Annotated in this window: 105 protein-coding genes, 5 tRNA genes and 2 pseudogenes (2 of these 112 only partly in view); 61 read left to right on the top strand and 51 right to left on the bottom strand. The window is 63.0% G+C overall.

The genetic code is table 11. From position 1 onward, the window contains the following. The 10 genes from EJ079_RS22585 to EJ079_RS22630 all read right to left on the bottom strand — a co-directional run. A protein-coding gene (locus tag EJ079_RS22585) for a lipid A biosynthesis lauroyl acyltransferase (RefSeq protein WP_164873981.1) crosses the window boundary here: on the bottom strand, positions 1-732 show its 5' portion. The gene continues 252 nt to the left of window position 1, outside the view; only the first 732 of its 984 coding nucleotides appear in the window; it begins with the start codon at positions 730-732; its stop codon lies off the left edge, out of view. A gap of 13 nt (positions 733-745) precedes the next feature. Next, positions 746-1,774, bottom strand: coding sequence for a zinc-binding dehydrogenase (locus EJ079_RS22590; RefSeq protein WP_127398721.1), 1,029 nt, complete (start codon positions 1,772-1,774; stop codon positions 746-748). Between the two features lie 37 nt (positions 1,775-1,811). Next, positions 1,812-3,083, bottom strand: a complete 1,272-nt coding sequence (locus EJ079_RS22595; protein WP_027039033.1) for a beta-ketoacyl-ACP synthase — start codon at positions 3,081-3,083, stop codon at positions 1,812-1,814. A gap of 51 nt (positions 3,084-3,134) precedes the next feature. Continuing rightward, entirely contained in the window at positions 3,135-4,325 is a 1,191-nt protein-coding gene (locus EJ079_RS22600; protein WP_127810226.1) for a beta-ketoacyl-ACP synthase, read from the bottom strand. Between the two features lie 56 nt (positions 4,326-4,381). Next, a complete protein-coding gene (locus EJ079_RS22605; protein ID WP_010909964.1) occupies positions 4,382-4,663 on the bottom strand; it encodes an acyl carrier protein in 282 nt (93 codons plus the stop codon). A 232-nt stretch (positions 4,664-4,895) separates the two neighbouring features. After that, positions 4,896-6,038 carry a slipin family protein gene (locus EJ079_RS22610; protein ID WP_164873836.1) on the bottom strand — a complete coding sequence of 381 codons (1,143 nt, stop codon included), beginning with the start codon at positions 6,036-6,038 and terminating at the stop codon, positions 4,896-4,898. Between the two features lie 356 nt (positions 6,039-6,394). Beyond that, positions 6,395-6,461 (bottom strand) — tRNA-Asn (locus tag EJ079_RS22615). A 1-nt stretch (position 6,462) separates the two neighbouring features. Next, positions 6,463-6,536: transfer RNA gene (locus EJ079_RS22620), tRNA-OTHER, on the bottom strand. A 229-nt stretch (positions 6,537-6,765) separates the two neighbouring features. Continuing rightward, positions 6,766-7,314 (bottom strand): histidine phosphatase family protein, encoded by a 549-nt coding sequence (locus EJ079_RS22625; protein ID WP_127267431.1) that lies wholly within the window; start codon positions 7,312-7,314, stop codon positions 6,766-6,768. 103 nt (positions 7,315-7,417) lie between these two features. Beyond that, on the bottom strand, positions 7,418-10,438 hold the full coding sequence (locus tag EJ079_RS22630) for a caspase domain-containing protein (protein WP_127810227.1): 3,021 nt from the start codon (positions 10,436-10,438) through the stop codon (positions 7,418-7,420). 130 nt (positions 10,439-10,568) lie between these two features. Here EJ079_RS22630 and EJ079_RS22635 point away from each other — a divergent pair, with 130 nt between their 5' ends. From EJ079_RS22635 to EJ079_RS22645, 3 genes are all read left to right on the top strand, one after another. Continuing rightward, entirely contained in the window at positions 10,569-11,519 is a 951-nt protein-coding gene (locus EJ079_RS22635) for an AEC family transporter (protein ID WP_127810228.1), read from the top strand. A gap of 191 nt (positions 11,520-11,710) precedes the next feature. After that, on the top strand, positions 11,711-13,168 hold the full coding sequence (locus tag EJ079_RS22640) for an NAD-dependent succinate-semialdehyde dehydrogenase (protein WP_127267428.1): 1,458 nt from the start codon (positions 11,711-11,713) through the stop codon (positions 13,166-13,168). Between the two features lie 92 nt (positions 13,169-13,260). Beyond that, positions 13,261-14,283 (top strand): aldose epimerase family protein, encoded by a 1,023-nt coding sequence (locus EJ079_RS22645; protein ID WP_127810229.1) that lies wholly within the window; start codon positions 13,261-13,263, stop codon positions 14,281-14,283. Here the strand turns inward: EJ079_RS22645 and EJ079_RS22650 are convergent. After that, entirely contained in the window at positions 14,280-15,200 is a 921-nt protein-coding gene (locus EJ079_RS22650; protein WP_127810230.1) for a sugar kinase, read from the bottom strand. The two genes, EJ079_RS22645 and EJ079_RS22650, sit on opposite strands and share 4 nt — an antisense overlap. Before the next feature lie 151 nt (positions 15,201-15,351). Here EJ079_RS22650 and EJ079_RS22655 point away from each other — a divergent pair, with 151 nt between their 5' ends. The 3 genes from EJ079_RS22655 (at position 15,352) to EJ079_RS22665 (ending at position 17,251) form a co-directional block, all read left to right on the top strand. After that, on the top strand, positions 15,352-15,801 hold the full coding sequence (locus EJ079_RS22655; protein ID WP_027039042.1) for a FixH family protein: 450 nt from the start codon (positions 15,352-15,354) through the stop codon (positions 15,799-15,801). 7 nt (positions 15,802-15,808) lie between these two features. Next, positions 15,809-17,008, top strand: a complete 1,200-nt coding sequence (locus tag EJ079_RS22660; protein ID WP_127810231.1) for a cytochrome c peroxidase — start codon at positions 15,809-15,811, stop codon at positions 17,006-17,008. A 69-nt stretch (positions 17,009-17,077) separates the two neighbouring features. Beyond that, positions 17,078-17,251, top strand: coding sequence for a hypothetical protein (locus tag EJ079_RS22665; RefSeq protein ID WP_174800322.1), 174 nt, complete (start codon positions 17,078-17,080; stop codon positions 17,249-17,251). 266 nt (positions 17,252-17,517) lie between these two features. Here the strand turns inward: EJ079_RS22665 and EJ079_RS22670 are convergent, their stop codons facing one another. After that, positions 17,518-17,970 carry an Lrp/AsnC ligand binding domain-containing protein gene (locus EJ079_RS22670; RefSeq protein ID WP_127270518.1) on the bottom strand — a complete coding sequence of 151 codons (453 nt, stop codon included), beginning with the start codon at positions 17,968-17,970 and terminating at the stop codon, positions 17,518-17,520. A gap of 163 nt (positions 17,971-18,133) precedes the next feature. On the opposite strand from EJ079_RS22670, the gene putA reads away from it, so the two are divergent. Continuing rightward, positions 18,134-21,745, top strand: a complete 3,612-nt coding sequence (gene putA / locus EJ079_RS22675) for a bifunctional proline dehydrogenase/L-glutamate gamma-semialdehyde dehydrogenase PutA (RefSeq protein ID WP_127810232.1) — start codon at positions 18,134-18,136, stop codon at positions 21,743-21,745. Between the two features lie 71 nt (positions 21,746-21,816). On the opposite strand, the gene EJ079_RS22680 is transcribed toward putA, so the two are convergent. The 5 genes from EJ079_RS22680 to EJ079_RS22695 all read right to left on the bottom strand — a co-directional run bounded on the left by EJ079_RS22680 (position 21,817) and on the right by EJ079_RS22695 (position 25,922). Further along, the gene (locus EJ079_RS22680; RefSeq protein ID WP_027039045.1) at positions 21,817-22,131 is read right to left on the bottom strand and encodes an antibiotic biosynthesis monooxygenase; all 315 of its coding nucleotides are present in this window, start codon (positions 22,129-22,131) and stop codon (positions 21,817-21,819) included. 57 nt (positions 22,132-22,188) lie between these two features. Beyond that, positions 22,189-22,395, bottom strand: a complete 207-nt coding sequence (locus EJ079_RS33985; RefSeq protein WP_348629741.1) for a TonB family protein — start codon at positions 22,393-22,395, stop codon at positions 22,189-22,191. Beyond that, on the bottom strand, positions 22,356-23,147 hold the full coding sequence (locus EJ079_RS22685; protein ID WP_245481721.1) for an energy transducer TonB: 792 nt from the start codon (positions 23,145-23,147) through the stop codon (positions 22,356-22,358). The genes EJ079_RS33985 and EJ079_RS22685 overlap by 40 nt, the downstream gene beginning before the upstream one ends. Before the next feature lie 127 nt (positions 23,148-23,274). Then, on the bottom strand, positions 23,275-23,718 hold the full coding sequence (locus EJ079_RS22690; protein ID WP_023812248.1) for a hypothetical protein: 444 nt from the start codon (positions 23,716-23,718) through the stop codon (positions 23,275-23,277). Between the two features lie 5 nt (positions 23,719-23,723). Then, a complete protein-coding gene (locus EJ079_RS22695) occupies positions 23,724-25,922 on the bottom strand; it encodes a TonB-dependent hemoglobin/transferrin/lactoferrin family receptor (RefSeq protein ID WP_127810233.1) in 2,199 nt (732 codons plus the stop codon). A gap of 198 nt (positions 25,923-26,120) precedes the next feature. Here EJ079_RS22695 and hemP point away from each other — a divergent pair, with 198 nt between their 5' ends. From hemP to EJ079_RS22720, 5 genes are all read left to right on the top strand, one after another. Continuing rightward, on the top strand, positions 26,121-26,333 hold the full coding sequence (gene hemP / locus EJ079_RS22700; RefSeq protein ID WP_127271521.1) for a hemin uptake protein HemP: 213 nt from the start codon (positions 26,121-26,123) through the stop codon (positions 26,331-26,333). Between the two features lie 124 nt (positions 26,334-26,457). Continuing rightward, positions 26,458-27,519, top strand: coding sequence for a hemin-degrading factor (locus tag EJ079_RS22705; RefSeq protein WP_127810234.1), 1,062 nt, complete (start codon positions 26,458-26,460; stop codon positions 27,517-27,519). A 10-nt stretch (positions 27,520-27,529) separates the two neighbouring features. Continuing rightward, positions 27,530-28,438, top strand: a complete 909-nt coding sequence (locus EJ079_RS22710; protein ID WP_127396590.1) for a hemin ABC transporter substrate-binding protein — start codon at positions 27,530-27,532, stop codon at positions 28,436-28,438. A gap of 11 nt (positions 28,439-28,449) precedes the next feature. Beyond that, positions 28,450-29,547: an iron ABC transporter permease gene (locus EJ079_RS22715; RefSeq protein WP_127810235.1), complete on the top strand. Its 1,098-nt coding sequence runs from the start codon at positions 28,450-28,452 to the stop codon at positions 29,545-29,547. Positions 29,548-29,553: 6 nt separating this feature from the next. Then, positions 29,554-30,342, top strand: a complete 789-nt coding sequence (locus EJ079_RS22720; protein ID WP_127810236.1) for a heme ABC transporter ATP-binding protein — start codon at positions 29,554-29,556, stop codon at positions 30,340-30,342. 29 nt (positions 30,343-30,371) lie between these two features. On the opposite strand, the gene rirA is transcribed toward EJ079_RS22720, so the two are convergent. Further along, positions 30,372-30,833 carry an iron-responsive transcriptional regulator RirA gene (gene rirA / locus EJ079_RS22725; protein WP_127267528.1) on the bottom strand — a complete coding sequence of 154 codons (462 nt, stop codon included), beginning with the start codon at positions 30,831-30,833 and terminating at the stop codon, positions 30,372-30,374. Between the two features lie 275 nt (positions 30,834-31,108). On the opposite strand from rirA, the gene EJ079_RS22730 reads away from it, so the two are divergent. From EJ079_RS22730 to EJ079_RS22740, 3 genes are all read left to right on the top strand, one after another. After that, positions 31,109-32,404, top strand: coding sequence for a DUF445 domain-containing protein (locus tag EJ079_RS22730; RefSeq protein ID WP_127810237.1), 1,296 nt, complete (start codon positions 31,109-31,111; stop codon positions 32,402-32,404). 99 nt (positions 32,405-32,503) lie between these two features. Further along, on the top strand, positions 32,504-32,932 hold the full coding sequence (locus EJ079_RS22735) for a phasin family protein (RefSeq protein WP_127810238.1): 429 nt from the start codon (positions 32,504-32,506) through the stop codon (positions 32,930-32,932). A gap of 191 nt (positions 32,933-33,123) precedes the next feature. Continuing rightward, the gene (locus tag EJ079_RS22740) at positions 33,124-33,621 is read left to right on the top strand and encodes a MaoC family dehydratase (RefSeq protein WP_127267530.1); all 498 of its coding nucleotides are present in this window, start codon (positions 33,124-33,126) and stop codon (positions 33,619-33,621) included. Positions 33,622-33,660: 39 nt separating this feature from the next. Here EJ079_RS22740 and EJ079_RS22745 read toward each other — a convergent pair whose 3' ends face one another. Beyond that, entirely contained in the window at positions 33,661-35,115 is a 1,455-nt protein-coding gene (locus EJ079_RS22745; protein WP_127810239.1) for an MFS transporter, read from the bottom strand. A 128-nt stretch (positions 35,116-35,243) separates the two neighbouring features. Between EJ079_RS22745 and EJ079_RS22750 the strand changes: the two genes are divergently transcribed. Beyond that, positions 35,244-36,137 carry a LysR family transcriptional regulator gene (locus EJ079_RS22750; RefSeq protein ID WP_127810240.1) on the top strand — a complete coding sequence of 298 codons (894 nt, stop codon included), beginning with the start codon at positions 35,244-35,246 and terminating at the stop codon, positions 36,135-36,137. Positions 36,138-36,186: 49 nt separating this feature from the next. Here the strand turns inward: EJ079_RS22750 and cml are convergent. After that, positions 36,187-37,379: pseudogene (cml, locus tag EJ079_RS22755) on the bottom strand (CmlA/FloR family chloramphenicol efflux MFS transporter). A 213-nt stretch (positions 37,380-37,592) separates the two neighbouring features. Next, complete coding sequence (locus tag EJ079_RS22760; protein ID WP_127810241.1) at positions 37,593-39,002, bottom strand: PLP-dependent aminotransferase family protein; 1,410 nt, start codon at positions 39,000-39,002, stop codon at positions 37,593-37,595. A gap of 104 nt (positions 39,003-39,106) precedes the next feature. Here EJ079_RS22760 and EJ079_RS22765 point away from each other — a divergent pair, with 104 nt between their 5' ends. Beyond that, positions 39,107-39,997, top strand: a complete 891-nt coding sequence (locus EJ079_RS22765; RefSeq protein ID WP_127810242.1) for a DMT family transporter — start codon at positions 39,107-39,109, stop codon at positions 39,995-39,997. Between the two features lie 121 nt (positions 39,998-40,118). Here EJ079_RS22765 and EJ079_RS22775 read toward each other — a convergent pair whose 3' ends face one another. Beyond that, positions 40,119-41,159, bottom strand: a complete 1,041-nt coding sequence (locus EJ079_RS22775) for a zinc-dependent alcohol dehydrogenase family protein (RefSeq protein WP_127810243.1) — start codon at positions 41,157-41,159, stop codon at positions 40,119-40,121. A 98-nt stretch (positions 41,160-41,257) separates the two neighbouring features. Then, the gene (locus tag EJ079_RS22780; RefSeq protein ID WP_127810244.1) at positions 41,258-41,719 is read right to left on the bottom strand and encodes a helix-turn-helix domain-containing protein; all 462 of its coding nucleotides are present in this window, start codon (positions 41,717-41,719) and stop codon (positions 41,258-41,260) included. Positions 41,720-41,821: 102 nt separating this feature from the next. Here EJ079_RS22780 and EJ079_RS22785 point away from each other — a divergent pair, with 102 nt between their 5' ends. After that, positions 41,822-43,063: an MFS transporter gene (locus EJ079_RS22785; protein ID WP_127810245.1), complete on the top strand. Its 1,242-nt coding sequence runs from the start codon at positions 41,822-41,824 to the stop codon at positions 43,061-43,063. Between the two features lie 2 nt (positions 43,064-43,065). Here the strand turns inward: EJ079_RS22785 and EJ079_RS22790 are convergent, their stop codons facing one another. From EJ079_RS22790 to EJ079_RS22800, 3 genes are read right to left on the bottom strand one after another with little or no spacing between them, the layout of a single operon-like run. After that, complete coding sequence (locus EJ079_RS22790) at positions 43,066-43,539, bottom strand: DUF4262 domain-containing protein (protein WP_127810246.1); 474 nt, start codon at positions 43,537-43,539, stop codon at positions 43,066-43,068. Next, the gene (maiA, locus tag EJ079_RS22795) at positions 43,529-44,179 is read right to left on the bottom strand and encodes a maleylacetoacetate isomerase (RefSeq protein ID WP_127810247.1); all 651 of its coding nucleotides are present in this window, start codon (positions 44,177-44,179) and stop codon (positions 43,529-43,531) included. The genes EJ079_RS22790 and maiA overlap by 11 nt, the downstream gene beginning before the upstream one ends. Positions 44,180-44,183: 4 nt before the next feature. Then, positions 44,184-44,879 carry a fumarylacetoacetate hydrolase family protein gene (locus EJ079_RS22800; protein ID WP_127810248.1) on the bottom strand — a complete coding sequence of 232 codons (696 nt, stop codon included), beginning with the start codon at positions 44,877-44,879 and terminating at the stop codon, positions 44,184-44,186. A gap of 175 nt (positions 44,880-45,054) precedes the next feature. Between EJ079_RS22800 and EJ079_RS22805 the strand changes: the two genes are divergently transcribed. After that, positions 45,055-45,738: a response regulator transcription factor gene (locus EJ079_RS22805; protein WP_027039066.1), complete on the top strand. Its 684-nt coding sequence runs from the start codon at positions 45,055-45,057 to the stop codon at positions 45,736-45,738. 33 nt (positions 45,739-45,771) lie between these two features. Here the strand turns inward: EJ079_RS22805 and EJ079_RS22810 are convergent, their stop codons facing one another. Both EJ079_RS22810 and EJ079_RS22815 read right to left on the bottom strand, forming a co-directional pair. Then, entirely contained in the window at positions 45,772-47,112 is a 1,341-nt protein-coding gene (locus tag EJ079_RS22810; RefSeq protein WP_127396088.1) for a hybrid sensor histidine kinase/response regulator, read from the bottom strand. A gap of 14 nt (positions 47,113-47,126) precedes the next feature. Then, positions 47,127-48,311, bottom strand: a complete 1,185-nt coding sequence (locus tag EJ079_RS22815; RefSeq protein WP_127329575.1) for an FIST signal transduction protein — start codon at positions 48,309-48,311, stop codon at positions 47,127-47,129. 264 nt (positions 48,312-48,575) lie between these two features. Between EJ079_RS22815 and EJ079_RS22820 the strand changes: the two genes are divergently transcribed. From EJ079_RS22820 to EJ079_RS22835, 4 genes are all read left to right on the top strand, one after another. Continuing rightward, positions 48,576-49,073, top strand: coding sequence for a (2Fe-2S)-binding protein (locus EJ079_RS22820; RefSeq protein WP_127291588.1), 498 nt, complete (start codon positions 48,576-48,578; stop codon positions 49,071-49,073). Between the two features lie 122 nt (positions 49,074-49,195). Next, the gene (locus EJ079_RS22825) at positions 49,196-51,544 is read left to right on the top strand and encodes a xanthine dehydrogenase family protein molybdopterin-binding subunit (protein WP_127810249.1); all 2,349 of its coding nucleotides are present in this window, start codon (positions 49,196-49,198) and stop codon (positions 51,542-51,544) included. An 85-nt stretch (positions 51,545-51,629) separates the two neighbouring features. After that, entirely contained in the window at positions 51,630-52,427 is a 798-nt protein-coding gene (locus tag EJ079_RS22830) for a xanthine dehydrogenase family protein subunit M (protein WP_127810250.1), read from the top strand. Positions 52,428-52,695: 268 nt separating this feature from the next. Next, positions 52,696-53,718: an acyltransferase gene (locus EJ079_RS22835; RefSeq protein WP_127268337.1), complete on the top strand. Its 1,023-nt coding sequence runs from the start codon at positions 52,696-52,698 to the stop codon at positions 53,716-53,718. A gap of 42 nt (positions 53,719-53,760) precedes the next feature. On the opposite strand, the gene EJ079_RS22840 is transcribed toward EJ079_RS22835, so the two are convergent. From EJ079_RS22840 to EJ079_RS22850, 3 genes are all read right to left on the bottom strand, one after another. Then, positions 53,761-54,258, bottom strand: a complete 498-nt coding sequence (locus EJ079_RS22840; protein WP_127810251.1) for a GNAT family N-acetyltransferase — start codon at positions 54,256-54,258, stop codon at positions 53,761-53,763. Next, positions 54,255-55,013, bottom strand: coding sequence for a copper homeostasis protein CutC (locus tag EJ079_RS22845; protein ID WP_245481722.1), 759 nt, complete (start codon positions 55,011-55,013; stop codon positions 54,255-54,257). The genes EJ079_RS22840 and EJ079_RS22845 overlap by 4 nt, the downstream gene beginning before the upstream one ends. Positions 55,014-55,109: 96 nt before the next feature. Continuing rightward, positions 55,110-55,541 (bottom strand): cupin domain-containing protein, encoded by a 432-nt coding sequence (locus tag EJ079_RS22850; protein WP_127322303.1) that lies wholly within the window; start codon positions 55,539-55,541, stop codon positions 55,110-55,112. Positions 55,542-55,763: 222 nt separating this feature from the next. Here EJ079_RS22850 and EJ079_RS22855 point away from each other — a divergent pair, with 222 nt between their 5' ends. The 4 genes from EJ079_RS22855 (at position 55,764) to EJ079_RS22870 (ending at position 57,576) form a co-directional block, all read left to right on the top strand. Beyond that, positions 55,764-56,252, top strand: coding sequence for an Hsp20 family protein (locus EJ079_RS22855; RefSeq protein ID WP_127397528.1), 489 nt, complete (start codon positions 55,764-55,766; stop codon positions 56,250-56,252). A gap of 69 nt (positions 56,253-56,321) precedes the next feature. Then, positions 56,322-56,777 (top strand): hypothetical protein, encoded by a 456-nt coding sequence (locus EJ079_RS22860; RefSeq protein WP_127810253.1) that lies wholly within the window; start codon positions 56,322-56,324, stop codon positions 56,775-56,777. Between the two features lie 44 nt (positions 56,778-56,821). Beyond that, entirely contained in the window at positions 56,822-57,121 is a 300-nt protein-coding gene (locus EJ079_RS22865) for a DUF982 domain-containing protein (protein ID WP_127397526.1), read from the top strand. Positions 57,122-57,330: 209 nt separating this feature from the next. After that, positions 57,331-57,576 (top strand): hypothetical protein, encoded by a 246-nt coding sequence (locus tag EJ079_RS22870; RefSeq protein WP_127397527.1) that lies wholly within the window; start codon positions 57,331-57,333, stop codon positions 57,574-57,576. A gap of 381 nt (positions 57,577-57,957) precedes the next feature. Here EJ079_RS22870 and EJ079_RS22875 read toward each other — a convergent pair whose 3' ends face one another. Together EJ079_RS22875 and EJ079_RS22880 are read right to left on the bottom strand one after the other, a co-directional pair. Further along, a complete protein-coding gene (locus tag EJ079_RS22875; RefSeq protein WP_127272210.1) occupies positions 57,958-58,206 on the bottom strand; it encodes a hypothetical protein in 249 nt (82 codons plus the stop codon). A gap of 437 nt (positions 58,207-58,643) precedes the next feature. Further along, a tRNA-Asn gene (locus tag EJ079_RS22880) sits at positions 58,644-58,718 on the bottom strand. A 223-nt stretch (positions 58,719-58,941) separates the two neighbouring features. Between EJ079_RS22880 and EJ079_RS22885 the strand changes: the two genes are divergently transcribed. Next, a complete protein-coding gene (locus tag EJ079_RS22885; protein ID WP_024503836.1) occupies positions 58,942-59,199 on the top strand; it encodes a hypothetical protein in 258 nt (85 codons plus the stop codon). A 24-nt stretch (positions 59,200-59,223) separates the two neighbouring features. On the opposite strand, the gene EJ079_RS22890 is transcribed toward EJ079_RS22885, so the two are convergent. After that, positions 59,224-59,427, bottom strand: coding sequence for a hypothetical protein (locus EJ079_RS22890; protein WP_127810254.1), 204 nt, complete (start codon positions 59,425-59,427; stop codon positions 59,224-59,226). A 222-nt stretch (positions 59,428-59,649) separates the two neighbouring features. On the opposite strand from EJ079_RS22890, the gene EJ079_RS22895 reads away from it, so the two are divergent. From EJ079_RS22895 to EJ079_RS22930, 8 genes are all read left to right on the top strand, one after another. Then, positions 59,650-59,723, top strand: a tRNA-Cys gene (locus EJ079_RS22895). A 90-nt stretch (positions 59,724-59,813) separates the two neighbouring features. Then, a complete protein-coding gene (locus tag EJ079_RS22900) occupies positions 59,814-60,482 on the top strand; it encodes a protein-L-isoaspartate O-methyltransferase (protein WP_127810255.1) in 669 nt (222 codons plus the stop codon). Positions 60,483-60,663: 181 nt separating this feature from the next. Continuing rightward, entirely contained in the window at positions 60,664-62,055 is a 1,392-nt protein-coding gene (locus EJ079_RS22905; RefSeq protein ID WP_127322716.1) for a TolC family outer membrane protein, read from the top strand. A 205-nt stretch (positions 62,056-62,260) separates the two neighbouring features. Then, positions 62,261-63,085 (top strand): PopZ family protein, encoded by an 825-nt coding sequence (locus EJ079_RS22910; protein ID WP_127397634.1) that lies wholly within the window; start codon positions 62,261-62,263, stop codon positions 63,083-63,085. A gap of 215 nt (positions 63,086-63,300) precedes the next feature. After that, positions 63,301-66,084, top strand: coding sequence for a valine--tRNA ligase (locus EJ079_RS22915; RefSeq protein ID WP_127810256.1), 2,784 nt, complete (start codon positions 63,301-63,303; stop codon positions 66,082-66,084). 355 nt (positions 66,085-66,439) lie between these two features. Continuing rightward, a complete protein-coding gene (locus EJ079_RS22920; protein ID WP_127810257.1) occupies positions 66,440-67,687 on the top strand; it encodes an OmpP1/FadL family transporter in 1,248 nt (415 codons plus the stop codon). 305 nt (positions 67,688-67,992) lie between these two features. Then, positions 67,993-69,717: a dihydroxy-acid dehydratase gene (gene ilvD / locus EJ079_RS22925; protein ID WP_127270685.1), complete on the top strand. Its 1,725-nt coding sequence runs from the start codon at positions 67,993-67,995 to the stop codon at positions 69,715-69,717. Continuing rightward, positions 69,704-70,543, top strand: coding sequence for a tetratricopeptide repeat protein (locus tag EJ079_RS22930; RefSeq protein WP_127270686.1), 840 nt, complete (start codon positions 69,704-69,706; stop codon positions 70,541-70,543). Before ilvD ends, EJ079_RS22930 begins: the two co-directional genes overlap by 14 nt. Positions 70,544-70,592: 49 nt before the next feature. Here EJ079_RS22930 and EJ079_RS22935 read toward each other — a convergent pair whose 3' ends face one another. The 4 genes from EJ079_RS22935 to erpA all read right to left on the bottom strand — a co-directional run bounded on the left by EJ079_RS22935 (position 70,593) and on the right by erpA (position 72,537). After that, complete coding sequence (locus tag EJ079_RS22935; RefSeq protein WP_127329519.1) at positions 70,593-70,892, bottom strand: hypothetical protein; 300 nt, start codon at positions 70,890-70,892, stop codon at positions 70,593-70,595. 88 nt (positions 70,893-70,980) lie between these two features. Then, positions 70,981-71,775, bottom strand: a complete 795-nt coding sequence (xth, locus tag EJ079_RS22940; RefSeq protein WP_127810258.1) for an exodeoxyribonuclease III — start codon at positions 71,773-71,775, stop codon at positions 70,981-70,983. 17 nt (positions 71,776-71,792) lie between these two features. Next, complete coding sequence (locus EJ079_RS22945) at positions 71,793-72,188, bottom strand: VOC family protein (RefSeq protein ID WP_127329517.1); 396 nt, start codon at positions 72,186-72,188, stop codon at positions 71,793-71,795. Between the two features lies 1 nt (position 72,189). Then, positions 72,190-72,537, bottom strand: coding sequence for an iron-sulfur cluster insertion protein ErpA (gene erpA / locus EJ079_RS22950; protein ID WP_127270656.1), 348 nt, complete (start codon positions 72,535-72,537; stop codon positions 72,190-72,192). A 90-nt stretch (positions 72,538-72,627) separates the two neighbouring features. On the opposite strand from erpA, the gene EJ079_RS22955 reads away from it, so the two are divergent. The 13 genes from EJ079_RS22955 (at position 72,628) to EJ079_RS23015 (ending at position 88,642) form a co-directional block, all read left to right on the top strand. After that, on the top strand, positions 72,628-73,842 hold the full coding sequence (locus EJ079_RS22955; RefSeq protein ID WP_127810259.1) for a deoxyguanosinetriphosphate triphosphohydrolase: 1,215 nt from the start codon (positions 72,628-72,630) through the stop codon (positions 73,840-73,842). A gap of 75 nt (positions 73,843-73,917) precedes the next feature. Next, positions 73,918-75,675 carry an arginine--tRNA ligase gene (gene argS, locus EJ079_RS22960; protein ID WP_127810260.1) on the top strand — a complete coding sequence of 586 codons (1,758 nt, stop codon included), beginning with the start codon at positions 73,918-73,920 and terminating at the stop codon, positions 75,673-75,675. Positions 75,676-75,778: 103 nt separating this feature from the next. Continuing rightward, positions 75,779-79,147, top strand: coding sequence for an SPOR domain-containing protein (locus EJ079_RS22965; RefSeq protein ID WP_127810261.1), 3,369 nt, complete (start codon positions 75,779-75,781; stop codon positions 79,145-79,147). A gap of 131 nt (positions 79,148-79,278) precedes the next feature. After that, the gene (gene nagZ / locus EJ079_RS22970; protein ID WP_127396170.1) at positions 79,279-80,298 is read left to right on the top strand and encodes a beta-N-acetylhexosaminidase; all 1,020 of its coding nucleotides are present in this window, start codon (positions 79,279-79,281) and stop codon (positions 80,296-80,298) included. A 60-nt stretch (positions 80,299-80,358) separates the two neighbouring features. Continuing rightward, positions 80,359-81,159 (top strand): ScpA family protein, encoded by an 801-nt coding sequence (locus EJ079_RS22975; RefSeq protein ID WP_127811389.1) that lies wholly within the window; start codon positions 80,359-80,361, stop codon positions 81,157-81,159. Continuing rightward, positions 81,156-81,920: an SMC-Scp complex subunit ScpB gene (gene scpB, locus EJ079_RS22980; protein ID WP_127329507.1), complete on the top strand. Its 765-nt coding sequence runs from the start codon at positions 81,156-81,158 to the stop codon at positions 81,918-81,920. The genes EJ079_RS22975 and scpB overlap by 4 nt, the downstream gene beginning before the upstream one ends. A gap of 169 nt (positions 81,921-82,089) precedes the next feature. Then, a complete protein-coding gene (locus EJ079_RS22985) occupies positions 82,090-82,311 on the top strand; it encodes a twin-arginine translocase TatA/TatE family subunit (RefSeq protein WP_023812188.1) in 222 nt (73 codons plus the stop codon). Positions 82,312-82,340: 29 nt separating this feature from the next. Further along, positions 82,341-83,141, top strand: a complete 801-nt coding sequence (gene tatB, locus EJ079_RS22990) for a Sec-independent protein translocase protein TatB (protein ID WP_127810262.1) — start codon at positions 82,341-82,343, stop codon at positions 83,139-83,141. Then, positions 83,138-84,013, top strand: a complete 876-nt coding sequence (gene tatC / locus EJ079_RS22995) for a twin-arginine translocase subunit TatC (protein ID WP_127320714.1) — start codon at positions 83,138-83,140, stop codon at positions 84,011-84,013. Before tatB ends, tatC begins: the two co-directional genes overlap by 4 nt. Before the next feature lie 196 nt (positions 84,014-84,209). Next, on the top strand, positions 84,210-85,514 hold the full coding sequence (gene serS / locus EJ079_RS23000) for a serine--tRNA ligase (protein WP_127320715.1): 1,305 nt from the start codon (positions 84,210-84,212) through the stop codon (positions 85,512-85,514). Next, on the top strand, positions 85,514-86,272 hold the full coding sequence (gene surE, locus EJ079_RS23005) for a 5'/3'-nucleotidase SurE (protein WP_023812184.1): 759 nt from the start codon (positions 85,514-85,516) through the stop codon (positions 86,270-86,272). The genes serS and surE overlap by 1 nt, the downstream gene beginning before the upstream one ends. Then, complete coding sequence (locus tag EJ079_RS23010) at positions 86,269-86,928, top strand: protein-L-isoaspartate(D-aspartate) O-methyltransferase (RefSeq protein ID WP_127380882.1); 660 nt, start codon at positions 86,269-86,271, stop codon at positions 86,926-86,928. Before surE ends, EJ079_RS23010 begins: the two co-directional genes overlap by 4 nt. A 202-nt stretch (positions 86,929-87,130) precedes the next feature. After that, positions 87,131-88,642: a peptidoglycan DD-metalloendopeptidase family protein gene (locus EJ079_RS23015; RefSeq protein ID WP_127267602.1), complete on the top strand. Its 1,512-nt coding sequence runs from the start codon at positions 87,131-87,133 to the stop codon at positions 88,640-88,642. Between the two features lie 94 nt (positions 88,643-88,736). On the opposite strand, the pseudogene EJ079_RS23020 reads toward EJ079_RS23015, so the two are convergent. Then, positions 88,737-89,566 (bottom strand): annotated as a pseudogene (locus EJ079_RS23020) (isocitrate lyase/phosphoenolpyruvate mutase family protein). A 131-nt stretch (positions 89,567-89,697) separates the two neighbouring features. Further along, positions 89,698-90,573 carry an ATP-binding protein gene (locus EJ079_RS23025; RefSeq protein WP_127810263.1) on the bottom strand — a complete coding sequence of 292 codons (876 nt, stop codon included), beginning with the start codon at positions 90,571-90,573 and terminating at the stop codon, positions 89,698-89,700. A gap of 296 nt (positions 90,574-90,869) precedes the next feature. Here EJ079_RS23025 and yajC point away from each other — a divergent pair, with 296 nt between their 5' ends. Genes yajC through EJ079_RS23045 form a run of 4 tightly spaced genes read left to right on the top strand, consistent with a single transcriptional unit; the run spans position 90,870 to position 95,071 of the window. Beyond that, positions 90,870-91,208, top strand: a complete 339-nt coding sequence (gene yajC / locus EJ079_RS23030) for a preprotein translocase subunit YajC (RefSeq protein WP_127270542.1) — start codon at positions 90,870-90,872, stop codon at positions 91,206-91,208. Positions 91,209-91,259: 51 nt separating this feature from the next. Further along, positions 91,260-93,809, top strand: coding sequence for a protein translocase subunit SecDF (gene secDF / locus EJ079_RS23035; protein WP_127810264.1), 2,550 nt, complete (start codon positions 91,260-91,262; stop codon positions 93,807-93,809). Further along, complete coding sequence (locus EJ079_RS23040; RefSeq protein WP_164873838.1) at positions 93,784-94,227, top strand: Mth938-like domain-containing protein; 444 nt, start codon at positions 93,784-93,786, stop codon at positions 94,225-94,227. Before secDF ends, EJ079_RS23040 begins: the two co-directional genes overlap by 26 nt. 1 nt (position 94,228) lies before the next feature. Then, a complete protein-coding gene (locus EJ079_RS23045) occupies positions 94,229-95,071 on the top strand; it encodes a phytoene/squalene synthase family protein (protein WP_164873839.1) in 843 nt (280 codons plus the stop codon). 323 nt (positions 95,072-95,394) lie between these two features. On the opposite strand, the gene EJ079_RS23055 is transcribed toward EJ079_RS23045, so the two are convergent. The 4 genes from EJ079_RS23055 to EJ079_RS23070 all read right to left on the bottom strand — a co-directional run bounded on the left by EJ079_RS23055 (position 95,395) and on the right by EJ079_RS23070 (position 98,038). Further along, positions 95,395-95,652 (bottom strand): type II toxin-antitoxin system ParD family antitoxin, encoded by a 258-nt coding sequence (locus EJ079_RS23055; RefSeq protein ID WP_127810265.1) that lies wholly within the window; start codon positions 95,650-95,652, stop codon positions 95,395-95,397. Between the two features lie 68 nt (positions 95,653-95,720). Then, a complete protein-coding gene (trmFO, locus tag EJ079_RS23060; RefSeq protein WP_127810266.1) occupies positions 95,721-97,139 on the bottom strand; it encodes a methylenetetrahydrofolate--tRNA-(uracil(54)-C(5))-methyltransferase (FADH(2)-oxidizing) TrmFO in 1,419 nt (472 codons plus the stop codon). Between the two features lie 568 nt (positions 97,140-97,707). Further along, positions 97,708-97,848: a DUF1127 domain-containing protein gene (locus EJ079_RS23065; RefSeq protein ID WP_013531314.1), complete on the bottom strand. Its 141-nt coding sequence runs from the start codon at positions 97,846-97,848 to the stop codon at positions 97,708-97,710. A 49-nt stretch (positions 97,849-97,897) separates the two neighbouring features. Next, positions 97,898-98,038, bottom strand: coding sequence for a DUF1127 domain-containing protein (locus tag EJ079_RS23070; RefSeq protein WP_013531315.1), 141 nt, complete (start codon positions 98,036-98,038; stop codon positions 97,898-97,900). A 236-nt stretch (positions 98,039-98,274) separates the two neighbouring features. Between EJ079_RS23070 and EJ079_RS23075 the strand changes: the two genes are divergently transcribed. The 3 genes from EJ079_RS23075 to EJ079_RS23085 are packed head-to-tail and all read left to right on the top strand — an operon-like array spanning position 98,275 to position 101,450. After that, entirely contained in the window at positions 98,275-99,393 is a 1,119-nt protein-coding gene (locus EJ079_RS23075; protein ID WP_127810267.1) for a DUF2157 domain-containing protein, read from the top strand. Next, on the top strand, positions 99,390-99,974 hold the full coding sequence (locus tag EJ079_RS23080; RefSeq protein WP_127810268.1) for a GDYXXLXY domain-containing protein: 585 nt from the start codon (positions 99,390-99,392) through the stop codon (positions 99,972-99,974). The genes EJ079_RS23075 and EJ079_RS23080 overlap by 4 nt, the downstream gene beginning before the upstream one ends. Positions 99,975-100,001: 27 nt before the next feature. Further along, positions 100,002-101,450 carry an aromatic amino acid lyase gene (locus tag EJ079_RS23085; RefSeq protein ID WP_127810269.1) on the top strand — a complete coding sequence of 483 codons (1,449 nt, stop codon included), beginning with the start codon at positions 100,002-100,004 and terminating at the stop codon, positions 101,448-101,450. 146 nt (positions 101,451-101,596) lie between these two features. Here the strand turns inward: EJ079_RS23085 and EJ079_RS23090 are convergent. From EJ079_RS23090 to EJ079_RS23100, 3 genes are all read right to left on the bottom strand, one after another. Beyond that, positions 101,597-101,682 (bottom strand) — tRNA-Leu (locus tag EJ079_RS23090). A 284-nt stretch (positions 101,683-101,966) separates the two neighbouring features. Then, positions 101,967-102,632 (bottom strand): outer membrane protein, encoded by a 666-nt coding sequence (locus EJ079_RS23095; RefSeq protein WP_127810270.1) that lies wholly within the window; start codon positions 102,630-102,632, stop codon positions 101,967-101,969. A 94-nt stretch (positions 102,633-102,726) separates the two neighbouring features. Continuing rightward, entirely contained in the window at positions 102,727-103,578 is an 852-nt protein-coding gene (locus EJ079_RS23100; protein ID WP_127810271.1) for an alpha/beta hydrolase, read from the bottom strand. A 147-nt stretch (positions 103,579-103,725) separates the two neighbouring features. On the opposite strand from EJ079_RS23100, the gene ade reads away from it, so the two are divergent. Beyond that, the gene (gene ade / locus EJ079_RS23105) at positions 103,726-105,534 is read left to right on the top strand and encodes an adenine deaminase (RefSeq protein ID WP_127810272.1); all 1,809 of its coding nucleotides are present in this window, start codon (positions 103,726-103,728) and stop codon (positions 105,532-105,534) included. A gap of 29 nt (positions 105,535-105,563) precedes the next feature. Here ade and EJ079_RS23110 read toward each other — a convergent pair whose 3' ends face one another. Then, a complete protein-coding gene (locus EJ079_RS23110) occupies positions 105,564-106,727 on the bottom strand; it encodes an alpha/beta hydrolase (protein WP_127810273.1) in 1,164 nt (387 codons plus the stop codon). 143 nt (positions 106,728-106,870) lie between these two features. Next, complete coding sequence (locus EJ079_RS23115) at positions 106,871-107,944, bottom strand: alpha/beta hydrolase (RefSeq protein ID WP_127810274.1); 1,074 nt, start codon at positions 107,942-107,944, stop codon at positions 106,871-106,873. Between the two features lie 449 nt (positions 107,945-108,393). Here EJ079_RS23115 and ilvA point away from each other — a divergent pair, with 449 nt between their 5' ends. Together ilvA and EJ079_RS23125 are read left to right on the top strand one after the other, a co-directional pair. Continuing rightward, complete coding sequence (gene ilvA, locus EJ079_RS23120; protein WP_127810275.1) at positions 108,394-109,650, top strand: threonine ammonia-lyase IlvA; 1,257 nt, start codon at positions 108,394-108,396, stop codon at positions 109,648-109,650. Between the two features lie 15 nt (positions 109,651-109,665). Then, positions 109,666-110,226, top strand: coding sequence for a DUF1697 domain-containing protein (locus EJ079_RS23125; protein ID WP_127810276.1), 561 nt, complete (start codon positions 109,666-109,668; stop codon positions 110,224-110,226). Positions 110,227-110,234: 8 nt separating this feature from the next. Here EJ079_RS23125 and EJ079_RS23130 read toward each other — a convergent pair whose 3' ends face one another. Further along, positions 110,235-110,528, bottom strand: coding sequence for a DUF2218 domain-containing protein (locus tag EJ079_RS23130; protein WP_127810277.1), 294 nt, complete (start codon positions 110,526-110,528; stop codon positions 110,235-110,237). A 112-nt stretch (positions 110,529-110,640) separates the two neighbouring features. Next, positions 110,641-111,081: a VOC family protein gene (locus EJ079_RS23135; RefSeq protein WP_127810278.1), complete on the bottom strand. Its 441-nt coding sequence runs from the start codon at positions 111,079-111,081 to the stop codon at positions 110,641-110,643. 217 nt (positions 111,082-111,298) lie between these two features. On the opposite strand from EJ079_RS23135, the gene EJ079_RS23140 reads away from it, so the two are divergent. Both EJ079_RS23140 and EJ079_RS23145 read left to right on the top strand, forming a co-directional pair. Next, complete coding sequence (locus EJ079_RS23140; RefSeq protein ID WP_127810279.1) at positions 111,299-111,895, top strand: cold-shock protein; 597 nt, start codon at positions 111,299-111,301, stop codon at positions 111,893-111,895. Positions 111,896-111,920: 25 nt separating this feature from the next. After that, positions 111,921-112,136 carry the 5' end (the start) of a DUF192 domain-containing protein gene (locus EJ079_RS23145; protein ID WP_127810280.1) on the top strand. It continues 348 nt past the right edge of the window, so 216 of the gene's 564 nt are visible here — the first part of the coding sequence; the start codon lies at positions 111,921-111,923; its stop codon lies off the right edge, out of view.

Below are 112,136 nucleotides of genomic sequence, written 5' to 3' on the forward strand. Positions count from 1 at the left end.
GCAGTCATAGTGACGGGCAAGGGTGGCCAGCACCCGATTGCTCTGGCACGGACGGCCGAAGAATGTCGTCTCCAGTCCGTTGGAGAATTTCTGGTCGACAAGGATGCCGATGTTGCCGCCGTTCTCCAGGACCCCGGCCAAGGCGAATGAGGCACCGGCCATCGATGGCAGCAACGAGCCCATGGTCGAGCGGCGCGTCGAGAGGATGTAGTCGGCAAGATAAGGATTGTTGGGTGGGCGAAACAGCGCCGTGATGTTCATGCCGAAGGTCGCCGCCGCCACCGGCAGAAGTTCGAAATTGCCGAGATGGCCGGTAAAGACGATGTGCGGCTTCACTTCGCTGGCGATTTCGAGGAAGTGGTCCGCTCCTTTGACCTCGATGCGGCCGGGCTTGATCGCTGTAGGGTCATAGTCGAAGAGGGCGTCGAGAAAGATGTATTCCGCGGCAAGACGGGCCATGTTGCCCCACATGTCGGAGGCGATCGCCTGGATCTCGGCTTCGCCCTTTTCCGGATAGGCCTTGCGCAGATTGTCGACGGCGACCTGATGGCGTCCCACCCGGGGGCCGACCATGCGTGCGGCGCGGTCGGCGAAATTCAACGCACTGTCGGCCGGCAGCAGGCGCAGGACCGAGATGATCATCATTGCGGCGCGCGCCACCAGCCAGTAATTGAGCTGGCGCAGTTGCCTGCCGTAGCGAAATTTTAGATCCCGGCGGAACTTCTTGAACACAGAGGTCAAGGCTCTAGCCGACGCGCAGGATGATCTTGCCGAAAACGTCGCGGCCTTCCATGCGCTTCAGCGCGGCGTCGATACCGTCGAAGCCGACTTCGGTGTCGATGACGGGTGCGACCTGTCCCGCCGCCATTTTCTGCATGGCGTTGGCCATGTTTTCCATGCGGCAGCCAAACGAGCCAAGCAGTTTCAATTGCTGCTGGAACAGCTGCATGAGGTTGATCTGCGTCGACACGCCGGAAGTCGAACCGCAGGTCACCAGGCGGCCGCCACGCTTCAGGCACAGCATCGAGGCGGCAAAAGTGTCGGCGCCGACATGTTCGAAGACGACATCGACGCCCTTCTTCTTGGTCAGCTTGCGCACGACGCCCTCGAAACGGTCGTCGCGGTAGTTGATGACATGGTCGGCGCCGAGCGCCTTGGCTTTGTCGATCTTGTCGTTGGAGCCGACCGTGGTGATGATGGTGCAGCCCATCCGTTTGGCCAGCTGGATGGCTGCCGAGCCGATGCCGGATCCGCCGGCATGGATAAGGATCGTCTCGCCGGGCTGTAGCCTGGCGTTGTCGAACAGCATGTGCTCGACCGTGCCGAAGGTGACGGGCGCGACCGCCGCGCCGATGTCGGTCACGCCGGGCGGGGCAGGGACCAGCAGGCGAGCCGGCAGGTTGATCTTCTCTTGCGCGAAACCGTCGAGATGGAAACCGTGCACACCCGAAACATGTTCACAGAGGTTGTCGTGGCCTTCGCGGCAGGCTCGGCAGAGGCCGCAGGTGCGCGCGCCGTAGATCGATACCAATTGTCCGGGCAGCAGGCTGGAAACGCCGGAGCCTACCGCCTCGACCTCGCCCGAGGCTTCGGCGCCGACGACCAGCGGCAGCTTGCGCTTGGCGAAGGCCATGCCGCGCCAGCCCCAGACGTCGATATGGTTCAGCGCCACCGCCTTGATGCGCAGCGTGACTTCGCCAAGTGCCGGCGGTGGGGGAGGCGGCAGGTCCACCGTTTCAAGACGGCGGTCCTCGATAAGTTGCAATGCGCGCATTGGGCCTGTCGGTTTCGGTCTGGCTGAAAAAGGTCGCTTAGACCGGTTCCCGCGCCATGACAAGGCAAGTGTTCTGGCCGCCGAAGCCGAAGGAGTTCGACAGCACGGTGCGGACCTCGGCATTGCGCTTCTTGTTCGGCACCACGTCGAGCACGATCGCGGGGTCGGGATTGTCATAGTTGATGGTCGGTGGAATGACGCTTTCGCGCATCGTCATCAGTGAGAACGCCGCCTCGACGGCGCCCGCCGCCGACAGCGTGTGGCCGATCATCGATTTGTTCGACGAGACCGGCATCGAGCCGATCCGCTCGCCGAACACCGTCGACAGCGACAGATGCTCCATCTTGTCGTTTTCCGGCGTCGAGGTGCCGTGGGCGTTAACGTAGTCGATCTCGTCCTGGCTCAAGCCGGCATCGGCTAGCACAGCACGAACCGCCGCGATCGCCGGCGAAGCGTCCGGCTTCGAGCGGGTGCGGTGGAAATCGTCCGCCTTTTCGCCGCAGCCGCGCAGGATGCCAAGAATCGTGGCGCCGCGCGCGAGTGCGGTTTCCAGTGATTCCAGCACCAGCGCGCCCGAACCCTCGGCGAGGACAAAGCCGTCGCGGTCCTTGGAGAAAGGTTTTGACGCCTTTTCGGGAATGTCGTTGTGGGTCGACAGCGCTGACAGCAGCGAAAAGCGGATCAGCGCCTCGGCGGTCGCCGAACCGTCGGCGCCGATCGACAGCGCGCGGTCGCATTCGCCGCGGCGGATCGCCTCGACGCCGAGCTGGATGGCGGTGGCGCCGGAAGCGCAGGCGGTCGACAGCGTGATCGGCAGCCCGCGGGTGCCGAAACGGTCGGCAAGCCGGCCGGCGATCGAGCCGAACTGCGTGGTCTCGAAAAAGTCGAGTTCTTTCAATCCGCGCGCCACCCGCAGCAGCCGTTCGCCGCCGGAGTCCAAATCATTGGAATTGTAGAGCGCGAAGCGGTCGTGCCAGTCGAGTTCGACCGGCGGTGAAGCGAGGAAGAGAGGACCACCAAAATCACCGGAATCGAGGCCGGACTCGGCCACGGCCTCACGCGCGGCGGTTTCCGCCAGTTCATAGGTGAGATGGCTGGAGCCCTTCGAGCTCGACGGCAGGAAGTCGACCATGCCGGAGATGCGGGTGTTGAGATGATCGACCGGAAAACGGGTAATCGGGTGGATGCCCGACTTGCCCGAGGTCAGCGCCGCCCAATTATCGGCCTTGCCGACGCCAAGCGAGGTCACCACGCCGATGCCGGTGACGGCAACGATCGGCCTGCCCATATGATCGTTCAGATTGGCCATGCGGTAGCCCTCGATCGTTTATCGTTGCGGCATGGATCGTGGACCACCGCCTCAGGCGGCGTTGACGAGCGCCATGCCCTCGAATTGGTGATAGCCGATCGCCGTTGCAAGGACGGTTGCGGGAACCCCTTCGAACGGCTTCTCGGCTGCGGCATCAAAAACAGGGTAGGCGGCCTTGCGATCGACGGCCAGCGCCGCCAGTGCCACAGCGAAGGGAAACTGTGCTTCCTTCATGTGCCCGGTCAGCGTCGAGAAACCGCGCGCGGCAATCGCCGGATTGGCATCGAGCGCGGCTTTCTCGGCGATGGTTGCCGTATGGGCGCCCGACGCGCCCGACAGGGCCAGCAATTTGCCGTTCGGCATTGCAGCCTGCTTGAGCAGTGCGGCGATCTCGGCGTCGAGTTCTCCCCGTGGGCGCCTGGCGCGGCCGGAGACGACCGGCCCAAGCTCGGCATAGATCTTGCGGCCGCGGCTCATCGCGTGTTCGCGCTGCTCCAGCACCAGGAAGGCACCGCCGGATCCAGTCACGACGCCGCCGCCCTCAGCCCCCTGTCTTTGCCAGACCGGCTTCCATGGGCCGCGATGCAGATAGCCGGCGAGTTCATAGCCGAGCAGCATGTCGGAATGTTCGGTCTGGAAGGCGCCGCCGACCAGGATGTGCGTCGACTGGCCGGAGCGGATGCGCGCGGCTGCTGTCTCGACGGCGGCGACACCGGCACCTTCCTCGCCCATGAAGGTTCTGGATGAGCCGGTCACCTTGTGGACGATGGAGATGTTGCCGGCGAGCAGATTGGAAAGCTGCGCCAGGAACAGTGTCGGCCGCAATTCGGTGGTCAATTTCTCGTTGATCAGCACATCGCGGTCGTTGCGGCTTTCCGACGCGGCGAGAATGGCGGCATCGACCGCCTCGTCGCGTTCGCCGCCGCCCGCGGCCACGACCATGTCCATGGTCGTGCAGAGTTCGTCATTGCCCTTGATGCCGGCGTCGTCCAGCGCCAGGCCTGCGGCATAGGTGCCGAGCCTCTGCCAGGTTTCCATCTGGCGCTGATCGCCACGTTTGGCGATCTGCAGGTTCCAGTCGATCTCCGGCAATGGATGAACGGTATAGGGTGCAAAGCGCGCCGCTTCGAGCACCGGTTCCAGCCCCGGCTGCACGAGCTTTTGCCAATGGGCGTCCGGACCTTCCCCCAGCGAGGAGACAAGGCCGATACCTGATATGACGACGTCGCGGGGGCTGCTCATGTGCGGCTTTGTGGGTCAGGCGGCAGAGCGCGTCAAGATCGAACGCTCAACCGATGTCAGGCGGTCTTGGCGGCAACCAGCGCGTCGATCTTGGCGCACAGGTTCTTCATGACGAAGTAATCGTCGGTCGAAGCCTTGCCGTCATTGACCTCCTGGGTCCACTTTTCCAGTGGCACCTTGATGCCGAATTCCTTGTCGATGGCAAAGACGATGTCGAGGAAATCGAGGCTGTCGATGCCGAGGTCGTCGATCGTGTGGCTCTCGGGCGTGATCGTGTCGATATCGATCTCGCTGGTGTCGGCAATGATCTTGGCGACTTTGTCGAACGTGGTGGACAAGGGCTTTTCCTTCGGTTGCGGGCGGAATCTGTCCGCATCTTGTTTGGGCGCTGTCTAATCGGTTTTTCCCGGCAGGAAAAGGCCTGATGCGCCGGGCGCAGATGGGTAGGGCATCCAGGAAACGCAAGAAGGGCCGCCGGTTTACCCGGCGGCCCTTCTGTTGACGTCACGTCAGCCTTTGTTTCGATGCAGGTCGTTTTTCCAAAACCGGAACCACTTTGGGCGACATGCATCAGCTGTCGCGGAGCTTGACCAGATCGTTCAGCAGCCCGCCGGTTCCGTTGTGGACGGTCAGCCGCTCGACCTTGCCGGCGATGGTTTCCAGAGCCTCGAGCTCCTTCAACCGCAGCATCACCGGGTTTTCCGCCATCACCCTGGCCGTGTTGAGGAGGGAACGCGTCGCGTTCGTCTCCTCGCGGCGACGGATGATGTTGGCCTCGGCCTGCTTTTCGGCCGACACCACCTGGTTGAGGATCTCGCGCATCTCGCCCGGCAGGATGACATCCTTGAGCGCGATATCGCTGACCTCCACCCCGATCTCGGCCATATCGGCGCGGACCTTGCCAGCGGCCTCCTCGTCGATCGTCACCTTCTTTTCAAGGATCTGATCGAGTGTCAGCGCGCCAAGGGTCTTGCGGAAGGCGTACTGCAGGGCGCGGTAAAGGGCTTCGGAGAAGTCCTTCACCATGCTCACCGCCTTGACAGGATCGACGACCCGGTATTCGGCCGCGATGTTGACGCGGATCGTGACGCGATCCTTGGTCAGCACTTCCTGCCCGGCAACGTCGAGCGACTGGCGCTTGAGGTCGACGACCTTGATCTGCACCATGCGTCCGACGTTCCAGAAGCCATGCACGCCCGCCGTCAGCGTCCTGACCAGAACACCGTCGATGAACAGCAGTCCGGCCTGACCGTCGACGACCGGATGGACGGCCATCAATTCCGCCTTCCGGGCCTGGCCGAGCCGGCGCATGACCGCCGCATCGATGGCGAGATCGGCTGCTGTGTCGATCAGCGTCACCTTCCACGGGCCGGCATCCGTCCACAGCACCAGCTTGCGGTCCGGCGCCAGCACGGCGTGCAGATTGCCGTCACGCTCGATGATGGCGACATCCGTGCGCCCGGTGCGAACGACGGTGAAATGACACGCGGCTACATCCGGGAGCTTGTCGAACAACGCCTTCTCGTATGCCGAAACGAATTCCGGGTTCTTCAGATCGTGCCGGGACACTTCGAGGCTGCCGCGCCGGTTGGCGAGCCAGTGCTCGCCCGGCAGCAGGACAGTCTTGATTTCCCCCTTGTGGAGGGTGAGGGCACGTTCGTTTTCCTTTACGAGGACGCGCTCGCGCCCAAGAACCTTGTCGAGAATTGTCATTGTCTTACTCCTGTCGGGCATGGCCCCATGCGAGGCGTCAAGTCATGCGTCGATCGTTCCTTTCGTTTCTCGTTTCACGTCGTCTCTTGCGTCATAGCCCGGGCACGAATGATCCGGGGACTGGTGGCATCAATCCGTGGCGGGCCTTCGGGAGCGGATCGCGGGGCAGTGAAGCGGGCGCCGGAGGCCTTGGCCTCCCTTGCCGGCGACGCTGCGCCTTGATCGTCACCGCGGGCCTGGCCGCGAGCCGATGGCGAAAGACGCTTGGGATGATCCGCGCCCGAGGGCTTGGGCCATCCGTCCAGTCTTTCGCATTCCAGTCCCCGGACCGTTTTTCGGATGGCTTTTCAGGCCAATGGAGAAGGAATCGAACCTTCGACAGTCAGATTAACAATCTGATGCTCTAACCAAACTGAGCTTTCCGTGGTGCAGATGAAGGGAATTGAACCCCCGACCTCCGGACCCAAATCCGGCGCTCTCCCGCTGAGCTACATCCGCGATCCCAATCCCCAAAGCAGCGCCGTATACAGGGCGGCAAAGCCGCCTGCACGGGCGGAGGCGAAAGCTCCAACCGTTGTGCTCACTTCGGTTCTCGTGACCGGGAGCGCGCCTATAGCCCCTGCGACGGGTTGTCGCAAGCGGCATTGTCGTGGCGGATTTGCGGCTTCTTGCGGCGGTGGCATTTAGGCAACACCGCTTTCGACGTCAGCGATCGCGCGCAGGGCGCTCAGAAGGTGACGCGGCCGAGCACGCGCAGGCCATCGCCCTGCGGCTCCACGACCACGGCCTCGCCTTCGCGCGGTGAGATGCCGGTCAGCGCCACGATGTCTTCCAGATGGGTAACCATGACCAGATTGTCGGAGCCGGAATAGGCGCGGATTTCTTTCAGGATCGCCGCGATCTGCGCGGCTTTCTGCGCCTCGTCGCCCTTCAGGAGATCGAGCGGAGCAAACAGCTCCGGCTCGGCCTCGAAGGCGATGCGGGCAGTGTCGAGGCAGCGGCAATAGCGGCTGGACAACACGCGCTCGATCGGTGCCGCACGGGCGGCAAACAGAGCGCCGATCTTGCTCGCCTGTTGCTTGCCACGCGCCGACAGGTTCATCTGGGTGGCACAACTGTCGATGTCGAAATTGGCCGGGTCGGTGGTGCCGGTGACCATGGCATGGCGCAGCAGCACGACATGTCCGCCATCGCGCAGCAGCGCCCAGCCTGCATCCGTGGCGTGGGCCACGCCGGGAATAAGAAACAGGAACAACGCCAAGGCAAATCGAATCATCCGCTATCCTTCTCCGGTTCCCGGCAATGGGTTCCGGTGACGGGACATATAGGGACGGTAAAGCCAGCCGAAAGACAAGGCGCGGTCGGCGGGATGCGTAGACCTACTTCTTCGCCATCTGCTTCTTCACCAGATCGATCTTCTGGTCGGTGAGCGGGATGGGGATCGTGTAGCCGGCTTCGGTAAAGCCCTGCTTGGCGTTCTCGAAGAATTCGATCGCCTTTTGATATTCGGCCTTGCCCCCGCCATAGCTGGCTCGGTTCCAGCTGACGTCACCGAGATTGTTCTGCGCGAAGGCCCATTGCATGGGCAGGCCTTCCCTCGAGAATACCTTCAGCGTCGCCGTGAAGGCGGCCTCAGCGTCACCGAGATATTTGCCGGTGCGTTCGAGATTTCCGAGGTTGAGCAGGCTCATGCCGATGCCGTTCTGGGCGTTGGCCCAGTCGACCGGTGCCGCGTCGACGGTGAGTACTTCGAGGGCTGCCCGGCGGGCCGCTATGGACTCAAGCAGGGTCCTGGAGTCGGCATTGCTCATGCTCAGCCAGTGCAGCGTCGAGCCGAGGCCGGCCTGGGCCAGCGCCCATTGGCGGGGATTCGTCTCCCGCTTGTACTCGCGCAACGCATCGCGGTAGGCGGCAATGGCTTCACCATAATGTTCCGGCTTGTCGGTCACGCCGCCCAGAAGCTGCAGCGTGTTGCCGAGATTGTAGTGGCTCATTGCCCAATCGCGAGGGAATTTCCGTCTGACATAGACCTGCCGGGTCGCCCGGAAGGCGCTCGCCGACTGCTCCAGCTTGGCCGCGTCGCGGGCGCGCTGGCCAAGCGTCTGGTAGATCGAACCGAGATTGTTCTGCGCCGACGCCCAGTCCATCGGGAAACGCTGCCGGGTAAAGACCGTCAGTGCATCATCATAGGCGGCCGCGGCCTCTTCAAGCGCGCCGGTGCCCATATCGAAGCGGGCGACACCGCTCAGCGCGTTGCCGAGGTTGAGCCTGCTGGTCGCCCATGAGACGGGGAAGGTTTCACGGGTTCGCACTTCCAGCGCGGCACGGAACGTGTCGGCCGCTTCGTTCAGCTTCGCCTTGTCGTTGAGCTGAATGCCGAGCGACACCAGCGTGTTGCCGAGATTGTTCTCGACCATCGCCCATTCAACCGGCGCCTTTTTGCGCGTGTATTCCTCAAGTGCCAGCCGGTAGGCGGCCTCGGCTTGCGCCAGATGTTCGCCGGCGGCCTCGCGCTCGGAAAGCGCATAGAGCGCCAGGCCGAGATTGTTCTGCGAAGCGGCCCAGTCGAGCGGCACTTTTTCGCGCGGGCGTTTTTGGAGCGTCGCGCGCATCGCCGCCACCGCCTCGTTCAGGCGCTTCGGGTCGCTCTCGCGTTCGCCGATCTTCAAGAGCACATTGGCCAGATTGTTCTGCGCGGCGGCCCAGTTGAGATCGTCCTTCTCGCGCTCGAACACGACAAGGGAAGCGCGAAAGATCTGTGCGGCCTCTCCAAGGCGCGCGGTCTCCGTCTCGCGCTCGCCGATGGTCTGCAGCACCACCGCCATGTTGTTGCGGGTGATCGCCCAGTCGCGATTTTGTTCGCCATTGGGGATGAAGTTCAGGATGGTGCGGTAGGCTTCGATGGCGTGCTTTAGCGCATCGAGGTCGCCGGTGGCGTAGCCGTAGGCGTTCAACGCCTCGGCTTCCTGGTTCTTGTAGTTCCAGCGCAGCTTGTCGTCCCATTTTTCGGCCAGCGAAAACGCCTTCGCGTAGTCGCCGGCGGCGGATTTGTAGTCGAAGACCAGCCCCGAGGCATCGGCGCGCCTGGCATAGATCGCGGCGTCGGCAAGGCGCTTCTGCTTGACGAGATCCTCGGCCTCATCGACTGCATCGCTGGTCTGCTCGACCCGGCCGACCGCATCGTCGAGGAATTTGCGCGCCGTCACGATGGCGCCCTGGCCGATCGCCTTGTCGGCGGAGGCGACGAGGCGTTTGATCTCTGGATCGTCGGTGCGCAAAGCGGCGCGCTCGGACATCATCTTCTTCAGGCGCTCGGCCTGGGCGTCGAGCACCTTTTGCAGGTCGGTCGGGTCTTCGGGGATATTTTCCGTGCCGAGCGCCTTCAGCACGCCATAGAGCGCGTCGAGCGGCACGCCTTCCTGCAGCGAAGCCAGTTCCACCTGCGCCCGTTTCGGGTCGGGCAGGTCGGAAATCGTCAGAAGGAGCTGGCGCCTTTCGCCTGTGATCAGCCCGTCGTCGCCGGTCGGCTCCACTGGTGCGACGCCGAAATAGAGCAGCCGGCGCAGGCTTTCGTTGACCCAGGGGCGCTGTTTTGCTTTTGTGTCGAGATAGACCTCCTCGGTCACCATGCGCATGACCGAGCCGAATTCGGTGCCCTTCATCGCCGCGAGGTGGCGCAGCAGGGCGGACGCGTAAGGGCTGTTTTCGCCGGCGGCGCCATCAAGTGCAGGATGACCCGGTTCTGCGGCAAAGCCGACCACTGTACCCAGGCTCGCGTCGGCCGCCGGTGCATTGCCGAGCGCCTTGGCGCCGCGCACCGGCTCCAACCCGCCGGCGCCTATGGGCGAGGCGGAAGCGGTCGGTGAGCGCCGTACCATGGCATCCGCGGGGAATGGATTGGTGCGGCAGGCGTCGAGCAGCATGATCGTCACCGGCACTGTCTTTTTCAATGCCTCCATGACGGCCGATATCGGCACAAGGCTGGTGCCGGCATCCCTCAGCGACGGGACGTCGGCATCGACCGGAACCAGATAGTTTTCGCCGCCGGCCTCGATGCCATGACCGGAGTAGTAGATGAAGGCGACATCGGCGCCGTCGGCATCTTCGGTGAACCGCTCCAGGTCGCGCTTCAGCTTGGTGGCGTCACGGTCGGTGACGCTGCGGGCGTCGAAGCCAAGGTCGGTCAGCATCTTGGCCATGTCGCGGGCGTCGTTGGCGGGGTTGGGCAGGGCGGCGATGTGCAGGTAATTCGACTGGCCGATGATCAGCGCCACGCCCTTAAGGCTTTTCGTCTCGGCAACTGCAAGCGCGGTCGCGGCAAGGCAAAGCAGTGCGGCGACGATAGCCGTCAGCCATGCCCGCCACAAACGACTAAGGTTCGAGAGTCCGACAAAAGCCATTTGTCGTTCGTGTCCGCCCTGATGATCCAAACCCTCTATAACGCTGCCAGCCGACGATGATCAAATTCAGGCGCGATTGCGTCGCGGTCGTGGCTCGCCTATCACGGGAAATTCGCCCGTCACGGTAAAAATGTCTCCGCTCACCGAAACCGTCCTTTTCGTCTTCAGCCTTGTCGCGCTCGGCTATCTCGCCGGGTTTACCGGCTATTTGAAGCCAGCGAGCGGCGAGGGGATAGCCGATTTCGCGATCAGCGTGGCGATGCCGCTGCTGTTGTTCCAGACCATGGTGAATGCCGATTTCCACGGCGTGGCGCCCTGGTCGCTGTGGGGCGCCTATTTCGCGGCCGTGGCGATCACCTGGGCCGCCGGCCATCTCGTCACCACGCGGGTGTTCGGGCGCGACGCACGCGCCGGCGTTGTCGGCGGCGTATCGTCGGCCTACTCCAACGTTGTCCTGCTCGGTGCTCCCTTTATTCTCGGCATATTCGGCCCGAGCGGCTTTGAAGTGCTGTCGCTGCTGGTCTCCGTGCATCTGCCGATCATGATGATGGCTTCCATCGTGCTCTTCGAGATGTTTGGCCGGAGCGGTAGCGAGCACGTGCATCCCCTGCGTGTCGTCAGAAGCTTTCTGAAACGGCTGTTTCTCAATCCGCTGATCATCGGCATTCTGGCCGGGCTTGCCTGGCGCATGACCGGGGCGCCATTGCCCGACCTTGCAATGCGTCTGGTCGATGGGCTGGCCGACACGGCAGGACCGGTGGCGCTGTTTGCCATGGGTCTCAGCCTGCGCCGCTTCGGCATATCAGGCAATGTCCGCCCGGCGCTGGCGCTTTCGGCGTTGAAGCTGTTCCTGATGCCGGCACTGGTTCTCGCCTTCGTCTGGCTGCTTGCGTTGCCGCCGTTGACGGCCAAGGTGGCGGTGGTGGTTGCGGCGCTGCCATCCGGCATCAATTCTTATCTCATCGCCGTTCAGTTCAACACCGGCCAGGCGCTGGCGTCGAACCAGATGACCATCGCAACGGCCTGTGCAGCCATCACCACGGCTTTCTGGCTGACTGTCGTCTTGCACGTTTTCGGGTAAGGCATCGGGGTAAGCACGTCGCCTGCTCTCGTCTCGCTGTGGCCCAACCCCTATATGCCATCTTGCGATTGCTTGCGGGCCTTGCCCTCGGTAAAGAGCAGTGGCTCCGGCGTGCCGGCTTCAGTCCATGGCGCACGCTCACCGAAGATTTCACAGACCGGCCCGTCAGGGCGCTGAACGGAGGATAGACCATGCTTCAGAAAACCAGCCATTTCATGCGGCAGGCCAATCTCATCAACGGCGAGTGGGTGCAGGCCGACAGCGGCCAGACGGTCGACGTCAACAATCCGGCCACCGGTCTCAAGATCGGCACCGTGCCGAAGTCGGGCAAGGCCGAGACGCGCCGCGCCATCGAGGCCGCCGCCGTCGCCTTCAAGTCGTGGCGCAAGACCACCGCGCTCGAGCGCTCGAAGCTGCTGCGCAAGCTGCATGACGCGATGATGGACAATCAGGACGTGCTGGCCGAACTGCTGACCATCGAGCAGGGCAAGTCGCTGTTCGAATCGAAGGGCGAGATTGGCTCCGCCGCCGCCTATATCCTGTGGTTCGCCGAGGAAGGCCGCCGCACCTATGGCGATGTCGTGCCCTCACCATGGGCGGACCGCCGCATCCTGGTGACCAAGGAGCCGGTCGGCGTCATTGCCGCCATCACGCCATGGAATTTCCCGTCCTCGATGCTGGCTCGCAAACTCGGCCCGGCGCTCGCCGCCGGCTGCACCGCGGTGGTCAAGCCGGCGTCGCAGACGCCGTATTCGGGTCTCGCCTGGGGCGCGCTCGCCGAGGAAGTCGGCTTCCCCAAGGGCGTCGTCAACATCCTGACCGGTTCGGCCAGCGAGATCGGCGACGAGATTTGCGCCAATCCGCTGGTGTCGAAGATCACATTCACCGGATCGACCGAGGTCGGCAAGCTTCTCATCCAGAAGTCGTCGGTCACCGTCAAGAAGGTATCGATGGAGCTCGGCGGCAACGCGCCGTTCATCGTTTTCGACGACGCCGACCTCGAGCGTGCGGTCGCCGGTGCGATCACCGCCAAGTACCGCAATTCCGGCCAGACCTGCGTCTGCACCAACCGCTTCCTTGTCCAGGCTGGTGTCTATGACAAGTTCGTCGAGAAGCTCGCTGCCGCCAGCAACGGGCTGAAGGTCGGCTCCGGCCTCGAGGACGGCGTGCAGCAGGGGCCGCTGATCGACGAGAAGGCGGTGGAAAAGGTCGAGGAACTGATCGCCGACGCCACATCCAAGGGCGGCAAGATCGTCGCCGGCGGCAAGCGCCATGCGCTCGGCGGTTCGTTCTTCCAGCCGACCGTCATTGCCAATGCGACGCCCAAGATGCGCTTCATGAAGGAAGAGATCTTTGGCCCGGTCGCACCGGTGTTCAAGTTCGAGACCGAAGAGGAAGCCGTCGCCCTCGCCAACGACACCGAATTCGGCCTCGCCTGCTACTTCTACACCGGCGATCTCGGCCGCGCGTTCCGCGTCATGGAAGGGCTGAAATACGGCATGGTCGGTGTCAATGAAGGCCTCATCACCACGCCGGAGGCGCCATTCGGCGGCGTCAAGGAATCGGGTCTCGGCAAGGAAGGCGGACATCAGGGCATCGAGGACTACCTCGACACCAAATATGTCTGCATCGGCGGCCTCGGCCTCTGATAGGCTATCCCTGAGATGAGCAGGCCGATAGCCTGCCCATCTCTCGTGGGAAAACCAGCCGAAGTCTTCTGGATCAACTGGCATTTACGGGCATGGCGATGAAGGACGGCGAGGTTTTCGGCACGACGCAGGCTGGCGAGCAGGTGCGTCGCTTCACGATCAGGGGCGGCGGCATCACAGCCAACATCATCGGTCTGGGCGCGATCATCCAGGATCTGCGCCTGACCGGGCACGATGCTCCGCTGGTGCTCGGCTATGACAGCCTGGAAGGCTACGAGACGGATACGGCGTTCTTCGGTGCTGTCGTTGGCCGCTACGCCAACCGCATCCGCGACGGCCGCTTCACCATTGGCGGCAGCCGCTACCAGACCGAGCAAAACTTTCTCGACAAGCATACGCTGCATGGCGGCTCGCAAGGTTACTCCCACCGGCCGTGGACGGTTTCCTTGCATGGCAGGGATTTCGTCACGCTGACCCTGCACGATCCCGACGGCGCGATGGGTTTTCCCGGCGCGCTTGATGTCACCTGCACCTACCGGTTGAAGATCCCCGGCACGCTTAGCGTCGAGCTGACAGCCACCTGTGAGGAGCCGACGCTGTGCAATCTCACCCAGCATTCCTACTTCAACCTGGACGATGGCGGCGCCGGAGACATTCTCGACCACAGGATGATGTTGAATGCCGGCGCCTATCTGCCGGTCGATGGCGACATGATCCCGACCGGGGTGGTCAAGCCGGTTGACGGCACGCCGTTCGATTTCCGCCAGGCGCGGCCGTTGCGCATGGAGACCGAGGGCGAACAGCTGCCCTACGACCAGAATTTCTGCCTCGCTTCGACACGCGGGCCGCTCAAACAGGCGGCGTGGACGCAAGGCGCCAGTTCCGGTGTCGAGATGGAGGTCTGGACCACTGAGCCCGGCGTCCAGCTCTATACCGGTCAGTATGTGACGCCGCGCACCGGGCTGGAAGGGCGGAACTACAAGGCCTTTTGCGGTTTGTGCCTCGAGCCGCAGATTTGGCCGGATGCGCCGAACCGGCCCTATTTCCCGCAGGCGACGCTGTGGCCGGGCGCGATCTACCACCACGTCACGGAATACAGATTCCGGCTACCTTAGCCTTCGAACGCCGCCCGCAGCGTCTCGAACGGCGCCAGTGCGCCACGTACCTGCACCACGGCGGCGGCGACACGATGGGCACGACGTGCGGCTTCCAGCGGTTCGTGGCCGGCAAGTCGAGCCGCAAGATAGCCGCCGTTGAAGGAATCGCCGGCGCCCGTCGTATCGGCTGGAGCCGCGACATGGATCGCCGGCACGTCGCGCAGCGTTCCTCCTTTGGCGATCAGCGCCGGCGCTTCGCCATTCTTGACGACGACCTCGCCAACCAATTTCCCGATCCGTTTAGCGGTCACTTGCGGCGTTGCATCCTCAAACAGCATCTGCTCGTCGGGAAAGGTTGGTAATGCGATATCAGTGACGGCAAGGGCTTCGACGATCGCTGCCTGCGCCTCCTCGCGCTCACGCCAGAGCCGCGGCCGGTAGTTGGGGTCGAAGGCGATAAGTGAACCAGCCGAGCGCGCCTTGGCGACTGCGGCCAGCAAGGCAGCGCGCGCGGCTTCGTCCAGAATTGCCAAAGTGATTCCGGAAAAATAGACAAGTGACTGATTTTCCAAGTTTTTCGATAATGCGGCCGGGTCCGAGGCAAGCTGCCGCGCGGCGGCGTCGCCACGCCAATAGGTGAAGGAACGTTCGGCTCCCGTCAGCGTGATGGCATAGAGGCCGGGCCGCGCGCCCGCTATGAGCGGGCTGGAGCCGATGCCAATGCCGTTTTCAGCGAAGAAATCGATCTGCCCTTGCGAGAACGGATCGTCGCCGAAGGCCGAGACATAGGTTGCCGGCCGCTCGGTGCTCAGCGCGTGCAGCGCCCACAGCGTGTTGAACGTGTCGCCGGCAAAGCCCATGCGCCAGTTCGGTCCCGTCTGGCCCGACAGTTCGAGCATGCATTCGCCGATCGAGGCGACGCCGTTTCCCGCCATCTACAATCCTCCAGTGATCCCGGTGCTGTAGCTTTTTGCCACCGGCAGCGCCATGCTTGGCAAGCAGGGTTTTTTCCGTCACAGCGTTTTCCCACAGGCTGGCGGGATGCGATCCGTCCGGCAGAGCGTTGTCTGCGGAAGAGGAACCGGTTTGGCATCGATATGGCGTTATCTTCTGGCGGGTCTTGGTCTGGCTGCCTTGCTGGTCGGCATTCTCGCGGTCGTCTTCCTGACGGCGCCGCGGTCGTCGCTGCCTGCCGGCCCGGATGTCTCGCGGACGAAGAACACCGCCAACGCGCTGTTCGTGGCCAGCTTCGCGCCGGAGCGGGGTGTCGTACGGCAGGGCGAACTGCAATCCTGGCTGCTGACCTTGAAGACAAAGGCAGGAGTTCCGGTGGAAGGTGCCGCGATCGCGATTTCGGGCGGTATGCCACTGCACAGTCACGGCCTGCCGACCAGCCCGCAGGCGACCGACTATCTCGGCGACGGGCGTTATCGAATCGAAGGAGTGAAATTCACCATGAGCGGCTGGTGGCAGTTGCATTTCGCCATCTCGGCCACCGCCGGCTCCGACACGGTGCTCTTCAACGTGGTGCTGTGAGCAGGACATGAGGCGGCGTTCGCGTTTTCTGGCGCTGATGGTGGCCGTTGTCCTTGCCGGTTGCACGAAGCCGGATTTTTCCGACGCCGAAAAGACGACCATCGCCTCGCTGGCGCTGTCGTCGCTGCCGGCGCTCAAGCCCGACACCACCAATCGTTTTGCCGACGTGCCGGCGGCTGCCGCACTCGGCTCGACGCTGTTCTTCGACCAGGGCATGAGCGGTGACGGGTCGGTATCCTGTTCGACATGCCACAAGATCGACCGCCAGTTCCAGGACGACCTGCCGCAGGCGGTCGGGGTCGGCCGTACCAGCCGGCGCACCATGCCACTGGCCGGCGTCGCGCGCGATCCCTGGTTCTTCTGGGATGGCCGCCGCGACAGCCTGTGGGCGCAAGCGCTGACGCCGCTCGAAAACCCGCTGGAGCAGGCGGGAAACCGCACCGCCTACGCGCATTACATCAAGGCGCGCTTCGGCGAACGCTATGAGCGCATCTTCGGGCCGCTGCCTGATTTTTCCGGCATGCCGTTGGATGCCAGCCCGCTTGGAAACGATGTCGAGAGGGCGGCCTGGAATGCCATGAGCGGCCCGCAGCGTGACGCTATCAACGGCGTCTTTGCCAATCTAGGCAAGGCGATTGCCGCCTTCGAACGCTCGATCGCGCCGGCGCCAACGCGCTTCGACCGCTTTGCGCTGGACCTCGCCACCGGTGCCGAGCCGAAGGGCGATGCTGTCTTTTCCAAACAAGAAATCCTTGGGCTTAAACTGTTCATCGGCAAGGCCAATTGCGTGACCTGTCACAACGGCTCGCGCTTCACCGACAACAGCTTCCACAACACCGGCGTGCCATCCGTTGCGGGCCTGCCGCCGGATCGCGGCCGTATCGATGCCGTGCACCAAGTCGAGGCAGACCCGTTCAACTGCTTCGGCGCCTATCGCGATGGCGACGCCAGCGCCTGCGGCGAGTTGCGCTTCATGGTCAAGGATGCGCCCGAACTCGTTCGCGCCTACAAGACGCCATCGCTGCGCGGAGCGGCAACAAGGCCGCCCTATATGCATGCCGGGCAGTTTTCGTCGCTCGACGAGGTGGTGGCGCACTATGCGAAGGCCGCGCCCAGCGTTGAGGGGGTGTCAGAAGTTCACCCGCTGGAGCTTTCAGACCGAGAGCGTGCGGCGCTGGTGGCGTTTTTGAAGACGCTGGCGGAGTGAGGTTGCCGGCGATAGGAATAGTTGAGCGAAGCGAGGCGAGTTGGTGCTGAAGCGAGCAAAGGAGGTTCTATGAGCCGGAGTATGATTCCCGTCGAGGAAGCCGCCAAGGAATGGTTCAAGGATTCAAAATTCGCTGCCCAATATGAGGCATTGGAAGAGGAATTCGCAATCGCAGAGGCTTCGATCAAGGCTCGGTGCGAGAAACAGGAAGCCAAAGTCGTGGGGCGACCGCTGAGCGCCTAATTCCTTAAGCACGGACCGCATGCTTCGGCGATTGGCGCAAACATCCATCGCTTCGTCATCCTGGGGCGTAGTAAGGAGCGAAGCGACGCGGCGCAGACCCCAGGATCCATGCCGGGACTCGGAAGCGCTGCTGCGGTGCGGAATTCTGCTCCGCTGCATTCTTCGGCCGAGGTCGCGGCATGGATCCCAGGGTCTCCGCGACGGAGCTTCGCTCCTGCTTCGCCCTAGGATGACGAAGTTGGGGAGGCTTCAGCCATCCCTACGCTCTACCGATCCTTGACCGTCTCCATTGCCACGAAGGTCGAGGTCTGGGCGACATGGGGCAGGGCCGAGATGCGCTCGCCCAGGACGCGGCGGTAGGCGGCGATATCCCGGGTGCGCACCTTCAGCAAATAGTCGAAGCTCGACGCCATCATGTGGCACTGCTCGATCTCCGGCACGGCCTGTACGGATCGGTTGAAGGCATCGAGCGCGGCGGATCGGGTGTCGGACAATTTCACCTGGACGAAAGCGACATGGCCTTCGCCCATGCGCTCGCGGTCGATGATCGCCTGATAACCCCTGATGTAGCCGTCCTTCTCAAGCCGCTTCACGCGCGCCTGCACTGGAGTCTTTGACAGGCCGACCTTTGCCGCCAGTTCTGACATGGAAAGCCGGCCATCGCTTGCCAGCGCCGACAGGATGTTCCTGTCAATGCGGTCCAATTGGTCTTCAATCATCGAAAATGCAGTCCATATGTCAAGTCTGAGCTGCCAGGATAAATCGAATGACCTGCAATGTCGATTTCTTCGGACCGACTGAAAATTCACACCTGTGCTAGCTTGCGCCATTCGGTCCGGTGACCGCCGGCCCGATCCCCTTTGCTCGATCCACGGGACCGCCATGCCAGCGCTTGATGCCATCCGCCAGCAGATCCGCGCCAACTACCTGCCCGACGAAGACGAGGCCGTGAAGCGACTGGCCGAGACGACGGGCCTTTCAGTGAAAGACCGCAAGGCGATCTCGGCCCGCGCCGCCGATCTGGTGCGGGCGGTGCGCGGTTCGTCGGATCCTCGGCTGATGGAAGTCTTCCTCTCGGCCTATGGTCTCTCCACCAAGGAAGGCGTGGCGCTGATGTGCCTGGCCGAGGCGCTCTTGCGTGTGCCTGACACCGAGACGATGGACGACCTCATCGCCGACAAGATCGCGCCGCACGACTGGTCGGCGCATTCGGGCGGTTCGAGCTCCATCTTCGTCAACGCCTCGACCTGGGCGCTGATGCTAACCGGCCGCGTCCTCGATGAGGGCGAGGGCGGCATCGAGGGCACGCTGCGCTCGATGGTGCGGCGATTGGGCGAGCCGGTGATCCGCAAGGCGGTGGCCGCCGCCATGCGCGAGATGGGCGAGCAGTTCGTGCTCGGCCGCACCATCACGGAAGCCGTCAAGCGCGGCCGGCCGATGACGCAGAAGGGCTATCTCTATTCCTTCGACATGCTGGGCGAGGCAGCCCGCACCGAGGCCGACGCCTTGCGCTATCATAAGGCCTATGCCGACGCGGTTTCGTCGCTCGATTCCGGCTCCAACGGTCCTGACATCAGGCAGAACCACGGCATCTCGGTCAAGCTTTCGGCGCTGCATCCGCGCTACGAGGTGGCGCAGAAGGACGAGATGCTGCCTGTCATGGCAGACCGGCTCTTGTCGCTGGCGCTGGCCGCGCGCCATTCGCGCATGGGCCTCAACATCGATGCCGAGGAGGCCGACCGCCTCGATCTGTCGCTCGACGTCATCGAGCGGGTGCTGGCCGAGCCGGAGCTCGCCGGTTGGAACGGCTTTGGCGTGGTGGTGCAAGCGTATGGGCCACGCGCGGCCTTCGCCATCGATTGGCTCTATGCGCTGGCCAGGAAATACGACCGCAACATCATGGTGCGGCTGGTCAAGGGTGCCTATTGGGACACCGAGATCAAGCGCGCGCAGACGCTCGGACTGTCAGGCTATCCCGTCTTCACCCGCAAGACCAACACCGACGTTTCCTACATGGCTTGCGCGAAAAAGCTGCTATCGATGACCGACCGCATCTATCCGCAATTCGCCACCCACAATGCCCACACCGTCGCCGCCATCTTGGCGATGGCGGACAATCGCGATTCCTTCGAGTTCCAGCGCCTGCACGGCATGGGCGAGGCGCTGCACGAGACGGTGCGCCGGTACGAAGGCACGCGCTGCCGCATCTATGCACCGGTCGGTGCGCATTCCGATCTGCTGGCCTATCTGGTCCGCCGGCTGCTGGAGAACGGCGCCAATTCCTCCTTCGTACACCAACTGACCGACGATGACGTCGAGCCGGAGGACATTGCGCGCGATCCGCTCGAAACGGTCGAGAGCCAGGGTCCGGCCGCCAATCCGGCGATTGCCCGGCCTTCCCAGATCTTTGGAGCCGGGCGTCGCAATTCGAAAGGATTCGACATCACCGACACGGTGACGCTGGCGGCGATCGACAAGGCCAGGGCGGCCTTCGCCGGGCCGGATCGCTGGCATGCCAAGCCGATCACGCGGGCCGCCGGCTACGGCAAGCAGCGTCCGATCGTCAACCCGGCAAAGCCTTCCGAAGTGGTCGGCACGGTCAGCGAAGCCGCCGCAAAGCAAGTCGCGACCGCCGTGCGCTTTGCGGTGGAAGCGCAGCCGGCCTGGGCAAAACGTCCCGTTGCCGAGCGCGCTGCCATCCTCAATCGTGCCGCCGATCTCTATGAGGCGAATGCGGTCGAGTTCTTTGCACTCGCCACCCGCGAGGCCGGCAAATCGCTGGCCGACGGCGTCGCCGAAGTGCGTGAGGCCGTCGACTTCCTGCGCTACTACGTCACCGAGGCGGTCAATGCGGAGGCGGGCACGCAAGCGCGGGGCGCCATCGTCTGCATTTCACCGTGGAACTTCCCGCTCGCCATCTTCACCGGCCAGATCGCGGCAGCACTTGTCACCGGCAATTCGGTTATCGCCAAGCCGGCCGAGCAGACGCCGCTGATCGCTTTCCGTGCTGTCGAACTGCTGCGCGAGGCTGGTGTGCCGGAAGACGTCATCCAGCTTCTGCCCGGCGACGGCCCGTCGGTCGGTGGCCCGCTGACCGCTGACCCGCGCATTGCCGGCGTATGCTTCACCGGCTCGACCGAGGTTGCCAAGCTGATCGAGAAGCAATTGGCCGAGACGGCCGCGCCCGACGCCATGCTGATCGCGGAGACCGGCGGCCTTAATGCCATGATCGTCGATTCCACCGCGCTGCCCGAACAGGCGGTGCGCGACATCCTCGCCTCGGCCTTCCAGAGTGCCGGCCAGCGCTGCTCGGCGCTGCGCGTGCTCTATGTGCAGAAGGATGTCGAGAAGAAGATGCTGGAGATGCTGAAGGGCGCCATGGAGGCGCTCAATGTCGGCGATCCCTGGCGGATTTCGACCGATGTCGGCCCGGTCATCGACGACGAGGCACAGAACTCGATCCGCGAGTACTGCACGAAAATGGGCCTGCAGGGCCGGCTGATCGCCAAGCTCGAAGCGCCGAAGGAAGGTCGCTTCGTCGCGCCCCACGTCTTCCGCGTCAAGGGTATCGAGGACATGGAGCGCGAGGTGTTCGGGCCGGTGCTGCATGTCGCCAGTTTCGACGCCGACGAGATCGACGCGGTCATCGCCGCCATCAACCGCAAGGGCTACGGCCTGACCTTCGGGCTGCACACCCGGATCGAGGGCCGCGTCCAGCATTTCGTCGACGGCATCCATGCCGGCAACATCTATGTCAACCGCAACCAGATCGGCGCCGTCGTCGGTTCGCAGCCGTTTGGCGGCGAGGGGCTTTCAGGCACCGGCCCGAAGGCCGGCGGCCCGCACTATCTCAGGCGCTTCCGCAAGGGGCCGGAGGCTGGCACCCATGTGCAGGATGGCCATAAGGTCACGGCGACCGAACTTGCCGACAATCTGCCCGATCCCGCACTTGGCGGCTGGTCGACGCGGCCCGACCGGATCGCCATTCTGAGGAAGCATCTGCGCGGCAAGGGTGCCGCGGCCATTGGTGCCGCCGCCGGCATCGATTTCGGCCAGATCGACCTGCCCGGGCCGACCGGCGAGGCCAACACGCTGTCGCTGTCGCCACGCGGACGGGTGCTGTGCCTCGGTCCTGACGGCGATACGCTGCTGGCGCAGACGATCCAGGCGCTCGCCGCCGGCAATGCCGTGCTGGCCGTTGCGCCGGGTGCACCGGCAGCCCTTTCCGCGTTGACCGGCAAGGGCCTGCCGCTGGCCGCCATCGACGGCCGGCCGGATCCGGTCGAGGCGCGCGCGCTACGCGTCGACGTCGTCGCTTTTTCAGGCACGTCCGAGGCCGCGCGCATCGTGCGCAAGGTCATCGCCGACCGCTCCGGCCCGATCGTGCCGCTGGTCACGGAGGTGCTCAACCCGGCGGCTTATGCGCATGAACGGGCGGTCTGCGTCGACACCACCGCCGCGGGCGGCAATGCAAGCTTGCTGGCCGGGGCCTGACCCCCGGTCAACTTTTTGTTTTTATGCATGTCGTTGTCCCAAAAATCGGGACCACTTTTGGCCGACATGCATTACGCGCCTTCGACGACCGAAAAACCCTCGAACTGGGGGTGGCCGAGATAGTGGACCTTTGTCGTGCCGACATTCCTGTGGGCGGCGCGGAAATTCTCGGACTTGGTCCAGGCGATAAAATCGTCGTGGCTGGCCCACACCGTGTGCGACGCGAAAAGCGTGTAGCCTTCGGTCTCGTTGACCGGGCCACGCAGCAGATGGAATTCCCTAAACCCCTTCATCTCAGCAAGGCTGGAATCGCGGTTCTTCCAGACGGCTTCGAAGTCGTTCTCCGAGCCGGTCTGCACCTTGAAGCGGTTCATTGCGATGTACATTGCGGTTCCTTTCGTGCGGATGTTGATGATTGGCTGCAGCGTTTGTTCTGCGCACATTCAAAATGGGCCGATTTCGGTCTCGAACTCCAAATTTGCGCTTGCTGCCTGCGGTGGAATCGGAGGGAAGGGGGCTGCCTTGCGGACAATGCCAAGCGCTGCCTGATCGAAAGCCGCCGATCCTGAGGTTTCCAGAATGCGCAACTCGTTTATGTTGCCCTTCCTGCCTATGACGAATGTGACAACCGCATTGTTGCGTGCCGCCAGCTGTAGGAAGGCGGGAGGGTGCGATTGACGCTGCCGAGCTTTCTAAAAACATCGCCGCGGTAGTTGTCTTCCGCGGCCGTGCCTGCCTCTTTTTGCCTTTTGCCCTTGCTGGCTGCTTGCGCCGACCGGTCCTCGCCATCCGCCGTGCCGCGCTTCTCATCCGCCGTCTCTGAAGGGGCAGCTGCCGGAGTTGGCCTGGCTCTAGGGATCGGAGGCCGCTCCGGAACGGCGACAGGCGCTTCCGTGCTCTCAGGCTGAACGGTCAGCTGCGCCGGCGTTTCGGTCTTGGGAGCCACGCTCTGGCCATCGGGGCGTGGGACACCGGCCACCAATATGTCTGGGGCAACCGTCTGCTGTTTGACAGGTTCCGGCTTGGTCGTTGCCGCTTCCTTGGCTGGCCGAGAAGGCTCTGTTGGCGGCGTTGGCTTGGGCGTTGCTGGCTGTGGTTTGGCCGGTTGCAGGTTCGGCACCAGTGCAACGTTTATTGCCGCCGGGTCCTTGTCCAGCGCGCTGCCGGCCACGTTGCTGCCCGACTGTTCACTACCTTCCGGCTGCTCGGCGTCCTGGAAACTGGAAATCCCCGTAGGGGAGATCAGAAAGGCCGCCGCCACCGCGACATGGAGCAGGCAGGAGACGACGATCGCCGCCGTCCATTTGCGGCTCCAGGCCGATGGCCGCGGCAGCGCGAGCGGCTCGGTTGGCTCTATGGTCAGCTCGGCGCCGGCCTCGGGGAGGGGATTGATGTCCTGCATGTCTCGCCGCGAGACCTGCAGCGACAAGAGCAGAGTTGTCAAATCAAGATCGTTCGCCGGCAGTCTGCTATCGTCGGCCAGAGGCTGCACTACGGTGTTTCGCGGGAATGCATGATGCAGCCCCACCTCAGACTCCGAAAGCGATCCCGGTCTTGGTGTCCGTCTTCAGCTTTCGCATGCAGGCGTTCGGTTCGACGCCGGTACCGGTGCATTCGGTCGCGCTGTTGATCAGCACGCGGCTGACTTTCGAGCACTCGGTGCCGGCCAGATCGAAACGCGTCACCTTGGTCTTGCCTGCCGGCAACTCCTTGAAGTCGAGCACGGTCAGCCGGTCGACGACGCCGGCCTCGTTGAACAGGGCGATCTCGAACGCCGCCTTGGACAGGTCGGCGCCGAGATTGTTGTTGACCACGAACGTCAGGCGGCAACCCTTGTCGGAAGGTTGCGCACCGTTGAGTTCAAGGGTCAGCGCAGGGACCGGCGCGGACTCTTGTGCCCACGCCGGAACCATCGCAAGCGACATCGCCAGCATCGAGGTCAGCAGACGAAGGGATGTCATCAAGCTCGTCATGGTCATCAGCCTCCAAATCGCATCGTCGCCGCCAGCTTCAGGGTGACGCCGGGCTCGTAGGCCGCGAAAACCGGCTGCGGCGGCTGGCCGGCCGTGGTCAGGTTGAGCGGGTTGGCGTATTTTACATCGAACAGATTGTCGGCGCGGAAATCAATCTTCAAATTGTCCGTCGCCTGGTAGCTGGCGAAAGCATTGACCAGCGTGTAGTCCTCGGCGATCGGATTGCCCTTGGGCTTGCCATTGTATTGCACTTCGCCGCCCACGGTCAGCTTGTCCTCGAGGAAGCGCAAGCCGAGCTGCGCGGTGACCTGGGATGAGGGGATGGTCAGCAGGTCGGCCCGAACGTCCTTGTAGGAAATGGTATGACCATTGGTGATTGAGGCCGAGAGCCCGGCATAGCCCCATCCGGCATCATAGACGCCCTCAAGTTCGAAGCCGTCGATCTTGGCCTTGGCAAAATTCTGGTACTGGAAGCATATCGGGATACCGGGTCCGCTCGGGCAGCCGGCTGTCGGGTCAAACCGCGACAGGGTAACGCCATCGATGTAGTCTTCGACATCGTTGTTGAAATAGGCTGCCTTGATGCGCAGCGCATCGCCGGCTTCGAGGATGTCATCCTGCTTGTAGTTGACGCCGAATTCGACGGTCTTTCCGGTTTCCGGCCGCAGATTGGGATTGGGCAGGAACGGGAAGGTGACACCTGCCGGATGGCGACCGCTGATCAGTGTTTCCGACAGGGAGGGTGACCGGTATCCTTCCGCATAGGTGCCGTAGAATTGCAGGCCGGCAAGGCTGGCGCTGTCGAAAGGCGAGACGCCGACGGTGATGCGCGGCGACAACCGGTCCCCCGACGTTTCGTGGGTGTCATCCTTGAGGCTGTAATTGTCGTAACGCAGCCCGGCGATGACTTCGAGCCACTCCCAGGTGAGCTTGTCCTGGACATAGGCGCCGGAGACGTTCCGCTTACCGGAAGGCGTATAGAAGCTGTCGCCACCGGCCGTGCCGCCGGTCTCGACTTTATCGCCGGCCCAGTCGCCGCCATAGGTCAGTTCGTGCGCGATTCCCGCAGTCTCGAATCTGGACGTGTTCCAAATGTCGATGCTGGTCGTGCCGATGTCGAATGTCGATGTCGAGCCAGCCGGCAAAACAACTGGAAGGCCGGTGCTCGGGTCAAACCGGTTGAGAGGCACGAGGCTGGTCAGATCGAGATTGGTCTTGTTGTAGGAGGTGTTGATATGGAGATCGAGCCAGCTCTTGTCCTCATCCGTAATGTTGTAGCGGGCGGTGAAGGTGTTCGACTTCAGGTCGACGTCATTGACCGGCACGCCGCCGCTGATCTCGTTCCAGCCGTCGCTTGAGCCGACCCAGCCGAGCTTCAGCTCACTGTTGTCGGTCGGCCGGATGGTGGTCTTGAGCAGGCCGCTAAGCACATCGAAGCCGGTGCCCTTGACGGTGTCGCCACCGCCATCCTTGTAGTCGTCATAGTTGCGGTAGACGATGTTGCCGAGCACATCCCAGTTCTCGTTGAGGCGGTAGGCACCGGATGCGCTTGTTGTCCAGCCCTTGCCGTTGCTCTCATAGCGTCCCGTGACGGAGCCGGCCCATGTTTCTTCCGGCTTAAGGAAATCCCCGGCGTCCTTGGTGTCGAAGAAGACGACGCCGCCGATGGCGCCTGAGCCATAGGTGTTGGCGACAGGACCACGGATAACATCCACGGATTTGACGAGTTCGGGGTCGATGTAGAAGGTCGACTGCGTGCCGTGGTCGGAACGCTGGAAGTTCTGACGGGCGCCGTCGACGATGACCGCGACGCGACCAAAATCCTGCAAGCCTCGGATGTTGATACTGGTGCTGACGCGTCTGGCGTCGGCCTGCGCCGCGACGCCGGGCACGCCAACCAGCATCTCATTCGGCGTCGTCGCCATGCGGCGGTCGAGCTGTTCCTGGCCGACATGGCTGGTCGATGCCAGCGATTCGATCGCCGTCTCGCCGGTGCGGCTGATGACGAGGATCTTGTCGAGCAGCGTTGCTCCCGCTGGTGCGGCGTTTTCTTCTTCAGCCTTCTTCGTTTGCTCTGTCGGCTGCGCCGCTTGCTGGGCGTTAGCCAATTGCGCCGACAAGGCGATAGCCGCCACGCTTGCCAACAATGCCGCCGCGCCGTTCGCCGCCGACCGGCCACGCCATTCCCAAGTCACCAACCCCATGCCCCAACTCCAAAGTCCAGGTTTCATGCTGGCTGGCCCGGGGCTGGCTGGCATTTTTGATCGTCTCCGGCGTCTTAAATGTTGACTCATTTAATCCGGTATTGCACTGACTAGTAAACATGATTATTCAAGTCAAGAAATGAATCGGATTACGCAACGCCTAGCCAGACGCCCGGCACAGGAAAGGGATCGACAGAGATGAACACCCACAATCCCAACGATTTTCGCTATCGCGTCCGCCGTTCCGACGATGCCTCGGCCCCCACCCGTTTCGACCGGGTTCCGCTGGCGGTGCGAACCCTGTCCAGCAACACTCTGTTCCAGGGCGAGCACGAGATCGGCATTGAGCATCACGGTGCGCTCTACCGGCTGAAGATCACCCGTCAGGGCAAGCTCATTCTCAACAAGTAAGGCTAGAGCGGTTCACCGTTTCACGGAAACGCCGAACCGCTCTAGCTCTTTGTTTTAACGCAATTCCGGACGGAAGACCCTTTCACACTTTTCCTGGAATTGCTCTAGGCAGCAGGGACGAAACATGGACCAGCGCGTAAAACCCGCCCCGCATGAAATCCGGCGGGCACGGACAGACAATCCGAAGACGCGCGAGCGTGATCTGGCTGCCCAGCTCGGCATTTCGGAAGCCGAACTGGTCGCCGCGCACTGCGGCGACGGCGTCGTGCGCGTCGAGCCGCGCGTCAACGATCTTCTGACCGGCCTCGAGGCCGTCGGCGAGGTCATGGCGCTGACCCGCAATGAGAGCGCGGTGCACGAGAAGATCGGCGTCTATGACAAGGTCGTCACCGGCAACCACAATGCCATGGTGCTTGGCGAAAACATCGACCTGCGCATCTTCCCGAAGGTCTGGGCACACGGCTTTGCCGTCGAGAAGCGAGACGGCGACGAAATCCGCCGCAGCCTGCAGTTTTTCGATGCGGCGGGCGAGGCCGTGCACAAGGTGCATTTGCGTCCGGCCTCCAGCCTCTATGCCTATCAGAAGCTGGTTGCCGCGCTCGAATCGTCCAATCAGGAGCCGACCGTCGACATTTCGGGACCACTCCCCGATGACGAGAGCCATGGCGACGAAGCGGCCGCCAATCTCGACGATCTGCGCGACCGCTGGAGCCGGCTGACCGATGTGCACCAGTTCTTCGGCATGCTGAAGACGCTGAAGCTCAGCCGCCGGCAGGCGGTGCGCCTGGTCGGGCAAGACTATGCCTGGCAGCTCGACAATGATGCCGTCCGTGCCATGTTTCATCACGCTGCGGAGGGCGAGATGCCGATCATGTGCTTTGTGGGAAACCGCGGCTGCATCCAGATCCATTCCGGTCCGATCAAGTCGATCAAGCCGATGGGGCCATGGATCAACGTGCTGGACGAAACCTTCCACCTGCATTTGCGGACCGACCACATCCAGGAGGTCTGGGCGGTGCGCAAGCCGACCAAGGACGGTCATGTCACCTCGCTTGAGGTCTATGATTCCGACGGCAAGATGTTCATCCAGTTCTTCGGCAAGCGTCATGAAGGCGAAAGCGAGCGGGACGACTGGCGCTTCCTGGCGGAAAACCTGCCGCGCATCCCAAGCGCGACCGCAGCCTGAGGAAAATGCGATGCGTTTTTTCCCAAGATTGTCGACCGTGCGCGGATCTATTTTCCGGCCGGTGATCGGTATCTCCATGGCTGTTATCGCACTGCAATCCGCCAGCGCCATGGAAGGCACGGCCGTGTTTGCCGATCCTTCGAAAATCGTGGCCGTTGGCGGCTCGATCACCGAGATCGTCTATGCGCTCGGCGAGGAAAAGCATCTGGTGGCTCGCGATTCCACCAGCCGGTACCCAAAGGCGGCGCTTGAGCTGCCCGATGTCGGCTATATGCGTGCGCTGTCACCGGAAGGCGTGCTCTCGGTCAACCCGACCGGCATCCTGGCGTTGCATGGCAGCGGTCCCAAGGAAGCCGTCGACGTCTTGAAGAAGACGAGCGTGCCGTTCATCGAAGTGCCCGAGCACTATAGCCACGAAGGCATCCTCGAAAAGGTCCGTATCGTCGGCAAGGCGCTCGGCGTCGACGCCAAGGCCGAGGTGCTCGCCGGGGAGCTCGATGCCAAGCTCACGGCAGCCGAGAAGCCGACGACGTCGATCAAGGAACGCAAGCGCATCCTGTTCGTGCTGTCGATACAGGGCGGCAAGATCCTGGCGGCCGGCAGCGAGACCGCGGCCGACGGTATGGTCAAGCTGGCTGGCGGCGTCAACGCGGTCGAGGGCTTTTCCGGCTACAAGCAAATGTCCGACGAGGCGATCATAACCGCCAGACCGGACGTGATCCTGATGATGAGCAATGCCGGGCCTCCGGTCTCGGACGACGAACTGTTCGGCAATCCGTCGATCGCCTCGACGCCGGCCGGAAAGGCGCGCAAGCTGATCCGCATCGACGGTGCCTATCTGCTCGGCTTCGGGCCACGCACGGCCGATGCCATCCACGACCTCGCTGTCTCGCTTTATGGCGGGCAGGTCACGGACTGAACGGGCGGATCATGGTCGATCAATCGATCGCCGGCCCGGTGATGGCAAGCGTATCCGAAGGCGACAGGTCGGGCCGCGCCCGCATCGTCATCCTTCTGCTGTGCCTGGGGTTGGCGGCTGCCGTTTATCTGTCGCTGACATCGGGGGCTTCGGACGCTTCGGCCGTCAACGTCATCGGGGGCTGGCTGTTCGGCACAGTGCCTGATGACGCCGCGGTGAGCGCCCGCGACAGCCTGATCGTCTATGACATCCGCCTGCCGCGCATCATCCTCGGCATGCTGGTCGGCGCGGCGCTCGCGGTCTCCGGCGCGGTCATGCAGGGACTGTTCCGCAATCCGCTGGCCGACCCCGGCCTGATCGGCGTCTCGGCCGGCTCCAGCCTCGGCGCGGTTGCCCTCATCGTGCTCGGCGCCACGATGTTGGCTCCGGTGACCGCCTTGCTTGGCACGCTTGCACTGCCGCTGGCGGCCTTCTGTGGCGGGCTCGCCACCACGCTGGTGCTTTACCAGGTCGCGACGCGGCGGGGGCAAACCTCGGTTGCCACAATGCTGCTTGCCGGCATCGCGCTGGCGGCGCTCGCCATGGCGCTGACCGGCATCCTCATCTTCATGGCCGACGATCGCCAGTTGCGCGACCTGACCTTCTGGCAACTCGGATCGCTCGGCGGCGCGACTTGGGCGAAGATCGCGTCGGTAGGGCCGATCATCGTGCTGGCGCTGGCGGCGATGCCGTTCCTGGCACGCGGCCTCAACGCGCTGGCGCTTGGCGAGGCGACCGCCGGTCATCTCGGCATTCCGGTGCAGCGGCTGAAATACACGGCCATCGTCGGCGTCTCTGCCGCGGTCGGCGCATCCGTCGCCGTCAGCGGCGGCATCGGCTTCGTCGGCATCGTGGTACCGCATCTGCTGCGCCTGCTGATTGGTCCGGACAATCGCTATCTGCTGCCGGCGTCGGCGCTGCTCGGTGCCTCGCTGCTGCTTCTGGCCGACGCGGTCGCACGCACCATCGTTGCGCCGGCCGAACTGCCGATAGGCATCGTCACCGCGATAGCGGGCGCGCCGTTTTTCCTTTGGATCCTGCTGCGCAAGCGCGGCGTGGTTGATTTGTGAGGCTTGATGATCGAGGCCAAGGATGTTTCGGTTGATATCGGCGGCAAGCCTATCGTCAGCGGTATCGATTTCCACGCGCGGCCCGGCGAGATCGCCGCCATCGTCGGCCCCAATGGTTCAGGCAAGACGACCTTCCTCAAAGCGCTCTCCGGCGAACTCGCCTACACCGGGCGCGTTGCCCTCAACGGCCGAGATCTCTCGACGATGAAGCCGGTCGAGGTGGCCGTCCATCGTGCGGTGCTGCCGCAGGCGACGACGCTGTCGTTCCCGTTCACCGTGCGGGAAGTGGTCAAGCTCGGCCTTGTCGGCGGCCGCTCAGGCGTCTTGCCGGGCGAGGATGCGCGGCTGCCGGAACGGGCGCTGGCGCGTGTCGATCTCCACGGCTTTGCCGGCCGTTTCTACCAGGAGCTTTCGGGCGGCGAGCAACAGCGCGTCCAACTCGCACGTGTGCTGTGCCAGGTCTGGGCACCGGTGCTCGACGGCAAGCCGCGTTTTCTGTTCCTCGACGAGCCGGTTTCCAGCCTCGACATCAAGCACCAGCTGATCATCATGAACATTGCCCGCGACTTCGCCAGAAGGGGCGGCGGCGTGGTCGCCATCCTGCACGACCTCAATCTGACCGCCATGTATGCCGACCGGATCTTCGTCATGCATCGCGGCAGGCTGGCCGCCACCGGGTCGCCGCGAGATGTGCTGAGCGATGACCTGATCGAAAAAGTGTTCGACTGCCGGCTCAGGGTCGGCGTGCTGCCGGCCGGCAATATGCCGTTCGTGCTGCCTCAGTCAGCGGCTTGATTGCAGATCTAGCCCGCGCCCCTGCTGGGTCAGGCAGCTGGTGCGCGGCGCTCCAGCATGTCGATTCCGAGCAGGTTGCGCACATTCGGACGTGCCGCCACGAGGTCGGCGATCGTATAGCGCTCCAGCACGGCGAAGAACGCGTTCAGCGCCTCGCGCAGCGCCGAGTTCAGCGCGCAGCTATCGACGAGCGGGCATTCGGCGGCATCGTTCTCGAAGCATTCGGCCATAGCGAAGCTCTCTTCTGTCACGCGCACGACATCGAACAGGCTGATGGCTTCGGCCGCCCGGCCAAGCTTGACGCCGCCATTCCTACCGCGCACGGTCTGGACGAGGCCGTGCTCGACCAGGGGCTGCAGGATCTTGAACAGGAAAAGCTCCGACACCGAATAGGCGGCCGCGATCTCGGGGATGCGGCTCAATCGGTCATCATTGGCCGCGCAATACATCAAGATGCGCATGGCATAGTTGGTCTGGCGCGTAAGCCGCATTTTGTCCTCACAAGGCACTGGTGCGGTGCAACCACGCCAGATCTGGAAATTTTGCTGATATGGCTTTGACCCGAATTTCCGGATTCGCCACATTGGCTCGGGCGGAATATGGCCTATACCTTGGAATAATTCCAGACTAGCTTCGTGCGATAGATGAATTTTCTCCTCAACTTTGTGTGCGCGGCCGGGGAAAGTTCCGGACGAAACCCGCTGTCGCGGGTATTTCGGCCATCGGAACACTAAATAGGCTGAGATCGACGAGGAGCGGCTCACCCATGTCACAATCGGCTTCGCCCCTGGCGCCGGTCCGTTTCGATGCCGAGGCGGATGCCAGGCTTTCCGCGTTGCGGCGGACAAAATTCCTTGCGGCGGCCGCACTGGCGCTTTGCGTGCTGGTGTTTGCGCTCGCCAAATCCTTCGAGCGCACCTATCCATGGCTCGGCTTCGTCGCCGCCTTTGCCGAGGCCGCGACCATCGGCGGTCTGGCCGACTGGTACGCGGTGGTGGCGCTGTTCAGGCGGCCGCTGGGGCTGCCGATCCCGCACACGGCCATCATCCCGGAGAACCAGAACCGCATCGCCGACAATCTCGGTCGCTTCATCGAGGCCAACTTCCTGGCGCCTGAACCGGTGCGCGAAAAGCTCGCCGAGGTGGATTTCTCGGCACTCGTCGCCGACTGGCTGGCCGATACGGAGCGCGCCGCCGGCCTGTCGCGCTTCGTCGTGCGGCTGGTGCCGCAGACGCTGGCCGCTGGCGAGCAATCCGGCCTGCGCGGCTTCGTCACCAGCCGCATGCTCGAACAGATCGAAAAGGTGCCGCTGGCGCCGCTGGCCGCCGAGCTGTTGTCAGCGCTTACCGACGACCGCCGCCACCAGAAACTGTTCGACGAGTTCACCAAGGTGATCGGCAGGTTCCTCAATGACGAACAGGCGCTGGCGACGATACGCGAAAAGATCCGCGAGGAACTGCCGTCGCTGTTCAACCTGTTCCGCGCCGACACCTATCTCCTGAAGAAGATCGTCGCCTCGGCCGGCTCGCTTCTCGACGAGGTGAGGGCCGATCCCGACCACCCGATGCGCGCCGAATTCGACCGCTTCGCCCAAGGCTTCGTCGAGAAGCTGAGAACATCGAAGCAATACGCCAAACGGGCCGAGAAGCTGAAGCGCGACTTCCTGGCCCGGCCGGAGGTCAAGGGGTTGGCCGGCGAGATGTGGGCAAGCCTCAGCCAGTTCATCGAGCAGGACGCCAAGGCGCCGAATTCGGTTGTCCGCGCGCATCTTGCCAACATGTTCGTCGAGGTCGGTCGCCATCTTGCCGGGGATGCGCAGATCCGGGCCGACATGAACCAAGGGTTCGTGGTGGCTCTGGCGTCGTTCGTGGAGAGCCAGAAGGCCGGCGTGTCGACATTCATCGCCGACCAGGTCAAGCGCTGGGATCTTGCGCAGCTGACGCGGCTGATCGAGATGAACATCGGTCGGGACCTGCAGTATATCCGCTTCAACGGCATGATCATCGGCGGGCTCGCCGGTGTCGTGCTCTATGTGGCCGAGCGGCTGTTCCTCGTGAATTGATGCGCGACCAGACTGGCGCTCACTCCTCCGTGTCCGAATGCGAGTGCTATTCTCCCGCCGAGGGTGCCCGCATCATGCGGCAAAGGGGAGCAAACGAGCATGGCGAAACAACCGGAATCCGATTCCTTCATGGACATGTTCGGCAGGTTCGGCCGCGACCTGAAGGTGCCCAATGTCGATGTCGAGGCGATCCTCGCCCATCACCGCAAGAACCTCGAAGCGCTAGAGAAATCGACACGAGCCAGTGCCGCCGGCGCGACCTCGCTGTTGTCCAGGCAGCGCGAGATGCTGGAGGACACGCTGCGCGAGGTCACGGACATGGCGCAAAGCTACAGGGCGCCGGGCAATCCGCAGGAACTGATGACCAAACAGACGGAGTTTGCCAGAAAGTCTTTCGAAGTCGCATTGAAGAATGCGGGCGAAGTGGCTGAACTGGTCAAGAAATCCGGCGCCGAATCGGTCGACATCCTGCGCACGCGCATCAAGGAGGCGATGGAGGAAATCCGCGCCGGCTACGAGAAGAAGTAGCGGAAATGGCCGAGGCTGGCTCGTTGCTGCCAGCGGCCCCTGAAGCCTGGAAATCCCGATTTAGCCTGCGACTGCGCTCGCGGCGTGGCACGATTGCGGCCGAAACCGGCGGAACGGATTCGCGCCGAGCGAATTGACAGAGGCCGTCAGTTCGTGGTCCGGAGGCTCTGGAAGCGATCGGGAAACCAGGAATGAACGAAATACGGCCTAAAGCGCCGCCGACCTACGAGCAGTTGAGGATGATGGCCGGGCAGGAGCTTGGCGTATCGGAGTGGACGACGGTCGACCAGAACCGCATCGACCAGTTCGCCGAATGCACCGGCGACCACCAATGGATCCATGTCGACCCTGAAAGGGCGCGGCGGCAAAGCCCGTTCCGCACGACGATTGCGCATGGCTATCTGACGCTGTCGATCATCGGCGCACTGGCGCTCGGCATGGGCATCGTGCCCGAGAACACCCAGGCTGCCTTCAATTATGGCTTCGACAAGGTGCGCTTCCTGGCGCCGGTCAAGGTCGGCGCGCGCATCAGGCTGCGCATCACGCTGCTGTCCATGGAGGACAGGGGGCCCGGCCAGTATCTCATGAAGGCAGCCAATACGGTCGAGATCGAAGGCGAGGAAAAGCCTGCCTTGACGGCTGAAACGCTGGTCATGCTCTATGAACGCCGCAAGCGGGCAGGCGCCTGAGCCTGTTTGGAAATTCTACTCTCTGAGCGGTGTGGCGCGTCACGAACCCCTGGATTCCGTGCGGCCTGCGGCGCGGGCAGAGAGCAGCGCGAGGACCAGCGCGATCAGCGCCAGCACCGTCGCCGTCTGAAATGTGACCTGCATTCCCCGGGCGGCGGCCTCGGAACCCAAAAGACCAATGCCTTCGTGCCCCTTGGCCGATGCGACGGCGAATATGGCGCCCATCAACGATGCGCCGGTGATGAGGCCGAGATTGCGCGCAAGGTTGAGCAGGCCGGAGACGACGCCGCGCTGGCCGGCACTGATGCCGGCCATGACGGCTGCATTGTTGGATGTCTGGAACAGCGCGTAGCCGATGCAGGTGACGGTGATCGGAACGACATAGCCGGCAATGCCGAGCGTCACCATGGCGAGCGACAGCAGGAACGTGCCCGTGGCGAGGCTGAGCAGGCCGGCGACCATCATCCTGTGGGCGCCGAAATGATCGGTCAGGCGTCCGGCGACCAGCGCCGACAGGGCCGAGACAAGCGGGCCGGTCGACAGCACGAGGCCGACCATTGCGGCATCGAGCCCAAGTCCGCGTGACAGGTAGAATGGAGCCACCACGAGGGTCGCCATCATGACGGTGGCGACAACGAGGCTCATGGCGAGGCTGGCGCTCAGTTGGAAGTCGCGGAAGCTGGCAAGCTGGATCAAGGGGTTTTTCACACTCGCCTGCGCGGCGGCGAAAAGAAAAACACCGATGCCGGCAGCGACCAGCAGGCCGACGTTGAGCGGTCCGAAATTGCCTCTACCAAGCGTCATGGCCAGCGCATAGGCGGCCAATGTCAGGGCCAGCAGGACAGTGCCCATGACATCGAACGTGCCTCGGTCGGCCTGCGCTGTCTTGCTGCGCGCCGGCAAGGCACGCCAGGCGAGAGCGAAGGTGAGCACACCCAGCGGGACATTGACGAGGAAGATCGCGCGCCAGCCAAAGCCGGCGATCAAAAGGCCGCCGAGCGAGGGGCCAAGTGTCGTACCGATCGCGGACATTGCGCCGAGCAGGCCCATGGCGCTGCCAATTCTGTCTTTGGTCACGGTTTCGGCGACAAAGGCCAGCGTCAGCGCCATCATCAGCGCCGCGCCAAGTCCCTGCACGGCGCGTGCGGCGATCAGCAGCCACAGCGTCGGCGCCAGGCCGCAGAGCACCGATGCCGATGTGAACAGCGCGATGCCGCCAAGCAGCAACGGCCGGCGTCCAAACATGTCGGCCAGCCGGCCGGCGCTGACGATCAGTGTGGTGATGGCGAGCAGATAGGCCAGAACAACCCATTGCACGGACTGGAACGTCGCGCCGAAATTCTGCATCAGCGACGGCAGCCCGACGCTGGCAATGCTGGTTCCCAGCGAGGATAGCAGCGTGGCGAGCGACAGGCTTGCCAACGCCCAGCCGGCGGATTGCATCTGTGGCGGTGCCGAGGTCAGCCCGTCCCGATTTTGCTCAGCGATTGCCACGGCGATCTCCTTCCATCAGTCCCACAACCGGAACTGCTGGAGATCTAGTTCCGTGGCCAATGTGGCGGAAGGCGCAGCATTTGCATCTTATTCATGCGTTTGGCGCCATATCATGCCATGATCTGCCGATGACATCACCCGATCTCAACCTATTGTTCGCTCTCGACATCCTGCTGACCGAAGGCAGCGTGGCGCGTGCCGCCAGCCGCCTGCGCCTCAGCCCCTCGGCGATGAGCCGGACGCTGGCGCGGTTGCGCGAGGCTACGGGCGATCCGCTGCTGGTTCGCGCCGGTCGCGGCCTGGTGGCGACGCCGCGTGCGGAAGAACTGCGACAACAGGTGGGCCGTGTCGTCCAGGATGCGGAGGCGCTGCTGCGCCCTGCCACCTTGCTCGATCTCCCGAGCCTGGACGGGGTCTTCACGCTGCGCACCAATGAGAGCTTCGTCGAAGAATTCGCGCCGCGTCTCGTCGCCCGTATCCAGGCCGATGCGCCCGGCGTGCGGCTGCGCTTTGCGCCGAAGTCCGATAGAGACGTCATGTCGCTGCGCGACGCGGCGATCGACCTGGACATAGGCGTCGCTGGCGAGACCGGACCGGAGGTGCGCATCCAGGCATTGCTTCGCGACCGCTTCATCGGCGCCGTGCGAATGGGCCATCCGTTGAGCGAGGGCACGGTGACGCCAGAGCGCTATGCGGCAGGCCGGCACATCAGCGTTTCACGGCGTGGCCGCGAGAAAGGGCCGATCGACGAGGCCCTGAACCGGCTCGGGCTGCAGCGGACAGTCGTGTGCATGGTTTCCGGTTTCTCGGCAGCCCTTGCCATGGCGCGCACGTCCGACCTGATCGCAAGCGTTCCGGAGCGGCACACCGAGGGCGCACGCGCAGGCATGCACAGTTTTCCCCTGCCGGTTGCCACCGCGGAGGTCACCATCTCGATGCTGTGGCATCCGCGCCTCGATGCCGATCCGGCGCAACGCTGGTTGCGCGACCGCGTGCGGGAAGTCTGCGCGGCGTCTCGCTGACAACGATGAGAAGCCTGCGCCAACGGCCGAGGCTTCTCATCTGTCCCGTCTATTCGGTTTGGCGTTTCTGCAAATGCCTCAGTGCGCCTAGTGTGAGCGTCGCCATGACCGAACAGTAGCCCACCAGCGGCCACGCCGTGTCTCCATCAAGCAGGATGACGAACAGCGTGCCGAGGATGCCGACGACAAGGCTCTGGATGCAGAAGTAGAGCGCGACGGCGGTTCCCGCGACATCGCCGAACGCCTCGAGTGCACCGTTCGCGGTGACTGAGACAGTGAAGACGATACCCGCGGCAACGACCCACATCGGTAAGACGAATGTCGCGAAGGACGGCGCCGCGAACAGCTGCCCGGCCGCCAGCAGAGCCGCGCCGAGCAGCAACATCGCCATGCCTCTGATAGCACTGCCCGCAATGCCCCGACGTGCAATGAACTTTTTGGCGAAGCGGGTGGTCACGATCATCACCAGCGCCGCGGTGGCGAAGGCCAGGCTGAAACCGAGCTGTGAAAAGCCGGCGCGGTCCATGAGCACCCGCGGCGCCGTCGAAAAGAACACGAAGAAGGCGCCCATGACGGCACTGAAGCCGAGCGTGTACGCCCAGAAGGCGAAGCTGGAGAGAATGGGACGAAACGCCATTCGCCTGTCGTTGCCATTGGTGGGCCGTGTTTCATGCCATCTCGGCCATGCGTTAAGGGTGGCGGCTATTCCCAGACCGCCGAGCGTCAGGAAGATCGCGCGCCAGCCAAGATTTTCGGCGATCAATGCACCGGCAATCGGCCCCAACGCCGGCACGAAGGCCAGCATCGAACTGAACAGGCCGTAGATGACGGCACTTTCAGGCCTCTGCGCATAGACGTCGCGAACCGTTGCAAATGTCGCAACGAGAACGGCGGATGCCCCGATGGCCTGCACGACCCGCAAGGCGACGAACCCATGGCCAGCGAGGTGCAGGCGAGCAGGACGGAAGCGCCTGCAAACAAAAGCGCGCCGCCGATCAGCACCGGACGCCTGCCGATCCTGTCGGAAATTGGGCCGAAGACGATTTGGCCGAGCCCAAGGCAGATCATGTAGAGGCTCAGTGTCAGCTGGATGACATCGGGCGATGTCTTGAGGATCTCCGGCATCGCCGGGACAATCGGGAGGTAGATGTCCATGGCCAGCGAGGCCAGGATGTCGAAGGGCGCCATCAGCACCATGGCTGCTGGCAGGGAAGTCCATGTCGGGTTTTTAGGACAAGGCATGATTGAACATCCGCTCAAATGGCTACATTTGGCGGCGATCTGCCGTTCTCACTGAAGATGGGAAATGACGGGCCGCCGCAACAACGAAGTGCTATTGCGGCCTACTTGTCTGCTGACTTGCTGGTTCCCATAGTCGCTATCCCGGATCGCGCGGATATTCTCTCGACGCGCAGATCCGTCCCTTAGCAGCCGGAGGTTGTCCAGGCAACAGGATCAGCTTGGTCGCGTCATCGCAGCCTCGATCACCCTGAAAATCCGCTCGTCCGCGCATTGGGCAGCGTTGAAGCGCAGGAAGCGGCCAGCCATCCCGGACAGGCTGAATGCGTTGCCCGGTGCCAGCACGATGTTGTCGGCCAGCGCGCGGCGGGCGACTTCGGCCGCATCGACGCCATCCGGCAGACTGCACCACAGGAACAGGCCGGCCGGCTGGTCGATCCAGGGTGAGATGCCGATCGCCTTCAGACGAACGCTGGTCTCGCCCATGGCGCGCGCAAGCCGTGCGCGCAGCAAATCCATGTGCTTGCGGTAGCTGCCGTCCTTCAGCAGGGTCAGCACCAGTTCGGCCGCAAGCCGGCCGCCGCCAAAGGTGGTGGCGATCTTCAGGTCGGCCAGGGGCTCGATCCAGTCGCGGGGCGCTGCGATGAAGCCGCAGCGAACCGACGCGGACAGCGTCTTGGAGAAGCTGCCGATGTGGACAACGCGGTTGAGACCATCGAACGCCGCCAGCCTGGGGGCGGGCGCATGTTCGAAATCGGCGAAGATGTCGTCTTCGACGATGGTCAGATCCGATTGGTCGGCGAGCTTGAGCAGCCGATGCGCGGTGACTGGCGACAGCACCGCGCCGGTCGGGTTGTGGATGGCGGAATTGGTGATGTAGAGGCGCGGCCGATGCTCGGCCAGCGCCTGCGCGAACAGATCGATGTCCGGCCCCGACGGCGTGTAGGGAACGCTGACGACCTTGGCCCGGTGGGCGCGCAACAAAGCATGGAAGTTGAAGTAGCAGGGGTCGTCGACCAGCACGGTGTCGCCGGGCTCGATCAGGAACCGGCACAACAGGTCGATGGCCTGCGTGCCTGATTCTGTCAGCATGATCTGCTCGGGAGAGGCCTCGATGCCGTGCCCGGCCATACGCCGCGCCAGCAATTGCCGTAGCGGTGGCAGGCCGAGCGGCGTGCCGTAATCGGCCAGTGCGACATCGTCCGCACGCGCTACCGTGCGCAGTGCCCGGCGCAGACCTCCCTGGGGCATCCATGAAGCGGGCAGCCAGCCGCAGCCGGGCTTCAGCATCTCGTCGCCGGCTTCCAGCGACTGGCGTGAGATCCAGAGTGGATCGACCGCGCGGTCGAGGCGGGGACCGATTTCGGCCAGCGACAGCGGCGCCAGCGATCCGGCGGCATAGAATCCGGAGCCCGGCCGCGAGCGGATCGCGCCTTCGGCGGCGAGCCGCTCATAGGCTTCTACCACGGTGGATTTGGACACTCGCATGGATTTGGCAAAGGCGCGGATCGACGGCAATTGCGCTCCCGGCGTCAGGCTGCGCGCCGCGATCCGCTGGCGGATCGTCGCCATGACACCTTCGACCAGCGTTCCGCTGCTCTCGCTTCCTGTTGTCTGTTTGTCCATCCGTACTGCTCTGCTGACCATGACAGTTTTGCATAATTGTACCGCATTGTCTCTGGCGATACCACCGGCTCCGCGCGATACGGAGCCGACAAACGGAGCATACGATGGACAAGACCGCGAGCGGCTGGATGAATGGATTCATCGGCGTGTTGATCTTCAGCGGCTCGCTGCCGGCAACGCGCGTGGCGGTCAGGGATTTCGATCCGACATTCCTGACCTCGGCCCGGGCGGCGATTGCCGGCCTGCTTGGCCTGGCGCTGCTGCTTCTGTTCCGGCAGAAACGCCCGGAGCGCGGCGATCTGCTGTCGCTGGTGATCGTCGCGCTTGGCGTGGTTGTCGGCTTTCCCCTGCTGACCGCGTTGGCGCTCAAGCACGTCACCACGGCCCATTCCATCATCTTCGTCGGCCTGCTGCCGTTGGCGACCGCGATCTTCGGCGTGCTGCGCGGCGGCGACCGTCCGCGCCCGGCGTTCTGGCTGTTTTCATGCATCGGCAGCGCGCTGGTCGCGGGTTTTGCCCTGACGCAGGGCGTGACGGCCTCGCCGGTCGGCGATGGTCTGATGCTGGCTGCCATCATCGCCTGCGGCCTGGGCTATGCCGAGGGTGCCGCGCTGTCACGCAAGCTCGGCGGCTGGCAGGTGATCTGCTGGGCGCTGGTGCTGTCGCTGCCGATCATGCTGGTGCTGACGCTGATGACCATGCCGCCGTCGTTCGACGGCGTCGGCGTCAGTGCGTGGATAGGGCTTGCCTATGTCTCGCTGTTCAGCATGCTGATCGGCTTCGTGTTCTGGTATCGCGGGCTGGCGCAAGGCGGCATCGCCGCAGTCGGGCAGTTACAGCTGCTGCAGCCATTTTTCGGACTGGCACTGGCTGCGACGCTGCTGCACGAGCAGGTCAGCCCGCTGATGGTGGTCGTCACGCTTGGCGTCGTGCTTTGCGTCGTAGGCGCCAAGCGATTCGCGAGGCAGGAATTGCCACGACGCGCGATCGCCTGACGACGGTGCCGTCCTCGCCCAATGCATGTCGCCCAAAAGTGGCCCCGGTTTTGGGAGAACGACATGCATAAAAACAAGGACCTAAAGCGCGTCGCCTGGATCCGTTCAAACGCGACGCGCTTTAGAACTTCGTCACCACCCCAATACCAATGCCCTCGAAGCCGCCCATCGCCATCAGGGCCGCGGGCGCCTCGTCGAGACTGATTCTCTTGCCGACCAGCAGTTCGGGCTTCAGCTTGCCGTTGCGGATCATGTCCATCATCGCCTGGTAGCGATAGGCCTGCATGCCGTGGCTGCCGAGGATTTCGAGTTCGAAGGCGATCACCTTGTCCATCGGCACCTGCGGCCGGGCATGCTCGCCCAGCATCAGGCCGACCTGCACATGGCGGCCGCGCCGGCGCAGATTGGATATCGAATTGAACGAGGTGGTGGGGTGGCCGAGCGCGTCCATCGACATATGTGCGCCGCAATTGGTGATCTGCTTGACCGCCTTGACCACATTCGGCGTCTTTGACGCGTTGATGGTGGCGACGGCGCCGATCTTTTTGGCGAAATCCAGTTTCTCGTCGGTGAGATCGATGGCGATGACATTGGCGCCCATGGAACTGGCGATCATGATCGCCGACAGGCCGACGCCGCCGCAGCCATGCACCGCGACCCATTCGCCCGGCTTAACCCGGCCCTGGTCGACGATGGCTCGAAACGAGGTGACGAAGCGGCAGCCGAGGCTGGCGGCGGTGGCGAATTCCATCTCGTCGGGCAAGCGCACGAGATTGGTGTCGGCGTGTTCGATGGCGACATATTCGGCAAACGAGCCCCAGCCGGTGAAGCCGGGCTGGGTCTGGTGTTCGCAGACCTGGTGATTGCCCGAATTGCACTCGAAGCAGCGGCCGCAGCCGACGGCGAACGGCACGGTGACGCGCTCGCCGGCCTTCCAGCGGGTGACCTGCTTGCCGGCGGCGACGACGATACCGGCCAGTTCGTGGCCCGGCACATGCGGCAGCGTGATGCCGTCGTCATGACCCATCCAGCCATGCCAGTCGCTGCGGCACAGGCCGGTCGCCTCGACCTTGATGACGACGCCATCGGCGGCCGGCTTCGGATCGGGAACGGTCTGGATCGTCGGCGCTTCGCCGAATTTCTCGAAGACGACGGCTTTCATTGGTCACTCCACCCTCTGTGCTGCAGGAAACGATAGCCGATTCCCTGTCTGGTCGAGCAGAAATCGATTCCGCCAGGCCTGTCGGCAGGCAGCAGCTCTTAACCGGTTTCGCGGTTGCGAAAGTCGGCAAGCCGGGTTTCGCCGGGGGCAAGTTGCCGCCCGTCCTCGGCATGAACTTCCAGGCGCCTGATCGGCCTGCCGGTGAGATTGTCGACCATGAAGGTATAGGGTTCGCCCGGTCCGGCGAAGTAGGTCTCGCCCCATTGCCGCAGGGCAACCAGGACATAGAACAGGCCGCGTCCCTTTTGCGTCAGCACATATTCATGGTGCGCGCTGCCGTCGGGTGCCGGGACCGTTTCGAGGATGCCATGCGCGACGAGATTGCGCAGCCGCGACGACAGGATGTTCTTGGCGACGCCGAGGCTCTTCTGGAATTCGCCGAAGCGCCGCAAGCCGTCGAATGCGTCACGCACGATGAGCAGCGACCACCAGTCGCCAATCGCGTCCAGTGGTCGCGCTATGAGGCAATCCGCTTCGTGGTGGCTCGTTCGTTTCACCATGGCAGTCGTTGGTCCAGCATTCGATTTTCGGTTGCAACATAAAACTGTTCTGCCTATCCAGCAAGAGGTTTCAAGTTGAAACCTTCTGTGGAGAGAGCAGACATGAACATGCAGGTGGCGAACAGCGGCGCAACAAGCCTCGAGCAATCCGATGGGCCGCCTCGGGTGGCGCCGCCGCCTGCGGGATTGTCACGATTGACCGCGCTGATCTTCGCCATCGCCTGCGGCCTGAGCGTTGCCAATGTCTATTTCGCCCATCCGCTGCTCGACGCCATGGCGCATGATTTTGCTATCGCGCCGGCCTCGGTTGGCATCGTGGTGACGGTAACGCAGATCGGCTATGGGCTCGGCCTGTTCTTCATCGTGCCGCTGGGCGACCTGTTCGATCGCCGCAAGCTGATTGCCGGGCAGGCGATTCTGTCTGCCGTGGCGCTGGTGGCGGTCGGGGTCGCGCCCAATGCGGCGATGCTGCTGGCGAGCCTGGCAGTGGTCGGGCTGCTTGCGGTGGTGGTGCAGGTGCTGGTCGCCTTCGCTGCCGACCTCGCCGTAGCGTCGCAGCGGGGGCGGGCGGTCGGCACCGTCACCAGCGGTGTCATCCTGGGCATCCTGCTTGCCCGCTTCGCTTCAGGGGTCGTCGCCGATTTCGCCGGCTGGCGCTGGGTTTATCTTGTCTCGGCCATGTTGACGCTCGTCATGGCGATGGTTCTCTACCTCATCCTGCCGCGCCATGAGGCGGAGCGGCCACGCACATCCTATCCGCGCCTGCTCGCTTCGGTACTGCTGCTGTTCGTACAGGAGCCGCTGCTGCGCGTGCGGGCGGTGTTGGCCATGCTGATCTTCGCCAGCTTCAACGTGCTGTGGGCGCCGCTGGTGCTGCCGTTGAGTGCTGCGCCATTTTCACTTTCGCATACCGAGATTGGGCTTTTCGGTCTTGCGGGCGTCGCCGGCGCGCTCGGTGCGCGCTGGACCGGTGGCCTCGTCGATCGCGGCCGCGGCCAGTTGGTCACCGGACTCGGCCTGCTGCTGATGATGGCGGCCTGGCTGCCGATCGCCTTCATGGGCATGTCTCTGTGGCTGCTCGTCGCCGGCATAGTCATGCTGGATCTGGCGATCCAGGCCGTCCACGTCACCAACCAGAGCTTGATCTTCGCCCGCCGCCCGGATGCGCGCAGCCGCCTGGTTGGCGGCTACATGATCTTCTACTCGGTCGGCAGCGCCCTGGGCTCGATCGCCTCGACCATGGCTTATGGTGCAATGGGCTGGAGCGGCGTCTGTGTGCTTGGGGCCGGCATCGGCCTGTTGGCGTTGCTGTTCTGGGCGCTGACGCTGCGCGTCGGCAGATAGGCCTATGGCGACGGCGCGGTGTCGAGAAGCGGCTGCCAGCCTCGGAACCAGTCGCTCGCCTCGGCCTGCCACGGCCAGATGCCGTCCACAGTGGGATAGATCAGCTGGAGAACACGGAAATCCAGGCCGTCGTAGAACCAGAGGTCCCAGCCGAAATGCTCGCGGTAGTGGTCGATATGAACGGCGCCGAATTGACAGTCGAAACCTTCGATAAAACCGGACGATCGCTGCCCTGGTTGGAAAACCTCGCCGGAGCGGACGCGGCTGCAATACTCGTTGATGATGAACTGGGAGATTTCCGGCTTCAGGCCGATGACGATGAGTTCCGGCGCCTTGAAGTTGTGCTCTATCCCAACCGAATAGGTGAAAGGCGGATCGTCGCCTTCCTCCAGCACATGCAAGATGTGGCAGCCATACGCTTCGATATCGGCCAGCGCCTTGGCTTCATCCGGGTCGGTGGCTTCTCTACTCGGCATCGAGCTGGTTCTGGGGCGCGGCTTTCTGGAAGGCTGGCAGCGCTAGGCAGGCGGCGTTGATGCGCGCGATCGTCGGGTAGGGCGTCAGATCGACGCCGAACCGGGCGTTGCTGGCAATCTGCGCGGCGAGGCAGATGTCGGCCAGGCCCGGCGCGTCGCCATGGCAGAATGCACCCGTTTCGGGCGAGGAAGCCAGGATCTGTTCAAGCGGCTGAAAGCCCTCGTTCACCCAGTGACGGAACCAATTGGTGATGTCCTCGTCGCCGGCGCCGAACAGGGTGCGCAGCGAGGTCAGCACACGCAGATTGTTCACCGGGTGAATGTCGCAGGCGATCATCTGCGCCAGCATTCTCACGCGGGCCCGGCCGGCCGGGTCCTTCGGCAGCAGCGGTGGTTCCGGGCTGGTCTCGTCGAGGAATTCGATGATCGCCAGCGATTGCGTCAGCAGCGTGCCGTCGCCGAGGATCAGCGCCGGCACCAGCCCTTGCGGATTGACCGCGAGATAGGCTGGTTCCAGATGCTCGCCATGGCGCAAATGATGCGGGACGTAGTCGTAGCTCAGCCCCTTCATCTCCAGCGCGATCCGCACCCGATAGGAGGTGGAGGAGCGATAGTAATTGTGCAGGACGAGTTCGCTCATGGCCTCACTTCGGCTGGCCGATGGTCACTTCGATGGTCCCGATGCCGTCGACGCCGCCGGTCATCGTGTCGCCGGGGCCAACCGCGCCGACGCCTGCCGGCGTACCGGTGAAGATCAGGTCGCCGGGCTCGAGTTCCATCGCCTCGCTGCAGATCGACACGATATCCGATATCGGCCAGATCAGTTCGGCGAGGTCGGCATCCTGCCTGATCTTGCCGTTGACGGCGAGCCAGATGCGGCCCTTCTGCGGGTGGCCGGATTCCTGCGCTTGCACCAGCGGGCCGCAAGGGGCGGAGCGGTCGAAGGCCTTCGACCAGTCCCAGGGCCGGGCGGCCTTCTTGGCCTCGTCCTGCAGGTCGCGGCGGGTGAGGTCGATGCCGACACCATAGCCCCAGACATGGTCCAGTGCCTTGTCGCGGGGAATGCGGAAGCCGGCTTTGCCGATCGCGGCCACCAGTTCGATCTCGTGGTGCAGATTGGCCGTCAGCGGCGGATAGGGGATAGCGGTGCCGGAATCGACCACCGCATCGGCCGGCTTGGTGAAGAAGAAGGGCGGATCACGCTCGTCATTGCCGAATTCTCGGGCATGCGCCGCGTAGTTGCGGCCGACGCAGTAGATACGGCGCACCGCGAAACGATCGGACGAGCCGGCAACGGCCACCGATGCGGTTGCGGGCAGGGGAAGGACGAATTCTGTCATCAAGGGTCTCTGCTTGGTTGCCGGAACATTCGACCGATTTGGGGGGCTGGACAAGGCGATTTGGTCGAGAAAGTGCCGGCGGCACTTTCCGCGGGAGATGGCGATATACTATTTGGCAATAATCTGGCCATGGTGGAGAGGTTATTCTAATCGCTCACGAACTGAAATGAACCCCATGACCGCAACCCACGATCGCGCCCGGTTCCTGATCATCGACGACCATCCGCTGTTTCGCGAGGCGCTGCACAGCGCCGTGCAGATGGCCTATCCGGAAGTCGACACGGTGGAGGCACGCTCGATCACTGAAGCGCTCGATCTTCTGGCCGATGCCAAGCCGTTCGACCTCGCGCTTCTCGACCTTTCGATGCCCGACGTGCATGGTTTTGACGGGCTGCTGCAACTCCGGACCCGCTATCCGCGCCTGCCCGTGGTCATCGTCTCAGGCTATGAGGAGCCGAAGATCATTTCCGAGGCGCTGTCCTACGGCGCTGCCGGCTTCATCCCCAAATCGGCACGCAAGAGCGACCTCGCCGCCGCCATACGCTCGGTGATGGAAGGCGCGATCTATGTCCCGGAAACCTATGAAGGCCGCACGCCGGACGCCGAAAGCGTCGACCGCGCCGACATGGTGCAGCGCCTGTCGACGCTGACGCCCCAGCAACTGCGCGTGCTGCAGATGTTGCGCCAAGGCCTGCTCAACAAGCAGATCGCCTACGAGTTGCAGGTGGGCGAGACGACCGTGAAGGCGCATGTCTCGGAGATATTGCGCAAGCTCAATGTCTACAGCCGCACGCAGGCGGTGATCGAGGTGTCGAAGCTGGACAATGCGGAGCTTTTCAGGGATCAGGCGGGGTTTTGAACTTAACCCTCCCATCAATGGGAGGGTATGAAGCTAAGCCAGCAAATGCGCCAGCAGGGCCCTTAGCTGCGCCGGTTTCAGCGGCTTGCGCATCAGTTCGATGCCGCCGGAGCGGGCGGCTTTGGCGACTGCTTCCGAACTGTCGGCGGTGACGATCAGCGCCGGCACGGCGCGGCCGAGATAGTCGCGGACTTCGGCGATGGTCGTGGTGCCGAGATCGCCGCCGTCGAGATGCTGGTCGGCAATGACGATGTCGGGCACCCAGTCGGTGTCGCCAAGCATGTCGAGCGCATCGTCGGTCGAGGTCGCGGCCCGCACCAGGCATTGCCAGCGTTCGAGCAGGAAGGTCATGGCCTGCAGCACTTCGATATCGTTCTCGACCAGCAGCACCTTGGTGCCGAACAGGCCATAGCCGCGCGGCCGTTCCATGTCGGCAACCCTGGCGATGGCATCGGTTGGCGCACCGATGCCGACGGGAACATCGATGTGGAAGATCGTGCCGCGTTCGACCTTCGACGAGAATGTCACGGGATGGCCGAGCGCGCTGGCCATGCGGCGCACGATGGCAAGCCCGAGCCCGAGACCGCCACCGTCCAGTTCGGCATTGGCCGGCGAGGTGCCGCGGTGGAACTCCTCGAACACCGCCTCGCGCTGGTCGTCGGGAATGCCGCAGCCAGTATCGGCGACGTCGATGCGGATGGTGTCGCCGCGATGCCTGGTGCCGACAAGCACGCCGCCCGAGCGTGTATAGCCCAGCGCGTTGGAAAGAATGTTCTGCAGGATGCGGCGCAGCAGCGTGCGGTCGGAGCGGACCACCGCATGGACCGGCCGGAATTTCAGCGACAGGCCTTTCATCTCCGCCACCGGCAGGAAATCCGAGCGGAGCGACGAGAACAGCGCCTCCAAGCTGACATCGCTCATGTCGGGCTGCACCACGCCGGCATCGAGCTTTGATATGTCGAGCAGGGTTCGCAGCAGGTCCTCCATCGTCTCCAGCGAGCGCTCGACCTGCCGCACCAGTTTCTTGCCCTCGTCACTGGTCTGAACTTCGGCGAGCGCCGAAACCGAGAGATGGGCCGCGTTCAGCGGCTGCAGCACGTCGTGGCTGGCAGCGGCGAGGAAACGGGTTTTCGACAGGTTCGCCAATTCGGCGTTTTCCTTGGCGGCGCTGAGGTCGATGTTCGACTGCTCCAGCCGCCGCAAGGTCGAGTGCAGTTCCTCGGTGCGGGTGCGCACCCGGTTTTCCAGCGAGATCGCGGTCTGAAACAGCGAAAAGGCGTTGCCTTGCTGGTCCATCGAGCGCTCGACGCGGCTGACCAGTGCCGCGTTGATCTTCTTCAGCTTTTCAAGATCGTTTATGTCCCTCAGCGGCATCTTGTTGCGCCGTCCTATTCCGCCGCCTGGCGCTCGCCGAAGGCGATGCCGGTAAAAGTCTGATTCAGATGCATCGACCGGTACTGTTCGCCATAGGTGCCGAAGCCGATGACATTGTTGACCCGGTAGAGTTCCGAGATCTCGCGAAACACCTGCCGATTGCGCGCGTCCAGCCGGCGCAGCACGCAGTCGAAGCCGAGGATCATGTCGATACCGCCAAGCCTCTCCTCGACATCGCGCAGGGCGGCGCGCGTCGATTCGACCATGTCCTTGGGTTGAGCGATCGACAGCACGACGCCATCGTCTATGGCGCAGAAGAACGACAGCGAGCCGTCGGCATGCATCTTCTGGATCGACCGGCAATAATATTGGCCGCCCACTTTCACCACCACGGGATGCGAGGCGAAGCTCAGTGGCGTCAGCATCTGCGCGACGATGCCGACGGACGCGGAATATTCCTGCGCCGCATTGGTGGCATTGAACTCGCGCACGATGCGATGATCGGGATCGGAAGCCGTCACCACCAGTTTTTCATCGGTGGGAACGAAATTGTCGGTCTTGAAGACATGGAAGGGAATTTCGGTCGATATCAGCACGATGATGGCGCTGTCGGAGGTGACCTTGCCGTTCGAGATCAGGCGCGTCGTCTCGAATTTCAGATCGTCGCCGGCGGAGCCGCCAAGCAGCGGAATGTCGTCGAGGCCCCAGTGGATGGCTGAACTCACCGCTTCTTCGGCATAAGAGAGCCCGTCGATGAAGCAGAGCGCGAAAGTGCCTTTGGTCCGATCGCAACCAAGGCGCGCGCGCAGCGATCGCCGCAGGGTCTCCACCTCGCCGGTGATCCTGTCCATACCCGACGAGGACAGATTTTCGACCATCACGCTGACGGCGGTGAACGCGGTGGACGGAAGCAGCATGGCCAGCACATGGCCATCCTCGAGACCTTGCGGCGTGATCTCGCCGGCAGTCGAACAGCCGGCGTGGTGGAGCGCCGGTGCGTGGGTCATGAGCGCCTGGGAAAGGGCGCTGGCTTCGACCAGGCTCTGGGAAAAGAACAGCAGGGCAAAGCCTGCGTCGATGGCGGCTGCTTCCAGTGCGATCGCCTTGGCGAACGCCTCCATGTCGGGCTCGTCCGTAGTGAGCGCCGACAAGCCGCATGCATAGCGCGTCTGTGAATTGGCCAGCGATGTTCTCCGCATTTCCTCCGACGCTTTTTTGTGCGCGGCTGTTTTTAAATGCTTCTGGCGCGCGGGCGTCGACCGACATTGTTGCCTTCAATCGGCGGTTTGGCAATGGGGCCACCGGCACCGCATGTTTGGGCGCGGCCATGATCGAAAGTACAATGTTCCGCGTTTGCGACGTGCTGTTTTTTGTCCGATGTGCGGTGTACGAATAATGCACCACCGAAGCGCGAATACCGCGTCGGCAGCGTGGATACCAAGGTTGATACCCAGGGAGGGACCATGTCGGACGTTTCGTTGATGGTGAACGGAAAGCGGGTCAGCGGTGCTGCCGAGGACCGAACACTTCTGGTTCACTTCCTGCGGGAAAATCTCGGCCTTACCGGCACGCATGTCGGTTGCGACACTTCGCAATGCGGTGCCTGCGTCGTCCACGTCGATGGCAAGGCGGTCAAATCCTGTACGATGCTCGCGGTGCAGGCCTCCGGCTCCACCGTGTTGACGATCGAGGGCCTGGCCAATGGCGCCGACCTGCATCCGGTGCAGGCTGCCTTCAAGGAACATCACGGGCTGCAATGCGGCTTCTGCACGCCGGGCATGATCATGACGGCGACCGACATGATCAGCCGCCACCCCGAAGGGCTCGACGAGGCGACGGTGCGTGCCGAGCTCGACGGCAACATCTGCCGCTGCACCGGCTACCACAACATCGTCAAGGCGATCCTCGCCGCATCGATGACGATGAAGGGGTCGAAGGGTAAGGCGAAACAAGCTGCTTAGGCAAGGGAATAAGGGAGTAGGGCAGTAGGGGAGTAGGGCAAAAAGGCCAACGCAACGAGGCCCTTTTCCCTACTCCCTTACTCCCTACTGCCCTACTCCCATAAATTCCGGAGGAATTTCTGATGGGCATTGAAGGTGTAGGCGCTCGGGTCGCGCGCAAGGAAGACAAACGGTTCATCACGGGCGCCGGCCGCTATGTCGACGACATGGTGGTTCCCGGCATGAAGCACGCCGCCTTTGTGCGCAGTCCGCACGCGCATGCGCAGATCAAGAAGATCGATGTGAAGAAGGCCCAAGGCATGCCCGGCGTCATCGGCGTGCTGACCGGCAAGGAACTCAAGGCCGACGGCATCGGCAATCTCATCTGCGGTTGGATGATCCACTCCAAGGACGGCTCGCCGATGAAGATGGGAGCGTGGTCGCCACTCGCCTTCGACCGGGTCCGTTATGTCGGCGACGCCGTCGTCATCGTCGTCGCCGAGACCAAGGGGCAGGCGCGTGATGCCGCCGAGGCGGTCGAGATCACCTACAAGGAGCTGAAGGCCGTCGTCGACGCCTCCAAGGCGATGGACAAGGGTGCGCCGCAGATCCACCCCGAGGCGGACAACAATCTGATCTTCGACTGGGACATCGGCAATGCCAACGACACCGCGGCAGCCTTCGGGAAGGCGGCCCATGTCGTCAAGATGGACATCATCAACAACCGGCTGGTGCCCAACGCCATGGAGCCGCGCGCCGCACTTGGCCATTACGACAAGGCCGAGGATCACTATACTTGCTGGACGACCTCGCAGAACCCGCATGTGGCACGGCTGGTGATGAGCGCCTTCTACAATGTCGCGCCGGAAAACAAGCTGCGCGTGATCGCGCCCGATGTCGGCGGCGGCTTCGGCTCGAAGATCTACATCTATCCCGAAGAGATCGTCTGCCTGTGGGCGTCGAAGAAGACCGGCGTGCCGGTCAAATGGGTGGCCGACCGGACCGAGAGTTTTCTGACCGACGCGCATGGCCGCGACCATCACACCCATGCTGAAATGGCCTTCGACAAGGACCACAGGATCCTCGGCCTGAAGGTGGAAACCCAGGCCAATCTCGGCGCCTATATGTCGCTGTTCTCATCGGCGACGCCGACCTATCTCTATGCGACGCTGCTGTCGGGCCAGTACAACATCCCGGCCATCCACGCCAATGTGAAGGCGATCTACACCAACACCGCGCCCGTCGATGCCTATCGCGGGGCAGGGCGGCCGGAAGCGACCTTCGTCATGGAGCGCATGATGGAGACGGCGGCCCGCCAGTTCGGCGTTTCGCCGGCCGAGCTGCGGCGCAAGAACTTCGTCACAGCGTTTCCGCATCAGACGCCGGTCATCATGTGCTATGACGCCGGCGACTATGCCGCTTCGCTCGATGCGGCAATGCAGGCGTCGGACTATGCCGGCTTCGCCAAGCGCAAGGCCGCCGCCGCCAACAAGGGGTTGCTGCGCGGCATCGGCATGAGCTGCTACATCGAGGCCTGCGGCATCGCGCCGTCTGCGGCTGTCGGCTCGCTCGGCGCCGGTGTCGGCCTTTGGGAATCGGCGGAAGTGCGCGTCAACGCGGTCGGCACGATCGAGGTGCTGACCGGCTCCCACAGCCACGGCCAGGGCCATGAGACGACCTTCGCGCAACTGGTCAATGAGCGCTTCGGCGTGCCGCTCGATTCGGTCTCGATCGTCCATGGCGATACCGACAAGGTGCAGATGGGCATGGGCACCTATGGCTCGCGTTCGGGTGCGGTCGGCATGTCAGCCATCGTTAAGGCGCTCGACAAGGTCGAGGCCAAGGCCAAGAAGATCGCGGCGCACCTGCTTGAGGCCGACGAAGGCGACATCATCATCGAGAACGGCGCGCTGAAGGTGGCCGGCACCGACAAGAACGTGCCGTGGTTCCAGATGGCGCTGGCCGCCTACACTGCCCACAACCTGCCTGATGGCATGGAGCCCGGGCTGAAGGAGACGGCGTTCTACGATCCGTCGAATTTCACCTTCCCGGCGGGCTGCTATATCTGCGAGGTCGAGGTCGACCCGGAAACCGGCGTGACCGAGATCGTCCAGTTCGTCGCCGCCGACGATTTCGGCAACATCATCAATCCGATGATCGTCGAGGGCCAGGTGCATGGCGGGCTGGCGCAAGGCATTGGCCAGGCACTGCTCGAAGGCGCCCATTACGACAACAGCGGACAATTGCTGACCGCGAGCTACATGGACTACACCATGCCGCGCGCCGACGATCTGCCGTCGTTCAAGGTCTCGACCTCGAACACGCCTTGCCCGGGCAATCCGTTGGGGATCAAGGGTTGCGGCGAGGCCGGCGCGATCGGCTCGCCGCCGGCGGTGATCAACGCTATCACCGACGCCATCGGCAGCAACGATCTTGCCATGCCGGCTTCGCCGTCCACCGTGTGGGCCGCGATCCGCGCGACGAAACATTGAACGCGAATGGCGAATAGGGGTAGCGAATAGGGAAGAGAATGTTCGCTACTTCCTGCTCGCTCTTTCACCCAGGGGAGAAAGACAAATGTACGCAGTCAACTATCATCGCGCCGCCTCGGTCGCCGATGCCGCCAAGCTGATCAAGACCGGCGACGCCAAGCTGCTTTCGGGCGGTATGACGCTGATCCCGGCGATGAAGACGCGGCTTGCCGCGCCGTCCGACCTTGTCGACCTGTCGCGGATCACGGAGCTGCAGGGCGTCACGGTGTCGGGCAAGACCGTCACCATCGGCGCTGCCACCACGCATAATGCTGTTGCCAATGACGAGAAGCTGAAGAAGGTCTGTCCGGCGCTTTCCCATCTGGCATCGCTGATCGGTGATCCGGCGGTGCGCCACAAGGGAACGATCGGCGGCTCGATCGCCAACAACGATCCGGCGGCCGATTATCCGGCGGCGCTGCTGGCGCTGGGCGCGACCATCGTCACCAACAAGCGCGAGATCGCTGCCGACAAGTTCTTCAAGGGCCTGTTCGAGACCTCGTTGAAGGATGGCGAGATCGTCACCGCCGTCACCTTCACCGCGCCGGGCAAGGCGGCCTATGAAAAATTCCGCAATCCGGCATCGCGCTACGCCATCGTCGGCGTGTTCGTGGCCAAGGGCAAGGATGGCGTCAGCGTCGCAGTCACCGGTGCCGGCGATGACGGCGTCTTCCGCTCGAAGGAGATTGAGGCAGCATTAGCCGGGAACTTCGCGTCCTCGGCATTGGAAGGGGTGAAAGTGCCGGCGAAGAATTTGATGACCGACATTCATGCCTCGGCCGATTATCGCGCCAATCTGATCGCGGTGATGGCCAAGCGCGCGGTGGCTGCCGCCAACGCCTGATACGATCAGTTGCGGACAGGGAGAAGGGGTCATGCGCCCCTTTTCCGTTTGTGGCGACCTGTAGTTGTCCAAACTTTGATGGAATCGCCCCCGCACCAATCGTTTGCCTGAGCAATTTTGTCTCGCCGAGACTTCACCTGGAACTGCACCGGCGGCAATCTCGCACTTGCACAAATCCATATTGCACTGCAATATGGTTTTGGGCGGGAATGCGAGCCGGGTTCGAAATATCGTGCCCTTTCGCATGCCTATTTGCGAGAGGATCGGCATGACCGACATTTCCGCGACGCATGTCGTTCCGTCCCGATCCGCCGCCGACAGATCAACCAGAACAAGACTGGCCTATCTCGACGGCTGGCGCGGGCTTTCGATCGCACTGGTGCTGATCGGCCATTTCTTTCCGGTTCCGGGAATCAATCTGGGTGTGCTGGGCGTCGAATTCTTCTTCGTGCTCAGCGGCCGGCTGATGGGCGAGATCCTGTTCATCGAACGCTACCCGCTGAAAAAATTCTTCAAACGCCGCTTCTCCCGCATCTATCCGGCTCTTTTGGTCTTCGTAGTCGTCGCGATGATTGCGCTGTCCGGCACATTCATCGCCTTCAAATGGAAGGCGGCGCTGACGGCGCTGACATTCACCTACAACTATGCCGGCATTCTCGTGACGCGGGCAGGGGCGCTCGACCATATCTGGTCGCTCTGCATCGAGGAGCACGCCTACATCATCCTGGCGCTGATCAGCGTCATCGTCTCAAGTCGCTCTCGCGTGGTCGTGCTGCTCCTGGCGCTGGCCTTGCTGGCCATGGCCAATGGCGCGGTTTCGTACTGGGTCTTCGGGATGGACTACGAAACCACCTATTGGCGCACCGACGTGCACATCGCGTCGATCCTGCTGTCGGCTTCGATCTGCCTGCTGAAGGCCGACGGCATGCTGCCGGCGTTTTTGAGAGGCAAGCATGTGGCCCTGGTGGCGACGTTCTGTGCCGTTGTCCTGTTCCTGGATCAGGTGCCGACGCCGATCCACTATCTCTTCGCGGTGCCGCTGCTGGCTCTGGCCGTCAACGCACTCGATTTCAGCCCACGGTATATTTCCGGATTGCTGTCCTCCTGGCCGATGGCGACGCTGGGTCTGTGGTCGTACTCGCTCTATCTGTGGCAGCAGCCGTTCTACAAATTCGTCTATGAGCAAGGCGTCATGCCGATGCCGATGCTGGCCGCAGTCTTCGCTTGTGCGGCCTGCAGCTACTACCTCATCGAGCGCCCGGCGCGCGAATGGCTCAACCGCAACTGGTGAGCAACAGGGCGTTCAGGCCGTCTTGCGGCGCGCCCGCCCTCTCTATGCCTGCAGCGATCTGACGTAATAGCGCACTGCTTTCTTACCGCCATGGATCACTGCGTCGCCGGCCTCAGTGAAGCCAAGGGCGGCGTGAAAGGCATCCGAGGCAGGGTTCGGCGGGTCGGTGTTGACTTCGCAGGTGACCAGATTGTAGCCGGCGCGCTCAACATGGCCGAACAGATCCTGATAGAGCCGGCGGGCATGGCCGCGGCCGCGCGCGTGCGCCGCCACGACAACGCGGTCGACATAGACGAAGCGCTCGTAGCGTTCGCGAAACCAGAGGAAATTCGGGCTGTCGTAGCGGGCGTCCTGGTCGAAGGTCATGATGAAGGCTTCGAGATCGCCGATGCGCCTGGTGTAAAACGCTTCGCCAAGCAGGAAGGACAGCCGCTCAGCCTCCAGCCACGACAGTTCTGCGGCATGCTCGTTGTTGAGCGCCAGGATCGCCGCTTCGTCTGCGGCCGATACACGGGCTATCGGGGCAGGGGTCGAGGTCATGCCTTGGCTGCCGCGATCGTTGCCGCCACCAGCGGTGTGTCGGTGAGCGTGTTGCGGTATTCGCGATCGAGATCGGAACCACCCATGCCGACATGGGGATTGCGGTAGTCCATGGCACTCGGCACATCCTTGAGGGCGGCAAAATGCATTTCGGACAGGCCGGTTTTGCTGCGCACTTCGGCAATGTTGTGCAAATCCAGTCCGCCGCAGCCGAGGATGACGATGCGCTCGCCGGCCTGCCGCACCAGATCCGCCAACAGCGGCAAGCCTTCGATAGCAGTGTCACGCTGGCCGCTGGTCAGCACGCGGCCGACCTTGCTGCGGATCAGCGATTCGAGCGCCTCGGCCGGGTCGCGCGTCATGTCGAAGGCGCGATGACAGGTGACGTTCAAGGGGCCGGCCGCCTGCGTCAGTTCGCTCATGCGCGCCTCGTCCATGGTGCCATCGGCGTTCAGGCAGCCAAACACCACGCCGGGCACGCCGAGTTCGCGCAATGCCGAGACATCGGCCAGCATCGAGGCGTATTCGGTCTCACTGTAGAGAAAATCGCCGCCGCGCGGCCGCACCATGACGTGAAACGGCACACTTGCCTGCTCGAGGGCGGCGCGGACCGTGCCGAGGCTCGGCGTGATACCGCCTTCGATGAGGCTGGCGCATAGTTCGATCCGGTCGGCGCCGGCGGCTTGCGCCGCGAGAAGGCCGTCAATGCCTTCGACACAGATTTCGATCAGCGGCAGGCGGAGAGCTTTGGTCAAGGGCAGATCCAGTCCATGATTTTCGCCAGCCCTAGCACCGGGCCGGTCGCAGCGAAAGCGGGAACAGCCTTCCGCCTTCGCCCACAGACTTGGCGGCTATTGGCGCAATTCCGTATTCTTGGCGCCTTGCTCGACCTGATCGATCACCAGAAGCTTCACCTCGACATCCCCGATATTGGTGGCCTGATGCCACTGGCCGATCATTTCGATGATGAAATCGCCAGCCTTGTAGGTGTTGCTGATGCCGGTCTCGACATTGGTGACCTTCAGCGTGCCGGCTTGGACATACGCATAGCGCGGGAAGGGGTGCCTGTGGACCGGCAAGGTCGCGCCCGACGCGATGTCGTAGGTCGAGACCAGCACCTGCACGTTCTTCTGCGGCAACGTGATCGGTTGGCCGGACGCGGTCGTCGTGCGCGACGCAAGAGGGGTCACGACCACAGGCGTGCCGCTGCTGTCCAGCGCGTGGGCCGGGTTCGCGGAAAAGGCCACCGCGAGCAGTAGTCCGGACATCAAAATCTTTCGCATGATTCGCTCCACCCCTGGCGTCAACATCGCGCAGCGGCCAGCAGCACGCAAGGCAGCGCCTTGGGCACCTGCCTGCCGGCCAGAAAATTTTTTACGCCCCTCTTGACGGAAAAAACCACGATTACCAGATCGTTTTCCGTCGAGGCTTCGGCTCGACATACTGGCGTCGCAGCGGCGCTGCGACAGCCTCGTAACCCATGTTGCTTCACGGAGGATATGGCTATGAGAAGCTTTGATTATACCCCTCTTTACCGCACAACGGTCGGCTTCGACCGTCTCTTCGATATGCTCGAAAAAAGCGTGCGCTCTGACTGGCCTCCCTACAATATCGAGAAGATTGGCGAGCACGACTATCGCATTACGATGGCTATCGCCGGCTTCGCTCTCGATGAGGTGGAACTCATGCAGAACGGCCCCGAATTGTCTGTCATCGGCCAAAGGAAACCCGACCAGGAAAATCGGGAGGTCCTTCATCGCGGCTTGGCGACGGGCAACTTCAAGCAGGTGTTCAAGCTTGCCGACCACGTAAAGGTCAAGGCGGCCAACCTCGAGAATGGCTTGCTGTCGGTGGACCTGATCCGCGAAGTGCCCGAGGAACTCAAGCCTCGGCGCATTGAGATAGGGTCCGAAGCCAAAGCGGTTTCGCTCAAGCGACCCGACAGGACGCAGGCGATCGATTCGGATGCGGAGCCCCAACGCGAGGTCGCCTGATTCCCTGGAACCTAGATCTACGGTCCGCCTCCCGGTTCGGCCGGGAGGCACAGATCGCGGAGAATGGAGATGAGAACCGAAACCTACAGTTTTCACCAACCCGAACCGAAAAATTCTGCCGCGGAACCCGCTGGGTTGCGGACGCCGGATGATGTTCTGAACGAGGAGACGATGACGATCGGTGCAAAGCGGGCTTTGCTCGCTTTCTGGGCTTCCGACATTCATGCGGTTCCTGACAATCCCGCGTTGCGGCAATTGGACAACGGCGCCATCGTGGAAGTCAGCGACATACTTCGCGCGCTCCACCTCCTGGACGAATCCGGGCGGGAAACGCGTGTTTCAAAGGTGTCGGCAAGCGTCAGCCTGTCTTTCGACCGGCGCCGCAGGAAGAGCCGTCTCGGTTGGATGCGGCACCCCTGGCGAGATGACGACGATGATCCGCCGCCAATCCCGGCCTTTGCAACGGTGCCGCCCGGGCGTGGAGGTGGCGGCATGTTGGCCGAGCCGGAGCATGCAATCGCATGATTTCCCGAACCAGCAACAACCCACCGTGCCGAATGGAGGATTACATGAGTGACAGGACGTTCGACCAACCGGTCCTGGTCAAGAATGGTGGGTTCATTCAAGAAATAGGCTGCCTCGACGACGCGTTCGACTTCTTTGACGAGTGGCCAAGGGAACGGCGGGGTCCGATTTTCGAAACGGCCTTTCGAGCCTGCCAGCGTGCTCACGACGGCCAGGTTCCGCTGACGGTGGCGCGCGATGCCGTCGCCGGCTTCGCAAGATCCGTCAAGATCCTGCAGGAACCGCTTGCTCAATTTCCTTGGATGGACGGCACAAGGTCAGGTCGCGGTGGGGTCACCGCTTAGCCTTGATAGGGGCGGCGCTGCCAGGATGGCCCGCTGCATGGTCGTCGTTCACATCCGCTACAAGGTGAACTGCCGTACCAGCTCACCTTGTAGTGGGGCGGCTCGATCGTTTGTTCGAACTCCCTGGTGCGGTTTTTGGCGACTGGCTAGGTCAGCCTCGCAACAGTCAACGCTAATATAATGTTCGAAGCGTCGCCACAGGAGGTTCAATGGTTTCCGCTATCGCAAGTCAACATCCGCATGTCCCGGAAAAACAAACGGCAGTGGGGAAGCCGCAAGCCGGCGAAGGATTTTCGCCGGGCCGCAGCGCGGACGCCGTAGGACATCTGGCCAAAATCATGGTTGCCGCAGGCGGCGATATGGATGCTGGCGCGCAAGGCCGCGCGGCATCCAAGATCGCCAGGATGGACATCACGGTTCTGACCGCACCACCCGTAGAAACACCAACAGAGTAAGATATGCTCGTTCGGGCGCCTCCGCGCCGTCATCAGCGGCGTGGGCCGCTCTCGCAGATTACGCCACGGCTCTCAGCGGAGGCTCCGCCATCGTCCCAAGGCCGTCGCATTCCGCGCAGGCGCCCGTCTTTCCGGGGCAGCCGCCCCGATGGGTTCCATGCGGGCAGCAGTGCCCGTTTGACGCATACCACTTGGAGCAGTCGAAAACCCTGCCGCTGCCATGACAGCGCGGGCATTCCATATTCGATGAAATCATACCAATTCTTGCCCAACCCAAACGCACTCGCCCTGCGCCGCAAGTAACAGGAATCATTGCGCTTTCAAGCACATCGCCCTGACTTAAATTGGGGGGATCGACGGATGGCCGGCATCGATGGCGAGCTATTGTTGCGCCGTAATCAGGTTCCCCGTGAAGACCTTGCTCGCCACAAGCCGCGTTGGGCATTGGCCGGCAACAATAGGCTGCGCCGGCTTGTCCCGTTCGTTCTCGGCGGTCACAGCAACTGCGTCATCGGGCTGCGCGTTGGCGGCCTGTGTGGCCGTGGACGCGAAGAGCACCGTCTGGGTGATGAGAGCGGAAACTGCGGCAACCTGGACCAGCACGGCGGCGAGGGCGATCTTCTTCAGCATGCGAGAAAACGCTCTTCGATGTTCCCGGTTCCCCACGCATTCAGGTTTTCTGCTCGCTACGGAACAAGAGACCGGCAGGGCGGTTAACTCGATTATGCCAAGCAAGATCAAAGAGCCACCATCGAAGCCCGCACCGGAGAAGGTACCTGTCCAACGCCGGGACAAAGAAGGCCCGCCAGAGCTTGAGCATGTCGCCCCGCCACCGCGAGATGTGGGAGAGGCACCCAACCCGAACGGCGACAAGAGATGAGATCGCCGAGATCGCAGCAAGGCCTTATGCCTGCTCGCGCGAACCTTCCCGATGCCGCGGCGTCATCGAGAGCGCTGGACAGCGGCGCCAGGTCAAGTTGAGAATCAACCTGCTGATCGCGATTTTGCAGACATGCCATAGATCAGCCCCTATGGGCGACGTGACCGTCTCAAGGCCTTGAAAAATTTGGCTCCCCGGGCCGGATTCGAACCAGCGACCAACCGGTTAACAGCCGGTTGCTCTACCACTGAGCTACCGGGGAACGGATGCTCTTATGTGAGTGGCGCAGCCTATAGCTGCCCTTTTCGGCTTTGCAAAGAAGCTTTTCACATTTTTCCGAGGCTTTTTCGCGCAGGCCTTTCTCGCAATCGTCGACGGTTGCCCTCATATTAGCCGTCTTGGCAGTGATATGGAACCGAAAGCGCGGCGGCGGCTTTGGTTCCAGCATGCTTGCGAACAATCAAACGGGTCAATTTTTCGAGACGATGACAGCACAAGACAACCAGATGCCGGCGCGGAAAATCTCCGTTTTCGGGCGCGAGTTCAAAATGCCGCGCTCGCGCGGGCTCAGAATCACGATCGGCATCCTGCTGACCATCGGCGGCATCCTCGGTTTCCTGCCGATCCTCGGCTTCTGGATGGTTCCGCTCGGATTGCTGGTGCTGTCTTATGAGTTCGCCATGGTTCGCCGTCACCGGCGTCGCTTTGTCGTCTGGTGGGAACGGCGTCGCCGGCCCGATTGACCGCCGATGGCGCAGGGTGGGTGTTCAACGGGCGGCGTGTTCTTCCAGTGCCTCATGGATCTGCTTGAGAATCGCCGCGGCCGAGGCAAGCCTTGCCCTGTCGTGCGGCGACAGGCTGTCCGCACCTTCGATGGACAGACGGTCGATTGCGTAATGCAGAAGCTCTCCGCATTGTAGCAGGGACAGGCCGGACGAGGCACTCGTATTTGCTGCCATTATCCGGCGCATGGCTCTTCCTCCTGCCATGTCCAACGCACGGGCCGCCGATGAGTTTCTCCTCCGGGCAGGGCTATGCTTAACTGTCCGCTAATGGAGCGGTCAGGCCCGGTCCGACGATTTGCCGGATGCCGTCCGGACTGACGCTAGGAAACCGTTCGGAATGCACGGTGGCCGCTTGACGGCATTTTCGCCGCAACCTATTGGAACCGGGTGGAACGCCGGGAGCAATGAGGCCTCGTGGCGGAGTGGTTACGCAGAGGACTGCAAATCCTTGCACCCCGGTTCGATTCCGGGCGAGGCCTCCAATGCCCGGGCCCCCGCGCGGCAGCGCAGGGGCCTGAAGTTCCTGACACAATGGACCGCGGTTCTGGCGCGGCAAGCGGATTGGTTGGGACATGAGCGCTGATTTCTCCGAACTACGCGTCAAGATGGTCGACGGCCAGGTCCGCACCACCGATGTGACCAGCGCGCCGCTGCTTGATGCAATGCTTGTCGTCCCAAGAGAGGTGTTTGTCGGCGCCGCCCAGCGCGATCTCGCCTATATCGACGAGGACATCCGCATTGCCGCCGGCGCGGACGGCGCACGCTACCTGATGGAAGCATCCCCGTTGGCCAAGCTTATCCAACTGGCCGAGATCAATCCGACCGATTCGGCGCTCGATGTCGGTTGCGGAACCGGCTACGCCTCGGCCATCCTGTCGCGGCTGGCCAGGTCCGTGGTGGCGCTTGAGAGTGATTCGGCGCTGGCGGAAACCGCCAGATCGACGCTTTCGTCGCTGGGCTGCGGCAATGTGACCGTCGTCCAGGGTGCGCTGCCGCAAGGGCATGCCGCCCAGGCGCCTTATGACGTCATCCTTGTCGGCGGCAGCGTCGCGGAAGTCCCTGTGACGCTGCTGGACCAGCTCGCCGAGGGCGGCCGCCTTGTCGCCGTCGAAGGGCAGGGCAATTCCGGCGTGGCTCGTCTCTTTTTCAAGGCCGGGGGGGTTGTAACCGGAAGACGGGCATTTAATGCGGCAATTAAGCCACTACCGGGGTTTGAACGCATTCGTGCTTTCGAATTCTGAATGATTTGGCCTTGCAGCAGAGGCTTTGTCATGGTCGCTTGCATTTGAACGATCGCTGCTGATGCCAAACTGGGGGCACTTTGGGGTGAGCAGCAGGGAACATCGAACACGCGGCGCCGGCTGATCTATGAGAGAAGCAGGCGCGGCGCGGTTCCCATGGAAAACGAATGAGGGTTTAACCGTGCCGTCTTTACGCAAGTCACTTTTCACCGCCGTCCTCGTTTCGGCGACCATGCTGTCCCCACTGGCCGCTTCAGCCGAAACCATCTCCGGCGCGCTTGCAAAGGCCTACCAGTACAATTCTTCGCTGAATGCATCCCGCGCCGGCGTTCGCGTCACCGACGAGGGCGTCGCCATCGCCAAGTCGGGCTACCGTCCGGTTGTCACCGGCTCGGCGAATATCGATTATTCGAGCAGCCATCTCAACGGCACCAATTCAAGCGTGCGGCTGACCACCGGCAATTTTGGCGTCCAGATCGACCAGACGTTGTTCGACGGCTTTCAGACCAGGAACAATGTCGCTGCCGCCGAAGCGCAGGTTCGGGCTTCGGTCGAAAGCCTGCGCAACACCGAAGAGGGTATCCTGTTCAGCGCGGCCCAGGCCTATATGAACGTGATTCGCGACCGGCAGGTCGCCGTGCTGACCGAGCAGAACCTGCAGTTCCTGACCGAAACGGCGCGCGCGGCGCGTTCGCGTTTCGAGGTTGGTGAAGGCACGCGCACCGATGTCGCGCAGGCCGACGCTTCACGCGCCGCCGCGGTGGCATCGCTGAGTGCTGCCCGGGCGCAGGCGCTGGCAAGTGCGGCGCTCTATCGCCAGATCGTCGGCGACGAGCCGGGCAAGCTCAAGGGCGCTTCGCCGGTGGCAAAGCTGTTGCCGTCGAGCCTCGCCGCCGCCGTCGGGGTGGCCTCGAACGAGCATCCGGCCATCCTTGCCACGCAGCATCTGGTCGACGCCGCCGCGTTTTCGGTGAAGTCGGCCGAAGGCGCGCTGTTGCCGCAGCTCTCGGCTTCCGCCGGCGTTTCGAGCGCCTATCGCAATACCTCGCCTTTGCCAGGCGTCGGTTCGCAGGATGGCACGACCAATTCGGCTAGTGTCGGGGCAACGCTGACGATCCCGATCTATTCGGGTGGCCGCACCTCGGCGATCGTGCGCCAGAACAAGGAATCACTCAGCCAGGCCCGCATCCAGGTCGACGTCAGCCGCGACCAGGTGCGCCAGGCCGTCACCGCCGCCTGGACCGAGTATACCGCCGCGCAGCAGCAGCTGACGGCCAACAGGCAAGTGATTGAGGCCGCGAAGCTGGCACTGAACGGTGTCATCGAAGAACGCAATGTCGGCCAGCGCACCACGCTCGACGTCCTCAACGCACAGGCGACGGTCATCACCGCCCAGATCAACCAGGCCGGTTACGAACATGATGTGGTGGTGGCGAGCTACGCCATCCTGCAGGCGACCGGCCGTCTGTCCGTCGACCGCCTTGGCTTGCAGGTAGCGAAGTACAAGCCTGAAGAGCATTACAACGCGGTCAAGGACAAGTGGTACGGCCTGCGCACGCCGGACGGCCGCTGAGGCGTTCGGCCAGGACTGGCGGTGTTCCCCGTTTGAGCAGGATCTTTCGCACTCGGGTTCAGATTGCGCTAATCTGTTGAAATCCCACAAGTCCCCAGATTGGGGATTCTCGTGCGGCGATCCGTCGGTTACGCTGTCGCCATGATTCGATCCGGCTCTGCCGGAGCGGAAACCCACAGGGGTCACAAAGGCGGCGGATGTGACGATGGCAACGGCAAGCAGCGCACAGCGCGAACCTTCCATGGAAGAGATACTGGCTTCCATCAGGCGGATCATCGAGGACAGCGACGGCGGCCGCAAGCAGCCGGGCGACGCCGATGAGCTGAGCCAGGATCTGGAGCACGCGTCGAGCGCCTATGCGGCCCCTGACGTGGAAGCATTCCGTGCCGACCTGCATGCCGCCCCCGAAGGCAGGAAGCCGGTGACGCTGGCGGAAGTCCAGGCACAGTTGCCGGCGGCCGAGCCGGTGGTCGCGCGCATGGAAACGCCTGCGCGCCCCGATCCCAGCCCGGCAAAGCCATCGATGACACTTGCCGAAGTTAGCGCCCGCGTTGCCGCCGAGCCAATCACGGTTGAATCGCCGGGATCGCGTCCTGTCGCCGACGCTTCCATCGCCGATTGGCGTCGCGAGATCGCCGCGGTCGGTGAGCAGGCGAGGGCGGTGTCGGACCGGAGCGAGGCACGCAAGACGGCTGCCCAGCCGTCCGTGGAGACTCCAAGGGACGAACCGACCGCGAAAGTAGCCGTCGGGCCCGAGCCGTCTCGTCCGGATGCAAGCGTGGTGCGGCCGGTGGCGGCCAGCGACGCGCCGCGTCCGGCAATCGTTTCCGAGCATACCGGCCGTCAGGTCGCGGCTGCCTTTGGCGAGCTTTCCGATGCGTTTGCCAGCCGCAGCAAGAAGACATTCGACGAGATGGCCGAAGAGATGCTGCGGCCGATGCTGCAGGATTGGCTGGACAACAATCTGCCGACACTGGTGGAAAGGCTGGTGCGCGAGGAGATCGAGCGCGTGGCGCGCGGGGCGCAGTAGTTCCCCATGTCGATTGCCAATGGAAACGGCGCCTTCGCGGCGCCCATTGGTGGGGTCAGCTTGTTGGCAGGACGACGGATCGCGTTCCGTTGAAATGACCAGGGCCGCGCCTATCTGGTTGTGAGGGTCCGAGACAGCCCTTGCGGTTGACTTGGCCAAAACCTTCCGATTTACACCGGACCAGCAAAACTCCCGACAGCGCGGACCATTTTCCCATGCTTGAAAAGACCTACGACGCCAAAACCGTCGAGCCGAAGATCGCCAAAGTCTGGGAAGAGGCCGACGCGTTTCGTGCCGGCGCCGGGGCCGAGGAGGGGGCGGAAGCCTTCACCATTGTCATTCCGCCGCCGAACGTCACCGGTTCGTTGCATATGGGGCACGCGCTCAACAACACGCTGCAGGATATATTGGTGCGCTTCGAGCGCATGCGCGGCAAGAACGTCCTGTGGCAGCCGGGCATGGACCATGCCGGTATCGCCACGCAGATGGTGGTCGAGCGCCAGCTGATGGAAAAGCAGATCCATCGCCGCGACCTGACCCGCGAGCAGTTTATCGAGAAAGTGTGGGAGTGGAAGGCCGAATCCGGCGGCGCCATCTTCAACCAGCTGAAGCGGCTCGGCGCCTCGGCCGACTGGTCACGCGAACGCTTCACCATGGACGAAGGCCTGTCCAAAGCCGTGCTCGAAGTGTTCGTCACGCTCTACAAGGAAGGGCTGATCTACAAGGACAAGCGCCTTGTGAACTGGGACCCCAAGCTGCTCACCGCGATCTCCGATCTCGAGGTCGAGCAGCAGGAGGTCAACGGCAATCTCTGGCACTTCCGCTATCCCATAGAGGGCCAGGTCTTCGACCCGGAAAACCCAACAACCTTCATCACCGTGGCGACGACGCGCCCGGAGACGATGCTGGGCGATACGGCCGTCGCCGTGCACCCTGACGACGAGCGCTTCCGGCATCTGGTCGGCAAGAACATCGTCCTGCCGATCGTCGGTCGCAGGATTCCCGTGGTGGCGGACGAGTATTCCGATCCGGAAAAGGGTTCGGGCGCGGTCAAGATCACGCCGGCGCATGACTTCAACGACTTCGAGGTCGGCAAGCGCCACAAGCTGCCGGCGATCAATATCCTGACCACGGAGGCGGCGGTAAGCCTCAGGGACAATGAGGATTTCCTTGCCGGTCTCGAGGTGACGCCGGAGCGCCAGCTTGTCTGGGACGAACTCGACGGCCTCGATCGCTTCGTCGCGCGCAAGAAGATCGTCGATCTGATGGAAGAGGGCGGCTTCCTCGAAAAGGTCGAGCCGCATCGCCACGCGGTGCCGCATGGCGATCGCGGAGGCGTGCCGATCGAGCCATTCCTGACCGAGCAATGGTATGCCAATGCGGCGGAACTGGCCAAGCCGGCGATCGCTTCCGTGCGCGAAGGTCGCACGAACTTCGTGCCGAAGAACTGGGAGAAGACCTATTTCGACTGGATGGAGAACATCCAGCCCTGGTGCATCTCGCGCCAGCTGTGGTGGGGTCACCAGATCCCGGCCTGGTACGGGCCGGACGGGCGCGTCTTCGTCGAGAAGACCGAGGAAGAGGCGCTGAGCGCCGCGATCGAATTTTATCTGGCGTTGGAAGGACCGTGGAAGGCCTGGGTCGAGGACAAGCTGGAGAACTTCAAGCCGGGCGAGATCCTGACCCGCGACGAGGATGTGCTGGACACCTGGTTCTCATCGGCGCTGTGGCCGTTTTCGACGCTGGGTTGGCCGGACGAGACGCCCGAGCTGAAGACCTACTACCAGACCGACGTGCTGGTGACAGGCTTCGACATCATCTTCTTCTGGGTCGCCCGCATGATGATGATGGGCCTGCACTTCATGGACGAGGAGCCGTTCCACACCGTCTATGTCCATGCGCTGGTGCGCGACAAGAACGGGCAGAAGATGTCGAAGTCGAAAGGCAACGTCATCGATCCGCTCGACCTTATCGACGAATATGGCGCGGATGCACTGCGCTTCACCCTGACGGTGATGGCGGCACAAGGCCGTGACGTGAAGCTCGATCCGGCGCGCATCGCCGGCTATCGCAATTTCGGCACCAAGCTGTGGAACGCGACGCGTTTTGCCGAGATGAACGAGGTCGCGCGCAATGACGATTTCTGGCTGAACGACGCCAGGCTGGCGGTCAACCGCTGGATCCTGACCGAACTGACGCGCGCGGCGCGCGAGATCACCGACGGCATCACCTTATACCGCTTCAACGAGGCGGCAGGTGCTGCCTACCGCTTTGTCTGGAACCTGTTCTGCGACTGGTATCTGGAATTGCTGAAGCCGGTGTTCATGGGCACCGACGAGGCGGCCAAAGCCGAAAGCCGTGCCTGCGTCGCCTTCGTGCTCGACGAGATCTACAAGCTGCTGCATCCGATGATGCCGTTCATGACCGAGGAACTGTGGGCGCAGACCGCTGGCGAAGGCAAGCAACGCCCCTCGCTGCTGTGCCACGCCGCGTGGCCGTCGCCGGACTTCGAAGACGCCGAGGCCGCAGCCGACATCAATTGGCTGGTCGATCTCGTCTCCGGCATCCGCTCCGTGCGCTCGGAGATGAACGTGCCGCCGGCAGCCATTGCACCGCTCGTCGTGGTCGGCGCCAACGCTGTGACACGCGAACGACTTGTCCGCGAAGAATCGGCGATCAAGCGGCTGGCGCGGGTCGGCGACATCTCGCTTGCCGATGTCGCGCCCAAGGGTTCGGCGCAGATCGTGCTCAACGAGGCGACGATCTGCCTGCCGCTTGGCAGCCTGATCGACCTTGTCGCCGAGGCAGCACGGCTGCAGAAGGAATTGGCCAAGGTGACCGAGGAGATCGCGCGGCTGCACAAGAAGCTGTCGAACGAGAGGTTCGTCGCCAGCGCGCCGGCCGAGATCGTGGATGCCGAGCGTGAAAAGCTCGCTGAATACCGCGATGCGCAGGACAAGCTGTCGGTCGCGTTGGCCAGGGTTCGCGACGCCGGTTGAGGATAGATTCGCGAGACTTTAGCCCTATCTAAAGTGCTAGTTTTTCGCGTCGAAAATCTGCATGCCGCGTTAATATTGACGTAAACGGAAGTTTTAGCCCCATTGTTGCCATAATGTAACAATGGGGCTCCTGGAGCCCAAAAAAGGCGTGTTTTCGAGCCTTTTTGGATGGTTCTCTCTGTTTTTTGAGAGCCGCTCAGCCTTCACAGACCATTTTTCGGCCTTGCCGCACTAGGTTGCATTTCCTCGAAAATGCGCCTGGCCAATGTGTACATGTACGCCCGCGAATTCGTTGTTGCACCGTTAACCTGAATTGGTTCTAGCTTGATGCACTCGAATTCGGGGAGGACATTTCATGACTATTCTGCGACTGAAAGCGCTGCTGGGAGCTGGCTGCTTTTCGCTGGCTTTGACCGGGACGGCGATGAATCCGGCACATGCCGGCGGCCTGGAGCGCGGCGGTTACGATATCGATTTGCTGTTCGATCCGGCTCCGTTCGCGACCGAAGCGGAATCGACCTATGTGATGCCGCAACGCAAGCTCAAGAATGCGGTGGACACCAACCCGCTCGACGGCGATTTGACGCCTCTGGGCAGCACGGCGAAGGACAGCGAGAGCTATTGGGTGCCGCGGATCGGCGTCAAGGCGCAGATCGTCCAGGGTGTCGACTGTATGTTCGACTATTCCCAGCCTTGGGGTGCGCACACAAATCCGGGTCTTTGGGCCGGTGCCCAGTCCAACATGGAAACCGACATCAAAAGCAACAACTACGCCACAACCTGCTCCTACAAGATGGACGCCGGCAAAGGCCAGGTTCGCTTCATCGGCGGCGTCTACTACCAGGAAGTCTATGGCTTCAAGCAGGACCTGATATCGCCGCTGGTGCCGGATTTCCAGGGTACCGGGCGTGTCGATCTCAAGGGGACCGGCTGGGGCTGGCGCGCCGGCCTGGCCTATGAAATCCCCGAGATCGCACTGCGCGCCAGCCTCGTCTACAATTCGCGGGTCAAGCTCGACAATATCTCGGGCACGCTGGATTTGACGCATGTTGGCAGCGTGGTGCTTCCGATCTACGGCTCAACGCAATACATGCCGGATACAGTCGAATTGAAATTGCAGTCAGGCATTGCGCCAGGCTGGCTCGCCTTCGGTTCGCTCAAGTGGGTCAATTGGAGCGTCCTGCAGAGCGTTCCGATTTGCGTCGTAGGTACCCCCGCAGGGGCATGCGTCACTGGTGATGCTCTCCATTCGGGCCAGATCACCTCGCTGGACCTGATGTATCGTGACGGCTGGACAGTTACCGGCGGCATTGGCCACAAGTTCAACGATCAGTGGAGTGCTGCCGGCCAGCTTTCCTGGGATCGCGGCACGTCGCATGGCTATGGCTCGCAGACCGATACCTGGACACTGGGCGGCGGCGTCGCCTTTACGCCCAAGCCGAACATCGAAGTGCGTCTGGCCGGCGCGGTTGGGGTGCTGACCAGCGGCCATTCTGGAGCGTTGGCTGGTGAGAACGGATACGTCGCCGGCACGGATGTCAGCTACGACTTCGGCAACGATCTGGTCACGGCTATTTCAGGTGGCCTTAAGATCAAGTTCTAAGTCTCTGACAATTATAACAAAAGGCCGGGGATTACCCGGCCTTTTTTGTTTGGGATCGCATCGCCCCGATTTGTCTCATCCAAGCTGCGTTGCATATTATCCGTACCGCTTTCGCCTCCTGCTATTGTGATGTTTTGGCAACACTTTCTGAGCAACCCCTGCGCTGGAAGCCGGGCTGAGGAAATTGCCTATTTCCCGCCATAAACCCGGCGCACCTCGATCTGGTCTCGGGACACGCGCCAAAAGGCTCGGCGAGGGGGCAGCCGCTCCGCCCCATTTGCAGGGAAGATGGGGCAAGGAAGAGTATGGACGCCAAAGTCATCTCCAAGGCTAAGCTCCCTAGCCGCTATGTGACCGTCGGTCCGGCGCGTGCGCCGCATCGTTCCTATCTCTATGCCATGGGTTTGTCGGCGGCCGAGATTGCGCAGCCGCTGGTCGGGGTCGCCTCCTGCTGGAACGAGGCGGCGCCCTGCAACATCTCGCTGATGCGCCAGGCGCAGGTGGTCAAGAAGGGCGTCGCGTCCGCCAGCGGCACGCCGCGCGAATTCTGCACCATCACCGTCACCGACGGCATCGCCATGGGTCACCAGGGCATGAAGTCGTCGCTGGTGTCGCGCGAGGTCATCGCCGATTCGGTCGAACTCACCATGCGCGGCCATTGCTACGATGCGCTGGTCGGGCTGGCCGGCTGCGACAAGTCGCTGCCCGGCATGATGATGGCCATGGTGCGGCTCAACGTGCCGTCGATCTTCATCTATGGCGGTTCGATCCTGCCCGGCAGCTATCGCGGCCGCCAGATCACCGTGCAGGATGTGTTCGAGGCGGTTGGCCAGCACTCGGTAGGCACCATCGATGATGCCGAACTTCTCGAAATCGAGCAGGCGGCCTGCCCGTCTGCCGGCTCCTGCGGCGCCCAGTTCACCGCCAACACCATGGCCACCGTTGCCGAGGCGATCGGCCTGGCGCTGCCCTATTCCTGTGGCGCGCCGGCCCCCTATGAAATGCGCGACCGTTTCAATTTCGCCTCCGGCGAAAAGATCATGGAACTGATCGCGAAAAACATCCGGCCGCGCGACATCGTCACGCTGAAGGCGCTGGAGAATGCGGCCACCGTGGTCTCGGCCACCGGCGGTTCGACCAACGCGGCACTGCATCTGCCGGCGATCGCCCACGAGGCTGGCATCAAGTTCGACCTGTTCGACGTGGCCAAGATCTTCGAGAAGACGCCTTACATCGCCGACCTCAAGCCGGGCGGCAAATATGTCGCCAAGGACATGTTCGAGGCCGGCGGCATTCCGCTGCTGATGAAGACGCTGCTCGACCACGGCTATCTGCATGGCGACTGCATGACCGTGACTGGCCGCACTTTGGCCGAAAACATGCAGCACGTTGTCTGGAATGAGCATCAGGATGTGGTCCGCCCGGCCAACACACCCATTACCCAAACCGGCGGTGTCGTGGGCTTGAAGGGAAACCTTGCCCCCGAAGGCGCGATCGTGAAGGTCGCGGGCATGGCGGAGTTGAAGTTCTCCGGCCCGGCACGCTGCTTCGATTCGGAAGAGGAATGTTTCGAGGCGGTGACGCATCGCAACTACAGGGAAGGCGAGGTTCTCGTCATCCGCTACGAAGGGCCGCGCGGCGGCCCCGGCATGCGCGAGATGCTGTCGACGACGGCAGCGCTGTACGGCCAGGGCATGGGCGGCAAGGTGGCGCTGATCACCGACGGGCGCTTCTCGGGCGCGACGCGCGGTTTCTGCATCGGCCATGTCGGCCCCGAGGCAGCCGTGGGCGGCCCGATCGGACTGCTCAGGGATGGCGACGTGATCTCGATCGACGCGGTGAACGGCACGATCGATGTGGCGTTGTCCGATAGCGAACTGGCGGCGAGGGCAAAGACATGGAAGGCGCGCACGACCGACTATCAGTCGGGCGCGATATGGAAATATGCACAGACGGTAGGGCCGGCGCGCGATGGCGCGGTGACCCATCCGGGCGGTGCGAAAGAAACACACTGTTATGCGGACATCTGAGTTGTTGAGGTCGTCTGTCTTTTCGGCACTGGTCGTGGCCGCCACATTTGGCGCGACCTTTGGCGCCGTGGGCCAGGCCATGGCCTTCGACGACAAGGTGTTCGACGACAAGACCGGGGTGAAGCCGCAATCCAGCCCCTGGGCGGTCTTCCAGTTCGGCTTCTCCGCCTACAAGAACGGCCACAAGGAACAGGCTGCCGAGGCCTATAAATACGCTGCCGAAAACGGCCAGATCGGTGCCACCTGGAAGCTTGCCCGCATGTATGCCGAGGGCGACGGCGTGGCGCGCGACGACTATGAGGCGTTCAAGTTCTTCTCCGAGATCGTCGACCAGGACGTCGAGCCCGGCTCGCCTGAGGAAAGCTATGTCTCCGACGCGCTGGTGGCGCTTGGCGACTATTTGCGCACGGGCATTCCCGGCAGCCCGGTCGCCGAGAACGAGGTGGCGGCCCAGGAATATTACATGCGCGCCGCCGCCAACTACCGCAATCCGAACGCGCAGTTCGAGATGGGGCAGATGTTCTTGAAGGGCGAGGGCGGCGTGAAGGCCAGTGTCAAGCAGGCCGGGCGCTGGTTCCAACTCGCCGCCGAGAAAGGCCATGCCGGCGCCCAGGCGACACTGGGCCATTTGTTGTTCCAGAGCGGCAAGATCGTTCGCGGCCTGGCGATGATGACGGCAGCGCTCGAACGCGCTTCGCCGGCTGACCAGCCCTGGATCCGCGGCATGCAGGAAGAGGCATTCGCCACCGCCGGCGAGGCCGACCGCCGCACCGCGATCTCGCTGGCCGATGATATCCTCACCAAGGGCAACAACGCGGACCAGTAGTCTCGCGGCTGCGTCAGCTTCACCAGCAGCACTCGATTTTCGATCGCGATCAGTTCTCGATCGGCTCCGTCGGCACCATGCTGGGCGCCGGCATCGAGATCGGCGTGACATGGGGGTGTGGCGCCACGGTGTTTTCCGGGCAGCTATCCCCGATCTTCGTCCATGATGTGTTGTTGAGCACCATGTCGCAGCGGGCCAGATGGCTCTGCTCGGCCACCGTCAGGCAGGCGACCTGGCCAAGCTGGTAGGATTTTCCATTGGCCAAGCATTCCTGGTCGGCAAATGCCGCACCGGGAGCGGCCATGGCAAATGCCAGGCCGATCGGACAAAGATGAAATCGTGCGCTCATGGAACCCCAGCCGCCATGCTGGACCGCAATGAACGGCGCGAAATGTGGCGATATGAGGTCCAGCGCTGCGTGCCCGGCGAGGGTTCTCTCAGGCCGGCTGAAGCGCGAGATCGATCGCCACCGGGACGTGATCGGACGGTTTTTCCCAGGCGCGCACGTGCTTTTCGATCGACGCGGAAGAAAACCGGTTGGCGGCTTCCGGCGACAAAAGCAGGTGGTCGATGCGGATGCCGTTGTTCTTCTGCCAGGCGCCGGCCTGATAGTCCCAGAACGTGTAGGTGTCGTGCGCGTCGGTGACCGCGCGCACCGCCTCGGTGAAACCAAGGTTGAGCAGCCGGCGGAAGGCTTGTCGCGTCTGCGGCTGGAACAGCGCGTCGTCCAGCCAGTTCTCCGGAAACCGCGCGTCGATCCGCTCGGGAATCACGTTGTAGTCGCCGGCGAGCACCAGGGCCTCCTCAAGTCTCAGCCGTTCTTCGGCCCAGCGCTCCAGCCGCGCCATCCAGGACAGCTTGTAAGGAAACTTCTTCTCGTCATCGATCGGATTGCCGTTCGGCAGATAGAGCGAGGCGACGCGCAAGGCGCCCTTGTCGGTCGAGAAAACGCCTTCGATGAAACGCGCCTGTTCATCGGCATCGTCGCCGGGCAGGCCCCGGATGACTTCGTCGAAGCGCAGCTTCGACAACAGGGCCACGCCGTTGAAACCCTTCTGGCCATGGGTTTCGACATTGTAGCCAAGCGCCTCGATCTCGGCGCGCGGGAATTGCTCGTCGACGGTCTTGATCTCCTGCAGGCAGACGATGTCGGGTGCGCTCTCGGTCAGCCAATGGGTGAGATTGCCAATGCGGGCGCGGACACCGTTGATGTTCCAGGTGACGATTTTCATGGCGGTCTCGATGCTGTTCAGTTGGATTCTTGCGGCGGATGGCGTTCGACGAGGCCAATCGTATTGCCAGCCGGGTCCTTTAGGAAGGCCATCCATTCGCTTTCCCCCGCTGGACCGAACTGGCCCTCCGTGTCGCGATGGACAAGTGTTGGCGGCGCGGTGAAGGGTACGCCTGCCGCGACCGCAGAGGCATGGAAGTCATCGAGGCCGGATATGTCGAGATAGACGGTTCCGGCCGGTATGCCGTCAGTGAACAGCAGCCTGATATCGCCGGCCATGATGAAGGCGATGCCCGGCGGATCGAAGCGCGCATGAACCGCCATGCCGAGCACGTCGCGCCAGAAAGCCAGCGTGGTGTCGAGATCACGGCCAGCCGACAGCGCGATCTGACGGATCGCACCAATGGCAGGCATTCTATATGGAGAAACTCGTGCCGCAGCCGCAGGAGGCGACGGCGTTCGGATTGCGGATCTGGAACGACTGGCCCATCAGATCGTCGACGAAATCGATCACAGAGCCGCCCATATAGACCAGCGACAGATCGTCGATCAGCACGGTGGCACCGTCCTTCTCGATAGCGACGTCGTCGTCGTTGCGCGTATCGACCAGGTCGAACTTGTAGGAGAAGCCCGAGCAGCCGCCGCCTTCGACCGACACGCGCAGCGCCGTCTTGCCGGCCTCGTTCGAGACAATCCTGGCGATCCGCCTGGCGGCGGCCTCGGTCATATCGACTTTCATGGCAGTCTTGGCATCAGCGCCCATGGGCGTCACCTTGCTTTCGGTTTCACATGATAGGTATGAAGCGCGAGGGGCCAAGTCAACCTGGCTAAGTCAACTGCGGCAGCATCAGCCATGACCAACGAGTTGGGCGACATCGGATTCGGCTATCGGCCGCGCGCCGCCTATGCCTGCGATCCGGCAAAGTCGCGCGGGCGGCTGTTCGACGAGGTGGAAAGCCCGACCCGCACGCCATTCCAGCGTGACCGTGACCGCATCATCCATTCGACGGCCTTCCGGCGGCTCAAGCACAAGACGCAGGTCTTCATCGCGCATGAAGGCGACCACTATCGCACCCGGCTGACCCATTCGATCGAAGTGGCGCAGATCGCGCGCGCCCTGGCACGGGCGCTGCGCGGCGACGAGGATCTCGCCGAGGCGGTGGCGCTGGTGCATGATTTCGGCCACACGCCCTTCGGCCACACCGGCGAGGACGCGCTGAACGAGAAGATGGCCGCCTGGGGCGGCTTCGACCACAACGCGCAATCGCTGCGCATCGTGACGAGGCTGGAGGCGCGCTACGCCGAGTTCGATGGGCTCAACCTGACCTGGGAAACGCTGGAAGGCCTGGTCAAGCACAATGGGCCGCTGACGGACGCCAACGGCAAGGGTCTGAAAGGGCCGGTGCCGCAGGCGATCCGTGATTACTCTGAACTGCACGATCTCGAACTCGACCGGTTTGCCGGCATCGAGGCGCAATGCGCGGCGATCGCCGACGATATAGCCTACAACACGCATGACATCGATGACGGTTTGAGGGCAGGGCTCTTGACGCTGGACATGCTGGAGACGGTTTCGCTGCCGGGAACGATCCTGAAAGGCGTTCGCGCACGCTATCCCTCCCTCGATGATGTGCGCACCGGCCACGAGCTGATGCGGCGGCAGATCACCGCCATGGTCGAGGACGTGATCAAGTCCACGACCGCCAATCTCGATCGCATCAGGCCGCGGAGCGCAGATGCGGTGAGGGCAGCCGGCGAGACGATGGTGGTTTTCTCGGCCGAAATGGCTGCCTTGGAGAAAGAACTGAAGGCCTTCCTGTACAAGCACCTCTACCGGCACGCGGAGGTCATGCGGGTGCGCGCGGACGCCGAGCAGATCGTCAAAAATCTGTTCGACGCCTATTTCGCCGATCCGCGCGCCATGCCGGACGGCTGGCGCGAGGGGCTGGATCGGGCCGACGACCGCATCAAGGCGCGCAGCGTTGCCGACTTCCTGGCGGGTATGACCGACACCTACGCGCTCAAGGAACACCGGCGTTTGTTTGACCATACGCCTGAATTGGGCTAGGGCGGGCTCGATTTTGCCGGCCAACGAGCCGGATTCGCTGCAAAGCCGCCAGAGCCAGACCCCAGAGTCACACAAATGAACATCTTCGCCGATTTCACCGCGCGAATCATAAAAGCCGTCGAAGCGCTTGATCTGAAAGACAAAGACGGCGTTTCGCCTGACCTGTCGCGCATTGCCGTCGAGCCGCCGCGCGACGCCAGCCACGGCGACCTGGCGACCAATGCTGCGATGGTGCTGGCCAAGCCGACCGGCCAGAACCCGCGCGCGCTGGCCGAAAGACTGGCGCAGGCGCTGCGTGACGACAAGGATGTCGCGGCGACGGAAGTGGCCGGGCCCGGTTTCGTCAATCTCAGGCTCAAGGACGGCTTCTGGCAGACACATCTGACCGCACTGCTCGGCGAGGGCCGCAACTATGGCCGCTCGACGGTTGGCGGCGGCAGGAAGACCAATGTCGAATATGTCTCGGCCAATCCGACCGGGCCGATGCATGTCGGCCATTGCCGGGGTGCTGTCGTCGGCGACGCGCTCGCCAATCTGATGGCCTTCGCCGGCTACGACGTGACCAAGGAATATGTCATCAACGACGCCGGCTCGCAGATCGACGTGCTCGGCCGTTCCGCATTCCTGCGCTACCGCGAAGCGCTGGGCGACGATATCGGCGAAATACCTGCCGGTCTCTATCCCGGCGATTACCTGGTGCCTGTCGGCCAGGCGCTGGTCACGGAATACGGCCGCTCGCTTCTGCAGATGCCCGATGACGAGGCGCTCGCCATCGTCAAGGATCGCACCATCGATGCGATGATGGCGATGATCCGCGAGGACCTTGCGATGCTCAACGTGCATCACGACGTGTTCTTCTCCGAGCGCACGCTGCACGCCGACAAAGCCAGGAAGATCCGCTCTGCGATCAACGATCTGACGCTGAAGGGCCATATCTACAAGGGCAAGCTGCCGCCGCCCAAGGGCGAGAAACCCGACGATTGGGAGGATCGCGAGCAGACGCTGTTCCGCTCGACCGCGGTCGGCGACGATATGGACCGGGCGCTGGTCAAGTCCGATGGCTCGTTCACCTATTTCGCCGCCGACGTCGCTTATCTCAAGGACAAGGTCGATCGCGGTTTCGTCGACCTGATCTATGTGCTCGGCGCCGACCATGGCGGCTACATCAAGCGGCTGGAGGCCCTGGCGCGGGCGATTGCCGGCGACGAGGTGAAGCTCACTGTCCTGCTGTGCAATCTGGTCAAGCTGTTTCGCGAGGGCGAACCGGTGCGCATGTCGAAGCGGTCGGGCGATTTCGTGACGCTGCGCGAAGTGGTGGAGGAGGTCGGCCGCGACGCGATCCGCTTCATGATGCTCTACCGAAAGAACGATGCGCCCCTGGATTTCGATTTCGCCAAGGTGACCGAGCAGTCCAAGGACAATCCGGTGTTCTATGTCCAGTACGCCTCGGCGCGCTGTCATTCGGTGTTCCGGCAGGCGAGCGAGCAACTGGGCGAAGCCAATTTCGACCGCAACAGCCTGGCGTCGGCCGCGGCATTGCTGACCGACGAGGGCGAGATCGGCCTGATCCGCAAGCTTGCCGAATACCCGCGGCTGATCGAGTCCGCCGCCCTTGCGCTCGAGCCGCATCGGCTGGCATTTTACCTCTATGATCTGGCCTCCAGCTTCCACGGACACTGGAACCGTGGCACGGATAATCCGGACTTACGTTTTGTTAAGGTTAACGACCGACAATTGACGCATGCCAGACTAGGGCTGGTGCAGGCTGTTTCGGACGTTTTGACGTCCGGCCTGACGTTGATCGGAGCCGCCGCGCCCACCGAAATGCGTTAGGTTTGACTAAATAACCTGTCACCTTTTGCCCACATTGCGCTGGTAAGGGCCAACCCTACGCGACGTCCATGGCGTCCGAATGAGTGCGAGTTCGGGAACAATAATGGCAGACAGAACCCAGCTGAGAGTAGCCGACAACAACGACATCTCTGACGATGATCCGTTCGCGGAACTGACCAGGATCATGGGATTCGACCCGCGCCAGCCGGTCAGGCCGCAATCGCCCGCCCAGCCGCAGGCCCCAGCCGCCGATCACGGGCTCGAAGAGGGCGATTTCGATATCGATCTCGAGAAAGAAATGATGGGCGAGTTCGGCGCTGACGACAGCGACGCCGCTCCGGTTGTTCAGGCTCATGAGCCGACCTTCGTGCATGAGCCGGCATTCGAAGCGGCTGACGCCAGCGCGATGGACGATGAGCTTTCGGTGTCGCTCGACAACGATTTCCAACTGGACATGGCTGAGATAGACGATCACGTCGCCGGCGCTAGCCATGCGGTCGCAGCTGAAGCGGCGCCGTCCGTCGAGCCGGCTTTCGCGTCTGATTTTGACGATGCCGTCGCCGGTTCGCTTGAGGACGTCTCCCCCTTCGAGGACGATCATTCGATGGCGGACGAGCTGGCCATTTCGCTCGACCAGGATCTCCGGATCGATGAGGAAGCCGAAGAGGCCCAGTACGCTGAAGAGGCCCAGTACGCCGTTGCCGACACGCCCGCTTCTATCGAGCCAGTTGCCTCCGATGACGAATTCGACGATGCGGTGGCAGCCTCGCTTGAAGACGAGCTGGTGCTCGACGACCATTCGGCGGCCGAACAGTCATTCATGGCCGCCGAGCCCGTCAAGTATCCCATGCCGGAGCAGGCGGCGCGTGACGGCCATGCAATCTCCGATGAGAGCTTTGCCGGCCATTTCGACGACGCGATGGCTGATGTCGACATGGATTTCGACGTTCGCGCGGATGAGCCGAATGCCTTCGACGAGCCGCACGCGCATGATGCGCTTGTCGATATCACTGACGCCAACGGCGATATTCCCATCCCTGAAGGCATGTCGGACGATGCTTTCGACCTAAGTTTGGACGACGCGTTTGCCGAAACGGCCGAAGAGCCGGTCGCCGAGGTTGCTGCCGCAACGGTCCAGCCGGCGGCGCCAGAGGCTCATGTTGCGCCGGCGGCGCATGCCCCGGCCGCGGACGAACGGAGCCTGGAAGACGAGTTGAATGCGCTGCTGGGTGCCATGACGGCGCGCACGGCGCCGGTGGCCAGTGAGCCCGTCACGGCTCAGCCGGCTGTCGCCGCCCTGCCGCCTGTTGCCGAGCCCGCCGAGGTACCGGCCGATCTTGTCGGCGACCTCGACTGGGATCTTGACGAACCCGCGCCTGAGCAGGACCGGCATGTTGGCACGGCCCAAGCGGCCGATGCGGATATTTACGACCTTATGCTTGATGAACTCCAGGATACGACTTGGCACACGGCTGGCGATGTCGATTTCGACGATGATGCGTTCGACGCGGCTTTGCCCAAGGATCTTGATCCGCGTGACGAAGCCGCTGACCGGGACAATTCGGCGGATTCTCTCGATTCGCTTGCGGAGCGTTCCCAACCGGCAGAGCCGACGCGTTCGTGGAGCCGCGTGACGCCCGTTCCGCAGCAGCCGTCATTCAGTGCTCAGCCTGCGTTTGCTCAGCCGGCCGCTTCGGTGGCATCCGTGGCCGCCGCGCCGGCAGTCGCCGACATGACGTCCTACCGTTCGTCCGAGCCGGTCGAGGCCGTGGCTCCCGCTGCCCCGGTGTCGGCGCCCCAATCGCGCCAGCCTGCGCATTACGAAGACATGCCCGACGTCGAAACGGTCGATGTACCCGAGCGTGTCGTCGCGCTAGCCGACGATCTCGATATTCCCGAACTGCACTTCGAGGAAGACCAGCCGGCGTCGCCTGGCTACGACGATCTCGATGCGGAGTTCTCCAGCCTTCTCTCCGAGATGAACGCGGTGGAGGTCGCTCCTGTTCCCACGAGCAATGTGGCCAGCGCGTCTTACGATGATGACTCCTATGCCGCGGGCTTCAAGCCGGGCTATGACAGCCTCAAGCCGGCATATGACGGGGTCAAGCCGGGCTATGACGGGGTCAAGCCGGGCTATGAGCCGGAAGCGCGGACCTATGCCGCGCGGCCGATGGACATGTCCGCCCGCGCGGCGGCGCCCACGGGTTATGCCGACGCCTCCGGCTTCGACCTCGACGGCCTGCCAGGGAGCCAGCCGGTTTCGCAAGCCGATGATTTTACTGTCGATGAACTCGACTACGATCCCGAACTCGACGAGGCTATGGCTGTTCCGGGTCTCGGCGAGCGTGAGGCCGGGAGGCCGACGCGCGGACGCGGACTGTTCATCGCCGCGATTGTCGGCGCGGTCGCGGTCGCAGGCGGTCTCGGGGCCTTTGCGCTGTCCTTTGGCGGCAAGGGCGGCAGCGAAGCGCCTGTCATTGTCAAGGCCGACAACGCGCCGATCAAGGTCAAGCCGGAGAATCCTGGCGGCGCCGTGGTGCCCAACCAAGACAACAAGGTCTACGACGCGGTCAGGGGCGCAAAGCCGGCCGAGCCGGTCCAGGAAAAGCTGGTCACCAACGTCGAAGAGCCGGTGGACGTGCAGGCGAAGGACCCGGCCCGCGCCATCGATCTTTCGCCGGACCAGAATGCAGCCGCCGCTGGAACCGATGTCGGCAATGCCGCGCCGATGGCCGGCGCCGCTTCGGCCGACAACGCTTCTGCCGACAATACGGCGCCCGCGCCCAAGTCCGAGGACCGCATTGCGCAGGTGCTGCAGGATGCCGACAAGGGCACCAATGCCGATGTCGTCGCCGTTGCGCCGCGCAAGGTGAGGACCATGGTGGTCAAGTCGGACGGTTCGCTGGTGCCGCGTGAAGATCCGGCGGCGCCCGCCGCTCCGCTAGTGGCCGCCACCGAGCCGGTCGATCCGGCGCCGCAGCATGTTGCTCCGGCGGCTCAAGCCGACGCGGACCAGACCGGCACCGTGGCGCCTGCCGCCGCCCAGGCGGACGACGAGCCGGCCCTCAAGCCGGTCGCCAAGCAGAAAGCCGAGGCCCAATCGGCGAACACGCCGGCAAAGGTTCCGCTCGCGCCGCAGCGTCCGTCCGACCAGCCGGTCGATGTTGTCGGCGAGGTCAAGCCCGATCAGGTTGCGTCCATAGATCCGGCATCGACCGCGGCCGGCGGTGGCTCGTGGTCGATGCAGATCGCCTCGCAGCCGACCGTCGAAAGCGCCCAGTCCAGCTATCAGGATCTGCAGCGCCGCTATGGCAGTGTGCTTGCCGGGCGTACCGCCAACATCGTCAAGGCCGAGATCGCCGGCAAAGGCACGTTCTACCGGGTGCGCGTTCCGGCCCAGTCACGCAATGACGCGATCAATTTGTGCACCAGCTACAAGGCCGCCGGCGGCAACTGCTTCGTCTCGCGCTAAAGCGGAGCCGACCATCAAAAGCCGGCGCGGTCCATCGCGCCGGCTTTTTTCATGGGGAAAGCAGATCCGGCGTTGTCCCGGATGAATCCCTGGCGATTCCCTTTGATCGCACAAAGCCCTAAACTGCCGACATGACCGAATCAAAATCCATGATCCTCGGCTGTGCCGGGAAATCGCTTACCCGCGAAGAAATCAATTTCTATCGCAATGAATGCCCGTGGGCCTTCATCCTGTTTGCGCGCAACATTGGCGAGACCGAACAGATCCGCGATCTGGTCGCCGAGATGCGGGACTGCATAGGGCGTCCGGACGCGCTGGTGTTCATCGATCAGGAAGGCGGCCGTGTGCAGCGCTTGCGACCGCCGCTGGCACCGAACTATCCCGCCGGTGGCGCGCTCGGCGCGCTGTGGCGCGACGATCATGATGCCGGCGCCCGCGCGGCCTGGCTGATGGCGCGGCTGCATGCCTTCGACCTGCTGCGCTACGGCATCACAGCCGATTGCCTGCCGGTGCTCGACGTGCCGATCGAAGGCGCCAGCGATGTCATCGGCGCGCGGGCCTATGGCAAGGATCCGCGACCGGTGATCGAGCTCGGCCGCGCAGCCGCGGAAGGGCTGATGTCGGGCGGCGTGCTGCCGGTCATGAAGCATATTCCGGGCCATGGACGTGCCTTTGCCGACACGCATTTCGAACTGCCGGTGGTCAATGCCTCGCTCAGCGATCTGCAGCGGCATGATTTCGCCCCGTTCAAGGAGCTTAGCCATCTGCCGATGGCGATGACAGCCCATGTCGTCTACAGCGCGATCGACCCCAACAATCCGGCGACCACCTCCGGCAAGGTCATCGACGAGATCATCCGGCGCGAAATCGGCTTCGACGGACTGCTGATGAGCGACGACACCTCGATGAAGGCACTTTCTGGGGATTTCCCGACAAAGGCGGCATCGATCCTTGCGGCGGGCTGCGATCTGGTCCTTCACTGCAACGGCGTTTTCGAGGAGATGGCGGGCATCGCATCGCGTACCACGGGGCTTGAGGGCACGTCGTTGGAGCGCGCCAAGCGGGCGCTGACCTATATAAAGAACCGTGACACGGTCAAAGAAACCGAAATACGTGCCGAATTCGCCACCTACTTCGATGCGGTGGCATAGCAAAGGGAAAGTGACGGAGTGGCGGAGACATTGGAAAGCAAGGCCTCGAAGGCCGCACCGATGGACCGTCTGTGGGCCGAGAATGACGATTCACGCGTTACCGGCGACCCGTCGCTGGTTGTCGACGTGGCCGGCTTCGAAGGTCCGCTCGACCTGCTGCTGCATCTTGCCCGCACCCAGAAGGTCGATCTGGCGCGCATTTCGATCCTGGCGCTGGTCGAGCAGTATCTGACCTTTGTCGAGACGGCGAGGGCGCTCAGGCTGGAGCTTGCCGCCGACTATCTGGTGATGGCGGCGTGGCTGGCCTTCCTCAAGTCCAAGCTCCTGATTCCCAAGCAACCCGGCGACGAGGGCGAAAGCGGTGAGGAACTGGCGGCGGTGCTGCAGTTCCGCCTGAAGCGGCTGGAAGCCATGCGCGACGCCTCGGCGCGTCTGGTCAACCGCAACCGGCTCGGCCGCGATGTGTTCGCGCGCGGCATGCCGGAAATGGTCATCGTCGAAAAGCGTAACGCCTATTCGGCCTCGCTCTACGATCTCTTGACCGCCTATGCCCAGCAACGCCAGAAGCAGGCGATCAACCATGTGACGATCGCCAGGCGCGGTGTCTGGTCGCTCAAGGACGCGCGCGACATCCTGACCCGCCTGGTCGGGGCTGCAAGCGACTGGACGGCGCTGGAAAGTTTTCTGATCGCATACATGACCAGCCCCGAGGAGCGGCGCACGGCAATCGCCAGTTCGTTCGCGGCAACATTGGAACTGGTGCGCGACGGCACGATGGACGTGCGGCAGGATCAGACGTTCGCGCCGATCTACCTGCGCGGGCGCACGCAGGCAATCAAGGCAGTCGAGGTGGCATCATGAGCGAACGCGCCAACGCTTCGGTTATCCCGTTCAAGGTCGGCGATGCACCCGAAGAGGAGTCGCTTTCCCGGGATCCGGCCGAGCAGCTACAGAACCCGGCCGAGCGGCTGTATCTGGCCGAGGCCGTGCGCATGGCCGAGGCGATCGTGTTCGCCAGCGCCGAACCCGTCAGCGAAAAGCAGCTCGCGGCACGCCTCCCTGACGGCATCAACATTGCCCTAGCCATGGCCGAGCTGCAGCAGATCTATGCGCGGCGCGGCGTCAATCTGGTGCGTGTCGGCGACGCCTGGGCGTTCCGCACCGCCGGCGACCTGGCTTTCCTGATGAGCCGCGATACCGTCCAGCAAAGGAAGCTCTCCCGCGCGGCTCTCGAAGTGCTGGCGATCATTGCCTATCACCAGCCGGTGACGCGTGCCGAGATCGAGGACATCCGCGGCGTCGAAACCTCGAAAGGTACGCTCGACACGCTGCTGGAAACGGAATGGGTGCGCATGCGCGGCCGGCGAAAGACGCCCGGACGCCCTGTGACCTACGGCACGACGGAGACCTTCCTCGACCATTTCGCGCTGGAAGAGATCCGCGATCTTCCTGGCATGGAGGAACTGAAGGGGGCTGGACTGCTTTCGGGCCGCATGCCGTCGAATTTCTCCATTCCGCAGCCGCCGGCCGATCCCGACGCATTGACCGACGACGAGGATGCGCTGACCGACATCGATCTCGAGGAACTCGGCCTGCTGACGCCGCGCGTCACGGAAGATTGACTGGCATTGGCGGCCAACTTGATGAGGATGCGCGGATTCGTAGCGGGCGTTCCCGTCGAAAATGCGTGACATCCGTCACCCTTTCATAAACTCTGTCGCAGTTGTGTTTGAATCCCAACGCGAAAACGCATAGATCATCGCCAGGGAAAACATTCGAGAGAGATTTGCTATGGGTTCATTTTCGATTTGGCATTGGCTGATCGTGCTGGTGATCGTGCTTTTGGTGTTCGGCCGCGGCAAGATTCCCGAGCTGATGGGCGATATGGCCAAGGGCATCAAGAGCTTCAAGAAGGGCATGGCCGACGACGAGGTTGCCGAAGACAAGCGCACCGTCGAACATCGTGCCGACGAGACCGTTGCGGCCGCGAAGGAAAAAGCCAGCAAGAGCTGAGCCCAAGGTTCTAGTCGGAACAGAGTGCCATGTTTGAAGTCGGCTGGACCGAAATGCTGGTCATCGCGATCGTCATGATCGTGGTCGTCGGACCCAAGGATTTGCCCAATATGCTGCGCACCTTCGGCCGCACGACGGCGAAGCTGCGCGCCATGGCGTCCGATTTCCAGAAACAGTTCAACGAGGCGCTGAAGGAAGCCGAGCTCGACGACGTCAAGAAGTCCGTCGACGAGCTCAGGGGCATGAGCCCGATGGCTGAGATCAGGAAGCAGCTCAATCCGTTCGAACAGGCCGCGGCCGACGTTCGCTCCGGCGTCGATGCGGCGATGAAGCCGAAGCCGGCAGCCGATCCGGCAAGCTCTGTCGCTTCGACCCCGCAGGCGGCCGAGCCGTTGAAGAACGGTGCAACGACCATGCCTGGCGTCAACGGGCCGGAAGCAGCGCCAGCAGCGCCGGTTTTTCCGGCAATGACCGACGAATCGGTGGTGAACTCGTCAGCGTCGGCGGAACCCGTTGCGGCGCCGAAGGCGTCCGCGGCGAAGAAACCAGCCAAGCCTGCGCCGGCAAAAGCGACGCCGGCTGCAAAAGCTTCGGCAAATGGTGCAAAGGTTGCCGCGAAGGCAGCGTCTGCGTCCAAGACGCCGGCGAAGGCCGTGACGACGGCACAGCCTGAAACGCCCAGGGCCAAGACGCCCGCTGCGGCCAACGCTGTCGCGGCCAAGACTGTAGCGACCAAGACTGTAGCGACCAAGATGGGGGCGAAAGCCGAACCGAAGCTTGCAGCGGTGAAGAAGCCGGTGGCCAAGAAGACGGCGGGAGCCGCCAAGTGAGCGTTTCGGACACCGAAAAGGACGAGATCGAGAAATCGTCCGCGCCGCTGATGGAGCATCTGATCGAGTTGCGCCGGCGGCTGATCTGGTCGCTGGGCGGCTTCTTCGTTGCCTTCCTGGTCTGTTTCTTCTTCGCCAAGAAACTGTTCAACCTCCTGGTCGTGCCGTTCAAATGGGCGACGCAGTGGGCAGGGCTCGATCCGCACAAGGTCGAGCTGATCTACACGGCGCCACAGGAATTCTTCTTCACCCAGGTCAAGCTCGCCATGTTCGGCGGCATGGTGATCGCCTTTCCGCTGATCGCCACGCAGATCTACAAGTTCATCGCGCCCGGCCTGTACAAGAACGAGCGCAACGCCTTCCTGCCGTTCCTGATCGCATCGCCGATCCTGTTCCTGATGGGCGCATCGCTGGTCTATTTCTTCTTCACGCCGATGGTGATGTGGTTCTTCCTCGCCATGCAGCAGGCCGGCACCGACGATCAGGTGCAGATTTCGCTGCTGCCGAAAGTGTCGGAATATCTCAGCCTGATCATGACGCTGATCTTCTCCTTCGGCCTGGTGTTCCAGCTGCCGGTGGTGACCAGCCTGATGACACGGGTCGGCATGCTCTCGTCCAAGGGACTGGCCGAGAAGCGCAAATGGGCGATCGTCATTGCCTTCGTCGTCGCGGCGATACTGACGCCGCCCGATCCGATGAGTCAGATCGGCCTGGCCATCCCGACCATCCTTCTCTACGAGGTGTCCATCTGGGCTGCCCGGCTGATCGAGCGCGATCGGGAAAAGCAGCGCGTGGCACGCGAGAAGCAGGACGCGGCGGAAGAGGTGGCGGACAAAGCACCGGACGAGCCCCCGGCACCTGCCTCCTCATAGGCGACAGAGCGGCTGCAGCGGCGGAAAAACACAGTCGTCGCCCCGTCCTCTTGCATCGATCTCGGATGCGGTTTACGCCCTCTGGCTGAAACGCATCGCGCTCAAAGCGATGCGTTTCAGTTTTGTTTTGAGCATGTCGTTGTCCCAAATCGCTGTGCACTTTTGGGCGACATGCTACCCAGGAGCGTTTCAAACCATGCTTGACATCAAATGGATTCGCGACAACCCGAAGGCCCTTGTCGAGGCGCTGGTGAAGCGCTCGTGGTCGGCCGGTGAGGCGCAGTCCATGGTCGACGGGCTGATCGCCTCGGACGAGGCCCGGCGCGAGCACGTCACCGAGCTGCAGACCAAGCAGGAGCGCCGCAATGCCGCGTCGAAGGAGATCGGCAACGCCATGCGTTCGGGCGATGCCGCCTTGGCCGAGAAGCTGAAAGCCGAAGTCGGCGAGATCAAGGTCTTCATCCAGAACGGCGAGGCGCGCGAACGCGAGCTCGACAAGGCGCTGACCGATGCGCTGGCAGTGCTTCCCAACGTGCCGTTCGACGACGTGCCTGTCGGCAAGGACGAGCACGACAATGTCGTCAAGCACCTCGTCGGCAAGGTGCCGACGCGGCCGAACTGGGTGAAGGAGCATTTTGAGATCGGCGAAGCGCTCGGCATGATGGATTTCGAGCGCGCGGCAAAGCTGTCGGGCTCGCGCTTTACGGTGCTGAAAAGCGGACTGGCCCGGATGGAACGTGCGCTCGGCCAGTTCATGCTGGACCTGCATACGACCGAACATGGCTACGAAGAAGTCATCCCGCCGTTGATGGTCAAGGACGATGTTCTGTTCGGCACCAACCAATTGCCGAAGTTCGAGGAAGATCTGTTCTTCACGCCGCACGGGGAGGGCAGGCTTGGGCTGATTCCCACTGCCGAGGTCCCACTCACCAACCTTGTGCGTGAAGAAATCACCGCGCATGAAAAACTGCCGCTGCGCTACACCGCGCTGACGCCGTGCTTCCGCTCGGAAGCGGGTTCGGCCGGGCGCGACACGCGCGGCATGCTGCGCCAGCATCAGTTCTACAAGGTCGAGCTGGTGTCGATCACGGACCAGGAATCGTCACTTGCCGAGCATGAGCGGATGACGCAATGCGCCGAGGAAGTGCTGAAGCGGCTCGGCCTGCCGTTCCGCACCATGACGCTGTGCACCGGCGACATGGGCTTTGGCGCGCGCAAGACCTACGACATCGAGGTCTGGCTGCCTGGCCAGAACGCCTATCGCGAGATCTCGTCCTGCTCGGTGTGCGGCGATTTCCAGGCGCGCCGCATGGACGCCCGCTACAAGGACAAAGACGGCAAGGGCAACCGCTTCGTCCACACCCTCAACGGCTCGGGCACAGCCATTGGCCGCGCGCTCATCGCCGTCATCGAAAACTACCAGAACGAGGATGGCAGCGTAACCATTCCTGAAGTGCTGCGGCCTTACATGGGCGGCCTGGAAAAGATCGAAGCGAAATAATGCGCATTCTCCTGACCAATGACGACGGCATTCATGCCGAGGGCCTGGCGTCGCTCGAACGGGTCGCGCGCACGCTGTCCGACGATGTCTGGGTGGTGGCGCCCGAGCAGGACCAGTCCGGCTACGCGCATTCGCTGTCGATCTCGGAGCCGCTGCGGCTGCGCAAGATCGGCGAGAAGCATTTCGCCGTGCGCGGCACGCCGACGGATTGCGTCATCATGGGCGTCAAGAAAATCCTGCCTGGCGCACCCGACCTGATCCTGTCCGGCATCAATTCGGGCGCCAATATCGCCGATGACGTCACGTATTCGGGCACCGTCGCCGGCGCCATGGAAGGCGCGCTGCTCGGTATCCGCTCGATCGCGCTCAGCCAGGGCTACAGCTATGTCGGCGAAGATCGCGTCGTGCCCTACGAGACGACAGAGGTGCTGGCGCCGGCGCTGCTGAAGAAGCTTGTCGCGACGCCGTTGCCGGACGGCGTGCTGCTCAACGTCAATTTTCCCAATTGCACGCCCGAAGAGGTCGCCGGCACGGTGGTCACCACGCAAGGCAAGCTCGTGCACTCCCTGTGGGTCGACGAGCGCCGCGACGGGCGCGGCCTGCCATACTACTGGCTGCGCTTCGGCGGCGAGCCGGTCGAGGGCAAGCAAGGCACCGATCTCTACGCCTTGCGCAACAGGCTGGTGTCGGTGACGCCGCTGCAGCTCGATCTGACCGCGCATGAAATCCGTGACCAATTGAGCAAGGCGCTTGCATGAACCAGGGCCTCCCGATCGATGACCGCGAAGGTTTTGCCGCCTTTCTGCTGCGTCTGCGCGGTCGGGGGACTGTACCGAAAGCGCTGATCGCGGCCTTCGAGGCGACGCCGCGGCGCGGCTTCCTGGCGGCCCAGTTCCATCAGATCGCCTGGTCGGACCGAATGCTGCCGATCGAATGCGGCGAGGCGATCGAAGGTGCCGATATGCAGGCGGCGGTGATCGCGGCGCTCGCTATCGAGCAGGGCAACCGCGTGCTCGAGATCGGTACCGGTTCGGGCTACACCTCGGCGGTGATGTCGCGGCTGGCGGCGCGGGTCATCACCACCGATCGCTACAAGACGCTCGCCGAGCAGGCTAGGCAGCGCTTCGAGGCGCTCGGCATCGGCAATGTCATCGTGCGCCACGCCGATGGTTCCGGTGGCCTGCCGAATGAAGGGCCGTTCGATCGCATCGTTGCATGGGCGTCCTTCGACAGCCTGCCGCGTTTCCTGCTCGACCAATTGTCGAGCGGCGGCATCGTCATCGCGCCGATCGGCCCCGAAGAGGGCGAACAGGTGCTGGCCAAGCTGACCAAGGTCGGCAGCCGCTTCGAGCGTGAAGACATCGGCCTCGTTCGCCTGCAGCCGATCCTGCGCGGTGTCGCCGCTATCATCTAGCGCGTATGCCGATGATCAGGCCGCGCCGCGTCGGGTGCGCGCCCGTCTTCGGCCCCGGCCGGCATGACCTGAAAATCTCCCCTGGGCTCGCTCTCTAATATTTTAAGAAAAATTGCGCCGGATTCCATGGGGTTAACCGTCGAGTAACATTAACGCGCTTTAATCATGCCTAGTTTGTACCGGGTATGTGCGGGTTAGTGCGATGCAACTCAGTGTTTTGAAGACAAGCGGTCGCAATCTGGCGCGAGGCTGCGCCATACTGATGGTCGCGGGTGCTGCTGCGGGGTGCAGTTCCCAGGTTTCGCGGTTCAATGGCGTCGACGACGTCTTTACATCCTCGACCAACAATCAGCGCACCATCATCAACAAGCAGGATGCCGTACAGCAGCCTTATCCGGGCGATGTCGCCGCCGCTCCGATCGATGGCAGCCATACACAGTCGGTCAGCCGCTCCAGCCTCGATCCGGTCTCGACGCGGCCGCTGCCTCCGCCCGTTGCCCAGGCTCCCGAAGTGGCGCCGGTATCGAAGCCGGTGCGCACCGCATTGGCCCCCGCACCGCATGTCGACAGGACCACGACCGGCACCGTCGCCCCGGTGGCATCGCCTTTCAAGGTTTCGCAACCTGACGAACCCCGCGTGGCTGCTTCCGGCACTCCGCATGCAACCGAGATCGTCGTCAGGGACGGCGAAACGATCGGCGGCCTGGCGCAGCGCTACAAGGTGCCGTCCGACGTGATCATGAAGGTCAACGGGCTGAGCGCGACCAAGGGGCTGAAGACCGGCCAGAAGCTGGTCATCCCGGCCTACGCCTATTCGAGCAAGAGCGAGCCGAAGCTCGCGGATGCCAAGCCGGCGAAAGACACCAAGCACAACCTGCCGGCCACTGCGCCGGACAAGGTCGCCGTCCTGCCGCAGCAGCCGAAGCCTAGGGAGGGCAAATCCACCGCTCAGGTCGACACGTCGGCCGCCGCGAGCCAGCCCAAGGAGCCCAAGCCGCAGGTAGCCGCGGCCAAGGCGACCAATGCAGCTGGCACCTATACGGTTCAGTCGGGCGACACGCTTTCCTCGATTGCCAGGAAAACCGGTGTCGGAGTCGTTGCCATCAAGCAGGCCAACGGCATGCAGGATGGCTTGCTCAAGATCGGCCAGACCCTGAAGGTGCCCGCCGGCGGAACCGCGACCGTCGCCGCCGCCAAGCCGGCCAAGGTCGATCCGGTGACGACGGCCACGACGCAGCCCGCGGCAAAGACCACGCCGTCGGAAACGCTGGCGTCCTACACGCCGCCGAAGAAGGATTCGAAGGTCATCCAGCAGGCCGAGGCCGACGATGCCGTCGCGCCTGACGCCACCGGCATCGGCAAGATGCGCTGGCCGGTGCGCGGTCGCGTGATCTCCGGTTTCGGCTCCGGCAAAGACGGCGTCGACATCGCCGTGCCCTCGGGCACACCGGTCAAGGCAGCCGAGAACGGTGTCGTCATCTATGCCGGCGACGGCCTCAAGGAATTCGGCAACACGGTGCTGGTGCGCCACGAGAATGGCCTGGTCACCGTCTACGGCCACGCCAGCTCGATCGAGGTGCAGCGCGGCCAGAAGGTCAAGCGCGGCCAGGAAATCGCGCTGTCGGGCATGAGCGGCACGACGGACTCGCCGAAGCTGCACTTCGAAGTGCGCAAGAACTCGGCCCCGGTCGATCCCTCGGGTTACCTCGAATAGAAGAAAAAAAGCAATTTGCGGGCCGTCTGACCTCCAGTCCGGCCCGCCGGCTCAGCCCGTTCCGAAAGGAGCGGGCTTTTTCAGTTGCTTGCTCTCAAGCCGTCGTCGATCCGGTGAAGAAGCCCTCCAGTTCCGCGAAGCCCATGGCTTCTTCGGAAAAGCGAAAGGTTCCTGCCGATTTCATCTCCCGCGCGGCGCCGACGAAGCTGCCAAAAGCGAGCCGCGCCAGCGCCGAGCCGACGCTGATGCGCTTGACGCCGGCGTCTGCCAGTTCGGCCACACCAAACGTGGCGCCGGGCATGCCCATCACGACATTGACCGGTTTCGTCACAGCGCTGCAAACGGTGCGGATCATGCCGAGGTCATGGAGGCCGGGTGCGTAGAGCACATCGGCTCCGGCCTTCTCGAAAGCCTGCAATCTCAGCATGGTGTCATCCAGATCGGAACGTCCCCACAAGAAGTTCTCGCAGCGCGCCGTTAACACGAAATCATCCGGCAGTGCGTGGGACGCCTGCGCGGCCGCCTCGATGCGCTCAACGGCCAGCGCAAAGCTGTAGATCGGATCATCGCGCCGGCCGGTATGGTCCTCGAGGGAACATCCGGCCAGACCGATGCTGGCAGCGGCCTGAATCGTCTCAGCGGCACTTTCCGGACTGTCGCCAAAGCCTTTTTCGAGATCGGCCGAGACGGGAAGCGATGTCGCCGCCGCGATGGCCCGGCAGTGGTTTACGTGTCTTCTCGCGAGACCTGCCCCTCGGCAACGCCAAGAGAGAACGCCATGCCGGCGCTGGTGGTGGCGAGGGCACGAAAACCCATGGCTGCGAGAATCCGTGCCGTGCCGATATCCCAGGGATTGGGAATGACGAACGCGCCCGGTTCCTCATGAAGCCTGCGAAACGCTGCGCCCTTGCTTTCCAATTGCATTCCCCTTCAGCCTTCGAGTCACCGGAGCCTGACGGGAAAAATGGCGCAAGCTTCAGAACAAATAAAGAACAACATGTAGGCGTTTTGCGAAAGTGGGGCCGCCACATGCCTACGGTTTCGGAAGACTGTTGCTAGTCCTTCAGCGGTTTGCCGAGCCGGCCAGCCAGATCCTGGGTGAACTGCCAGGCGACGCGGCCCGAGCGGCTGCCGCGCGTCGTCGCCCATTCCAATGCTTCGGCACGCAGCGTGTCGGGATCGATTGCCAGCCCATGGTGCCGGACATAGCCATCGATCATGTCGAGATACTCGTCCTGCGAACATTTGTGGAAGCCGAGCCACAGCCCGAAGCGGTCGGACAGCGACACCTTTTCCTCGACCGCCTCGGAAGGGTTGATGGCGGTCGAGCGCTCATTGTCGATCATGTCGCGCGGCAGCAAATGGCGGCGGTTCGAGGTGGCGTAGAAGATGACATTGACTGGCCGACCCTCGACGCCGCCTTCGAGCGCTGCCTTTAGCGATTTGTAGGAGGTGTCGTCATGGTCGAAGGAGAGGTCGTCGCAAAACAGGATGAAGCGGAAGGGGGCTGCCTTCAGCAATCCCATCAGCTTCGGCAGCGTGTCGATGTCCTCGCGGTGGATTTCGATCAGCTTCAGCGGCAGGTCGGACTTGGTCTTGGCGTTGATCTCGGCATGCACGGCCTTGACCAGCGACGATTTGCCCATGCCGCGCGCGCCCCACAACAACACATTGTTGGCTGGATACCCGGCGGCGAAGCGTTCGGTGTTGTCGACAAGGATGTCGCGGACACGGTCGACGCCACGGATCAGGCCGATGTCGACGCGGTTAACCCTGCGCACCGGTTCCAGATAGCCCGGATCGGCCTGCCAGACGAAGCAATCGGCCTCGCCGAGGTCGGTTTCGGGCACCGGCGGCGGGGCGAGGCGGCTCACCGCCTCGATCAGCCGGTCGAGTTTCTGGTTCAGGGCTTCAATGCTGCTGTCGGTCATGTCTGTCTTTTGTTTCGCGGTTTCGACATTTGGGAGCGTGAACGTGCCCGATTCCCTCTGATCCAAAACCGGTGGCAACCTTTTGTTCGAGCGTGATCTCTGGCAAACGGTTTCCGTTTGTCTGAGAAAACCGGCTCCCGCTTTTCGCGATCCTGCTCTAACACGGCTCAACAGGCCGTAAAAGCAGCCGATTTGGCTGGCCGCGCAGTTGCATTGACAACTTTACCGACTATATTCCGGCCAAATTTCAAGGGCCGCCAAATTGGCGGCTGTTTTCAAAAATCAGGAGTACCTCGATGTTCGTGACACCGGCATACGCCCAAGGCGTCGGCGCTTCTCCCGACATGTTCATCAGCATTTTGCCGTTTGTCCTGATTTTCGTGATCATGTATTTTCTGATCATCAGGCCGCAGCGCACGCAGCTGAAGAAGCGCGGCGAGATGCTGGCGGCTGTCCGTCGCGGCGACACGGTCGTCACCGGCGGCGGCTTCGTCGGCAAGGTGACCAAGGTGATCGACGACAACGAGCTCGAGATCGACCTCGGTAACGGCTTGAAGGTGACGGCGCTGCGCTCGACGATCGCCGATGTGCGCGTCAAGGGCGAGCCGGTGGCCAACCAAAACGCCAAGAAATAATCCAATTTTAGGCGGAGCGATCCGCGGACACGCTCTGACGGACGACGCCATATGCTGTATTTTTCGCGCTTCAAGATGATCCTGATCTGGGTGGCCGTGGCCATCACAGTGATCCTCGCCGCGCCCAACCTGTTCTCCGCCAGCACGCTGGCGCAACTGCCCAACTGGGTGCCGAAGCGGCAGATGACGCTCGGCCTCGACCTGCAGGGTGGTTCGCACATCCTGCTGGAAATGAACCAGAACGATCTGATCAAGGATCGGCTGGAGACGACGCGCGATGAAATCCGCACGCTGCTACGCGACGCCAAGATCGGCTATACCGGCCTTGCCGGCACGGGGCGGACCCTGCAGGTCCGCATCACCGATCCCGCCCAGATCGATGCCGCCAAGACGGCGCTGAAGACGCTGACCGATCCGGTCGCTGCCGGCCTGTTCACCGGCGGCTCCATCCAGGAAATGACGCTCGACGATTCCGAGCCCGGCCTGCTCAAGTTCAACGTCACCGACGCCGGCATCAAATACCGCACGTCGACCGCGCTGACGCAGTCGATCGAGGTGGTCGAACGCCGCGTCAACGAACTCGGCACCACCGAACCGATCGTGCAGCGGCAGGGCGACGACCGTATCCTTGTCCAGGTGCCGGGTCTTCAGGACCCGCAGAGACTGAAAGAAATCCTCGGCCAGACCGCCAAGCTGACCTTCCAGATGGTCGACCAGTCGATGCCGGTGCAGGACGCGCTCAATGGCCGTCCGCCCGCCGGCTCGTCGGTGCTGTATTCGCAGGACGATCCGCCGGTTCCGTATCTGATCGAAAATCGCGTCATCGTCTCGGGCGAAAACCTCGTTGACGCACAGGCGACATACAATTCGCAGAACAACGAGCCGGTGGTGTCGTTCCGCTTCGATTCGAAAGGGGCGGCGCGCTTCGGTCAGGCCACGGCGCAGAATGTCGGCAAGCTGTTCGCCATTATCCTCGACAATCAGGTGATATCGGCGCCGCAGATCCGCGAGCCGATCCTCGGCGGCACCGGCCAGATTTCCGGCAATTTCACTGCCCAGAGCGCCAATGACCTTGCGGTGCTGCTGCGCGCCGGTGCGTTGCCCGCAACGCTGACGGTCATCGAAGAACGCACGGTGGGTCCGGGCCTTGGCCAGGATTCGATCCATGCCGGCAAGGTCGCCGGCATCATCGGTTCTATCCTCGTCGTCGCCTTCATGTTCGTCGCCTACGGCTTCCTCGGCTTCCTGGCCAACATCGCGCTGGCGGTGCACGTGGCGATGATCGTCGGCGTGCTCTCGTTGCTTGGCGCTACGCTGACCTTGCCTGGTATCGCCGGTATCGTGCTGACCATCGGCATGGCGGTCGATTCCAACGTGCTGATCTATGAACGTATTCGCGAGGAGCGACGCGCCGGCCGCTCCGTGATCCAGGCGATCGATACCGGTTTCACCAAGGCGCTAGCGACCATCGTCGATTCCAACATCACTTCGCTGATCGCCACTGTGGTGCTGTTCTATCTCGGTACCGGGCCGGTGAAGGGCTTTGCCATCACCTACGCCATCGGCATCCTGACCACGGTCTTCACCGCCTTCACCTTCACCCGCCTGCTGGTCTCGATCTGGCTGCGCCGGGCTCGCCCGAAGGAATTGCCGAAGGCGCCGGTGACCTTCGTTCCACCCGGCACCAAGATCCCCTTCATGGGCATCCGTCGCTGGACCTTTACGCTGTCCAGCGCACTGTCGATCCTGTCGGTGGTGCTCTTCATGACCGTTGGCATCAATTACGGCATCGACTTCAAAGGCGGTTCGCTGATCGAGGTGCAGGCCAAGAGCGGCAATGCCGACCTCGCCGACCTCCGTGCGCGGCTGACCGAGCTCAACATCGGCGAAGTTCAGGTGCAGCAGTTCGGTACGCCGAACGACGTGCTGATCCGCGTCGGGACGCAGGATGGTGGCGAGAATGCCGAGCAGACCGTCATCGACAAGGTACGCGGCGAGCTGCAGGACAATTACGATTTCCGCCGCGTCGAAGTGGTCGGACCGACCGTTTCTGGCGAGCTTGCCAAGCAAGGCACGATCGCCATGCTGATCGCGCTGCTTGGCATCCTGGTCTATGTCTGGTTCCGCTTCGAATGGCAGTTCGCGGTCGGCGCCATCGTGGCGACGGTGCACGATGTGGTCATGACGCTCGGCTTCTTCGTCATCACCGGACTGGAGTTCAACCAGTCATCGCTGGCGGCGATCCTGACGATCATCGGCTATTCGCTGAACGATACGATCGTGGTCTATGACCGTGTTCGAGAGGATTTGCGAAAATACAAGCGCATGCCGCTGCCGCAGCTGTTGAACAACGCCATCAACGAGACGCTGTCGAGAACGACGCTGACTTCGGTGACGACGATCCTGGCGCTGCTGGCGCTGGTGCTGTTCGGCGGCGAGGTGATCCGCTCGTTTACGATGGCCATGCTGTTCGGCGTCGTCTTCGGCACCTATTCGTCCATCTTCATCGCCGCACCGCTGCTGATCTTGTTCAAGCTGAGGCCGCAGGCTTCGGCCGACGAGGAGAAGCCGGTCAATGGCGGCAAGGCGGTCGCGACCTGACGCGTCGCCCCGAAGGGGTATAACGGTGACCGGCAAAGGCATCGTCATCCGCGAGGCGCATTTTCCGGGCCGCGCGCCGATCGAAGCCTATGGCAATGGCGGGTTCCGCTTTGCCGACATGTCGCATCGCGGTTCGCTCATGTGCCTGCCATCCGGCATCCATGGCTGGGAACCGGCTGATCCTCTGGTGCTGACGGTGGCGGATTTCGACAAGCTGCTGGCTGAGGCCGGCAAGGTCGAGATCCTGCTGGTCGGCATGGGCAGGGATCTCCGGCCATTGCCCGCCGCACTGCGAGCCGCGCTGAAGGCTGCCGGCATTGCGTCCGACCCGATGTCGACCGGTGCCGCGGTACGGACCTACAATGTCCTTCTGGCGGAAGAGCGCGCCGTGGCCGCCGCGCTCATCGCCGTCGATTGACATGTCCCAGAATGCCAAAATCGTCATGGACGCGGTGCGCGCCGCCGACCATGACCGCTATCTGACCGCGCTCTACGCGCCCGACGACAAGCGCGACGCGCTGTTTTCGCTCTACGCCTTCAATGCCGAGATCGCAGGAATCCGCGATCGCATCCATGAAGCGCTGCCGGGCGAGGTGAGGCTGCAATGGTGGCGCGATGTCATTGCCGCTGGCGGAGAAGCGGGCGCCGGCCATCCCACAGCCGAAGCCTTGAACGCCACGATAGCGACGTTCGGCCTGCCGAAGCCGGCCTTCGAGAACATGCTCGATGCACGCATCTTCGACCTCTATGACGACCCGATGCCGTCGCGCACTGACCTGGAAGGCTATTGCGGCGAGACTGCTGCCGCGCTCATCCAGCTTGCGGCGATGGTGCTCGATCCCGTCGGGGCGCCGCGCTTTGCCGATCTGGCGGGCAGGGCAGGCTGTGCGCAGGCGATGACCGGCCTGTTGCTGCTGTTGCCGCTGCATCGCCAGCGCGGACAGTGTTTTGTCCCGGCCGATATTTTGGCGGCGGCGGGATCGTCGCCGGAAGAATTCATTGCTGGTGATGGCGGACCCGGCGCCAAACGCGCGGTGGCGGCGATGATGGCGCTGGCACGGGAACATCTTTCCGCCTTCGAGCAAGGCGCACCGACCTTGCCTGTCTCGCTGCGTCCGGCATTCCTGCCGCTCGCCCTGTCACGTGCCTATCTCGGCAAGATGGAGAATGGTTCGCCGCTCGAAGGCGTCGCGCGGCTGTCGGCCTTGCGCCGGCATTGGCTGCTGCTGCGTCGCGCGAGCAAGGGCTGGCCTGCGCTTTGACGTAAACGTCAATCATGTTAAGACGTCCCGCGCCAAACTGTTGCCTAAGACAACAGGCCGGCCCGGAGGAGATGAATTCGATAATGGCAGAGTGCTCGAACGGAACCGTTCGCAAGCCTTGCACGATGTCATCGCGCGATCGGCCGCCACGCGGTGCGTCGCCGATGCTCTGGCAGCGGCCTTCGATGCGTAAGGTTAACTTCAGCGCGTCGTCAGGACTTCCACCGGCGTTGACGATATGTCTGAAAATGTCGGCCGGATCGGTCCTGGCACTTTCGCCGTATTCAACCTTAAGCGGCTGAATCATCGCAGCGGCTCAAATACTACGCGGCGAGACCCCGAAGATGGTCGCGAACCTCTTCTCCCGAATGGTTCGGCCTTGTGTCCTCGATCGATGCCTTCACCCGCGCCCTGATCGACGCCATGCGCTCGGCGTGCTCTTTCTCTTCACGCTGAAAGGCGCGAAGGGCGGCGCGGATGACCTCGCTTGCCGAACCGAAGGAGCCGTCTTCGACTTTGTCCCGGATCATGCGCGCCATAGCGGGCGTGACAGTGACCGACAGTTTCTCGGCGGGTTCCATGGATGCCTCTCAAGGTGTAAGGTAGGATACTATCCTACTTTACACCAGAGTTCCATCAGAACAGCAAACTACTCTGCAGCTTCGGCCGTTTCCGTTTGCGCCGCCAATCCCAGCCATTGCCGGCAATCGGCGCGTGCGCGCGATGTGATGGCGTGCCGCTTGGCAACAGTCTTGTCCTTGCCGCGCATGCGTTTGCCTTCGGTCTTCGGGGCCTCCACCGGCGGGAACAGGCCGAAATTGACGTTCATCGGCTGGAAAGAGCGCTTGCCCGGCTCATCGTCGGACACGATGTGCCCGCCGGTGATGTGGTTGAGCAGGGCACCGAAGGCCGTGGTCAGCGGCGGCAGGGACGGTGAGTGGCCGAGACGCTCGGCTGCGGCGAAGCGGCCGGCAAGCAGACCGATCGCAGCGCTCTCGACATAGCCTTCGCAGCCGGTGATCTGGCCGGCGAACCGCAGGCCGGGGCGCGACTTCAGCTGCAGCGAGGCATCCAGCAAGGTCGGCGAGTTGATATAGGTGTTGCGGTGCAGGCCGCCGAGGCGGGCGAAATCGGCGTTTTCGAGACCCGGAATGGTGCGGAACACGCGCACCTGCTCGGCATGCTTCAACTTGGTCTGGAAACCGACCATGTTGTAGAGCGTGCCCAGCGCATTGTCCTGGCGCAACTGTACCACGGCATAGGCCTTTACCGTCGGACTGTGGGCATTGGTCAGCCCCATCGGTTTCATCGGTCCGTAGCGCAGCGTCTCGACGCCGCGCTCGGCCATGATCTCGATCGGCAGGCAGCCGTCGAAATAGGGCGTGCCTTCCCATTGCTTGAATTCGGTTTTCTGCCCGTCGACCAGCGCTTGCACGAAGGCTAGGTACTGGTCCTTGTCCATGGGGCAATTGATGTAGTCCTTGCCGGTGCCGCCTGGCCCGACCTTGTCGTAGCGCGACTGGAACCAGCAGGTATCCATGTCGATCGTGTCAAAATGGACGATCGGTGCGATGGCGTCGAAGAAGGCGAGCGCATCGGCGCCGGTCGCTTCCGCGATCGACTGGGCAAGCCCGGGGGCGGTCAACGGACCCGTGGCGACGATCGCCTGGTCCCAATCCGCCGGCGGCAGACCTGGCACTTCCTCCCGCCGGATGGTGATCAGCGGGTGTGCTTCGAGTTTTTTCGTCACGGCATCGGCGAATCCGTCGCGGTCGACGGCCAGCGCGCCGCCGGCCGGAACCTGGTTGGCGTCGCCGGCGCTCATGATCAACGAGCCGGCCAGCCGCATTTCGGCATGCAACAGGCCGACCGCGTTGTTGTCGGCGTCGTCGGAGCGGAAGGAATTGGAACAGACGAGCTCGGCCAGGCTGTCGGTCTTGTGTGCATCGGTGCCGCGAACGGGCCGCATTTCATGCAGGATGACCGGAACGCCGGCCTGCGCTGCCTGCCAGGCGGCTTCGGAACCGGCGAGGCCGCCGCCGATGATGTGGATGGGATTTTTGCTCATGAGCGCCGGAATAATCGCTTGGTGCGGCGATTGCAATTGCCGTGCGCGGTGCGGGGCAAACAGCTGCTGATGGGAGCGCCTCCTGAAACGACAACACCCGCCGGGGGAGGAGGTCCGGCGGGTGTCGTTTTTGGGGTCGACCCTCGGGAGGAGGTGAAGGCCGACCATATTCGTCATCGCCGGGGAGGAGGTCGGCTTTGACGAAATTCCTTTCGCCATTTTTTAGAAGGGGCGAAACCTCTGGAGCAAAATTCGTTTTACTCCGGGGAAACAGCGCCCGCCGCGGGAGGAGGTGCAGCGGGCGCCGTTTTTGTGGCCAACCCTCGGGAGGAGGTGAAGGTTGGGCCTATTCGTCATCGCCGGGGAGGAGGTCGGCTTTGACGAAAACTCTTTCGCCGTTTGAAAAGGGGCGAAACCTTTGGGGCAAAATTCGTTTTGCCTGGGAAACAACGCCCGCCGCGGGAGGAGGTGCGGCGGGCGCCGTTTTTGTGGTCAACCCTTGGGAGGAGGTAAGGGGTGACCGTATTCGTCAAGGTCGGGGAGGAGGTCGACCCTGGCGAAATTCTGGTTAGATCGCCTGGCGGGCGATGATCTTGATTTCGTCGCGGACGATACCGAGATCATGCAGCTGGCGGTTGGAAAGGCGACCCAGCTCGGTAACCGTCTCGCGATAAACGCGCCAGTTACGATAGTTGCGGATCAGGTTCATTGTCGTTCTCTTTTTCAAAACTGGTTCGGACCATTCGCGGTCCGAAGAATTAGACCGCCTTGCGAGCGACGTAAGGAATGTCGCTGCGGCTGATGCCGAGGTCGGTCAGTTCACGGTTGCTCAGGCGGCTCAGCTCGGACACGGTGTCCCTGTAGCGGCGCCAGTTGCGGTAGTTGCGGATCAGGTTCATGGTAGTTCTCGTTTCGTCTTTCTTGCGGATCATTCCGTTTGTGTACGAACTATAAATAGTCGGACCCATATCGATTTAAAAGCGCTATGGCTGCATGGCAGCAATGCAAATTGTGCAATGCAGCATTAACGGGGTTCACGGACCTGACACAAAGAAACCCGAATCGGAAAATGCCGCCGCGTCAACGATTTGACCGGATCGGCTGAAAAAAAGACCAAACTTGGGGGAGACGCAGCATGGCGGGGTATTCGTCGCGGGTCAGGGCGGATATCGCGCGTTGGCTGCAGGCCGGGCTGATTGACGCCGCCACAGCCGATTCGCTTTCGCGCGATGTCGAGGCCAACGCGCGCGAGTCGCTCAGCTTCGGCTCTATCCTGGCAATGATGGCCGCCTTGCTTTTCGGCGCCGCCATCCTGATTTTCGTCGCCGCCAACTGGGACGCGATCCCGAGGCTAGCGCGCGTGGCGGCACTGTTTGCCGTCATCCTTGGTGGCTATGTCGGCGGCGCGGTGCTGAAGGCCCGCAACCATGCGGCGATCGGGGAAGCGCTCTGGGTCGTGGCGGCCGCGGCTTTCGGCGGCTCGATCGCGCTGATCGGCCAGATGTATCATCTCTCGGGCGACGAGGCGTCTGCTCTGGTCACCTGGGGCGCCGGCACGGCGCTGGCGGCGGTTGCGCTGCGTTCGAATCCGCTGACGGTCGCTTCGGTCGGCATCGCCGATGCCTGGCTGTTCCTCAAAGGCTTCGACTACTACAGCCGCAGCGAATTTCCGCATGCCTTCGTGATCATGGCGATCGTGCTGTTTGCCGTCTCGTTCTGGACCCGCAGCCAGGCGGCGCGCCACCTGATCATCCTGTCGGTTCTGTTCTATCTTGTGCTGCTGGTCACCAACCACGACACGCTGCAGGTGGCTTTCCCGCTGGTCGTCGTCTCGGCGCTGCTGTTCGCGGCCTCGGTCTTCGCGCCGGATCCGGTCGACCGGGTCGTGCAGCTCGGCGGCCGCTTGCCCTTGCACGCACTGCTCGGCTTCCTCACCGGCCTCGCAATGATCCAGTTCGAACTCGCCGACGAGAGCACCTACAACAGCGGTTTTGCCTTCGCTTCGGTGATCGCGCTTGCAGGCATTGTCGCCGCAATCGTGCTGGCAGGGCGGGAAAGCCGTGGGCTGCGCTGGTTTGCCTATCTTGGCTTCGCCTTCGAACTCGCCATCATCTATGTGGTGACCTTGCAATCGATGCTCGATACGGCCGGCTTCTTCCTGGCCGCCGCGGTGCTGCTCGGCATCCTTGCGATCGTCATCATCCGCGTGGAAAAACGCATGAAGGGTCCAGATGCCAAAGGAGCCACGGCATGATCACCGGGAAAAGGCTTGTCATCTCGGCACTGGTGCTGGCGCTCGTTCAAATCGGCTTCCTGAGCTGGATCATCGCCGGCCGCGCGGCGATCCTGCGCAACGGCAAGGAAGTGCTGCTGAAGATCGAACCTGTCGATCCGCGCGACCTCCTGCGCGGCGACTATATTATCCTGGGCTACGATATTTCGCGCATACCGGTGAAAATGATCGCCAACATTCCGCCCGACAAATTTTCAAGCGAGGACACCTCAATTGTCGTGCGCCTGAAGAAGGGCTCCGACAGCTATTGGCAGCCGACGACAGCCTGGTTCGGCAAGGCACCGACGCCGGCCGCTGCCGACGAGGCCGATATATCAGGCCACGTCGCCGAGGGCTGGGACCTTCGCGGCGAAGAGGCGACCATCGCGCCGGACTACGGTGTCGAGCGCTTCTATCTGCCGGAAGGCGAGGGGATGGCAATCCAGAACGACATGCGGGTGCGGCCGTTCGGCATCCGTCTTGCGCTCGCCGGCGACGGCACCGCGCAGATCAAGGCGCTGGTGGACGGCGACAAGACGCTGTTCGAGGAACCACTCTACTAAAGCCCCTTAATTCCAGCGGTGTGAAGCATGCCAGTTAGCCTGTCGACGCGTGAGGACATCAACCTCGACACTGTTTTCCGCGTCGCCTGGAAGAAGGACACGGTGGCGATCGGCGAGAAGGCGTTGCAGCGCATCGCCGAATGCCGCTCTTCGTTTCTCAGGCTGATTGAATCCGATCCGCCACCGGTCATCTATGGCGTCACCACCGCCATGGGAGAGCTGGCGAGCCGCAAGCTCGAACTCGACGAGCGTGATCGCCATGCGCGCATCAAGGCGTTTGCCGCCGCCACCTCGTTCGGCGATCCCTTGCCGGATCGCGTGGTCAGGGCGATCGTGCTTGCCCGGCTGACGAATTTCATCGAGGGCAACGCCGCCACAACGCCGCGCATCGCGCTTGCCGTGGCCGCTATGCTCGACGGTGGGCCGATGCCAACGGTGCCGGCCTCCGGCCAGGGCGGCGCCGGTGAGATCCTGGCGCTCTACCCCTTGTTTGCAGAACTTTCGACGCGCTTCGACCTTGAGGTCAAGGAACGCGGCTCGCTGATCAACGGCTCGCCTTGCGCTGCTGCTCTGGTGGCAGACGCAGCGCTCGCGGCGCGCCGCCGGATCCGCATGGCGCATCAGGTGTTCGCGCTGTCGATCGAGGCGTTTCGTGCCCCGCTCGAACACTATGACGCCGCCCTCGACACGCTCTGGGGCGATGAGCATGAGGCCGCGGCCCTGCAGGGTTTGCGGGAATTTCTGGTTGGCGCCGGCGATGGGCGACGCAATTATCAGGCGCCGGTCAGCTACCGCATCGTGCCGCGCGTCCTCGGCCAGGCGCATCGTGCGCTGTCGTCGACCGAGCAGGCAGCCACTGTGTCGCTGGCCTCTATATCGGACAATCCGGTCTACATCCCGCCCGACGATGCACATCCGCTCGGCCGCTGCATCTCGACCGGCGGCTATCACAACGCCATGGTGACGCCGGCACTGGATGATCTGGCGGCGATATGGGCCGACATCTGCCTGCTTTGTGATCGCCACGCCTCCAAGCTGCTCAACGGCAAGGTGTCGCTGCTGCCCGATCTGCTGATGACCGCACGTCACTCAGCCGACAGCGACGGCCACGGCAATGTCGGCTACGTGCCGATGGCGATCACCGGCTATCTTGAGCAGGCCAAGCTGGCCGCACAGCGCACCTTCATTCCAGGAACGGAATCGGCCGGCGCGGGGCAGGACGATGTCGCCACGACGGCGTTCTTCGCATGGACCAAGGAGGCAACCGCCGGCCGCTGCGTCGATGCCGCCATGGCGATGCTGGCGATGATCGCCTCGCAGGCGCTGCACGTCACCGAACGGACGCCGCCGCCAGCACTGCGCTCCTTCGTCGATCAAATCAGAGCTATCGTGCCGCCTGTCGGCGCCGATCGTGTGCTGGGGCCGGAACTTGCCAGGCTGGCGGAATGGTTCACACAGAAAGTGTTCGAGGCGTAGAGATGCCAACAAGCCGTGGCTGGTGAAATTGGTGCGCCTGAACGGATAAAATTCGAACCGGTCCTCCTTCGCCAAGGCTTCGGAGGACGCTCCTTCGCTCTTCGAGCTTCAGGTGGCCCGCCACCCGAAGCTCGAAGAGCGAAAGGTGGTGCGGACGACGGGAATCGAACCCGTACGATCAGAGATCGAGGGATTTTAAGTCCCTTGCGTCTACCAATTCCGCCACGTCCGCAGGCCAGCCCTTTTCAGACGCCTGACACAGGCCGTCAAGTCGTGTTGTTGAGCGTTCGCCGAACGTGCAAACAGACGGGGCGGCTTGATGATACTGGCGCGATCACGGAATTATCGGCGCGGCGGGTAATGGTAGGATGCCTGTGTGGTGGATTTGATCCGCCAAGGCCGGCGCCTCTCAGGCCCAACCCATTCCCCCCGCCCACTGGGAGCGTCGGCCACCCTTCCATGAAAGAGCCCTTTGAGTGGTTGCCTGGTCCGGCAGCGTCGCGATTGTGGCCCTGCTCAGAACTTGTAGCTCAAATTGATGCCTACCGTGTTGAGCTTCACGTTCTGATCGCGATCGTTGAAGGGTTCCGCTACGTGGTAGTGCTCGGAGCCGAAATCATAGTAGCGATACTGTGCGCCGACGACGAACTTGTCGGTCAACGCGTAGTCGACGCCGGCACCCACGGTCCAGCCGACATTCGTGCGCGTGCTGGCGAACGCCGGACCCGCGACTTGCGATGTTTCGATGCCGGCAAAGGCGACGCCGCCAATGCCGTAGACCAGCAGGCGATCCATGGCGTAGCCGGCCTTGGCGTTGACCGACCCGAACCACTTGATGTCGGTGCCGAATGTGCTTCCCAGGGCCGATATCGTCGTTCCGTCGATCGAGGAATAGTTGAGGTCTGCCTCGGCGCCCAGCACCGCCTGGTCGAATTGCCACAGTCCGGCGACATGGCCGCCGACAAAACCGCCGTCAACGTCAGGTGTGGCCGAAAACGGCTCGCCCTCTGTTCCTGATATGTCGGACCGACCCCAGCCATAGCCGGCTTGCATGCCGGCATAGTAGCCGGTCCAGTCGAAGCCGGGCGCGGTCATCGGAACATCGGCCGCTGGGTCGGCGGCGAAAGCCGGCACGACCAGAGCGGCAAGAAAACCGGCACTTGCGACCATCAGGCGATACATCGAACTCCCCGAAATGACGATTCAGAAAGATCCTCGCCAGAAGGATAACCGCATTCGCCGCAATCGCAATCCCCCTGTCGCCGCACAGAATCCTCTATTTGGCGTCGATGAAATCCAGCACAGCCTGGTTATATTCATCCGGCGCTTGCAGCATGGCGAAATGACTGGCGTTGGGCAGGATAATCAGCTTCGCGCCCGGGATGGCGGAGGCGATATATTCGGTGTGTTCGCGCTTGATCGCTTCGTCATGGTCGCCGGCAACGATCGCCGTCGGCGTGGTTATCGCAGCGAGCTGCTCCTTGGTCCACGCCGGCTCGGTCTCCCACATATGGCTCATCTGCGCCACGAAGGCGTCATACTGGTCCGGTGTTTTCGACATCTTCTTGTAGTCGCGGCCGGAGCGGTCGATGTAGGCGGCAAAGGTCTTGTTGGTCATCACGCCCGGATCGACGCCGTCGGTGGTTACGTTGGCGGCTTGCGCAAAGAGCCTTGTCAGCCGCTCCGGATGATGCAGTGCGATGTCGATACCGATAATTCCGCCATCGCTCCAGCCCACGAGCGCGGTCTTGTCGATCTTCAGGTAATCGAGCAGCGCCAGATAGTCCGACGCCATCAAGTCATAGCCATAGGGCTGCTCGGTGCGGGTGGAGCGGCCGTGACCACGGCTGTCGGCGACTATCACCTTGTGCGTCTTGGAAAACGTGGCCACCTGGCTGGCCCAGATGTCGGCGTGGCCGAGGCCGCCATGGATGAGCAGCACGGGGTCGCCCGCTCCGAAAACGGCGTAGTACATCTGGATGCCGTTCACCGGCGCATATCCGCTCTGATCGGGTTTGGGCATGGCCGCAGGCTCCGGCAAGGTCTGCCAACGTTCCTCGGCGGCGGCAAAAGCGCTCGAGGCGGCGAACAAGATGACGATGGCGAACACTTTGCAAAAACGGGTCATGTTTCCCCCTTACGGCTCGGTCCGTAGCCAGCATCGCGCTTTGGCCAGATTAGTCAACAAGCTCAGTCTGCCGCGGTGTGTTGGCCCGACGGCTCTGGCGGCGCCCGCCGACATTTGCGAGACTGGCAACAACCGAAGGAATCGCGAATGACGAAAGCAACGCCCGCAAAACCCAGACCGTGGACCGAGATGGCGACACATCTGGTCGATGTCGCCATGGGGCGCAAACCCGCTGACCTGGTCGTGCGCAACGGCCGCTGGGTGAATGTCCATTCGGGCGAGATCATCGCCGGCACCGACATCGCCATTGCCGGGGGGCGCTTCGCCTATTGCGGGCCGAACGCCAGCCATGCCATCGGCCAGGGCACCAAGGTGGTCGACGCCGGCGGGCGCTATCTGGTGCCCGGCCTCTGCGACGCGCACATGCATGTCGAAAGCGGCATGGTGACGGTGACCGAGTTCTGCCGTGCCGTCATTCCGCACGGCACGACCTCCATGTTCATCGACCCGCACGAGATTGCCAATGTGCTCGGCCTGCCCGGCGTGCGGCTGATGCATGACGAGGCTGTGGTGATGCCCATCAACGTGCATGTGCAGATGCCGTCCTGCGTGCCTTCTGCGCCGGGGCTCGAACATGCCGGCGCCGAGCTGACGGTCGCCGATGTCGCGGAAGCGATGACCTGGGAGAACATTATCGGCCTGGGCGAAGTGATGAATTTTCCCGGGGTCGCCGCCAATGATCCCGTCATGTCGGGCGAGATCGCGGCGACGGTTCATGCAGGCAAGACGGTCGGCGGCCACTATGCCTCGCGCGACCTCGGTCTTCCGTTCCATGGCTATGTCGCCGGCGGCCCCGAGGACGATCATGAGGGCACCCGCGCCGAGGACGCCATCGCGCGGGTGCGCCAGGGCATGAAGGCGATGCTGCGGCTGGGCTCGGCCTGGTACGACGTCGCCGCGCAGATCAAGGCGGTGACGGAGAGCGGCATCGATCCGCGCAATTTCATCCTGTGCACCGACGACAGCCATTCCGGCACGCTGGTCCAGGAAGGCCATATGGACCGCGTGGTGCGCCACGCCATCCAACAGGGGTTGAAGCCGGTGACGGCGATCCAGATGGCGACGCTCAACACCGCTCAGCATTTCAAACTGGAGCGCGAGATCGGTTCGATCGCGCCGGGGCGGCTGGCCGACCTGCTGATCGTCTCGGATCTCGCCGCAATGACCATCGACGAGGTCTATGCACGCGGCGTCAGGCTGGCCAAGGGCGGCAAGCTCGAAATCGACATTCCGGCCTATGATTATCCCCGGACGGCGAAGAACACCGTCAAGCTCGGCAAGAGGCTGAAGGGCGGCGACTTCGATATCGCCGCCCCCAAGGGCGCCAACGAGGTCCGGGTGCGCGTCATCGGCGTCATCGAGAACCAGGCGCCGACGCGGGCACTGGAGGCCGATCTGCCGGTCGAGGACGGGCTGGTCGCCATGGATCGCCGCAACGATATCTGCCAGATCGCGCTGGTCGAGCGCCACAGGGGCACGGGCGGCGTCACCAACGCCTTCGTCTCCGGTTTCGGCTACATGAGCGACTGCGCTATGGCGTCGAGCGTGGCGCATGACGCCCACCACATCATCTGCGTCGGCACCAACAAGCAGGACATGGCGCTGGCGGTAAACCGTCTGGGCGAGGTCGGCGGCGGCGTCGTGCTGTTCTCCAAGGGCAAGGAACTGGCGCTGGTCGAAATGCCGATCGCCGGGCTGATGTCGGACGAGCGGGCCGAGATCGTCGCGGCCAAGGCGGAGAAGCTCACCGAGGCGATGCGCAAGATGGGCTGTTCGCTAAACAACGCCTACATGCAGCACTCGCTGCTGGCGCTGGTCGTCATCCCTGAGCTCAGGATTTCGGACGTCGGCCTGATCGACGTGACGACGTTCCAGAAGGTCGATCTCTTCATTTGAGGTCACAGCCGGCGACGCCCGGCGCCGGCTCACCCACCAGTGGCGATGGTCAGCACCTTGAACGGCGTGGTGATGACGATCTCGGCGACCGAGCCGACGGCCTTGCCGAGGCCCTGGCCGAGATTGTTGAGCTGTGTCGGGTCGGGTTCGGCCGAGGCGAGACCCGCCGGCGCCCGCAGCCGGTCGCCGAGCAGTTGCACCAGCATCGGGTTGTCGGCGAATTTGGCGTGGTTGAGGCGGTCGCCGCCCTTGGCCTGGGAAAGGTCGACCACCGATACGCCATAGCTGGCGAGGTCGGCCGCGTTGCCGTAATCGCCGACGCGCGGCTTGTCGCCCGAGAGCAGCGAGGAGAGCTTGAGAGCCCGATCATCCGCGGAGAGCAGGATGGCGAACGGTTTGTCGGGCTTGCCGTAGCGAATCATCTGCTTCTTGAACACGTCGACATCGATGTCGGGCGAGGCCAGGATGACATAGCCGAGCTTGCCGTCGAGATCGCGATCGTCGGTGATGGCAAGCTGGCGCAGCGCCTCCATGGTTACCCAGGTTCCCATCGAATGGGCGATGATGTCGATGCTCTTGACCTTCGTTTTGGCCAGCATCCTGAGCGTCGCTTCGAGATCGTCGCGCGCCGCGTTGGCGCTATCCTTGTCGTAGATATAACCGGTCGTCTTGCCGCTTGAGGCCCAGGAGAACAGCACCGGCGTGCCGGAATATTTCGTGTCGTGGGCGATCTGCGTCAGCCGGTAGACGCCGTCGTCGAAACCATTGTTGAACCCGTGCACGAAAACCAGCGCACGATCGCCGCGCATGGCGATGTCGGCGCCGACCGCCTTGGCGAATTGTGGCGCGCCTTCATAGAAGGTGACGTCCTTGGCGGTGAAATCCTTGGCCGGATTGCTGTTTGCCGATCCCTTGGCCCGCTCGATGGCGCCAACCTGGTGGCTTTTCGGAACGGTGACGTCGATACGGGCAAAGCTGGTGGTCAGCGAGCGATCGCCATCGTACACCTGTCGCGGTTCCTTCGTTGCCTTCTGGCGGGTCGTTGCAACGAAAATCTCATGCGTGGCCGCGATGTCGGAAGCGGGCACGGCGATCGTCGTCTTGTTGAGCAGGTCGTGCGTCTTCCCGCCGGCGCAGCCGGTGACAGCGAGCGCGAACGCAACGACGAGGTAGCTCTTCGAACGCACGGTCACACGCCGGCTCCCGCAAAGGGGGACGTCAAACGCATGACGTCGCTGGCTATTCCGATAAAGCCAGCGGCCGGCGCGGTCCAGTTCAAAGTGAGTCTATATGTCCGCGAATGTGAACAGGCACGGCGAAAACCGCGGGACCGCATCTATTGCCCAAGCAGGCCGATGCGATCCGTCACGTCACGGTCGCTGGCAAAGCCGTCATCATCGCGCAGCCGCTGGCCGATCATCTTCACCAGCGCCGGATTGTCGGCGAATTTCGTATGGTTGAAGCTGTCGCTTCCTTTGACCTTGGAGAGGTCGACGACCGTCACGCCGTAGGAGGCAAGATCGGCGGCATCCTTGTAGTCGCCGACGCGCGGCCGCGAACCGGCGATCAGGCCGGAGAGCCTGAGCGCCCGATCGTCGTCGGACAACAGCAGGATGAACGGCTTGTCGGGCTTGCCATAGCGCCGCATCTGGCTCTTGAACACGTCGACATCGATGTCGGGCGAGGCCAACACCACGTCGCCCAGCTTGCCGCCGAGATCGCGGTCGCCGGTGATGGCCATCTGGCGCAGCGTTTCCATGGTGACCCAGGTTCCGAGCGAATGCGCGACGATGTCGATGCGCCGGGCGCCCGACTGCTCCAGCATCCTGAGCGTCACCTCCAGCTGGTCGCGGGCAGCACTGGCGCTTTCCTTGTCATAGACATAGTCGGTGGTCCTGGCGCCCGATGCCCAGGAGAACAGCACAGGCGTGCCGGGATAGCCGGAATCATGGACAATCTGGGTCAGGCGATAGACGGCGGCGTCGAAGCCGGTGTTGTAGCCGTGCACGAAGACCATGACGCGGCCGCCACGCGCCGCGATGTCGGCGTTGAGCGCGCTGGAGAATTTCGGCTGCGTTTCGTAGCCGACGACTTCCGAAGCCATGAAATATTTCGCCGGGTCGTCCGACTTGCCGCGCGAGCGCCGCTCGATCTGGCCGGTCTCGTGCAGCCCCGGAACGGTGACGTTGACGCGGGCATAGTTCAGCGTGGCCGAGCGCTCGCCGTCGAAAACCTTGTTGGGATCATCTGATTTCTTGCGCGTCGTGGCGATGAAGATGCTGTGATTGCCGGCGATCTCCGTCACCGGAGCGGACACCATGGCGCTACCCAGCAATTCCTGTGTCTGCGAACCGGCGCAGCCGGCGACGAACAAGGCTAGGACAACGGTAAAGATCTTCTTCAAAGGCACGCCTGAAATTCCAACTCCGGCCGAAAGGCCTGTCTACCCCCGCGACACCTCCCGGACAGGGAGAGTGCGGCGGAACTAAGTCGTGTCCAGTCGAAATGTGATCAGCGCCCGGTTACAGCCATCGCAGTGTTGCGCGAAAGCCAAAACGGCGGGAGGAATGCCTGCGTCGTGGCGCAAAGGGCGGCTTCACCGTCAGCTCGCCGATTCCGGCAAGGACATGGATTTCAGGCCGACCGATGCAACGGGCATGAACAAACGCCTCCAAGTGTTTGCAAGGGTTTTACGAATACCCGCTACGGGAGAGCATGAATGGCCGGACAAGGGCGCCGCGGGGACGGATATGCAATAGGCTGAGCCGGCGCGAAGGCCGGCGCGCCACAAACAGCCGGTGCGCGGCCCGAACAATGATAGAGGTCCGCACACGACATGCGGCGCGAGGTGGTTTTGCGATGAACAGTTTCTCTTCCCGTGTCGCTGCCGCTGCCGCGGCGATCCGCCAGATCTTCCCGGAAACGCCGCTGCAGGAGAACGACTATCTGTCGAAAAAGACCGGCGCGCGGGTGCTGTTGAAGCGCGAGGACCTGTCGCCGGTGCGTTCCTACAAGATCCGCGGCGCCTTCAACTTCTTCCGTAAGACGCTGGCGGCGGGCAACGAGGCGGAACTGTTCGTCTGCGCGTCCGCCGGCAACCATGCGCAGGGCTTTGCATTCGTCTGCCGCCATTTCGGCAGACGAGGCGTTGTATTCATGCCGGTGACGACGCCGCAGCAGAAGATCGACAAGACCAGGCTGTTCGGCGGCGATTTCATCGAGATCAGGCTGGTTGGCGACTTCTTCGACGACTGCTATCGCGCCGCCTTCGAATTCACCGAAAGTTCCGGCGCCCATATGGTGCCGCCCTTCGACCACAAGGATATCATCGAAGGGCAGGCGACTGTCGCCTATGAAATCGCCGATCAGATGCCGGGTGCACGCATGCCCGACATCATCATGCTGCCGGTTGGCGGTGGCGGACTTGCCGCCGGTGTCACCCACTATTTCGCCGATCAGGGCCGGGAAGCACACTACGTCTTCTGCGAGCCGGCCGGCGCGCCGAGCCTGCGCGAGAGCCTCGCTGCGGGAAAACGGCTCAAACTCGCCAAGGTCGACAATTTCGTCGATGGCGCGGCGGTGGCAGAGATCGGCCGCGAGCCGTTGCGGCATCTCAAGGATTTTCCGGCCGACGCTGTGCGGCTGATCCCGGAAAACCGGCTCTGCGCCACCATGATCGAGATGCTTAACGTCGAAGGCGTCGTGCTGGAGCCGGCCGGCGCGCTGGCGATCGATGCGCTGAAGGATTTTTCGAAGAAGGAGATCAGGGGCAAGACCATCGTCGCCGTGGTTTCGGGCGGCAATTTCGATTTCGAGCGGCTGCCGGACGTCAAGGAGCGGGCGCTGCGCTTCGAGGGGCTGAAGAAATACTTCATCATCCGCTTCCCGCAGCGGCCCGGCGCGTTGCGGGATTTCCTCGAACTGCTCGGACCCGACGACGACATCGCCCGTTTCGAATATCTCAAGAAATCGGCACGCAATTTCGGTTCCGTGCTGATCGGCATCGAAACCAAGGACAGCCGTAATTTCGACTTGCTCAAGGCGAATTTCGAAGCCGAGGGTGTCCAGTATCAGGACATCACCGACAACGAGACTTTGGCCGGGTTCATCATATGAGCGATTGGGGATCAAATGATTGATCCGGGAAAAATCTTCGTCGCGCTGTTTTCCGGCATCAATGTCGGCGGCAACCGCATCGTCAAGATGGCGGAGCTGCGGTCGTTCTTCGAGGATCTCGGCTTTTCCGATGTCGCCACCTACGTGCAGAGCGGCAATGCCGTGTTCCGGGCGAAGAAGGGCGACGCGGCGACGCTGACGAAACAGATCGAAGCAGCCTTCGAGAAGAAATGGGGTTTCCATTCGCGCATCATGGTGCGCGATCTCTCATGGTTCGAGCGGCTGGTGAACGAAAATCCCTATCCGGAAATTGCCGCGGACCACACGAAGCTCCACGCCTATGTGCTGGAGCGCGAGCCGACCGCCGACGAGGTGGCGCGGCTGGCGGAAAAACGCACCGGTCCCGAACGCTTCGAGGTCAAGGGCGATGTGCTCTATCTCAGTGCGCCGGACGGGCTGGGCAAATCGGTGTTTGCGGCGCTGATCCCGCGCACGCTGAAAGTGCCGGGCACCGCGCGCAACTGGCGATCGGTGCAGGCGCTGCTGGAGATGGCCACTCAGGCCAGTGGAAAATAGGTCGCCGCCTAAGCTGCCGGTGCGGGCTTCCAGTCGAAGGTCAGCTCTTCGCGGAAAGCAAAGCGCTTGATGTGATCGGCGACGACGCTTTCCAGGCGCTCGATCGCCCCGGCTTCATCGGTTGACACTGTGATGTGCAACGCTGTCGCATCGGCATCCATGACGGTGCGGCCCATCGAGAGATCGATGGTGCCATGGGTGGGATCGAATTCGACCGGGAATTTGTGCGCCCAGTGCTTGCACAGCTGCTGCAGGTAGCGGCTGGCATGTTCGGTGGTGACGTCGGCATGGCTGGTCGGCATGAACTCTCCTGGGCAAGCGCCTGTTAGCCGGACAGATAGGCACCGTTCCGGAAAAACCACACGGTGCTAAGCATGTCAGCCGAGCATTATCCGCTCAAGATAGCGTGATTGGTTACCAGCTTCCGGTGTTCGCCATCGAAGCCCATGGTTCGGCCTTGGCCTTGGCTGGGCCTTTCTGCAGAAGCTCGATCGAGATGCCGTCCGGCGACCTGATGAAGGCCATGTTGCCGTCGCGCGGCGGCCGGTTGATGATGACGCCACTGTCCATCAGATGCTGGCAGGTGGCGTAGATGTCGTCGACCTCATAGGCGAGGTGGCCGAAATTGCGCCCGCCCTTGTAGTCCTCCGGATCCCAATTGTAGGTCAGTTCGACCAGCGGCGCCTTGTCGGCGATGCCGCTTTGCTCGTCTTCGGAGGCCGCGAGGAAGATCAGCGTGAAGCGGCCTTGTTCGTTTTCGTAGCGCCGCACCTCCTTGAGGCCGAGCTTGTTGCAGTAGAAATCGAGCGAGGCATCGATGTCGGCGACGCGGATCATGGTGTGCAGATAGCGCATGTGATTTCCTCGATAATTGCGTTGCGGTGCAACATAGGGTCGGCCCTGTCAAAGGGCAATCATGCGGCAGTGCGCAATGCCGGCAAAGAACAAATCCGGTATTGCCCCAATGAACCGTGAAAAAAGGCACGGCAGGTCTTGCACAGACCGGAAGCCGCGGTGTTAATCTGGTATCAAGAATCAGTTGCGGTGTTCTTGAAAAAGAGGGGGCATTCTTATGGGGGAAAAGGCCTCTTTGACGGGGCGGGACGGAACCCTTGGCGACGCCTTGCAGCGTGACGAAGGCGGCGATGCCGCTGATCTGCTCGAAGTAGCCGGCGCCATCAAGTGGTTCGATGTGGCCAAAGGGTATGGTTTCATCCTCCCGGATGACGGCACCTCGGGCGACATCCTCCTCCATGTGACATGTCTTCGAAGGGACGGCTTCCAGACGGCCCTGGAGGGCGCGCGCGTGGTTTGTCTCGTCAAGCATGGCGACCGCGGATTGCAAGCCTTTCGGGTGCTATCCATGGATGTCACCACGGCGGTCCATCCGGCCGAGATGCAGGAGCAGCGCACCCATGTCGCGGTGACGCCGGAGAGCGGTCTCGAACGCGCCTTGGTGAAATGGTTCAACCGCACCAAGGGGTTTGGTTTTCTCACCCGCGGCGAGGGCACCGAGGATATCTTCGTCCACATGGAGACCTTGCGCCGTTACGGCATCACCGAGCTTCGGCCTGGGCAGGTCGTTCTGGTTCGTTTCGGACGCGGCGACAAAGGCCTTATGGCCGCCGAAATTCACCCCGATATGGGGACCTTGCCGGTCTCGCACTAGGACGATTTCCGGCCGAGGATCTCGAATGGCTTACAGGAACTGGCTGACTGCGGGCGTGACGTGCGCCGTAATTGCCGTCGTCGCCGCTGCCGGTGGTTATTTCTATTCCGAAAAGCCAACCTCAGCGGACAGCCGGGCGATGATCCTTCCGGCCGATCCGGCGCCACTGGTCGTGGTGACGAAAGGCGGTGATCGCTCTTTTTCCATTGAAGTCGCGGATACCGCCGCGGAGCGCGAGGCC

The sequence above is a fragment of the Mesorhizobium sp. M7A.F.Ce.TU.012.03.2.1 genome, from assembly GCF_004006095.1.
Lineage (GTDB): Bacteria > Pseudomonadota > Alphaproteobacteria > Rhizobiales > Rhizobiaceae > Mesorhizobium.

Excerpts from the sequence above, each read along its gene's own strand:
- EJ079_RS22590 (WP_127398721.1), bottom strand. The coding sequence starts at position 1,774 with ATGCGCGCATTGCAACTTATCGAGGACCGCCGTCTTGAAACGGTGGAC.
- EJ079_RS22595 (WP_027039033.1), bottom strand. The coding sequence starts at position 3,083 with ATGGCCAATCTGAACGATCATATGGGCAGGCCGATCGTTGCCGTCACC.
- EJ079_RS22600 (WP_127810226.1), bottom strand. The coding sequence starts at position 4,325 with ATGAGCAGCCCCCGCGACGTCGTCATATCAGGTATCGGCCTTGTCTCC.
- EJ079_RS22610 (WP_164873836.1), bottom strand. The coding sequence starts at position 6,038 with ATGACAATTCTCGACAAGGTTCTTGGGCGCGAGCGCGTCCTCGTAAAG.
- EJ079_RS22625 (WP_127267431.1), bottom strand. The coding sequence starts at position 7,314 with ATGATTCGATTTGCCTTGGCGTTGTTCCTGTTTCTTATTCCCGGCGTG.
- EJ079_RS22630 (WP_127810227.1), bottom strand. The coding sequence starts at position 10,438 with ATGGCTTTTGTCGGACTCTCGAACCTTAGTCGTTTGTGGCGGGCATGG.
- EJ079_RS22635 (WP_127810228.1), top strand. The coding sequence starts at position 10,569 with ATGTCTCCGCTCACCGAAACCGTCCTTTTCGTCTTCAGCCTTGTCGCG.
- EJ079_RS22640 (WP_127267428.1), top strand. The coding sequence starts at position 11,711 with ATGCTTCAGAAAACCAGCCATTTCATGCGGCAGGCCAATCTCATCAAC.
- EJ079_RS22645 (WP_127810229.1), top strand. The coding sequence starts at position 13,261 with ATGGCGATGAAGGACGGCGAGGTTTTCGGCACGACGCAGGCTGGCGAG.
- EJ079_RS22650 (WP_127810230.1), bottom strand. The coding sequence starts at position 15,200 with ATGGCGGGAAACGGCGTCGCCTCGATCGGCGAATGCATGCTCGAACTG.
- EJ079_RS22660 (WP_127810231.1), top strand. The coding sequence starts at position 15,809 with ATGAGGCGGCGTTCGCGTTTTCTGGCGCTGATGGTGGCCGTTGTCCTT.
- EJ079_RS22665 (WP_174800322.1), top strand. The coding sequence starts at position 17,078 with ATGAGCCGGAGTATGATTCCCGTCGAGGAAGCCGCCAAGGAATGGTTC.
- EJ079_RS22670 (WP_127270518.1), bottom strand. The coding sequence starts at position 17,970 with ATGATTGAAGACCAATTGGACCGCATTGACAGGAACATCCTGTCGGCG.
- putA (WP_127810232.1), top strand. The coding sequence starts at position 18,134 with ATGCCAGCGCTTGATGCCATCCGCCAGCAGATCCGCGCCAACTACCTG.
- EJ079_RS22680 (WP_027039045.1), bottom strand. The coding sequence starts at position 22,131 with ATGTACATCGCAATGAACCGCTTCAAGGTGCAGACCGGCTCGGAGAAC.
- EJ079_RS22685 (WP_245481721.1), bottom strand. The coding sequence starts at position 23,147 with ATGCAGGACATCAATCCCCTCCCCGAGGCCGGCGCCGAGCTGACCATA.
- EJ079_RS22690 (WP_023812248.1), bottom strand. The coding sequence starts at position 23,718 with ATGACGAGCTTGATGACATCCCTTCGTCTGCTGACCTCGATGCTGGCG.
- EJ079_RS22695 (WP_127810233.1), bottom strand. The coding sequence starts at position 25,922 with ATGGGGTTGGTGACTTGGGAATGGCGTGGCCGGTCGGCGGCGAACGGC.
- hemP (WP_127271521.1), top strand. The coding sequence starts at position 26,121 with ATGAACACCCACAATCCCAACGATTTTCGCTATCGCGTCCGCCGTTCC.
- EJ079_RS22705 (WP_127810234.1), top strand. The coding sequence starts at position 26,458 with ATGGACCAGCGCGTAAAACCCGCCCCGCATGAAATCCGGCGGGCACGG.
- EJ079_RS22710 (WP_127396590.1), top strand. The coding sequence starts at position 27,530 with ATGCGTTTTTTCCCAAGATTGTCGACCGTGCGCGGATCTATTTTCCGG.
- EJ079_RS22715 (WP_127810235.1), top strand. The coding sequence starts at position 28,450 with ATGGTCGATCAATCGATCGCCGGCCCGGTGATGGCAAGCGTATCCGAA.
- EJ079_RS22720 (WP_127810236.1), top strand. The coding sequence starts at position 29,554 with ATGATCGAGGCCAAGGATGTTTCGGTTGATATCGGCGGCAAGCCTATC.
- rirA (WP_127267528.1), bottom strand. The coding sequence starts at position 30,833 with ATGCGGCTTACGCGCCAGACCAACTATGCCATGCGCATCTTGATGTAT.
- EJ079_RS22730 (WP_127810237.1), top strand. The coding sequence starts at position 31,109 with ATGTCACAATCGGCTTCGCCCCTGGCGCCGGTCCGTTTCGATGCCGAG.
- EJ079_RS22735 (WP_127810238.1), top strand. The coding sequence starts at position 32,504 with ATGGCGAAACAACCGGAATCCGATTCCTTCATGGACATGTTCGGCAGG.
- EJ079_RS22740 (WP_127267530.1), top strand. The coding sequence starts at position 33,124 with ATGAACGAAATACGGCCTAAAGCGCCGCCGACCTACGAGCAGTTGAGG.
- EJ079_RS22750 (WP_127810240.1), top strand. The coding sequence starts at position 35,244 with ATGACATCACCCGATCTCAACCTATTGTTCGCTCTCGACATCCTGCTG.
- EJ079_RS22760 (WP_127810241.1), bottom strand. The coding sequence starts at position 39,002 with ATGGACAAACAGACAACAGGAAGCGAGAGCAGCGGAACGCTGGTCGAA.
- EJ079_RS22765 (WP_127810242.1), top strand. The coding sequence starts at position 39,107 with ATGGACAAGACCGCGAGCGGCTGGATGAATGGATTCATCGGCGTGTTG.
- EJ079_RS22775 (WP_127810243.1), bottom strand. The coding sequence starts at position 41,159 with ATGAAAGCCGTCGTCTTCGAGAAATTCGGCGAAGCGCCGACGATCCAG.
- EJ079_RS22780 (WP_127810244.1), bottom strand. The coding sequence starts at position 41,719 with ATGGTGAAACGAACGAGCCACCACGAAGCGGATTGCCTCATAGCGCGA.
- EJ079_RS22785 (WP_127810245.1), top strand. The coding sequence starts at position 41,822 with ATGAACATGCAGGTGGCGAACAGCGGCGCAACAAGCCTCGAGCAATCC.
- EJ079_RS22790 (WP_127810246.1), bottom strand. The coding sequence starts at position 43,539 with ATGCCGAGTAGAGAAGCCACCGACCCGGATGAAGCCAAGGCGCTGGCC.
- maiA (WP_127810247.1), bottom strand. The coding sequence starts at position 44,179 with ATGAGCGAACTCGTCCTGCACAATTACTATCGCTCCTCCACCTCCTAT.
- EJ079_RS22800 (WP_127810248.1), bottom strand. The coding sequence starts at position 44,879 with ATGACAGAATTCGTCCTTCCCCTGCCCGCAACCGCATCGGTGGCCGTT.
- EJ079_RS22805 (WP_027039066.1), top strand. The coding sequence starts at position 45,055 with ATGACCGCAACCCACGATCGCGCCCGGTTCCTGATCATCGACGACCAT.
- EJ079_RS22810 (WP_127396088.1), bottom strand. The coding sequence starts at position 47,112 with ATGCCGCTGAGGGACATAAACGATCTTGAAAAGCTGAAGAAGATCAAC.
- EJ079_RS22815 (WP_127329575.1), bottom strand. The coding sequence starts at position 48,311 with ATGCGGAGAACATCGCTGGCCAATTCACAGACGCGCTATGCATGCGGC.
- EJ079_RS22820 (WP_127291588.1), top strand. The coding sequence starts at position 48,576 with ATGTCGGACGTTTCGTTGATGGTGAACGGAAAGCGGGTCAGCGGTGCT.
- EJ079_RS22825 (WP_127810249.1), top strand. The coding sequence starts at position 49,196 with ATGGGCATTGAAGGTGTAGGCGCTCGGGTCGCGCGCAAGGAAGACAAA.
- EJ079_RS22830 (WP_127810250.1), top strand. The coding sequence starts at position 51,630 with ATGTACGCAGTCAACTATCATCGCGCCGCCTCGGTCGCCGATGCCGCC.
- EJ079_RS22835 (WP_127268337.1), top strand. The coding sequence starts at position 52,696 with ATGACCGACATTTCCGCGACGCATGTCGTTCCGTCCCGATCCGCCGCC.
- EJ079_RS22840 (WP_127810251.1), bottom strand. The coding sequence starts at position 54,258 with ATGACCTCGACCCCTGCCCCGATAGCCCGTGTATCGGCCGCAGACGAA.
- EJ079_RS22850 (WP_127322303.1), bottom strand. The coding sequence starts at position 55,541 with ATGCGAAAGATTTTGATGTCCGGACTACTGCTCGCGGTGGCCTTTTCC.
- EJ079_RS22855 (WP_127397528.1), top strand. The coding sequence starts at position 55,764 with ATGAGAAGCTTTGATTATACCCCTCTTTACCGCACAACGGTCGGCTTC.
- EJ079_RS22860 (WP_127810253.1), top strand. The coding sequence starts at position 56,322 with ATGAGAACCGAAACCTACAGTTTTCACCAACCCGAACCGAAAAATTCT.
- EJ079_RS22865 (WP_127397526.1), top strand. The coding sequence starts at position 56,822 with ATGAGTGACAGGACGTTCGACCAACCGGTCCTGGTCAAGAATGGTGGG.
- EJ079_RS22870 (WP_127397527.1), top strand. The coding sequence starts at position 57,331 with ATGGTTTCCGCTATCGCAAGTCAACATCCGCATGTCCCGGAAAAACAA.
- EJ079_RS22875 (WP_127272210.1), bottom strand. The coding sequence starts at position 58,206 with ATGCTGAAGAAGATCGCCCTCGCCGCCGTGCTGGTCCAGGTTGCCGCA.
- EJ079_RS22885 (WP_024503836.1), top strand. The coding sequence starts at position 58,942 with ATGACAGCACAAGACAACCAGATGCCGGCGCGGAAAATCTCCGTTTTC.
- EJ079_RS22890 (WP_127810254.1), bottom strand. The coding sequence starts at position 59,427 with ATGCGCCGGATAATGGCAGCAAATACGAGTGCCTCGTCCGGCCTGTCC.
- EJ079_RS22900 (WP_127810255.1), top strand. The coding sequence starts at position 59,814 with ATGAGCGCTGATTTCTCCGAACTACGCGTCAAGATGGTCGACGGCCAG.
- EJ079_RS22910 (WP_127397634.1), top strand. The coding sequence starts at position 62,261 with ATGGCAACGGCAAGCAGCGCACAGCGCGAACCTTCCATGGAAGAGATA.
- EJ079_RS22915 (WP_127810256.1), top strand. The coding sequence starts at position 63,301 with ATGCTTGAAAAGACCTACGACGCCAAAACCGTCGAGCCGAAGATCGCC.
- EJ079_RS22920 (WP_127810257.1), top strand. The coding sequence starts at position 66,440 with ATGACTATTCTGCGACTGAAAGCGCTGCTGGGAGCTGGCTGCTTTTCG.
- ilvD (WP_127270685.1), top strand. The coding sequence starts at position 67,993 with ATGGACGCCAAAGTCATCTCCAAGGCTAAGCTCCCTAGCCGCTATGTG.
- EJ079_RS22930 (WP_127270686.1), top strand. The coding sequence starts at position 69,704 with ATGCGGACATCTGAGTTGTTGAGGTCGTCTGTCTTTTCGGCACTGGTC.
- EJ079_RS22935 (WP_127329519.1), bottom strand. The coding sequence starts at position 70,892 with ATGAGCGCACGATTTCATCTTTGTCCGATCGGCCTGGCATTTGCCATG.
- xth (WP_127810258.1), bottom strand. The coding sequence starts at position 71,775 with ATGAAAATCGTCACCTGGAACATCAACGGTGTCCGCGCCCGCATTGGC.
- EJ079_RS22945 (WP_127329517.1), bottom strand. The coding sequence starts at position 72,188 with ATGCCTGCCATTGGTGCGATCCGTCAGATCGCGCTGTCGGCTGGCCGT.
- erpA (WP_127270656.1), bottom strand. The coding sequence starts at position 72,537 with ATGGGCGCTGATGCCAAGACTGCCATGAAAGTCGATATGACCGAGGCC.
- EJ079_RS22955 (WP_127810259.1), top strand. The coding sequence starts at position 72,628 with ATGACCAACGAGTTGGGCGACATCGGATTCGGCTATCGGCCGCGCGCC.
- argS (WP_127810260.1), top strand. The coding sequence starts at position 73,918 with ATGAACATCTTCGCCGATTTCACCGCGCGAATCATAAAAGCCGTCGAA.
- EJ079_RS22965 (WP_127810261.1), top strand. The coding sequence starts at position 75,779 with ATGGCAGACAGAACCCAGCTGAGAGTAGCCGACAACAACGACATCTCT.
- nagZ (WP_127396170.1), top strand. The coding sequence starts at position 79,279 with ATGACCGAATCAAAATCCATGATCCTCGGCTGTGCCGGGAAATCGCTT.
- EJ079_RS22975 (WP_127811389.1), top strand. The coding sequence starts at position 80,359 with ATGGACCGTCTGTGGGCCGAGAATGACGATTCACGCGTTACCGGCGAC.
- scpB (WP_127329507.1), top strand. The coding sequence starts at position 81,156 with ATGAGCGAACGCGCCAACGCTTCGGTTATCCCGTTCAAGGTCGGCGAT.
- EJ079_RS22985 (WP_023812188.1), top strand. The coding sequence starts at position 82,090 with ATGGGTTCATTTTCGATTTGGCATTGGCTGATCGTGCTGGTGATCGTG.
- tatB (WP_127810262.1), top strand. The coding sequence starts at position 82,341 with ATGTTTGAAGTCGGCTGGACCGAAATGCTGGTCATCGCGATCGTCATG.
- serS (WP_127320715.1), top strand. The coding sequence starts at position 84,210 with ATGCTTGACATCAAATGGATTCGCGACAACCCGAAGGCCCTTGTCGAG.
- surE (WP_023812184.1), top strand. The coding sequence starts at position 85,514 with ATGCGCATTCTCCTGACCAATGACGACGGCATTCATGCCGAGGGCCTG.
- EJ079_RS23010 (WP_127380882.1), top strand. The coding sequence starts at position 86,269 with ATGAACCAGGGCCTCCCGATCGATGACCGCGAAGGTTTTGCCGCCTTT.
- EJ079_RS23015 (WP_127267602.1), top strand. The coding sequence starts at position 87,131 with ATGCAACTCAGTGTTTTGAAGACAAGCGGTCGCAATCTGGCGCGAGGC.
- EJ079_RS23025 (WP_127810263.1), bottom strand. The coding sequence starts at position 90,573 with ATGACCGACAGCAGCATTGAAGCCCTGAACCAGAAACTCGACCGGCTG.
- yajC (WP_127270542.1), top strand. The coding sequence starts at position 90,870 with ATGTTCGTGACACCGGCATACGCCCAAGGCGTCGGCGCTTCTCCCGAC.
- secDF (WP_127810264.1), top strand. The coding sequence starts at position 91,260 with ATGCTGTATTTTTCGCGCTTCAAGATGATCCTGATCTGGGTGGCCGTG.
- EJ079_RS23040 (WP_164873838.1), top strand. The coding sequence starts at position 93,784 with ATGGCGGCAAGGCGGTCGCGACCTGACGCGTCGCCCCGAAGGGGTATA.
- EJ079_RS23045 (WP_164873839.1), top strand. The coding sequence starts at position 94,229 with ATGTCCCAGAATGCCAAAATCGTCATGGACGCGGTGCGCGCCGCCGAC.
- EJ079_RS23055 (WP_127810265.1), bottom strand. The coding sequence starts at position 95,652 with ATGGAACCCGCCGAGAAACTGTCGGTCACTGTCACGCCCGCTATGGCG.
- trmFO (WP_127810266.1), bottom strand. The coding sequence starts at position 97,139 with ATGAGCAAAAATCCCATCCACATCATCGGCGGCGGCCTCGCCGGTTCC.
- EJ079_RS23065 (WP_013531314.1), bottom strand. The coding sequence starts at position 97,848 with ATGAACCTGATCCGCAACTATCGTAACTGGCGCGTTTATCGCGAGACG.
- EJ079_RS23070 (WP_013531315.1), bottom strand. The coding sequence starts at position 98,038 with ATGAACCTGATCCGCAACTACCGCAACTGGCGCCGCTACAGGGACACC.
- EJ079_RS23075 (WP_127810267.1), top strand. The coding sequence starts at position 98,275 with ATGGCGGGGTATTCGTCGCGGGTCAGGGCGGATATCGCGCGTTGGCTG.
- EJ079_RS23080 (WP_127810268.1), top strand. The coding sequence starts at position 99,390 with ATGATCACCGGGAAAAGGCTTGTCATCTCGGCACTGGTGCTGGCGCTC.
- EJ079_RS23085 (WP_127810269.1), top strand. The coding sequence starts at position 100,002 with ATGCCAGTTAGCCTGTCGACGCGTGAGGACATCAACCTCGACACTGTT.
- EJ079_RS23095 (WP_127810270.1), bottom strand. The coding sequence starts at position 102,632 with ATGTATCGCCTGATGGTCGCAAGTGCCGGTTTTCTTGCCGCTCTGGTC.
- EJ079_RS23100 (WP_127810271.1), bottom strand. The coding sequence starts at position 103,578 with ATGACCCGTTTTTGCAAAGTGTTCGCCATCGTCATCTTGTTCGCCGCC.
- ade (WP_127810272.1), top strand. The coding sequence starts at position 103,726 with ATGACGAAAGCAACGCCCGCAAAACCCAGACCGTGGACCGAGATGGCG.
- ilvA (WP_127810275.1), top strand. The coding sequence starts at position 108,394 with ATGAACAGTTTCTCTTCCCGTGTCGCTGCCGCTGCCGCGGCGATCCGC.
- EJ079_RS23125 (WP_127810276.1), top strand. The coding sequence starts at position 109,666 with ATGATTGATCCGGGAAAAATCTTCGTCGCGCTGTTTTCCGGCATCAAT.
- EJ079_RS23130 (WP_127810277.1), bottom strand. The coding sequence starts at position 110,528 with ATGCCGACCAGCCATGCCGACGTCACCACCGAACATGCCAGCCGCTAC.
- EJ079_RS23135 (WP_127810278.1), bottom strand. The coding sequence starts at position 111,081 with ATGCGCTATCTGCACACCATGATCCGCGTCGCCGACATCGATGCCTCG.
- EJ079_RS23140 (WP_127810279.1), top strand. The coding sequence starts at position 111,299 with ATGGGGGAAAAGGCCTCTTTGACGGGGCGGGACGGAACCCTTGGCGAC.